We start from the raw sequence: 114392 nt of genomic DNA on the forward strand, positions 1-114392 counted from the left end.
TTTCATCGCATAAATTACAATCACACCGAGGATAACCGCCACAAGTCCGGTTATCCTCAGTGTCATTTCTGGAAGGGAAATCGCCCGCAGCATCATTTTGCGCATTTGTTCCGGGAAAAGGGCATAAACCACACCTTCTATCACCAGAACAGAGGCAAGAGCCAGCACCAGTGTTTCAAACAGGCTTATGGCTATTTCCCTTCCTTGTTACCGAAATATTGAAAGAACTCACTATCCGGAGACAGAATCATTCTGGTATTGCCGTCAGCAATGGCCTTCCTGTAAGACTGCAGCGACCGGTAAAAAGCGTAGAATTCTGCATCCCTGCTGAAGGCCTTGGCAAACGTCCGGGTCGCTACCGCATCCCCTTCACCACGCATTATCTGGCTGTCACGCTCGGCTTCCGCGATCAGGATGGTTTTCTCCTTTTCAGCGGTGGCCTTGATCCGGGCTGCTTCCTCTTCACCAAGAGCACGGGCTTCCCGGGCTTCACGGTCCCGTTCTGCCTCCATACGCTGGAAGATATTCTGGCTGTTCTGGATCGGCAGATCGGTCCGGCGGATACGTACATCCACCACTTCCACACCGAGTTCCTCAGCTTCGGGGCTGACAGAGGCCATAATATCAGAGCGCAACTCGTCGCGTTCACCGCTGAGGATCGCCGTGAACTTCATGCGCCCCAGAACTTCACGCATGTTGGAGTTGACAATGGTCGACATCCGGGCTTCCACACCCTGCACATTACGCACGGTCTGGAACACTTTCAGGGGGTCGGTTATCTTGAATTCCGTAAAGGCATCCACGATCACCCGCTTCTGGTCCTCGGTAATCACTTCCTGTTCCGGGCTGTCGAGCAGAATCACCCGCTTGTCCAGGTAAACGACATTCTGAACCAGGGGCAGTTTGAAATTCAGGCCCGGTTCCTGAACCGTTCTCTTGGGTTCACCGAATTGCAGAACGAGTGCCTGCTCCGTTTCTTTAGTGGTAAATACAGAGGCGCCGAGCAGAAGCACAGCTACCCCCAGGACGATCAGCGTACCAATTGATCCGATTTTATTCATTTTTCTCTCCTGATCCGCCGTTACTGTTTTTTCTTCAGTTCATTGAGTGGAAGATAAGGCACAACGCCACCATCCTTTTCCACCAGAACCTTGTCAATGCTGGCCAGGATTTCTTCCATGGTCTCAAGATACATGCGCTTGCGGGTGACATCCTTCGCCTGCTTGTATTCCTCGTAAACAGAAAGGAACCGGGACGCTTCACCCTCGGCCTTGGCAATCACCTGAGCCTTGTAGGCTTCCGCATCCTGCATCATTTTGGAGGCCTCACCTCGTGCCCGCGGCACAATGTCATTCCTGAAGGCTTCTGCCTGATTGACCGTTTTCTCGCGGTCAGCTTCTGCCCGCTGCACTTCACGGAAGGCTTCAATCACCTGGGCAGGCGGGTCCACACGGGTCAACTTGATCTGTGTGACCTCCACACCGGCTTGATAATCATCCAGAATAGCCTGGATATTAATCCTGGCTTCCCGCTCGATGCTGCCGCGACCTGCAGTAAGAGCCTGCTGGATCGGGGTGCGGGCAATGATGTCACGCACCGCGCTCTGTGCTACGGAGCGGATGGTCTGGGGCGGATTTTCCACCTTGAAAAGATACTTCCCGGCGTCTGAAATTTTCCACAGGACGGAGAATTCCACATCAACGATATTCTCGTCACCGGTCAGCATCTGCCGTTCCTTGCCGAGATCAATCTTGCGGCCATGACCCTGCATATTGCCGGCGCCCATGAAGCCCACATTGATCTGGTTGATTTCCGTAACCTTCGGCTTGACGACGCTCTCAATCGGAATGGGCAGATGGTAATGCAGGCCCGGGCCCGTTGTCTCCGTCCACTCTCCGAAACGCAGGACAACACCAGCTTCGTTGGTGTTGACCCGGTAAAAACCGGTCAGAAGCCAGCCACCGATAATCAGAAGAAGAAGCAGGGAAAACCCTTTGCCACCGCCAATATTGCCGGAAAAGGTATTTTTGAACTTGTCCTGGCCCTTGCGGATAAGATCCTCGATATTCGGTGGCTCCTGACCGCCTCCCCCGCCTCTGCGGGGTCCCTGTCCCCAGGGTCCACGATCTCCTCCACCACCATTACTTTGCCAGGGCATTCATACCTCCATGTTCGTATCATTGAAATCAAGAGGAAATATTATGATTCCCTCTTACAAATCACGCAGACTACCTTATATGCTATGCTGACCGTTTATTCAACGGATAGAGACAGCTCGACAGGTCCTCTATTAGGTAGGAAACTTATGTTCAATATCAAGAAAAATAAAAACAAAATCGATGAGAAAACCCTGCTGGAAACTCTCCGCAAAATCAGTCACCCGGTCAAGGAACAGGATATCGTCAGCCTGGAAATGGTCCAGGGACTGAAGCTGGACGGGGATCACGTTACTTTTGCGCTTGAAATTATTCCTGCCGAGGCCAATGAAATGGAGGCCGTACGCCGCCGGGCGGACGAGGCCCTGCTGGCCCTGGACGGCATCAACCGGGTTACCTCTGTCCTGACGGCAGAGCGCCCTGCCGGCAACACACAATCCGCCCCGCAACCAAAAGCCGCGCACAAATCCTCAATGCCGCACGGGGTCACGCATGGCCCGGCAAAAAAGATTGCCGGCGTCAAGCATGTGATCGCCGTCGCCAGCGGCAAAGGTGGTGTGGGCAAGTCGACAACCTCGGTGAACCTGGCCCTCGCCCTTCAGGCGACAGGCTTGAAAACCGGCGTCTTTGACATTGATATTTACGGTCCCTCCATTCCCCGTCTTCTGGGTACCGAAGGCACCCGCCCCGAAAGCCTGGACGGCGGCAAGATCACACCAGTATTCAGCCACGGGCTGGCCAGCATGTCCATCGGCTACCTGCTGGAAAAGGATACCGCCACCATCTGGCGCGGTCCCATGGTTATGGGCGCGATCCAGCAGATGTTGAGGGATGTGAAATGGGACCTGGAGGGCGAGCTTGATGTTCTGGTGGTCGACCTGCCCCCGGGAACGGGTGATGCACAGCTGACGCTGGTCCAGACAGTGGACCTTGACGGCGCCGTGATTGTTTCCACCCCCCAGGACATTGCCCTGATTGATGCCCGCAAGGGACTGGATATGTTTGCCAAGACAAATACAAAAGTTCTGGGGCTGATTGAAAATATGAGCTATTTCCTGTGCCCTTCCTGCGGCGAGCGCAGTGACATCTTCGGTCATGGCGGCGCCCGGGAAACCGCCGCCGAGAAAAACATTCCTTTCCTTGGCGAAATCCCCCTGCACATGGATATCAGGGAAAGCTCCGACGCCGGCACGCCCATCGTTTCCAAAACCCCGGACAGCCCCCATGCACAGGCCTATCTGGAGATCGCCCGCAAAATCCGGGAGCAGCTTTCATGAGCCTTCTGACAACGGACGGGGAACTGGCATCCTTGCTTGAAAAAGTCAAAACCATCGCCCTCGTCGGCGCCAGCAACAAACCAGATCGGGCCAGCAACCAGGTTTTAAAATACCTGCTGGGCCAGGGCTATGATGTCTATCCGGTCAATCCGGGCCTTGCCGGACAGCAGCTATACGAACGCGAAGTCTTTGCCTCTCTGGCCGATATTCCTGTGGCCATCGACATGGTGGATATTTTCCGCAACTCGGCTGATGCAGCCGGTGTGGTTGACGAAGCCATTGAGGCGGGCGCCGGAGCCGTCTGGATGCAACTTGGCGTCATCAATAACGCGGCTGCGGACAAAGCATCAGATGCCGGCCTTCAGGTGGTCATGGACCGCTGTCCCAAGATCGAAATCCCCAGGCTGGGCCTCGCCCGCAGATAGACGCCTATTCGGCAAATGCCGCGGCCTCTATTCCGCAACATCCCTCGCTGGCACATATTACCCTCGCGACCGGGAATGTAACGGATACGCTGGTTCCCTGCCCCAGTTCGCTTTCAATATCCAGGCGCGCCTGATGCAGTTCAAGATAGGCCTTGACGATGGACAAGCCGAGGCCGGTCCCTTCCTGGGCCCGGTTCAGGTCGCCATCAACCTGGTAAAAAGGTCTGAGCACTGCCTCGATATTCTCCCGGGAAATCCCGACCCCCTGGTCCCGGACGGAAACTTCGAGAGTACCGCAGTCCATCACCCTGACTGAAAGGGAAACAACCGTATCTTCCGGAGAGAATTTGACGGCGTTTGAAATCAGGTTCAACAGCACCTGCCGGATCATCGTCGGATCACAGCAGAGATCGGGCAGGTTTTCCCGCAAATCCAGATCAAGTGAAATGTTCTTTTTACCGGCGGCGGAACTCATCATTCTGGCCACTTGTTGGACCAGTTCAAAAATGTCGCATTCCTGCTCGCGCATTTCCATCTTGCCGGCCTCGATCTTGGACATGTCGAGAATGGCATTGATCACATTCAGGAGATGATTGCCGCTGGAATTCACGATATCGATATATTCCTGATATTCTTTTTGCGGGATCGGGCCATAGGCCTCTTTCTGGATCATTTCCGTAAAGCCGATAATGGCATTGAGCGGTGTGCGCAGCTCATGGTTCATATTGGCCAGAAAGGCGGACTTGCTCTTGTTGGCCTGAATGGCAATGGTTTTCGCCTTCTGCAATTCCTCGGCACGCCGGCGGGTGCGTTCAATACTGGCCTGCAAAAGGGAAATGGCGGTACCGACACCAATATATTCGGAACCACGGCAGATAATGAACCCCTTCTGCAGGGCATGGGTGGCATCATAGGCCAGCATGTTGCTGAGGAAATCAATACTGTTGCTGGCATCCACAATCAGCGGGGTTTCGGTGATCAGCATAGAGATGGGTTTGCGTGCATAGAGGGCATAGCCAAAGCGTTCCGCCAGCGCCAGCGTAAGATCAGTCCGGTGAGCAAGCCCGATCGGCTGACCGTCCTGCAATACCGTCACGGCAAGCAGGTCGGGATCCTCCTGGAACAGGTGATAGACTTCCTCGCAACTTGTATTTGGTGTCACTACAGGCACATCAATTGCCAGGATTTCCACCCTGTCTTCCATTGACATGATCATCCGCAAACCTCTTTTAGGGTCTTTGCCCAATTAAAGCATTAACTATTACGACTATCCTGCTGTGATATTTGGGATATTTTATTAACAGAGTGTTACGGATGTACAAATTTCACGCTATGGTCACATTACTGTAACAATGAAGCGGGTTTGCGCACGGTTTTCAGTGTTCCATGCACTGGATTGTCCTGCAATCCCGAGGATTTAGCAGAGATTTGAGTCAGGATATCGGCAAAATCACGCGAACCGTGGTTCCCTTGCCCGGGCAGCTCTTGATCTCAAGCTCCCCTTTGTGCAGCTTGACAATCTCACTGACAATATAAAGTCCGAGCCCGACCCCCTGATAGGTTCTGGAATAGATATTGCCCACCTGCTGGAAAGGTTTGGTAATTTTCACAATCTGCTCTTCGGGAATGCCGATGCCCGTATCGGAAACAACAATGGCAATACTGTCGGCAGAACACTCCATACAGGAGACCCGGACATCCCCGCCCACACCGGTAAATTTGATGGCGTTGGAAACAAGATTGAGCAACACCTGTTGAATGGACCGTTTATCGGCCATAAGGCTGCAGCTGTTGCAGGCCCTCTCGTGATGCAGTTTTATGCCGGCATCCGATGCCCATTCTTCCACAACCGACAGTGTTCCGGAAATCATGTCGTCAAGATCAACAGGTTCCTTTTCGATCTTGAACTTGCCCTGCTCAATCCGGGAGACGTCCAGAAGGTCACTGATCAGGCTGAGCAGAAGCGTGCCGGACTCGTGGATTTTTTCCGCATAGTCACGGTACTTTTCAGACAGGTCGCCGAACATACGTTCAGACATCACTTCTGAAAATCCGAGAATGGCATTTAGCGGCGTGCGCAGTTCATGGCTCATATTGGCCAGGAATTCAGTCTTTGCCTTGTTGGCCTGTCGGGCCTCTTCCAGCGCCACCAGGGTTTTATATTCGGCAACACTGTGGCTGATGGCGATCCCCGCGAGGTGGGCGGATTCCTTGATGATTCTGCAGTCCTCATCCGACGGGACCCGGGGATGAGAATAATAGAGGGCAAACGTCCCGAGAACTTCTGAATCCTTTGAAAAAATTGGAAAGGACCAACAACAGGCCAAGCCGGCATCCCGGGCCAAATGGATGAAATTTTTCCAGTTCGGATCTTGTTCCAAATCCTCGGAAATCACTATTTCACCGCAATAGGCAGCTCGGCCGCAGGATCCCACATCCGGCCCAACCCTGATGCCCTCTATGGCCTTGCTGTAGGTCATGGGCAAATTGGGCGCTGCACCAAGCGAGAGCAATTCAGTTTCCCGATCGTAGAGCAAAATTGAACACATCATGCCGGGAAAATTATCTTCGGTAGTTATGGCAAGCACTTCAAGGACTTCCCTGAGAGGCTTTCCTGACGCGAGCTTTTCCAGGGTCTTGGCCCGGCTATCATAAAGAATATCACGGCGCATCTGCGGCGTTTCATTCCTCACCAGCACCATCAGCCGGTCATTGCCAAGCGATATAATATGGACCTTCAACCAGTGGATCTCTTCATCCTTGAACAGACTGAAGGTGGGGTTGCCGCTACCATCGTGCCATTCGACGATTTCGGTCCGGGCAAGATCGCTTTTCAGCACTTGCCTCATCATCTTGAAAATAGATTCCTGAATATATTCGGGGAGTGTATGTGAACAATATTGTCCGATTAGTCGATCTTTATCCACCTGGAACAGGTCGCGCTGCAGAATCTTATATTTTTCAATAACGAAATCATCCTGCCCTGTTTCCGGATTTATTTCATTCTTTATATGAAATACCAGATCCAGATCGTCGGTTATCCTTGACTTTGATGTAGCCACTGCCATGAAAATTTTGATCCCGAATGCCTAAAAAAGCCATTAACATTGCTACCCTGACCATTGCAAAACCCGTACTAAATACATTGAAACATCTAATAATACTTATTAAGTATAATATAATAGTCATTAAGAAATAATTAACGATATTTATAAGTCTTAATATTATGAAAAGCTAAATACGATCCAGAACCAGGATACTGTAGGCGTGAGAATCCTTTTCTCCGGCCTGGTGATCTTCCCGTGAATGTTCAACCCATTCACTCATTTCCAGTTCCGGAAACCAGGCATCGCCCTCCACATCACCGCGGACAAGGGTCAGATAGAGGCGGTTCGCCTGTGGCAGCACAAGCTCATAGATCTGGGCGCCGCCAATGACCATCACCTCATCCAGGCCTTTGGCCTCGGCGATGCCTTGCGCCACATCCAGAGCCATTTCAAGCTCGAAGGCGGGAATTACTCCCTCGGGAGAAAAGGATGTATCCCGTGTGATGACGATATTTGTACGGCCAGGCAGCGGCTTACCGATGGATTCATAGGTTTTCCGGCCCATAATGACCGGTTTGCCCATGGTCTGTTCCTTGAAATATTTCAGATCCGAGGAAATATGCCACGGCAGGGCATTGTCCTTGCCGATCACCCGGTTTTCCGCCATGGCCACAATCAGGGATATTTTTACCATCAGACGGCCACCGGCGCCTTGATATGGGGATGGGCCTCATAACCAACCAGTTCGAAATCCTCATACCGGAAATCAAATATATTGTTCACCTCCGGGTTGATTTTCATTTCCGGCAAAGGCAGAGGTTCGCGTTTAAGCTGCTCTTCCACCTGGTCCAGGTGATTGAGATAAAGATGGGCATCCCCAAAACTGTGCACGAATTCCCCGGGCTTGAGGCCCGTCACCTGGGCCAGCATCATGGTCAGCAGGGCATAGGAGGCGATATTGAATGGCACGCCCAGGAAGATATCCGCACTGCGCTGGTAAAGCTGGCAGGACAGTTTTCCGTCGGCCACATAAAACTGGAAAAGACAATGACAGGGCGGCAGAGCCATATGGTCTACATCGGCCACATTCCAGGCCGATACAATAAGGCGCCGGGAATCCGGATTTGTCTCAATCATACGGACAAGATTGGAAATCTGATCAATTGTTCCGCCGTCCCGGGCCGGCCAGGATCGCCACTGGTGGCCGTACACCGGCCCCAGATTGCCATTTTCATCGGCCCATTCATCCCAGATACTGACCCCGTTTTCCTTCAGATAGCGGATATTGGTATCTCCGCTCAGAAACCACAAAAGTTCGTGAATAATGGACTTGAGGTGCAGTTTTTTCGTGGTCAGGACGGGAAAGCCTGCCGCCAGGTCAAACCTCATCTGATATCCGAAGACACTGAGGGTACCTGTACCGGTTCTGTCTTCCTTTTTTGCGCCATTGTCCCTGACATGACGCATGAGATCCTGATATTGCTGCATTTTACCTATTTGTAACCAATTTGATCTTTCAAATAGTCATTACATAAAAATCTTCGGATAGCTATTTAAATTTTAACCCGAAAGCCTTATATATGGGGAGCCGGGCAACCGGCTATGGCAATAAACGGGCCTATGGAATAGACGTTTCGGACCCGGGGGCGGTACCCGGCGCCTCCACCACAAGAATAATGACTGTCTGACGGATGAGCATATTTTTGTGATGGGGGCGAAATTAGGATCGACGTGCGTGATAAAGATAGTACTTTTGCCCAGCATGATACCGCTGTGACGGATCAAACTTGATAAATGCTAACGATAACGAAGCATTTGCTGTAGCAGCTTAATAGCATACGCTACGCGGGGTTCGGAGGGCACCTAGCAACAGAAGCCCTTCACTTATCTCTTTTTACACGCTTCCCTTCCGGATTGACTCTCCGAAATTGAGACTCGCAACAGGTTTTATAAGGCGTTATAAACTGATGATGGGGATTCGTGATAACGTTAATATCCAGATCAATGGAAAAGGTCTTAAGTAAACGGGATGAATGATATAACTATCCAGTATGATGAAATGGTCCAGAACGCACTGCTGTCAGTTGTCAGGGACATACTGCAACAGACCGCTAAAGAAGGCCTGCCGGGCGATCATCACTTCTATATCACCTTCAGAACCGACAATTCGGATGTGAAAATCCCCCCCTATCTCAGGGAACGCTATCCTGATGAAATGACCATTGTCCTGCAGAACCAGTTCTGGGATCTGCTGGCGGATGACAAGCATTTCGAAATATCTCTCAGCTTCAACAGGAAAAAGGAACATCTGTATGTCCCCTTTTCTGCCCTGATCGGCTTTTTCGACCCCAGTGTCGATTTCGGCCTGCACTTCCACAACAATGAAGTTGATGTCATGGAAGAGGACACAGAATTCCCCGGTATAGAGCAGGACGACGGCGCAACGATTTCCGACCTGGTGCAAAAACAGGACGACCAGAAGGCCGGCGAAAAATCGGGAGACGACGGGGACAACGTGGTCACGCTGGACAGTTTCCGAAAAAAATAATGCAGGGTTTCCCCTGCATTATTTCATGAATAAGATTAATTTTATTGCCCTCGGTATCGCCGCATTTCGCTGGTCTGATTGGGTTGAGGCATCCCTGCGCCTGACTGCCTTTGTACAGAAAATTGCCCGCCACAATGGGCGAGAATATGTATAAAAGAACTATCGAAGAAACTAACATAAAAACCGGCCAGCAAAAAGATAAAATTAACTTTTTGTTAACTTTTTAGTCCAGCTCACCTGATCAGATGAGTCCGGCTGTATCTATCGTTTTTTGCGAAAAAACATGTATATTCATATAAGCCATTGTTATTATTGACCCCTTCCGGTTCAACACTTATTCACGGAATTTTTCGGAAATATGGCTTGGCGACCCGGCGGAAAATCTATAGTTAGAACCTGATGAAATTTTGTCCTGTTTTGGAAGGGTGGCGAAATGACCGATCTCAATTACACAGACATGTATCCTCTTGGCAAAGACGAGACTCCCTGGCGGAAAATCACCTCCGATTATGTTTCTGTCCTTGAAGTGGACGGCAAAGAGGTCCTGAAAGTCGATCCCGAAGGTCTGCGTCTTCTGGCTCGGGAAGCCATGCGCGATATCGCCCATCTCCTGCGGCCGGGGCATCTGCAACAACTGTCAAGCATTCTTGAGGATCCGGAAGCCAGCGACAACGACCGCTTTGTCGCCACCGAACTTCTGAAAAATGCCAATGTGGCAGCCGGCATGACCCTGCCCAGTTGCCAGGATACAGGCACTGCCATTGTCATCGGCAAGAAAGGGCAGTATGTCTGGACCGACGGCGATGATGGTGCCCCCCTGACCCAGGGCATGGTAGATACCTATACCGGCACCAACCTGCGCTATTCCCAGCTTGCCCCGATCAAAATGTTCGAGGAAAAAAACACCAAAAACAACGCCCCGGCCCAGCTCGACCTCTATACGGTGCCCGGCAATGAATATAAATTCCTGTTTATGGCCAAGGGCGGTGGATCGGCCAACAAGACCTTTCTGTTCCAGCAGACCCCGGCGGTCCTGCGGGAGGACAAGCTTCTGGAATTCCTGGATGAAAAGATCCGCACCCTGGGTACAGCCGCCTGCCCGCCTTATCATCTTGCCATTGTTGTTGGCGGCCTCAGCGCTGAACAGAATCTGAAAACGGTCAAACTGGCCAGTGCCCGCGACCTGGACAAATTACCCACCGAAGGCAACGGCTTCGGTCATGCCATCCGGGTGCCGGAACTGGAAGAAAAAGTCCACGAAATGACCCGTAATTTCGGCATTGGCGCCCAGTTCGGCGGCAAATATTTCTGTCATGACGTGCGGGTGATCCGCCTGCCCCGCCACGGCGCCTCCGTCCCCATCGGCATCGGGGTATCCTGTTCTGCCGACCGCCAGGCCAAGGCCAAGATCACCAAAGACGGCATTTTCATCGAGCAGTTGGAAACCAACCCCGCAAAATACATGCCCGATGTGACCCACGAAGACCTGGACGGCGAAGTGGTCAAAGTGAACCTGAACCGTCCCATGGACGAAATCCGGACCCAGCTTGGCCAGTATCCCATCAAGACCCGTCTCAGCCTCACCGGTACGATCGTGGTGGCCCGGGACCTGGCTCATGCCGCCATCCTGAAAAAACTGGAAGCCGGGGAACCCATGCCCGACTATCTGAAAAACCACATTGTTTATTATGCCGGGCCGGCAAAAACACCTGAAGGCTATGCCTCCGGCTCCTTTGGCCCGACCACGGCAGGACGCATGGACAGCTATGTGGATGCCTTCCAGGCCAAAGGCGGCAGCATGGTCATGCTGGCCAAAGGCAATCGCAGCAAGCAGGTGACGGACGCCTGTAAGCAACACGGCGGTTTTTACCTCGGCTCCATCGGCGGTCCGGCTGCCATCCTGGCTCAGAACAATATCAAGAAGGTGGAAGTTCTGGACTTCGAAGATTTCGGTATGGAAGCCGTCTGGAAAATCGAAGTGGAAGACTTCCCGGCCTTTATCGTTGTTGACGACAAGGGCAACGACTTCTTTCAGAATATCTAGAGGCGCCCTATGGCCGGCGATGATCACGAACTGAAGAAACATTCCCTGCTCATCGCCGGACACGCCACCAGCATCACCCTTGAAAACATCTTCTGGCGGGAATTCAAGCGAATTTCACAGGACCGGGGTGTGAGCCTCGGCGAACTGGTCACGGAAATTGACCGGACTCGTCAGGGCAACCTGTCCAGTGCCATTCGTATCTTTGTTCTTGAGAACGCCCTGTCGAAATAGAGTCTATTGCGGCGGTGTCGAAGGTTTCTGTTCTTCCGGCTTCTTGAACAGCTTTTCCAGAAGTTTTTTGCCCAGATCTTCCGGTTTGGGCTTTGTCTGCTCACCTGCCGGTGCCTCCCCGGTCGGGGTCGTGCCTTCCGGAGCTTTCGGCGCACCGAAGATGCCTTTCAGGCCCTCATTGCCACCGATCATATTCTGCAACATGCTGGAGGCAATTTTGGCCGCCACATATTCCTTGATCCTGGAAGTTTCGAACTTGAGATTGGGGTTGTTGATGGCACCAGTAGCGCTAAGACCCAAGGGCGGTGCATCGGGATGACCAATCAGTGAGAGCCGACCATCCATATCCAGCTTCCATTGAAACAGGTTCACGCCGAGGTTGATATTCGTATTTGCCCCTTCCAGCTCAAGGTCCATAGGACTGAACCGGGCCAAGCCGTTTTTCATGGTGATCGTGCTTTTGCCACCCTTATAGGGGGTCTTACCTTTGCCGAGAGAGACGGCCAGAAGCTTGACGAAATCCCCGGCCGACTTCATTTCCGACAACTGGCTGCTGAGCTTCGGAATATCGATCCCGTTGATCATACCGGCAGAGGCCACAAGATTTCCGTTCCCGCTGAGCGAGGAGACAAGGGCATTCTGGCTGACCCCCTTGCCGGTAAATTTGCCATCAAGGTCGAAATAGCCCGTCGCCGGGCTGATGCCGCCGGCAACTTTGGTCGCCTGGGACAGGGAGGCTTTGGCCAAAGACAGATTCATATCCAGTTCAGCCATATCCATCCCGCCGAGGCTTCCGGCCATCTTTACAGTTCCGCCAAACAACCGCCCGGTGAAATCCCGAATATTCAGCCTGCCATCCTTTAGTTCTGCAATAAAGTTCGGGTTTTCAAACACATAGTCCTTGTAGACCAGGCTCGCCGCCGAAATCGTTGCTTTTCCCTCGGCAGAGCGCAACGGCTTCAGATTGATGGGCTGTTTTGACCAGTCGCCCCACTTTTTATCCGCCCCCTTTTGGGCGGTATTGTCAGACATATAGTGATGCAATGGTATGTCGCCCGCCGTCAGCGAGAAATCAAATTTCGGCTTCTCCCCGGTCATGTCCAGAGCGCCTGTCCCATTGATCTTGATAGAACCAATAACGCCGGAAATATTTTGCAGTTTCATGGTCTTGGACGTACCGGCAATCTGGCTTTTCAGTTGCAGTTTTCCGAGTTTGGCCCGGGACGGCTGGAAATCCACCCCCAGCCCCCTGACAAAGGTCCGTACATCATTACTTGTTACATCGGTGGCCAGATCGAGAGAACGATCCTCCCCCTGCGCCTGGGTGCGCCCCTTGAAGGCAACCGTTCCGTCGGCAATGGTAAGAATTCCGTCCAGATTCAGCATTTTTTCATTGCCCTTGATCTGGCTTGCCAGTATTACCGGCCGGTCATCCCCCGACAGCGGTGCGGTCATGGGCAGATTCCATTGTTCGATCAAAGCGCTGAGACTTTTGCTGTCGGCACGGACTTTCATGTCGATACTGCCCACTTCAGGTAACTGCTTGAGGGTGGCGCTGCGAACTTCTCCATCCAACTTTACCGTATTACTGCCGAGCCTGCCGTTCAGGTCCAGCACCAGTCTGTCCAGCCCGCCTTTCACATTGCCGGTCAGACTGAAGGCTCCCATGTTTTTCAGGTCCACGCCGTTTTCCAGCTTGAGACTGCGCTGCAGCCGGCCAAGATCACGGGCCGAGGCAAACATATCCAGGGAAAGTTCCGGCGCATTGGCGAAATTGCTGCCCGAACCGGTTGCCCTGACATCCAGCCCGGCCATATCCTTCATGTCAAACTTGCTCAGCTGCAGGGTGCCGCCCTTGAGCACACCTTCCGCCAGCACAGAGGCAATCTTTGTATTTTGCAGGGTAACATTGTCGCCAGTCAGAATGAAATTGGCATCAAAGCCAGCCAGTATGGAAAACCATTCCTTCAGGTTTATCGGTGGCGTTTTCTCGTCCCGGGCCGGCAAATAGCTGTCCAAATTGATATTTTCCAGCTTTAAATCCAGACCAAGAGCCAAGCGCTCCTGGATCGCATAGGACAAGCCGCCGGAAAACTTCGAGGTATCCATAACCCCGTTGATACCGTAAATCTGGACCAGTTTTTCCGTAGCCCTGATTTCACTGGCGAAGGCAAAGCGTGTGAGCCGGCCGTTGGGCACCATCGAGATATCCACTTTCAACCAGTCCAGAAGCCCCCGGAGGTTTCCCGAGTTAAGAGAAAGCTTTCCGGTCAGGATCGGTGTGTGATTGTCAAAGACGACTGCGCCGTTATAGCCGAAATCTGATCCACCCGGCATGTTGACCCGCACATCGCTGATAGCGATTTGGCCGTCCGCAGCCCGGGCATTGAGAGAGATCTGGCTGGCAATCTTGTTGTTATACTTCAGTGCCCCGAGCCGGAACTCCAGGGTCCCGTCAATCTGCTCCAGGAATCCATAGTCCGGGGCGGACTTTTTCGATACAGGCAGGACACTCTTTTGGTCTGCCTTTGCCTGTGCTTCCATAATCTGCAGGAAAGGCTCAAGCTCAATACTGTTAAGCGACAGCTTGCCGTCAAAGCTGACACGGTCTCCAAGCGCCGCATTGAGGGACGCCTGCCCCCTGGTTTCACCAAGAGTGAGGTCCAGGTCCGACAGCACCAGGCTTTTCGGCGTCGCCGTAATACCGGTCGTCATGCTGAACGGTTTTTTATAATCCACCGAGGGAACGGCAGGCGCATCCTGTTCGCCGTTACGGCCCAGCGCGCTCATCACATTCACCATATCCGACAGGTCCTTCGCTGTCAGGGTCAGTTTCCCTTCAAGCTCTCCATCCCGGCTGTCGGGCAACACACCGCCGATAAATTTACCAACGACCTTGTCCCCGAGATAGGAAGCCTCCAGCGTCAGCGGCACCTTGCGGCCGTCACGCATCTTGCCCATCTCCACATTCAGCGCCAGCGGCAGGTCCTTGTATTTGGCCCGGCCGTCAAGCTTCATGGGGCCCTGCAGGCTGCTGATGGACAGGTCCGCATTGATATTGCGCACCAGTTCCTTATGCCCCGCGGCCACATCCTCGTAACTGACAGTACCGTTACTGATCTGGAATTTTTCCAGACTCAGGTCCGCCTGCCCACCTTCTTCCGCCGGGGCATCGGGATCGGAAAAATCCCAGTTGGCCCGACCGTCGGCAAGCACCTCCAGTGCCAGCACCGGCTCCACGAGAACGAATTTTTTGACCTTGAGATTACCGCGAATGAGCGGGAAAAAGGCCACCTTCACATCCAGCGCCTTAAGGGTCAGCATTTGCGCTGCGATACCGCCGTTGATATTGGAAACACTCACCTCGCCCGCAGTCAGGGCCGGAGACGGCAGAATGGACAGGGAGAGATCCCCGGCGACCCTCACATTGCGCCCGGTCAGTCGGGACGCCTGCTCCTCGATCTGTGTTTTATACTGGTTCCAGTCCATAAAGCCCGGGACCACAAGAAGGGTGCCCAGAAGAACGACAACAACAACAGCGAGCCCAATTCCAACCTTTTTCAATTTTTATTCTGCCTTTCCCCAAGAGTCAGCCTGTTTTCATGCCCTTTTCGCGCAGTTTTTACACAGAACAGCGATGATTTGCCGCGAATTATACATGACGTGTAAACCGTGGCAATAATATGTCAGGACTAGGGACAAATAATTAATTTCACAGGATTATTTCACCTTTTTTAAGAAAAAGCCCGAAAAAGGACCAAAAAGAGGATGACAAGTCTTTTTCAATCGGGGATAAAAGACAAAAAATATAAGAAATACATAGAGGAAACCCACTTCAGGACCAGCTTCAAAGGCTTGCATATGTCACATGAAGAACAATACGGTCCGGTCATGCTCGAAGCCACCGTGAAAGAAGAGTGGATTGATTTTAATGGTCATATGAATATGGCCTATTATATCCTGCTGTTTGACCAGGCCATGAACAACTTTCTTGAAACCGTCGATCTGGGGCTGGACTACGTGCGTACCAACCATCGCTCCATGTTCGCCCTTGAAAACCACGTCACCTACCAGCACGAACTGAATCAGGGTGCGCCGGTGAAGGTGCATTTTCAGTTTCTCGACATGGATTCAAAATTCATCCACTATTTCATGCGCCTGGTGCACAAGGACGAACATCTTCTGTCCGCCACCATGGAACAGATTTCACTGCATGTGGATGTGGATGAACGCCGCCCGACCCGTTTTTCCGATGAAAAGCTGAAAGCCCTTCGCGAGGTTTACGAGCAACACCAGCAATATCCGGCGCCCCGGGAAAAGGGCCGCTCTATCGGTATTCGCCGGCCGGACAGACGATAATTTCACCAACCAGGGAAGCAATGGCAGAAGGAAACAACAGACATTTCTTACACCTGCCGCGCTTTCTCAAGGCGCCGCTCCTGCTGCTGCGCCGGGATACCCGCAATTATATCCGCACCCATGACAAGGTCGTCAGTACCGTACTCGCCGCCCTGATCGGCGTCACTGTCGCCTATGCCGCCATCCTGTTCCGTCAGTTGATCCTGCAAATCCAGGACTTTGCGCTGGATACGGACAAGGAAAATATCCTCGCCCATGTCAGTGACCTGGTCTGGTGGAAAATCCTGCTGTCGACCACCGCCGGCGGGATTGTCATTGCCCTCATCTATCGTCTGTTGCTTCGGGACAACCGGGCCTACAGTTTTGTCGAGGTGATCGAGGCCAATGCCCTGAACCATACCCGCATCCCGACGGGCAAGGGATTGGTCAGTGCGCTCACCGCCGCCATCGCGCTGGGCACCGGATCCGCCGCGGGGCGCGAGGGCCCGGTGGTTCATCTGGGCGCCACCCTCGCATCGTGGTTTGCACAACGGCTGCATCTGTCCGACAGCGTGGCGCGCACCATTCTCGGCTGCGGCGTCGCGGCGGCGACCTCAGCCAGCTTCAACGCCCCCATTGCCGGGGTTTTCTTTGCCCTTGAGGTGGTGCTGGGCCATTACGCGCTGCATGCCTTTGCCCCGATCGTGATTGCCTCGGTCACGGCCGCCATCATCTCCCGCATTCATCTTGGCGACTTTCCGGCCTTTATCATCCCGGACTATAATATCTACAGCTTTTATGAATTCCCGGCTTTTATCATTCTCGGTGTGGTCAGCGCGATCGCAGCCATCGTCTTTACCAAGAGCATCTTTTTCACCGAAAGTGTGGCCGGGAAGGTCATGGAGAGAACCCGCCTGCCAGACTGGACCCGGCCAATTCTTGGCGGCATTGCCGTGGGCACACTCGCCATCTTCTGCCCCTATATCCTTGGTGTCGGCTATGGCTCAACCGATGCGGCCCTGAAGGAAGCCTTCCCGCTTTCCCTGCTGCTGGCCCTGATTGTCGCCAAGACGGCGGCCACCAGTATCAGCCTCGCCTTCCGTTTCGGCACCGGGGTGTTCAGCCCGTCCCTGTTCCTTGGCGCCATGGTCGGCGGCGCCTTTGGCATTATCGCCACCCAGATCGCCCCGGAGCTCAGCGGCAACCAGGGTCTTTATGCCATCGTCGGCATGGGCGCCGTGTGCTCGGCCGTACTCGGCGCGCCGATCAGCACCATATTGATCGTCTTCGAACTCACCGGCGATTACCAGATCACCGCCGCCCTGATGGTGGCGGTCGTCATGTCCAACCTGATCACCCATCACTACCTGAAGGCATCGAGCTTCTTCCATTTGCAGATGCGCGCCCACGGAATCGACCTGGAAGGCGGTATGGCCCGCCACCTGATGCGCACCAGCCATGTGCGGGAGTTGATCCGGGACGACTATGCCACCGTCGGCGTGGATGCCGGCATCGAGCGCCTGCGCGAGCTGATCCTGGAGAAGGGCCACAACAAACTGTTTGTCATCGACAGCGCCGCCAAGATCGTCGGCAAAATCACCTTTTCCGAGCTGCGCCAACATTACCTGAAACAGGAAGCCAAACGTAAAAAACGGCAAGAAGACGGCGACACGGAGCCCCCGGAGGACGAAAAACCGGTGCGGGCGGCGGATATCTGCCGCCAGGTGAGCGAGCCGTTGACTCCGTCTGATACGCTGGAGCACGCCAACGATCTGTTCGATCATGTGGGGGAAGATATCCTGCCGGTGGTCAGCGACGATGCGCACCGGGAAATCATCGGCATCGTCCATCTGGAGGATGTGCTGAAACGCTATAACAAGGCGCTGATCGAGGATCACGAGAAATAACCCGCTGCCAAGACCGATTCCCGGTATACCTCCCCGAAGGCACCCCCTAAAGTAGCAATTCCAAAAACCCCATCATAATTAAATATCGAATTATTACATGAAGTTATTTAAAACTTCTTATTAAGAAAAACTAAATATTTGACATCTGTCCCATTATGATACAACCTATAGTTGTTTTCCTACATTGATGACAGACCGGGATCCGGGCCTGGAAAGGCCAATGATTTCCCTAAGCCCCTTGGAAGGATCGTCATGATTAGTCTCGACAACCTGATCCAGGCCGTCCAGAAAAGCGCGGAGGCGGCGGCAAAGTCCATTATGGACCGCAACCTGGCGCTTCTCGGCCATTTTTTTGAGGAAGTTCCCGTCGAAGAAGAGGATGATGACGGCGGCCGAAACGGCAGAGGTGGCAGAGGTGGCAGGAATGGCCGCGGCGGCGGCAAGAAAGGGTCGGATGACGACGGGGACGACGACGGTTATTCCCATTATCTGCACCCCCGCATGGTAGCGATGAAATTTGCCAAAATGACCCCCGACGGCCCGCAGGATCATCTGGTCCATGTGCCGCTGATTTCCATCGCCCCCTTTTCCTCTCTGCAACTGGACACCATGGAATTCCAGATCGAGATGGACATCCACGAAGAAGAAGGTGAAGTTCAGGTGAGCTTCCCCATGAAAAAAAAGGGGTTCTTCCCCAGCAAAGACAGCTCCGCCCCATCCGGCAGCCGGGCACAGGTCAAAATCACCATGAAGGGATTTGACCGCCCCAAGGGCCTTGATGTGATCATCGAGGGGTTCGACAAATCCCTGCGCGCCCAGATACCCGGCTAGTAGTACGCGTTCCACCTCCAGGACCTTTTCGAGACTGGAAAAACCAACGTACCAATTTGGATAATCAAGGAGAGAAAGAATGGCCACCAACAACCAGCTTGTTTCAATGGCGCAACAATTCACCGGTCTGCCCATGGGCAGCCTGATCGGCGGCCCGCTGATGGCGGCGGCCAAGGCCAACAACACGATGGCCTTGTCCCAGGTCAACTTCATGCTAACGACCTGTTTTTATGTAGAGAATGACGCCTATAAGCCAGTGATGATCGAGATGGAGTTAATCCGGGGTGTGATCATCCCCGGTGCTACCCCGGCCGACAAGCCGACCATGGAGGAGATCAGCACCACCATCAGGCTACCGCTGCTGACCATTATCCCGCTCAATTCGCTGGCCGTGGACAATGTGGACATTACGTTCGAGATGGAAGTAAAATCCAGCTATGGCGAGAGCGAAAGCGCCCAGCAACAGAACGAAATGCAGGCCGAGGCCTCCTTCGAGGCCAAGCTCGGTTATGGCCCCTTCTCTGTCTCGATCAGCGGCAGTGTCTCTGCCAGTTCATCAAGCAGCAGCGAACAGGAAAGCCACTACGAGAAAAGCAACAGCGCCAAATATACCGTGGCGGTCCATGCCGGGCAGTTGCCGCTCCCGGACGGCGTAAAAACCATCATCGACGCCTATTCCCAGAATATCGCGCCGATTGAGCTGCCAGCCCCCGTAACCCCCTGATCCCAGCGGACTGTCTGTAACCGCATGTCTTAAACTTGGCAGGAGGCCCCCTTGTCTTCCTGCCGCTTTTTCCCGTCACCATGACCGGCCCACCTCCGGATAAAGGAGTTTCCATGTCCAGCGACACACCCACCACCATAAAATGCCCCGGCTGCGAGGATGGCGAGATCGTCTTTGACGCCCAGCTTCTCCTGGCCGGCACCCGCTTTACCTGTAATTCCTGCAGCGCCAGCATCTGCCTCAGCGACAACAGCAAATCCACCCTGGCCACTGGCCTGCTCCGGCTTGACCAGATGAAACAGAACCTGGGCAGCCTGAAAACGGCCGCCTCCAGACCGAAAATGAACTGACGCCATGATTATCGTTTCCTGGAATATCGAAAAATGCGGCCTGAGCTCCGCTCAGGATAAACGCGCCGCCCTGGACACATTGCTCTTTGACGCGGCCTATAAGCAATATGCCGACATCATTTTCCTGTGCGAGGTACATGGCGCACGGGTGGATGATTTCGCAGAGTTTCTGACGAACGTCTATGGACAACATTACGCCATCGACGCTGTGGACGGCAATTACAGCAACAATTATGTTTTTCTGGTCAACAAGAACGTTCTGGTCAACTATGGGACCGTATCCGTCAGCAACTGGCAAAACGAACGGCCCATGCTGGCCATCCAGTGCGGTCTGTCCAGCGGCACGGTCTATGCGGGCTTCATTCATGCCAAGTCGGGCCAGACCGGCCTCACCAAACACCAGATCCACAACTGCGCCCGCTGGCTTCAGGACAGGTCCGCCGACCGCTGGTTCCTGTCCGGCGACCTGAACTGGGACTATAACAGACAGGACGAACTGACCCTGCCCGAAGGCGCCCAGGGTAACAGCTACTGGTTCGACATGAGCCAGCGCAAGGGCGGCCTGCTCGACTGGGCGCTGTGCGGCAAATACACCACAGCCACCACCAGATCCCTGAGCCTGCTGCGCACCCAGCATGACACCGTCATTGACATGAGCCAGATGGATCACAAGCCGGTGCTGTTCGGGGTGAGATAGGGGGAGTGTCATTATTTTGAGGGCGACTATCACCCTTGAGCGACATGAGCCCCCTCATACGTCCCTTCAGGCCACCCTACCCCTCGTCCGGAAAGGCGTCCAGGCGGAGAGTGAGGGAAAGGTCTGAGAGGGCGCGGAGCAGGTCTGGCTCAAGGCTCGCCCCCATGGTGTAATCCCCGAACCAGCGGATCAACAATTCCGCCCGGCCGCCGGTTGCGGCAATCCCGGCGAACTTCTCCTGATGGGGCGCGAAGTCGGCCACGGCCTGGCCCAGCCAGTCTTCCAGCGTTGTTTTTTTCGAGGAGATTTTGCCCCCTTTTGATTGTGCGCCGGTCAGGCTCGCCTCCCAGAAGCTCTCCTCCGCCTTGATGGGCAGTGGCGTGCCTTTCGGGGTGAGCTTCGGCTCCCCCGCCGTCCAGAAGCGGGCGGGCTTGAGGTCAAGAAGATCTGAAAATTCCGTAAGCGGCCGCGTGGGATGAGTGAGGCGCAGGGAAACGGAGAAGCTATAGGGGGTCATTCAAAACCTCGGCACTTGTTTTGTCCGAGGATATCCCCGCGCCGGGATATCAGCCAGACTTATTTCAGGTGAAACCCGGGCCTCCTTCAGCTCCGGCCGGAAGACACACCTTTTGTTTTTGCCTGCATTTTCTCCGCCCCCTCCAGCACGGCGGCGATGGCGGGCGCATGTGCTTCCCCCCAGGCGCAGAGCGTGCCCATGGCGACGGCCAGGCTTTCCCCCAGCGGCGTCAGTGAATAATCCACCCGCGGCGGGATCTCCTGATAGTCAGTGCGCAGGACAATGCCGTGCGCCTCCATTTCCTTGAGCTGCTGGATCAGCATCTTGTCGCTCACCCCCCGCACCTCGCGCTTGAGCGCGCCATATCGTCGGGGTCCCTGACTCAGGAAAAAGAGAATCAGGGGTTTCCATTTTCCGCCAATGATGCGCAATGACGCATCAAGACCGCAGATAAAAGGCGCGGATTGGTAAGTTTTTTTGCTCATTCTCTATACTTACCAAAAGGTGCATACTTGTCAAATAGTAATTACCGATTAATTATGGGTCACCAACTTAATTGAACCCCCGGATAGGGGACACAGACACAGGAGAAGACTCATGGGTAAACTGGAAGGAAAAACAGCCGTCATCACCGGCGGCGCCAGCGGCATCGGCCTGGCCACCGCAAAACGTTTTATTGCCGACGGCGCCTTTGTGTATATTTTTGGCCGCCGGCAGGAGGCGCTCGACGCCGCCCTGGCCGAACTCGGCCCTGAGGCCCGCGCTGTCCGCGGCGACACTACAAACCCGGACGACCTGGACCATCTGTTCGAAACGATAAAAGGCGAAAAGGGCGGCATCGATATCCTGTTCGCCAATGCCGGCGTCGGTGAATTTGCCCCGCTCGGCCAGATCACGGCGGACCATTACGCCCATACCTTTGACATCAATGTCCGGGGCACCCTGTTCACGGTGCAGAAGGCGCTGCCGCTGATCCGGAAGGGCGGCTCGATCATCCTCACCGGCTCGACCGTTGGTGTGATGGGCACCCCCGCCATGAGCGTCTACAGCGCGTCAAAGGCCGCGGTGCGTAATTTCGCCCGCAGCTGGGCCCTGGACCTCAAAGGCACGGGCATCCGGGTCAATGTGCTGTCCCCCGGGGCGACGGAAACGCAAAAGGTCCGGGAGCTGTTCGCCACCACCGGCATGGAAGACGAAATTGTCGCCGGTTTTGAGGAAAAGGCCCCGCTCGGCCGCATCGGCGATCCGTCGGAGACAGCGGCCGTGGCGGCCTTCCTCGCCTCCGACGACAGCAGTTACATGACCGGCGGAGAGGTGTTTGTCGATGGCGGCATTGCGCAGGTGTGAGGATCAGGAAGCGCTGCAGACGGACTTCACCAGTCTTTCCGTGGCGCTTCCCCTGCAGTCCGGCAACGGGCGGGTTTGAGGTCAAGCAAATCGGAAAATTCCACAAGCGGCCGCGAAGGATGAGTGAGGCGCAGGGAAACGGAAAAGCTATAGGGGGTCATCGCGAGTGAGCCTAATCCGGTAAAAAGAGTTTTCTGAAAGTGGAAAAGAACCTCCCGAGGGGCATACCCTGCCGGGTTGACTGAGTTCTATCCTTACTTTCAAGTATCCTGAGCAGTCTTCTGTTCTTCACAAACTCCACCACCGCGCCGAACACACTATAGAGGATAAAGAGAGACACTAACGAGACGAGAATGATCTCCGTCAAATCCCATTTCCGGGACATGAGGACCGGCGCGCCGCTCAGATTGGAAACGAACTCCCCGAACGGCACTTCCTGCCTGAAATCGCCGGTGAGGGATTCCAGTTTCACCGTGGTGTTTCTTGTGGGGGTCACCCTTGTCTGCTCGACCGTATCCGGACCGGTGTTATAGGAGAAGATAATCTCATTCGGTTTGCCGAGGATAAAATCACTGGCCACAAATCCAATGATCACCATGAGCGGCACCAGCGCCGAAACGATGACCCTTTTCAGGTTTTCCCTGATCTTCTCCTGCGGCTGGAATACCGCGACTTCAACCGGTTTTGTGTTGGAAATCCGGTGGTCGAAAGAGAGGGCGTCCCTGAATCTTCTTGAGGAGCTTTTTTCCCCGTCCTCCACCGGCAATTGCGCGAGTGCATGGAACTTGAGATATTCGTTACAGCGGAACAGGCCGGTCGACAGCTCCATGCTGGTGTCATCGACAATGGACAGGCGGGCGTTGGCCTCGGATTCAACGACATTGCCCGTGAGCCACTTATACCCCTCCGGCAATTTTAACGTGAGGGGTTTTTCCACCATTTCCCCGCTGATATCCGTCCGGCCCGAGTTAATAAAGGCGCCGTTCAGAAGAACGAGATTTTCACTGACATTTGTGCCGTCATAGGTGACCGCCAGCTTTTCCAGCGAACTGCCGATCGCATCAAAAAGTTCTATGGTCTGCAGATTGATAAAGGTGATTTTTCCGGAATATTTGCTTTTGATGGTCAGGATGATGCCCACCACACCGAAAACCAGTGAGACGGCAATCCCCAATATCCCCCACATATTTTCCATCAATCATTCCCTGCAAATACCTATGGCCAATGGACGCAGCTTATCATTTTCTCACCCCCCTCACCACATAAACCTTCGCCCTCCGGTTGCCGGGGTGCAGGGCTCCTCCCCATCCCCGGGTGAGAATAACATATCAGAAGGAAGGCCAGTTACGGCGAAAATTATAAACCGGGACGATTGGAAAACTCCCCCAGCGGCTGCGAAGGATGAGTGAGGCGCAGGGAAACGGGGAAATGATAGGGGGTCATGTAAGAAGCCTCAAAAACATATCAAGCGTGATTAGTGTCACCTTTATTCAATCAAATAATTTTTCTTCAATGTACTCTGACAAGCCATATATCAGGCTTTCTAATTCAATTGGATAATAACTGGCATCAGCTTCGTTAGAAAATGCACCTCTTTTCTCCCATTCAATTCCTTTTTGGGTTTGTTCCTCAAAAGTTTTACCTTCATAGAATTCATAAAAATATCATGCTTTCTCAAAGACTATCTGGAGTGAACCCGAGACTCGATCAATATCTCTGAAATCAGCATGTCCCTCCATTCTCGATTTTGCTGAGTCAAGAACCATGTTTTGAACATTTGACGGCAATTTACTCCATAGATCGCCATACTTATGACCACGTCGTGATTGCTTAGGTGCAGAAATGCATAATGCACATTTCAAAAGCACTTCAAAACCAAGCACCTTAATGATTGATGCAGAATCAGACTTTGTAAGCATACCTTGAAGTAGTTCCGCATCATAGATACGCCCCTTAGCTTCTTCATACATACGCAGAGCATCAACTTTGTTGAAACTTTGAGGGTTGATTTTGTTCGTCATCGAGGTTCATAATTTCTGACTTTTAATTGGCATAACTTCTAATAAATTTACCACCTCACCCCTCCCCCGGCCAATTCTGCCGGTCATGCAGAATGCGCAGGACCTCCACCCTCCGGCCCTTTATCCGGTAGACGGCAATGAACGGCGTGCGAGGAATAATTAGTTCGCGGGTCCCTTTCACCCGCCCCAAACGACCGCTTTTCGGAAAGGCCGACAATTGCTGAAGATTAAGCGCAATCGTCGCCGCCATGCGGCGGGCTGCAGTAGGATTTCTTGTATGGATATAGGAAAGCTGCGCGCTAAGGCTTTTCTTTCCTGTTCTGGTGAGGCTGACGCTCCATTTCATCCAGGACTTCCCCAATAGCCTGTTCCAGCGGAATCAAGTCTCCCGCATCCGCCTCCCGAAGACCGTCGGCGACTTCCTTGCGGAACCATTCATCGTAACTTTGATCATTTTTCACAGGTTTATATACCATAGGTTGTATCTTATCATTTTCCCCTCTTTTATACCATATATTTGTTTAAAGAAGGAATGAATCTGGTTTATAACTCCCCCATGTCTGATCCCTTTGACCTTGATGATCTGCCCGATGAATTTTCGGCCTCTAACGCCCCTGCCCAACCCGCGGGTCCGCCGCCCTATATGGACGGCCTGAACGGGCCGCAGCTGGAGGCGGTCGAGGCCATGGACGGGCCGGTGCTGGTGCTGGCCGGCGCAGGCACCGGCAAGACCCGGGTGCTGACCACGCGCCTGGCGCACATATTGGCGACCGGGCGCGCCTATCCCGGGCAGATCCTGTGCGTCACCTTCACCAACAAGGCGGCCCAGGAAATGAAAATGCGGGTCGGCCGCATCATCGGCGAGGCAGTCGAGGGCATGTTCTGGCTCGGCACTTTCCACAGTATCGGGGTCAAGATCCTGCGCCGCCATGCGGACCTTCTGGGGCTGGAGAGCAATTTCACCATCCTCGATACCGACGATCAGCTCCGCCTGCTCAAGCAATTGATCGAGGGCGGCAATATCGATCACAAGCGCTGGCCGCCGCGGCTCCTGGCCTCCCTGATTGACGGCTGGAAAAACCGGGGCCTCACCCCCGACAAGGTGCCCGCCGGGGAAGGCCATAATTATGCCGACGGCCGCGGGATCGAGCTCTACAAGGCCTATCAGGCCCGGCTCCGCCAGATCAACGCCTGTGATTTCGGCGACCTGCTGCTGCATTGCCTGACCCTGTTCCAGAAGCATCCGGAGGTGCTGGCCGACTATCAGCGGCGCTTTAAATACATCATGGTCGACGAATACCAGGACACCAACGTTTCCCAGTATCTCTGGCTGCGCCTCCTGGCCCAGGGCCACAAGAATATCTGCTGCGTCGGTGACGACGACCAGTCCATTTACGGCTGGCGCGGCGCCGAAGTGGGCAACATCCTGCGCTTTGAGGAGGATTTCCCCGGCGCCAAGGTGATCAGGCTTGAACAGAATTACCGCTCCACCCGCCATATCCTGGGCGCGGCCGGCGGCCTGATCGCCGCCAATGCGGACCGGCTCGGCAAGACGCTGTGGACCGAAGTGGACGGCGGCGAACCGGTGACCGTGAACCCGGTGTGGGACGGGCGCGAGGAAGCCCGGGCCATCGGTGAAGCGATCGAGGATCTGCAGAGGAAGGGCCATGCCCTGCGCGAAATCGCCATCCTGGTGCGGGCCGGGTTCCAGACCCGGGAGTTCGAGGAACGGTTCCTCACCCTCGGCATCCCCTACCGTATCGTCGGGGGCCTCCGCTTTTATGAGCGCCAGGAAATCCGCGACGCCATGGCGTACCTGCGGGTGATCGCCCAGCCGCAGGATGATCTCGCCTTCGAACGCATCATCAACACCCCCAAGCGCGGCCTGGGGGCGGCCACGGTCAATGTGCTGCACGGCCTCGCCCGGGCGCAGGGCACCTCGCTGGTCAAGGCGTCCCGGGAAGTGATCGAGAGTGACGAGCTGCGCCCCGCCGCCCGCAAGTCGCTGGCCGCCCTGATTGCCGAGTTCGACCGCTGGCGCGACCTGGCCACCACGGAAAATCATGTGGAGCTTCTGGAAACGGTGCTGGAGGACTCAGGCTACCGCGCCATGTGGCAGAATGACAAATCGCCGGAAGCGCCGGGCAAGCTTGAAAACCTGTCCGAGCTCAGCCGCGGCATGGGCGAGTTTGACAGCCTTGATGAGTTCCTCGAACATATCAGCCTGGTGATGGAAAACGAGCAAAATGCCTCCGCCGACAAGGTCAGCCTGATGACCCTGCATGCGGCCAAAGGGCTGGAATTCGACTGCGTGTTCCTGCCGGGCTGGGAAGAAGAACTGTTCCCGTCCAAAAAATCGCTGGAGGAAAGCGGCCACAAGGGGCTGGAGGAAGAACGCCGCCTCGCTTATGTGGGCCTCACCCGGGCCCGCAAGCAGGCCCATGTCTATCATGCCAGCTCCCGCTATCTGTTCGGCAATTACAGCTCACCGATCCCGTCGCGATTTATCGCCGAACTGCCGGACGAACATGTGGAGATGCGGAGCCAGACCGGCTTCTATCACCAGAATACCCGCCAGCAGAGCTTTGATGCCAATGAAGACTTCGGACGCGGCTACGGGGGCTCCCACAACTGGTCCGGGCAGGAAAAATATGCCAAAGAGTCAGGGAGCGGCAACTACCAGCTCGACCGCTCAAAGGCCCGCAAGTCGGCCAACAGCTATGGCTCACCGAAAAGCCCAAAGAGCAGTGCCTCGGCCCCGTCCGCCTTCAAGCTCGGCGACCGGGTGTTCCATGACAAATTCGGTTACGGCAATGTGGTCGCCATCGACGGCAACAAGCTGGAAATCGACTTTGAAAAAGGAAGCCGCCGCAAGGTGATGGAAAGTTTCCTGTCCTCCACCTAGGGAACGGCGGCCTTAAAGTTGGTGAGTAATTTTTTTAGTCGCGGATGATCACATTGCTGTGGCGGCGGACTTCCTTCATCACCTTGTCCGGTTTGCCGGAAATATCCACCGTGCCGGAGCCGGTCACTTCCACATCCACCATGTTGCTGGCATAGACGGCGGCATCGCCGGAGCCCATGATTTCCACTTCCACGGTCACACATTTGAAGCGACGGCCGTCAAATTCACCTGACCCGTTGATTTCAAGCTCAAGGTGATCGCAGCTGCCTTCCAGGGTCACATCGCCGTTGCCATTGATCTCCACGGTCGCTTTTTTGGCGATAATCTTGTCGCCGGTCACTTCACCGGAGCCGTTCAGTTCCATATCGAGCCTGCCAACCCGCCCGGCAACTTCAATTTCGCCGGACCCGTTGATTTCCAGATCAAAGCGGTCGCCCTTCAGGCCCTTGATGGTACCGTCGGCAGAGCCGTTGATTTCAAGCTGCTCCAGTACCTTCATGGAAATGGTGATTTCCGGCTTTTCACCGCTCCAGTTGCGGTATTTGCCGCGTTTATGGCTGATGGTCAGGGTATGGCCGCGCACCTGTACATCCAGGTTTTCCAGAAACTTGTCGCTGGCCTCGATCTTGACGGATTGTTTCCGGCCCACCTCGACTTCGAAATCGACGCTGCTGTCAAATTCGATACGGTCGAATTCCTTCAGGTCATAGGACTTGCCGCCGGCCAGGGCCGGGCCGGAAAAAACGGTGGCCAGCACCAGTGCTCCGGGAATGATCAAACTCTTTTTCATGCTTTTTCTCACTTCACTTGCCTACTACCCGTCAACAGTTGCTTCACCTTAATGGATATCGATGCTGCTGAACAGACCATCATCGGTCTTGATCTGTTTCGGCTTGCCGTAAACATCAATATTGCCGAAACCGCTGACTTTCGCATCGATGGATTCAGAGGCAAAGACTTCCACATTTCCGGCGCCGTTGACATCCACTTCCACGTCCTTGCATTCCAGGTCTTCGGCCTCGATATTGCCGGCGCCATTCAGTTCGATGACCAGTTTGTCGCACTTTCCTTCAAGTTCGATATTGCCGGCGCCATTCAGCTCGATCTCGAAATCGCCACCATCAAAGCCCTCGATTTCCGCGTCCACCGCCCCGTCAACATCGAGCTTGGTGAATTTGGGCATGGTCACATCCATATGCAGGCTGTCCCCGAGTTCGATCCCGTCCTTGTCATAGTCAATCACCAAGGCGCCATTTTCCACACGGGTTTTCAGACGGGCGACCTTTTTTGCATTTCCCGATACTTCAACGACAAACTTGTCGCCGATCTCCACATCCAGGGAGAGTCCGGTTTCAATCCTGATAACGGAAAATCCCTCCAGGTCCCGTGTCTCGGTCATGTCACTTCCGGCAAACGCCAGTCCGGCACTCATTGTCACAGACAGGGCCGTTGCTGCAATCAGTATCCCCTTCTTCATGTCGTTTCCTTCCTTTTTTCTCTTTCTTGTCGCGACATTCATCATTATCGCAGGTTTCGTTAATTTATGAACTTAGTATAAGAGAATGCCCCCGCCAATCACAAGTGGGGCGGCGGCCTCTTGTCGCAGATATGCATGAGCTGGTCGCATTTATCCCTCAAAACCGCGCTTTCCGGGTTGTTTTCCGGGCCGCATACGGCCATAAAGACGGTATGTAAAAAGGATAATTGCCCGTGAATGCCTCCCCTTCCACCTGGAAAATGAAAACAGAACTGCCTCTCGAGATCATCCCTGCTTTCGAGGAAATGCTCTATGCCATCTCCGGTGATCCGATACCGACCACCTCCTCCTTTGAAACAGCAGAGCGCCCGCACATCTGGTCCCTGGAGGCCTATTATGTGGAGCGTCCGGAGGAAGGCCCGATCCGTCAGGCTCTGGAGTTTGTCTGCAGCCAGAACGGCCTGGACATGCCCGATTTTGTCATCGAGGAAGTGGAACAGCGGGACTGGGTGGCGGAATCCCAGAAAATTCTGAAACCTGTGGATACGGGCAAATTCTTTATCTATGGCAGTCATGATGCGGACAAGGTCCCCGCTGACCGGATCGCCCTGCTGATCGAGGCCGGACAGGCCTTCGGCACCGGCCAGCATGGCACCACATACGGCTGCCTCCGGGCCATCGAGGATATCGCAGCCAAAGGCCAGCCGGAAAATATCCTGGATCTGGGCACCGGCTCCGGCGTGCTTGCCCTGGCCATGGCAAAACTCTGGGACAGTCCCGTCACTGCCAGTGATATCGATCCCATTGCCACCGACACCACCATTGAAAATGCCCGGGTTAACGACGTGACACTGGCGGCCTCGGCAGAAGACAAATCAGGCGTCTTTGCCCTGACTGCCGACGGGTTTGCCGACCCCCTGCTCGCCGGGCGCGGCCCCTTTGACCTGATTGTCGCCAACATCCTTGCCGGACCGTTGATCGACCTGGCCCAGGACATGGCCCGGAACCTGACAGACAACGGACGGCTCATCCTGTCGGGACTGCTGGACGAGCAGCAGGACAGGGTCCTTGAGGCCTACGCGGCACAGGGTTTTATACTGGATCAGGAATATGCCCTTAATGAATGGCGGGCGCTTACGCTGAAAAGGGCCTGAAGCGGGACCGGACCCGGGATAAAAACTCAGGGCAATAAAAAAGCCGGCTCAGGCCGGCTCCTTCATCCGATATGCAAGGCTACTGACTGGCTCAGGACGCCACATTCACAACAGCGATGTTGTCGTTGGCCGGCTCCTGGACAGGCACATAGCCTTTTTCCTGAAGCAGATCCATAAAGTCGTAGTCGGCCATAATCACGGAATGATTAATCTTACCGGTCAGCCTGGACATAAAAGCAGCCACTTTGTCGGCCAGCTTTTCGCCACCAAGATCTGTCACAGGTACAAGCGCTTTGTCCTTCAACAGATCCATGAAATCATATCCGTCGATATATTTTGTCATTGATCTATCCTTAAAATCTGTTGAATTATCCGGTGGTTATCCGCCGGTGACCCTTAGATAAAGTTTTAATCAAATTTTTGTAGATCATAAAATTGCGCGGCAGGCATGCGTTATTCGCATACCTCATCAACAAGGGTTTAACTTCATGCATAGCTATGAGATATAATAATCGCACTTCGGTTAATTTTGAGCGATCAAGTCCAGCCATTCATCTTCGGTCAGGGTCTGAATGCCCAGTTCTGTGGCCTTTTTCAATTTGGAGCCGGCACCGGGACCGGCCACCACAATATCGGTTTTGGCAGAAACAGAACCGGAAACCTTGGCCCCGAGGTTCTCCGCCGATGCCTTGGCTTCCTGACGCGACATCTTTTCCAGCTTGCCGGTAAAGACAATGGTTTTGCCCGCTACAAGCGAGCCTTCGGTTTTTGGCGCCTCAAACTCCTCGACCGTCACCTGTCTGCGAAGATTATCAACCACATCCCGGTTATGGGGCTCCGCGAAGAACTCCACAATGGCGTCCGCCACCTTGGGGCCGATACCGTCAATGTTCAGAAGCTCTTGATAGGCATCGCTTTCCCTGTCCCGGGCGGCCTCCATCTGTGTGGCGAGATTATCCATTGTCAGATAGTTCAAACACAGCAGACGGGCATTCTGCTGGCCGATATGACGAATACCAAGAGCATAAAGAAAACGATCCATACCGATTTTCCGGCGATCATCAATGGCCTGCCAGAGGTTTTTGACCGACAGCTCGCCCCAGCCTTCAAAATTTTTCAGCCGCTGCAGGTTATCTTCGGCCTCGTCCCGTTCCTGCAGGGTGAAAATGTCGGCCGGGCTCTGGATCATTTCCCGATTGAAAAAGAATTCAATCTGCTTGGCGCCCAGTCCGTCAATATCAAAAGCATTGCGGGAGACGAAATGCCGCAATCGTTCCACCCGTTGCGCGGGACAGATCAGTCCGCCGGAACAACGCCAGACCACTTCCTCGTCCTCACGTTCCAGATGACTGCCGCAGCTTGGGCAGGTTTTGGGAAATTCAATATCCCGGCCCCCATCGGCGGCTTCCTGTACCCGCACCACCTGGGGGATCACATCGCCGGCCCGCTGGATCACCACCATGTCGCCAATCCGCACGCCCAGTCTCTCAATTTCATCCGCATTATGCAGGGTGGCATTGGAGACCACCACACCACCCACGGTCACCGGTTCAAGCCGGGCCACAGGGGTTACCGCCCCGGTCCGGCCCACCTGGAACTCCACATCCTTCAGAATGGTAATCGCCTGTTCTGCCGGGAATTTGTGAGCGATGGCCCAGCGCGGCGCGCGGCTGACTATACCGAGCCTGTCCTGAAGGTCGAGCCGGTCCACCTTGTAGACCACGCCGTCAATGTCATAGTCCAGCTCCGCCCGCTGCCGGGCGATCTCCTGGTAATGCTCTATAGCCTCTTCCGCGGTCTTGCAGACACGCGTCAGGCTATTAATCGCGAAACCCCAATTTCCGAGATTTTCCAACGCACCATGCTGGGTCGCCGCCAGCGGTGTGGACACTTCCCCCCAGCCATAGGCGAAAAACCGCAAGGGACGTTCCGCGGTAATATTGCTATCCAGCTGACGCAGGGAACCGGCGGCCGCATTCCGGGGATTGGCAAAAATCTTCTTGCCCGCGGCCGTCTGTTTCTCGTTCAGGGCAAAGAAATCCGCCTTTCCCATATAGACCTCACCGCGCACTTCGAGCACGTCGGGCCAGTCCTTACCCTGCAAAACTTTGGGAACATCACCCAGCGTCTTGAGGTTTTCGGTGATATTCTCCCCGACCCGGCCGTCGCCGCGGGTCACCCCCTGGACAAACTTCCCTTTTTCATAGCGCAGGGAGGCAGACAGGCCGTCAATCTTGGGTTCCGCCGTCAGGGCAATTTCGTCACTGCCCGCAAGGTTGAGAAAGCGGCGGCAGCGGTCTACGAAATCGATGACGTCCTGATCATCAAAGGCATTGTCCAGGGACAGCATGGGTTTGGCATGCTCCACCTTGGCAAAACCGCCGGCCGGGGCAGCCCCCACACGCCCGGACGGGCTGTCTTCCCGGACCAGATTGGGAAAAAGCTTCTCAATTTCTTCATTCCTGAGACGCAGCGCATCATAATCCGCATCGGAAATGACCGGCGCATCCTGCTGGTGATAAAGCGCGTCATGGCGGGAAATTTCCCCGGCGAGCCTTTCCAGTTCGTCACGGGCCTGGTCTTCTGTCAGTTTATCAGGGGCAATAAGGTTCAGATCAGACATATTTTATCCCTGCATCAGGCTTTCGGCCGCCGCACGCGCTTCATCTGTGACCGTCGCCCCGGCCAGCATGCGGGCAATTTCTTCACGCCGCGCCGACTGATCCAGGGCTGTAATGGTGGTGTTCATCCGGTCATTTTCATCAGTTTGCGACTTGCGGATCAGCCAGTGGCTATTGCCCCGGGCCGCCACCTGCGGTGAATGGGTGATCACCATGATCTGGGCATGTTCGGACAGACGTTTCAGCCGTTCCCCGACCGCATCGGCCACCGCACCGCCGACACCACGGTCAATTTCATCAAAAATCAGGGTCGGAACGGTATTTTCCGCAGCCAACACCACCTTGAGGGCAAGGATAAAGCGGCTCAATTCCCCGCCTGACGCAATCTTGATCAGACCTGCAAAAGGGGCGCCCGGGTTGGTGCTGATTTCAAATTCTACTTTCTCGCCGCCGGACATCCCCCAATCCTCTTTTGGCAGAGGTGTCAGCGTTGTACGGAATTTGGCCTTTTCCAGTTTCAGGGGTGGCAGTTCTGCATTGACCAGTTCATCCAGTTTTGCAGCCGCCTTGAGCCTTGCCGTGCTGAGCGCCTCTACCGCCTGATGGAACGCCTCTTCCGCCTGCCTGACTTCACCGGTCAGGCGACGGACTTCCTCATCCCCGAATTCCAGGGCGCGCAGCCGTTCCGCGAACTCCTCTTTCAGCGCCGCCAATTGATCAACCTGACAGTTATGTTTTCGCGCCGCCGCCCTGAGGGCAAACAGTCTCTCCTCGCTATGCTCCAGATCCTGCGGATCAAATTCCAGATCACGCAATGTCTGTTCCAGCCCGGAGATGGCTTCAGCCGTTTCAATGGCGGCCCGGTCCAGAGACTGCACAACAGATTCTAGTAATCCGTCATTTTCCGCCATCCGTTCCAGACGCCGAAGCGCCCCACGCAGGGAGGCATCTGCCCCCTTGTCATTCAACAGATCGGACAATACCTCGTTCAGGCCGTCGGAAAGCTTCTCCCCCTTCATCATGTGGGCGCGCTGCTCCGACAATTCCTCTTCTTCCCCTTGCCGGGGTTCCAGAGTTTCCAGTTCTTCAAGATTATAGCGGATATATTCCTCGTCCCGGCGGGCGTCGGATAATTTGTCCTCTTCGGCCTGCAGGTCGGCTTTCAGCCGGACCAGCCGCCCATAGCTGTCTGCGACAGCCCGCAGTTCCTTGCCGTAGCGGCCATATTCATCAAGCATGGCCCTGTGCCCGGCCGGATTGAGAAGCCCCCGTTCGTCATGCTGGCCGTGGATTTCCACCAGCATCTCGCCAAGCTGGCGCAGAAGACCGATACTGACAGGCTGATCGTTGACAAATGCCCTGCTGCGGCCCTCGCTGGAAAGTGTCCGTTTCAGGATCAGTTCACCGGGTTCATAGTCCAGCCCCTGTTCGTCAAGGATGGACCAGAGGGAAAGATCGGTAGAGAGGGAAAATTCGGCAATTACAGTGCCCTGCTCCGCGCCGTGGCGCACAAGTTCACGTTCGCCGCGCTGGCCAGTAGCAAGTCCCAGGCTGTCCAGAAGAATGGATTTACCGGCCCCTGTTTCTCCGCTGAGGACGGACAAACCGTCCGGCACGGGGATTTGCAACCGGTCGATAAGAACAATATCCCTGATGGTAAGACCGATCAGCATCCGGACGCGAGAGCCTCCTAGTTGGAATATTTCTGCATCAACTTGTAACTATATTCGTACCATTTGCTGTCCGGGAAGTTGTGCCCCAGCACACTGGCAGTTTTAACCGCTTCGGGATAAATCCCGAGGGTCATATAGAGCTCGGTCAGACGATGCAGGGCTTCCGCCACATGACTGGTGGTCTCATAGTCTTCCACCACGGTGCGGAACCGTTTAATCGCGGACATATATTCACCGTTCTTCTGGTAGAAACGACCGATTTCCATTTCCTTGCCGGCCAGGTGATCCTTGGTCAGGTCGATTTTAAGACGCGCATCCTTGGCATATTCGGACAGCGGAAACCGCCGCACAACCTCGGTAAATGCACTCAGCGCCTGTTCGGTAATTTTCTGATCCCGGCGCACGTCGGCAATCTGCTCGTAATAGCAAAGCCCGGTCAGGTAATAGGCATAGGCCGCATCCTTGTTACCGGGATGCAGGGAAATAAAACGACCGGCTGTAAGGATCGCCTCCTGGTACTTGTTGGCCATATAATAGGAATAGGCGGACATAAGCTGAGCCCGGCGCGCCCAGACAGAATAGGGGTGCTGTCGCTCCACCTCGTCAAAGGCCACTGCGGCATAGCGGTACTGCCCCTTGTTAATATAGCCCAGGGCCCAGTCATAGATTTCCTCGACGGACCTGTCCTCGTATTTCAGGGTATCCCGGCCACTGCAGCCAGCCAGAAGGACCAGTGCAGCGATCATCAGAACGGCATTCTTCGTGAGTGTGGAAAGGGAAGGTTTCCCGATTTGAAAATTCATACTCTACCTGTTTTTATCGTGCCCGGGAGACACCTCCCGTGGGCAGTTTTTCCAGCCTTGTCAATCCCCGTTACCGGACGCTGGCCCGAATCTGGCAGGACTATAACACGCCAAATAAGAAAAGAGCCAACCCCTTTTTACATTCGGGTCGGCTCTTTATCAACAAAAACAAATCGGTCAGAATTCTCAATCGCCGGAGAGGGAGAAAATGAACTCGCTGTATGACATTCCCTGGTCCAACAGCAACTGTTCGAGCTGCAGATATGCCTTATCCAAACCGTCTTTTGGATTGGCGGCCTCCTGCTCGGTCCGGCGCAGGCTGGCATATAACTCCTCGACCTTGGGCAATACTTCACGCTTGGGAGAACGGCGGCTGGAATGATAGCCGCATGTATTGCCGTTCACATCCAGGGAAGGTGTGACATAGGCAAGGACCCAGTAATAACCGGTGTCCCGGCAGCTGTTTTTCACATAGGCGAAGATTTCCTCGCCACGTCCCAGCGTGTCCCACATGAATTTGAAAACGCACCGCGGCATATCCGGGTGGCGAATGATATTATGGGGTTTACCAATCAGTTCATTGACTTCATAACCGCTGACGTCACAAAAAACGTCATTGGCGTAGGTAATTTTCCCCTTCAGATCGGTCTTGCTGACGATAATGTCCTCTTCCGAGAAAAAGACTTCCTGATCCTGGACTTCCGCGGTCCTTGTCGACATCCTTGTTCCCCTCCTTATTTGCTTCTGGATGGAGCTATCAGGCTGAGCCTGAATAGAATTCAGTATCGTTTCAAACGAACCCTACTGCCAAAAATTGAAGAAAAAGTGAATTTTTCCCGGTTTGTCCTTTTGGCTTGAATCTGTTGCCCCATGCTTCACAATAAAACAAAAACAGAGGGCATAAAAACGGAGGACTTCATGAAATACTTCCAGCTAATGGCGAAACCCTTTACCCTTTTTGTCGAGAGGTTTTATCCGGACCCCTTTGTCTTTGCCGTTCTTCTGACCCTGGTAACATTCCTGATTACCTTCGGCCTGACCGATACCACCCCGATGGGAGCTGTTACAGCCTGGGGTGACGGACTGTCCTCCCTGCTTAACTTTATGGCCCAGATCAGTATTATGCTGATTGCCGCCCATGCCCTGGCCCACACGGACACCGTCCAGCGGGGCCTGCGTTTCCTCGGCAGGCTTCCGACGAGCCAGGCGGGGGCCTATCTCATGGTCGCTGTCTGTGCCGGTCTGGCCAGTCTGTTGTCCTGGTCCCTGGGCCTTGTTGCCGGTGCCCTTCTCGCCCAGCAGGTGGCGATTGAAGGACGTCGCAAGGGCCTGCGCCTTCATTTCCCCCTGCTTGTGGCTTCGGCCTACAGTGGTTTCGTCATCTGGCACATGGGATATTCCGCCTCTGCACCGCTGTTTGTCGCCACACCCGGAAATGCGCTGGAAGATAAAATCGGCGGCATGATCCCTGTCACCGACACCATTTTCGCGTCCTGGAATATCGCCATCGCCTTTGTCACCCTGTTTCTGGTGGCCGCAACCTGCAGCCTGATGCGCCCCAAGGAAGAAGACATCATCGAGGCCCCGGTCGACGCCATAGAGTCCCTTCAGGAAGATGAGAAAGAGGCCGAACGTTCCGCCGGCCACGCCCCCCCCCTGACCCCGGCCGGAAGACTGGATAACAGCCGACTGATGTCCATAGTCATGGGCCTGTTTTTGATGGCCTATCTGATCCACTGGTTTTCCAGCAAGGGGCTGAACCTTAATCTCAACATCGTCAACTGGTCCTTTCTTGCCCTGGGGCTGTTGCTGGCGCGCAATCCGCTTCACTATGTGCGGCTTGTGGGTGACGCCAGCCGTACCGTCGCGCCGGTCCTGCTGCAATATCCCTTTTATGCGGGCATCATGGGGCTGATGTTCAACAGCGGGCTAGTCAATATCATTTCCGACTGGTTCACCGGTATATCCACACCGCAGACCCTGCCCTTCTGGGCGTTTATTTCCGGGGGCATCGTCAATTTCTTTGTCCCCAGCGGCGGCGGACAATGGGCGATCCAGGGACCAGTCTTCATCAGTGCAGCACAAAACCTTGGCGTTGATCTCCCCCTTGTGGTGATGGGAGTGGCCTACGGTGACCAGTGGACAAACATGATCCAGCCATTCTGGACCCTTCCACTGCTGGCCATTGCCGGACTTCATTTGCGCCAGATCATGGGCTATACCTTTGTTGTCTTCCTGGTCAGCTTTCTCACTTTCGGCGGGGGGCTGCTGATTGCATCAGGTTGAAAAGACTTGACGATATTTGCAATCCACTCTTGACTTTGAAGCCTCAAGGCCTCAGATACGTTATGTTATAACGAATTTGGACAATAAATGATCACCAGTTTCCACAGGGCACTTCTGCTACCTATGATTTTCCTGGCTACCGCACTGCCGGCAGAGGCCAGAAAGCTCGATATTGTCGCCAGCATCAAACCCGTCCACTCCCTGGTTCAGTCCGTGGTGGGACACGACAATGAGGTTACCCTTCTGCTGGACAGCTCCCTGGATCCCCATATTTTCCGCATGCGCCCCTCCCACATCCGCAAGGTGGTTAATACGGATGTCCTGTTTTATGTGGACAGGAAACTGGAGACATTTCTGGAAAGCATCGTCGACAATGACCAACATTCGGTAAAATCTGTCGCCCTGTCTGGCGCCGCAAACCTGAAGCTTCTGCCCTATCGCACCAGCAAAATCTGGTTTACCGAGGAAACCGGGGACCATGAGGGCCACGATCATGAGGAGATGGACCTGCATATCTGGCTTGACCCGGAAAATGCCATCCAGATGGTCAGGATGATCGAGGAAACCCTGTCCGGGCTCGACCCGGACAACCGGGTGACCTATATCCGCAACTCCAAACTGGTCATCAAGCGTCTTTATGAACTGAAAGACCGGCTTCGCCAGGACCTGCGCCCCTTCAGGGAAAAACCCATCATGATTTATCATGATGCCTTCCAGTATTTCGAAAAAGCCTTTTCCCTCTATAGCGTCGGTGCCATCCAGTTGAAGGCGGACAGCCCGCCCAGCGCCAAACACCTGAAAGCCCTGAAAAGGATCGCCCGCGATAAGCATGTGACCTGCGTACTGGGCACCCCCGGCGCCCATCCGCGTATCGCCACAGTGGTGATGGGCGACACCTCAGCCAACTATGATGTAGTTGATCCCCTGGGGGTCTATCTGGAACCGGGACCGAGCCTTTACATGGAGCTGATAGAGGAAATCGCCCTCACCCTGCAGGATTGTCAGGCGGGCGGCGGTGATGTCTTCGACATCGACCCCGGCTTGAAAAAGGACGTGCCACCGCCCGGACTGGATTTCCAGTAAGGCCTATGCCGCCTAGTAGGGTGTCAGCAACCTGACCAGATATCTGCTGCTTTCAGAATTGGCATCATCAATGGTCTTGAGCTGATAACGGGTGAACAGCTGTCCGTAATCCGGCAGATTGATTTTGGCCGTCAGGGGCGAGAAGGACAGGGTATTCTCATAGAAAGCGACTTCCTTGGCCGCCAGATTGAAATAATCGAGGCGAACTTCCAGCTTTCGCATGCTGTAACCGGCATCTTCAAAATAAACCCGTTCCGGTGTTTCCACAACAAGTATGGCGTCGCTGAGCTCCACAGGGTTACCCGCCATAAAATCGGGGTTCAGAAGATCCTGCCAGTTGATCACCACTTCCCCGCCGCCATAGTTCCTCAGAGAAGGGAGCGCCCGCTGCGACAGGAATTCCCGGCTTTTTTCCTTTGGATAATCCGGCCGAATCAAAACGCGCAGGACAGGGCGGGAAGATGTCGCCCGCGCCTCACCGGCCTTTACTGTCTCCTCAGGCACATTCTGGGCCATGAGCCCCTGCGCCGGCAGCAAAAATGAAAGAGAAGAAGCGAAAACCAGTGGAAGGGATTTATGCATGACGCCCCCGTTGTCCAGAAAAAACAAAACTGCGCTCAAAAACAGTTTATGCCCAAATCATCACTGCGGTCAAACGGCCATTTCAGTTCTCTGTCTTGTCCACAAATCTCAGGGGTAGACGGGTGGTATGCTTTTTCTGTTTAAGCACAAAAGAAGTACTGACCGAACGCACCACCGGCAAACGCATCAGAAACTGGGACTGGAACTCTTCATACTCTTTGATTGACCGGCTGATCACCTTGAGCAGGAAATCATAGTCGCCGCTCATGGAATAATATTCCAGCACCTCGGCCCGCTCCCCGATCATCCGGTCGAACTGGTCCGCCTGGTCAAGCTGGTGTTTTTCAAGCATCACCTGACAATAGGCGACAATGGGCAGGCCGATCTTTTCCGGATCAAGCAGGGCCACATAGCGGTCGACAATCCCCTCGTCCTCCAGCCTTTTGACCCGCCGCCAGCAGGGTGATGGCGACAACCCCACACGCTGGGCCAGGTCGTTATTACTGAGACGCCCGTCCTCCTGCAGCTCCCGCAGGATGTTAAAATCAATATTATCCAATTTCATGGAATATAATGCCCTTTTATATAGTATTTTTAGATTTATTTGCCTTTTTTATAGAATTTTTTGGCAAATATCGCAAGGACATTCCCTGTCATTTGGCCGTATCATGCTTAGAACAAAAAACAGGGGCCAATTAAAAAAAATGACCATTGAACCGGGCAGCTTCGATGCAAGCTACCAGCTTGACGACCGCTATGAGAAAAATGACGGACAGATTTTCCTGACCGGCACACAGGCGCTGGTGCGTCTGCCGATGATGCAGGCTGCACTTGACCACGCCAACGGCTTCAAAACCGCGGGCTTCATCTCCGGCTATCGCGGCTCCCCGCTCGGCGGCTATGACATGGCACTGTGGAAAGCCCGCAAATATCTCGATCAGGCCAATGTGAAATTCCAGCCCGGCATCAACGAGGAACTGGCCGCAACCGCCGTCCTCGGCTCCCAGCAGGTAGAACGCAACCCGAAAGCCGACTATGACGGCGTTTTCGGCATCTGGTACGGCAAAGGCCCCGGCGTAGACCGGGCCGGCGATGCGCTCAAGCACGGCAATGCCTTTGGCGCCTCCCCCCGGGGCGGTGTTCTTGTGATTGCGGGCGATGATCATAACGCGGTCTCCAGCAGCATGAACCACCAGAGCGAACAGGTGATGGAAAGCTGGATGATGCCGGTCCTGGCCCCTGCCGGACTGCAGGACTATTTCGATTTCGGCCTTTACGGTTTCGCCCTCAGTCGCTTCAGCGGCTGCTGGTCCGGTTTCATCGCCACCAGCGAGGTGGTGGAAAGCGCCGGCACCGTTAATCTGGACCTGATCAACCGCTCCTTCATTATCCCCGAGCACGAGGGCTATGATCCGGCAAAGCTTCATTACCGCTGGCCCGACCCGTTCCGGGAAATCGAACATCGCCTGATGGACCACAAGCTGAAGGCGGTTGACAATTTCGCCCGCCACAACAGCCTGGATAAAATGATCTGGGATTGCCCGAAACCCCGGCTCGGCATCGTCACCAGTGGCAAGGCCAGCCTCGATCTTGCGGAAGCCCTGCGCATGGCTGGCATTGACAAGGCCAAAGCCGAAAAGAACGGTATCGCCCTGCTCAAGATCGGCATGACCTGGCCGCTGCAACAGGACCGGATCAAGGATTTTGCCCGTCGCTGTGACAAGCTTCTGGTGATCGAGGAAAAACGCAGCTTCGTGGAGCTGCAGATCCGCGACATTCTGTTCAACATGCGCACCGACGAACGCCCCCTGGTGATCGGCAAACAGGATGAAAAGGGAGCCCCACTCCTGAAATCCACCGGCGAGTTCTGTCCGGAAGAAGTGCTTGAGGCCCTGCTGCCGTCTTTGAAACAGCTTGGTCTGGAAGACGACATCGAAACCAGACTCGAGCTATATAAAAAGAAAAAATCCCTGATCGGCGCCTTTGATCAGAAGGACATGCGCACCCCGTACTTTTGTTCCGGCTGCCCCCATAACCGGTCGACCAAAGTGCCGGAAGGTAGCCGGGCCCTGGCCGGGATCGGCTGTCACTTTATGGCCACCAAAATGGAACGTGATACCGAATGCCTGACCCAGATGGGCGGCGAAGGTGTCAACTGGCTGGGCCAGGCGCCCTTCACCCATGAAGGGCATATTTTCCAGAACCTGGGCGACGGCACATACTATCATTCCGGCCTTCTGGCGATCCGTCAGGCAGTCGCTGCCGGCGTCAATATCACCTACAAAATCCTGTATAACGACGCCATTGCCATGACTGGCGGCCAGCCGCTGGAAGGCACCCTGACCGTCGACCAGATCAGCCGACAGCTCCATGATGAAGGGGTGAAAGTGATCCGGGTACTCAGTGACGAACCGGAAAAATACGCCGGATGGGCCAAGTTCGCGTCCGACGTTCAGGTGCTGCACCGGGACGACCTGGAAGAAGTGCAGAAGGAACTGCGCGAGATCAAGGGTGTCACCGCCATCATCTATGATCAGACCTGTGCGGCGGAAAAACGCCGTCGTCGCAAAAAGAAAGAATTTCCCGATCCGCCAAAACGGGCCTTCATTAATGAACTGGTTTGTGAAAGCTGTGGCGACTGCTCTGTAAAAAGCAATTGTGTGTCCATCGTGCCGGTGGAAACCGAGCTCGGCCGCAAACGTTCCATCGACCAGTCCAGCTGCAACAAGGATTATAGCTGCATTGAAGGTTTCTGTCCTTCCTTCGTCACCGTGCACGGCGGCGAAGTGAAAAAAGGCAACCGGCAGGATCCTGTGGCCCTGGCAAGTGAGCTGTCCAACCCCAGCCTGCCCGAAATCCGCGACAGCTATGACATTCTGATCACCGGCATCGGTGGCACCGGCGTGGTCACCATCGGCCAGATCATCACCATGGCTGCCCACCTGGAAGGTAAATCTGCCTCTGTCCTGGACTTCACCGGTTTCGCCCAGAAAGGCGGCTCTGTTTACAGCTATGTACGGCTTGCCAACAAGGCGGAAAATATGGACGCCGTGCGCATCGCCACCGGCCACACCGACCTGCTGCTGGGCTGTGACATGGTGGTGGCCGGAAGCCCGGAAAGCCTGCGCACCCTGGACAAGGACCGCAGCCATGTGATCCTTAACGCCCACAAGACACAGACCGCCCAGTTTACGCTCAACCGGGATGCGGATATTCATGACGACCTGATCCGGCGCAACCTCACAGCAATGGTCGGTGATAAGCTGGATATGATCGAGGCCACGGCGCTCGCCACCGCCCTGATGGGCGACAGCATCGCCACCAATATGTTCCTGATGGGCTATGCCTGGCAGAAGGGCCGCCTGCCGCTCAGCCTCGACGCCCTTTACCGCGCCATCGAGCTCAACGGCGTGGCCGTGGAAAGCAATAAACAGAGTTTTGTCTGGGGTCGTCTGGCCGCCGAAACACCTCACGAAGTCCGGGTCTCCCTACCCGGATCGGCGGCCGGACGCTACCTTCCCGAAACCCTGGAAGAAAAAACCGCCTATCGGGCCAAAGAACTAACGGCCTATCAGAACAAGGCCCTGGCCGATAAATATCTGGCCCTGGTCGAGCGTACCAGAAAAGCCGAACAGGCCATCCAGGCCGGCAGCAATGCCCTGACGGAAGCTGTAATGCGCAACTATTACAAGCTGCTCGCCATCAAGGATGAATATGAAGTGGCGCGCCTTTACACAGACGGTCGTTTCCGGGAGAAGCTCTCCGCCCAGTTCGACGGGGAATTTACCCTCAAATTCCATATGGCGCCGCCCCTGCTGGCAAAAAAGGATGCGGAAGGTCATCTGAAAAAAATGTCCTTCGGGCCCTGGATGTTGCCGGCGCTGAAGCTTGTGGCGAAAATGAAAGGCCTGCGCGGCACCGCTTTCGACATTTTCGGCCGCACCGAAGAGCGTCGGATGGAACGCCGCCTGATCGGGGAGTATGAATCCCTGATCGATGAACTGCTTGACCATCTGGACAAGGACAATCTGGAGCAGGCCGTGGCCCTCGCGTCGTACCCCGAAGACATTCGCGGGTTCGGCCATGTTAAGGAAAAATCCGTCCATGAGGTTGAAGCCCGGGTTCAGAAACAGCTTGACGATTATCGGCATAACGTGATTTCACATATAGCCGCAGAATAAATATAAAAGAGTACAGGACCAGACATGACCGTATCCCCCCGCAAGGGCATCCTCGACATCACCCCCTACAAACCCGGCGAGTCCAAAATTGCCGGCGTCGACCGCATCATCAAGCTGGCCTCCAACGAAAGTCCGCTCGGCGCAAGTCCGAAAGTTTATGCGGCCCTTGAGCAGGCGATGGAAAAAGACCTGGCCCTTTATCCGGATCCGGCCTGTACGGAACTGAAACAGGCCATCGGTGAGGTGCACGGCATCGATCCGGCTCAGATCCTTTGCACCAACGGCTCCGAAGAAATGCTGACCCTGCTGGTGCGGGCCTATGTGGGTGATGATGACGAGGTGATCCTGTCCAAATACGGCTTCCTGGTGCCGCCGCTGATGACCATGGCCGCCGGCGGCAAGCCGGTTCTGGTCGCGGAAAAGGACTATGTGGCCGATATCGACGCCATGATCGCCGCCCAGACGGCGCGCACCAAAATGGTGGTGCTGGCCAACCCCAACAATCCCACCGGCACTTACCTCCCATACAGCGAGATCAAGCGCCTGCGTGACGGCCTGCGCGACGATGTCCTGCTGGTGCTGGATGCCGCCTATGCGGAATATCCTGAAACGGACGATTATAACGCGGGCATGGAGCTGGTGAATAACAGCAGGGACAATGTGGTCGTGACCCGCACCTTCTCCAAAATCTACGGCCTTGCGGCGCTCCGTGTGGGCTGGGCATATGTGCCGCCTGCCGTGATGGGCATCCTTAACCGTATCCGTGGCACCTTCAATGTGAACAGCTTAAGCCAGGTTGCCGCCGCGGCCGCGGTGATGGACCAGGATCATGTGGACAAGGCCCGAACCCATAATAACCGCTGGCTGCCGCTAATGACGGAACGGCTCGAAGCCATGGGCATCGGGGTGACCCCGAGCCTCGGCAACTTCGTGCTTGTCCATTTCGCCTCGGATGAACAGGCCGGTGCTGGCAATGAATTCCTGCGGTCAAAAGGCATTATCGTGCGCCCGGTCGGCAACTACGGCCTGACCTCATCACTGCGCATTTCCATCGGCCGGGACGAGGAAAATGAATCCTGCCTTGAGGCGCTTCTGGACTTTATGCAGAGCTAATCCCTACTCCAAACTCAGCGCCGTGGAATATTTCACCTGCCGCATGGCGAAGCTGGAGGTGGAGGAGGCCACGGCCGGATGGCTGAGCAGCGTGCCGCTGAGGAACTTCTCGAACCGTTCCACATCCCGAACCCTGACCACCATGGCATAGTCATAGGCGCCGACCACGGCGAAACATTCCAGCACCTCCGGCCGGCCGGCGATGAATTTCTCGAACTCCTGCCCGGTGCCGGTGCCCTGGTGGGTCAACCTGACACTGACCAGCGCGCTGACCTGCATGCCCACCTGTTTGGCATCCAATAGCGCCACCCGCCCCCGGATCACCCCCGCCTCCTCCAGGCTCTTGATCCGGCGCCAGACAGAGGTCGGCGACAGCCCCGCCTTGTCGGCAATTTCCTGGTGCGTCAGGGTCGCATCCTGCTGGATCAGGGTGAGGATTTTCCGGTCTACCTCATCAAGTGCAATCGTCATTTCAAAACCGCTCATTAAGTGAAATTGTATTCCTATTTTAACCGGTTTTTCCCAATATGAAAAACAATATTTCACCATATCCGGGGTATAATTCTTCCATACTATAAAAATCAGGTTTTATGCTTCAGGAGACCGCTATGGCAGAATTGTTTGAAAATCCCATGGGACTGGACGGCTTCGAATTCATCGAATATGCCTCCCCGGAACCGGAAAAACTGCGCGCCCTCTTTAAACAGATGGGCTTCAAAACCGCGGCCCGGCACCGGCACAAGAATGTGACCCTGCACCGCCAGGGCGATGTCAACTTCCTGATCAATGCGGAGCCCGACAGCTTCGCCCAGCGTTATGCCTTTGCCCACGGCCCCAGCATCTGCGCCATGGCCTTCCGGGTCAGGGACGCCAAGCAAGCTTACGAACGGGCGCTCAAGCTCGGCGCCAACCCGGTGCCGATGGATGTGGCCCCCATGGAGCTTTATATCCCGGCCATCGAGGGTATCGGCGGCAGCCGCCTGTATCTGGTCGACCGTTACGGCGAAAACACCATCTATGACGTGGATTTCGTGCCGGTGGAGCTCGAGGATGAAAAGGACGTCGAGGACGCCGGCTTCCAGTTCATCGACCACCTGACCCACAATGTCTATCAGGGCCGCATGGCCTATTGGGCCGAGTTTTACGAGCGCCTGTTCGGCTTCCGGGAGCTGAAATATTTCGATATCGAAGGCCAGAAGACCGGCCTCACCAGTAAGGCCATGACCAGCCCCTGCGGCAAGATCCATATCCCGCTCAATGAATCCAAGGACAACAAGTCCCAGATCGTCGAATATCTGATGGAATATCGCGGCGAAGGCATCCAGCATGTGGCGCTGCATACGGAGGATATCTACAAGACCGTGGATGTGCTGCGCGCCCATGATGTGAGCCTGCAGGAGACCATTGATGCCTATTTCGACCTGATCGACGATAGGGTCGAGGGGCACCAGGAAAATGTCGAGGAGCTGCGCAAGCGCAACATCCTGATCGACGGCACCCACGACCAGGGTATCCTGCTGCAGATTTTCACCAACAATGTGATCGGCCCGATCTTCTTCGAGATCATCCAGCGCAAGGGCAACAAGGGCTTTGGCGAGGGCAACTTCAAGGCCCTGTTTGAATCCATCGAGCTCGACCAGATGCGCCGGGGAGTTATTTAAAGGTTATAAAATAAAGTATCTGTCAGAAACCAAAGCGGGCCCCAACGGGCCCGTTTTTTTATGTTGCAGCAAATAGCTTTTTAGCATTAAAAATATTAATGTTCACTTTTTGTTCCTTTTATTGTACCTTATCAAAACAAGACAGGCACACACCATATCAAGCAAATAAAATGTAAATGCGTTCTTCAAATCCTGTTGCGCATTTTACTGTGCTTGGTACAGTGCTTAATCGTTCAAATTTAGCAAAGAAAAGGACGGAGACAGAATGAGCAATCTCACATGTGTTGAAATATGTGCAGGAGCTGGCGGACAAGCTTTAGGACTTGAAAATGCTGGTTTCGATGCTGAAGCATTAGTCGAGATTGATGACCGTTGCTGCGAAACACTTCGTCATAACCGTCCCAAGTGGAATGTCGTGGAAGGCGATCTGAAAGAATTTAAAGGTACACTATACAAAGGAATTGATTTACTGGCTGGTGGCGTACCATGCCCCCCTTTCTCAAAAGCTGGAAAACAACTTGGACACAATGATGAAAGAGACCTTTTTCCGGAAGCCTTAAGGCTTGTGGATGAAATACGACCAAACGCTGTCATGCTTGAGAACGTGAGAGGGTTTCTTGACTCGGTGTTTGATGATTACCGCATGAAGCTTAAAAACGAGCTAAATAAGATGGGATATTGGGTAGATTGGCGACTTTTAAATGCTTCAGATTATGGCGTCTCCCAATTACGCCCCAGAGTAGTGATTGTTGCTATCAAGAACGAGCTCGCAGAGAATTTCGAATGGTGCACCCCACATGGAGTTAACCCACCAACCGTGGGAGAGCTTTTGCTTGACCAGATGAAAGCCAACGGATGGGTAGGCGCTGCCAAGTGGGCAAAGCAAGCGGATGATATTGCGCCAACCATTGTTGGGGGATCAAAGAAACATGGTGGACCAGATCTTGGGCCAACAAGGGCTAAGAAAGCTTGGGCCTCCTTGGGCGTAAATGGCATGACCATTGCAGATGAACCTCCAGCATGGGACCATGTTGGCATGCCACGCTTAACTGTACCTATGGTCTCTAGGATACAGGGTTTCCCAGATTCTTGGACATTTTTGGGTAAAAAAACGCCTGCCTATCGGCAAGTAGGAAATGCCTTTCCTCCACCAGTTGCAGAGGCCGTTGCTTATAAAATTCACGAAGCACTCTCCATTCGCAGGTCAGTGCAGGTGGTCGCCTAATGAGTGAAGCCTGGTTTACACAAGCAAGGAGTGAGTTCCATGCTACTCTTCTAGCCTCCATCTTAACCCGTAGCGAGGGCGGTGTTCCGAGCAATGCGGACAAGGGTAGTAAACCCAGCCGAGAGATTGCGAGTTCAATCCTCGAGCAGCTTGGTCCTGCCAACACCGCACCGAAACTGCCCGGTCAAACGGCAGGTGCTGACTTTGAAGGGGTCTGCGCAAGCTTTGTTCGTGTTTGTTTCGATCGAATGCGTCACCTTCGCCCTGGTACTTTCACGGTAACGAAAGGCGGAGGAATTGCCATGTTCGATCAATACGCGCACTTGGATGATCTGGAAGCCATCGCCAAAGCAAATCGGGAAATTGCAACAGCCATAGGTTCGGACTATTTAATTAAGCCCGATATTGTTGTCACGCGAGCGCCAGAGACTGATGCGACTATCAACGCGCAAGGCGCTTTAGTTGATCATGACACTGCGCGGCTTTCAAGTTTGCGAGCAGCCAATCAGTCTCTTGAAATTCTCCATGCTTCGATCAGTTGCAAATGGACCTTGCGCAGTGACAGGGCACAGAATGCGCGCTCAGAAGGGCTGAATTTAGTGCGTAACCGAAAAGGGCGACTACCACATGTCGCCGTAATTACTGGCGAACCAACACCGGGGCGGGTTGCCTCCTTAGCGCTTGGTACCGGCGATATCGACTGTGTCTACCATTTTGCACTCTACGAATTGCGTAACGCACTTGTGGAGCTTGGCAAAGAGGAGACACTAGAGCTTCTCGATACTATGGTTGAGGGAAAGCGCCTTAGAGATATATCGGACTTGCCTCTTGATCTCGTTACCTAATTATGGCTGATCAGCTCTCACCTCAGCACCGCAGCTGGAACATGAGCCGTATCCGCGCCAAGGACATGAAGCCAGAGATGCTTGTCCGCAGGTTAGTACATTCAATGGGGTATAGGTACCGGCTTCATCGCAAAGACCTTCCCGGCAAACCTGATCTTGTATTTCCCGGCCGTCGCAAAGTAATTTTTGTACATGGCTGCTTTTGGCATCAACACAACGACCCTGCATGCAAAATTTCACGCAAACCAAAATCTAATCAAGAATATTGGCTCAATAAGCTAGAACGCAACATAATACGGGATGCAGAGCATCAGACCCGCCTTCAAGAACTGGGGTGGGATATATTGGTAATATGGGAATGTGAAGTTAAAGCCAGGCATGGATTAGAAGAACGGTTGCGAAACTTTCTTGAAGACGTGCAGGAATAACCCCCCAAAGAAAAAAGGCGGGAAAAACCCGCCTCATCTTCAGTTCAGGGGAAAATACTGAACTCGAACTCTACTCGAACATCAACTCAAAAAAACTCGATCCCTGTTCTACCTGTAGTTTTTATTGTTATCCCACTAATTAACCTCGTTAGCGACCTTCCCCCATTCGCCAAAATCAATTTGCCTTTTTTAATTCGCCTGGCGGCGCAGGAAGGCCGGAATTTCCAGATGATCCTCGTCCTTGGCGGCCGCTTTCGGCTGCTCGGGCACAATGCGTTCCCCGGCCGTCAGCGGAGAACGGGTTTGCTGAGGTGCAGGCTCTGCTGCGGGCCCTGCTGGAGTTTCCGCAACCGGCCCGGCAGGGGTTTCAGCCTGCAACTGCTGCCGGATTTCCTCCTGCTGGCGGATCGGATTGGCGACAGGGGCCGCAGGGGCCGACGGTGCTTCCTTCACCTTGGGCGCGCCCAACAGGTCGCCCTGCTTCAGGACCGGTTCCTTGCCCGGCCTAGTCTTTTTTTTACCGCCCAGCATGGAGCCGAAAATATTCAGACGGCCGGATTTCTCCTCCGCCCCGCCGTTGACCATGGCAGCCTCGGCATAGGGATCGGCCTTGTCGCTGAGCTCTTCCGGGCGGCTTTCCGGCAGTACCGGCTCGGGTGCAATAAAGGGGGCCTCCCGATCTTCTTCCACAGAAGCAGGCTCTTCCGCCTCGCGGGCGCCGACAATGCTGCTGTCGAGCTGGCTCAGCAGTTCATCGGTATCGTCATCCTCGTCATGAAGCTCATCGGTAAGTTCCAGCGGCTCTTCCCGCACGGTTTCCCCGGCCAGGTCCATGGCTGGCGGCTGCACGTCTTCCGCGACAACAACTTCGGCGGCTTCGGCGGCAACGGCGGCGGCTTCCCCGACCTGCGGCTTGCCGAAGTTATAGGTACGCACGGGGGTTTCCATTTTCGGCTGGGCGGCGCCGTCGATGCCGGTGGCGACAACGGAGACCCGCATCTTGCCTTCCAGGTCCGGGTTCAGCGCGGAGCCGACCAGGATATTGGCGTCCGGGTCCACTTCGTTACGAATGCGGTTGGCGGCTTCGTCGACCTCGAACAGGGTCAGGTCCATGCCGCCGGTGATGTTGATCAGCACGCCCTGTGCGCCCTTCATGGACACTTCATCCAGAAGCGGATTGGAAATGGCGGCTTCGGCAGCTTCGAGCGCCCGGCCCTCGCCGGAGGCTTCGCCGGTGCCCATCATCGCCTTGCCCATTTCGCTCATCACGGTGCGCACATCGGCAAAGTCCAGGTTCACCAGGCCCGGCATGACCATCAGGTCGGTAATACCGCGCACACCGGAATGCAGCACTTCGTCGGCCATGGCAAAGGCGTCGGCAAAGGTGGTGTGCTCATTGGCGATACGGAACAGGTTCTGGTTCGGGATGATGATCAGCGTATCGACATATTCGGAAAGCTCGGAGATGCCCTGCTCGGCCAGTTTCAGCCGGCGGGAGCCCTCAAACTGAAACGGCTTGGTAACCACGCCAACCGTCAGGATGCCTTTTTCCCGGGCCTTCATGGCAATCATCGGTGCCGCGCCGGTGCCGGTGCCGCCGCCCATGCCGGCGGTGATAAAGGCCATGTGGCATCCTTCCAGATGCTCTTCGATCAGTTCCATGGTTTCCTCGGCCGCGGCACGCCCCACTTCGGGACGCGCACCTGCGCCAAGACCCTGAGTCAGTTCCGCGCCAAGCTGGATTTTCTGTTCAGCCCTGGAATGCGCCAGTGCCTGCGCATCGGTGTTGGCAACAATAAAATCGACCCCCTGCAACTGGGAAACAATCATGTTGTTTACCGCATTTCCACCGGCGCCGCCGACGCCAAAAACGGAAATTTTCGGTTGCAATTCCGTTAACTCCGGAGTCGTAAATTCAATGGTCATTCTGGCCTCCTGGCTGCACTGAACATCCCGAGATTCAGTGTTGCTGAACAATTAGTTAATAACAATTTACCTTATGCGAATCGGACTGTCTAAACAAAAATGCTCTCCGAGTCGTTTTTTTTACAATCCGAGTCGTTTTTTGCCCTGAACCGAGTCATTCGGGTCAAAAATTCTCCTTCACCCAGCGGCTGATGCGGGAAAACACCCCCAGCACCGGTTGGGTCTCACTATGAAAATGCACTTCATCCGGCCGCGTCGCCGCATAATTCAGCAATCCGGCGCAGGTGGAAAACACGGGCCCCGCCGTCGCATCGGCCAGACCGTCCACACTCAGCGGACGGCCCATGCGGATATGGCGTTCGAATTTATCGGTGGCAAAGACCTTTTTCGCCAGCTCCTCGAGCCCGTTCATCTGGCTCGCCCCGCCGGTAATAACGATGCGCCGTCCGACCAGCGCGTCAATGCCGGAAGACACCAGCCGGTCGCGGACAATTTCCAGAATTTCCTCCATGCGCGGCCCGATGATCTGGGTCAGCATGGAGCGGGGAACGGTGGTGGTATATTCGCCGCCATCGTCACCGGTTTGCACAATATCGATCTCGTCACGCACCATGGCCCGGGGGAAACAGCTGCCGAACAGGGTCTTGAGCCGTTCCGCACTGGCCAGCGGCGTGGACAGGCCCTGGGCAATATCACTGGTCACATGGTTGCCGCCCAGCGGAATGGTGTCGGCAAAAATAAACTCGTCATCCTTGAAGGCGGCGATAGAGGTAAGGCCACCACCCATGTCGATGCAGACACTGCCCAGCTCGCGCTCGTCCCGGACCAGGCTCGACAAGCCGGACGCATAAGGGGACAACACCACACCGGCGAGATTGAGATGACAGCGGTTGATACAGGTCTGCAGGTTCTTCAGGGGACTGACCGCCACCGTGGCCATATGCATGTCCACACCCAGCTTTTCCCCGTACATCCCGCGCGGGTCCTTGACCCCGTTGACCCCGTCGATGCTGTAACTTGCCGGGCGCGAATGAAGCACGAAACGTTCCTCGGCACGGATATGTTCCTTGGCGCCGTCCAGCACCCGCATGATATCCGCCTCGCTGATCTGGTGCCCGGCCACATCCACTTCCACCGCGAAATGGCGGCTTTCCGGCTGGCCCGACGAAATATTCACATAAACATTCTCGATCGGGCTGCCGCCGGCCATGCGTTCGGCGGTATCGACCGCGGCGCGAATAGAGGTTTCCGTCTCTTCCATATCGACAACGGTGCCGGCCTTGATGCCCTGGGACACCTGGTGGCCGATACCGATAACCTGCGGCCTGCCCTGGTCACTGATACGGGCAATGAAACAACAGATCTTGCTGCTGCCGATATCCAGTGCGGCAATGATATTGTCACGGGACCCGGCCATCAGATCTGTTCCTCTTCGGCATTTTCCGCTGCCAGTCGGCGCCGACGCTCCGCCTCTCCGGGCGTCAGGCGAATAAAGGTTTTGTCTTCCAGACGAAGGTCCACAGCCAGAATTTCCTTTTCCAGTATCTTTTCATCCCGCTGCAAACCGGCAAGTTTCTCCAGCGCGGCGGGTACATTTTTTTCAGGCAGGCGCACGGTAACGCCCTGTTTCATCAGCAGATCCCAGCGCCGTGCCCCAACCCGGACGGCGCTTTCCACATTGTCAAATATTTCGGGCCAGGCCTCTCCCATCTCCAGATAGCCGGCAAGAGACATATCCGCCCCGCGCCCCACCACCATGGGCAGGCCGGCAAAATGGGCCAGCTTCTGATCGGTGATCCGCCTGCCATCCCGGGTCACCAGCCACAGGTGCCCCTCGATCTGCCACAGGGCGGCCGGTTCATGTTCAGTGATCCCGACCGTCAGAATATCGGGCATCGACCGGCCGATGCTTGCCCTTTCGACCCAGTCCAGGGCCTCTACCCTTTCCCGCATGCTTTTCAGGTCAAGGGACATGATATTTTCACCATGCTGCACACCCAAGGCCTTGCGGATATCGTCGAGCGCGGTCTGCTTCTGCCCGTCGATACGGATTTCCGCAACCACCAGCCCGGCATCAGTCAATCGTTCTTCCACCCGTTCTCCGGTATCACGCACCGCCTCGGAGACAATGCCGCTCTGCCAGAGATAGACGGACACAATCACGACCATGGCCACGGCCGCTGCACTCAGGCCGCGGACGAAAATATCTTTCTGCCGCCGCCGTTTGAGGCTTTGCGCTTCACGTTCTCCCCTTTTGAGGGGCTCTCTGTTCCTTTTAAGGAAGGACATCAGCGATTGCATGAAGCATCCTCCACCATCCAGCTGACCAGTTCCTCAAAGGAAATATCCACATGGGCCGCCTGTTCCGGCACCAGGGACAGGTCGGTCATGCCCGGCTGGGTATTGACCTCCAGAATATAGGGAATCCCATCACCGTCCGGTCCGTCATCCAGACGGAAATCGGCCCGGCTCACCCCGCGGCAGCCCAGAACCCTGTGCGCTTCCAGCGCCAGATGCATAAGCCGTCCGGCCATTTCGTCATCCAGCGGCGCGGGCACCAGATGTTCGGTCTTGCCGTCCTGATATTTGGCTTCATAGTCGTAGAAACCGCTTAAGGGACGCAGCTCGGTCACGGCCAGCGCCTTGTCGCCCATCACGGAGACGGTAAGTTCCCTGCCGGGCAGAAACTGTTCCGCCATCAACAGGCTATCCGTTTGCCAGGGACCCGGTTTGTCCGGGGTCAGGTTATCGCCTTCCCGCACAATCACCACACCGACGCTTGATCCTTCATTGGCCGGCTTGACCACAAAAGGTCGGGGCAATGGATCATTCCGGAAGAGCTCGTCACCGGAAATCAACCGGTCTTCGGCACAGGGAATACCCACCGTGCGGAACATATTCTTGGCGACAATCTTGTCCATGGCCACCGCAGAGGCCAGCACACCTGAATGGGTATAGGGAATTGTCAGAATTTCCAGCAGGCCTTGGATACAACCATCCTCTCCCCAGCGGCCATGCAGGGCATTAAAGGCCACATCGGGCTTGATCCGCACCAGATCCGTATAAACATCGGGCGTGACATCAAGTTCGGTCACATTATATCCGGCCCGGGTCAGGGCGGCCGCTACCGCCGCGCCACTCATCAGCGAAACCTCGCGTTCGGCGGACCAGCCGCCTTTCAGGACCACCACATGCTTGCTCATGCCCTGTCCTCCGCTTTGGTCCCGACGATGCGGATTTCCCATTCCAGTTCGACACCTGATGTTTTCCGGACGCGACGACGAACTTCCTCACCCAGATCTTCCAGGTCTGCCGCGGTGCCGTTCTCGTCATTAATCAGAAAATTACAATGTTTATCAGAGACATGTGCCCCGCCGACCCGCAGGCCGCGACAACCGGCATCATCAATCAGCTGCCAGGCTTTATGCCCCTCGGGGTTCTTGAAGGTGCTGCCACCGGTACGGGTTCTGAGCGGCTGGCTTTCTTCCCGCGCATCGGCAATTTCCTGCATGCGCCGTTCGATATTTTCCTTCAGGTCCGGCGTGCCCTCAAGGGTCGCTCCTGTGAAAATCAAATCTTCCGGCAAGGCTGAGTGACGATAACTATATCCCATGTCGGCACGTGAAAAGCGATGTTCGTTCCCGGCCCGGTCCAGCGCCTGCGCCTCAACCAGCACATCGGATATTTCCCGTCCGTAAGCACCCGCATTCATCCGCACGGCCCCGCCAATGGTGCCCGGGATGCCGCGCAGGAATTCCAGCCCCCCCAGATCCGCATCACGTGCAGCGGCGGCCACGGCAATGTCCGGCGCACCTGCACCGGCGTAAACCTGTTCACCCCGGGTCTCGATGCGGGCGAATTTTTTGCCGAAACGTACCACAACACCAACAAAACCGCCGTCCCGGATCAGAAGATTAGAGCCCACCCCGAGACACAGCAACGGGACTTCGCGCGGCAAGCGGCGCAGGAAAGAGGCCAGATCCTCTTCATCCTCCGGTGTATAGAGCACCGCAGCAGGCCCCCCCGCCTTGAACCAGGTATGCCGGGCCAGCGGCGCGTCAAATTCATATTTGCCGCGTACGCTGGGCAGCCTTTCGGTCAGAGCAGGAAATGTTGCCGCAGACATGCTCATCAGGCGCCATCTCCCTTCAGCTTTTTCAACATCTCCGGCAGATCGTTTGCCCACTGGGTGATAGTACCGGCGCCGAGGCAGATAACGATATCGCCGTCCTCGGCAATTTCTGCAATCCTTGAGGGCAGGTCATCCATACCCTCGACTGCCGACACCTGGCGGTGCCCGAAACTGTGCAGACCTTCAATCAGACTGTCCCGGTCTGCCCCCTCAATGGGGCTTTCCCCGGCCTCATAAACCGGGGCCACAAAAACCGTATCCGCATTGTTGAAACAGGCACAGAATTCATCAAACAGGCTTTTAAGCCGGCTGTAACGGTGGGGTTGCACCACGGCAATCACCTTGCCCTGATAGGCCTCACGGGCCGCGGCCAGCACGGCGGCGATTTCCACCGGATGATGGGCATAATCGTCCACGATGGTGACACCGCCCACCTGATCCACACGGGTGAACCGTCTTTTCACACCGGAAAAGGCCGCAAAGGCCTTGCGGATGACCTCGGCCTCAACCCCCATCTCATGGGCGACGGCAATGGCCGCCAGCGCATTGAGCACGTTATGACGGCCCGGCATGGGCAGAACTATATTTTTCAGGGTTTCCACACTCTCGCCCTGACGGTTGCTGATTTCCACATCGAAATGGGCGTTGCCGTCCCTGAACTTCAGTCCCATGCCTCGAATATCCGCCTGCGGGCTGAAACCGAAAGTGACAATCTTGCGATCGGTAATGCGGCCGATCAGGGCCTGGACCTCGGGATGATCGACACACATGGCGGCAAAGCCGTAGAAGGGCACGTTCTCGACAAAGGTGCGGAAAGCTTCCTTTTCCGTTTCAAAATCACCGTAAAAATCCAGATGTTCCGGATCGATATTGGTCACCACCGCCACGGTGGAGGGCAACTTGACGAAGGTGCCGTCGGATTCATCGGCCTCAACCACCATCCAGTCGCCTGCCCCGAGGCGGGCATTTGTACCGTAAGCATTAATGATGCCGCCGTTGATGACAGTCGGGTCGTAGCCTGCCGTATCCAGCACCGCCGCCACCATGGACGTGGTGGTGGTCTTGCCGTGGGTACCGGCAATGGACACACACCATTTCAGGCGCATCAGTTCGGCCAGCATTTCCGCCCGGCGGATCACCGGCATCTTGCGGGACCGGGCTTCAATCATTTCCGGATTGTCCGGACGAATGGCAGAGGACACCACAATACCCCACGCCCCATCCAGGTTCTCCGCCTTCTGGCCGATTTTTACATCTATGCCAAGATCGCGCAGACGTTTCACGTTGGCATTTTCGGAAATGTCGCTGCCCTGGACCTTGTAGCCAAAATTATGCATCACTTCGGCAATACCGCTCATGCCGATACCGCCGATACCGACAAAATGCAGGATTCCGATATTAATGGGGTGGCCGATGCTGGGCGGCTGTATATTTTTATTCATGGCCGCTCCCCTGCAATAAGCACCGGCCGTGGTTTGCTGTTCTCACTCGATTTACTCTCTTCTTCTTTTTCCGAAGGCGTATGGATGGCCTCCAGTTCGTTTGTCTTGATCACGCCCGCATCCCCCTTGACCAAGGCAAGGCGCTCCACCAGGTCCGCCAGGTCCTTGACTGCATAGGGCTTGCCCACACGGCGGCTGTCTTCCGCCGCCCGCCAGACGTCCCGCGGCCTTTTGGCCAGACGCTGCAGCATCTTGGCCAATTCGCTGGGGTTGAATTCCTTTTCATGGAAAATCCAGGCACCGCCGGCAATGACCAGTTCCTTGGCGTTTTCCATCTGATGATCGTCCGTGGCATGGGGGTAAGGCACCAGAATGCCCGGCCGTCCCGCCGCCGTCAGTTCCGAAATAGTGGAGGCCCCGGCCCGGCCGATCACAAGATGGGCCCATTCCATACATTCCGGCAGATTGGCAATAAAGGTGGAGAGCTCCACGGCAATTTTTGTATCCGCATAAACGGTGCGGACGGCTTCAATATCTTCCTGACGGCACTGCTGGGTAATCTGCAGACGGCGCTGCACCGCCCTTGGCAGGGTGGAAATGGCCGCCGGCACTACTTCGCTGAAAATCCGTGCGCCCTGGCTGCCGCCGATCACCAGTATGCGAAAAATCCTGTCTTCGCCGATGGGCGGATAGGTCCGGTCGCCAAGATCAACAATTTCCTGTCGCACCGGATTGCCGGTCACGACAACATATTTATATTTCTCCCAGTCCGCCTTCAGGGTATTTTCGAAGGACAGCGCCACTGCATCCACTTTTTTCGCCAGATAGCGGTTGACCCGGCCCAGCACGGCATTCTGTTCATGCAGGCAGGCGGGAATGCCCATCATCACCGCCGCCCTGAGCGCCGGCAGGGACGGATAGCCGCCGAAGCCCACCACCGCTCCCGGCCGAAGCCTGGATAAAAGGGAGCGCGCTTCCATAATTCCCCCCAGGACCCGGAACAAGGCGCCAATTTTTCCCAACAGGCCTTTACCGGCAAAAGTGGCGCTTTTCACCGTCAGGATTTTCACATCCTTAAAATAATCGCGATAGGCAAGCCCCCGCTCGTCCGTAATCAGGGTGACCCGATGACCGCGACGGATCAGTTCATCCTTGAGAGAGACCGCCGGAAACATATGGCCTCCGGTGCCGCCGGCAGAAAGCACGATATGAGAGGTGCGCCGTCTTTTCATACCAGCCTCCAGCCCGTTGCCGGGTTTGCCTGGCCGTAGCGGCTGTTGCGCCGGGTAAGCGCCAGCACCATACCCATGCCGATGGACAGGGACACAAGTGAGGAGCCGCCATAGCTGATGAACGGCAGAGTCATGCCCTTGCTGGGCAGAACAGCCAGATTAACCCCCAGATTGATAAAGGCCTGCAGGCCAAGCTGTATTAGAAGGCCGGATACGGCAAGGAAAACAAACAGATCGGTTTCCTTCATCAGGTTCACCATACCCCGGATCACAATCACGGCAAACAGGCAGACAATCAGGACACAGATGATGATGCCGAATTCCTCCCCGGCAACTGCGAAAATGAAATCCGTATGGGCGTCAGGCAGGATTTTCTTGACGGCCCCCTCGCCCGGGCCGCGCCCGAAAAGACCACCGCTGTTAAACGCATTCATGGCCATGTCCACCTGATAGGTATCGCCGCTTTCCGGGTTAAGGAAACGGTCGATCCGGCTGGTCACATGGGGCAGGAACGAATAGGCCATGACAATACCGCTAAGCCCCATGCCTACAAAGGCCCCGACCCAGACCATAGGGAGACCGGCCATAAAGAACATGGTGCTCCAGACCACAGAAATGAGCACCGTCTGTCCGAAATCCGGCTGGATCACAAGCAGGCTGACCACCAGGAAATAGAGCCCGGTCGCAATCTTCCAGCCGGGAAATCCCGGACTTTTCCGGGCCTCGGAAAACATCCAGGCGGAAACGATAATAAAGGCCGGTTTCATGAATTCGGACGCTTGCAGGGTGAAGCTGCCAATCCTAAGCCAGCGGCGGGCGCCCTTGGCCTCCGGACCGATCATCCAGGTCAGCACCAATAGGAAAAGACAAACCAGGAACAGGATTGTACCCAGCCGGCGCACCATGCGCGGCGGCAGCAGGGATACCCCGAACAGGCAGACGAGGGATACTAAAAGGAACAGAAGCTGCCGGCGGACGAAATGGAAACTGTCCAGGCCCAGCTTTTCAGCGATGGCCGGACTTGCGCCGAAAGTCATGACAATCCCGAGCCCGATCAGAATCGCAAGCGACATCAGCAACCAGCGGTCAACCGTCCACCACCAGTCGCTGAGGATACTTGTATCTGTCCGGGAAAATACTGTCATTCGCGCTCCCGCCCTATCTGAGTTTCAATGTTGCAAGGCCAATCAGGGCCAGAAGCACCGCGATAATCCAGAACCGGATCACAATGGTCGGTTCTGCCCAGCCTTTTTTCTCGTAGTGATGATGGATCGGCGCCATACGGAAAACCCTTTTCCCGGTCAGTTTAAAGGAAACCACCTGCATGATGACAGACACGGTTTCCAGAACAAACAGACCGCCCACGATGGCCAGCACAATTTCATGTTTCGCGATCACCGCCACGGTGCCCAGCGCCCCGCCGAGGGAAAGGCTTCCGGTATCTCCCATGAAAATCATCGCCGGCGGTGCATTATACCACAGAAACCCGAGCCCCGCGCCAATGATGGCGGCACAAAAAACCGCAAGCTCACCAGTCCCCGGGACATAGGTCACCTGCAGATAACCGGAATAGATGCTGTTGCCCACCAGATAGGAAATGAAGGCAAAGGTCGCCGCCGCGATAATCACCGGCATGATGGCAAGCCCGTCCAGACCATCGGTCAGGTTCACACTGTTGGACGACCCCACGATCACCAGAATGGCAAAGGGAATGAAGAACCAGCCCAGGTTGATCATGGTATCTTTCAGGAACGGCAGCGCCAGCATGTTACGGACTTCCGGCGCCGAAGCTTTGGTAATGATCAGAACCGCCGCCAGCGCCACGATGATTTCAAGGATCAGCTTCACCCGCCCGGAGACACCGGCGGAACTGGATTGTGTCACCTTGCGATAATCGTCGAGGAAGCCGATCACCCCGAAGCCGCTGGTGACCGTCAGACAGGCCCAGACATAGGGGCTGCTCATATCCATCCACAATAATGTGCTGAGCGTCAGGCCCAGCAAAATCAGGAACCCGCCCATGGTGGGGGTGCCCTGCTTGGTCAGGATGTGGCTCTCAGGCCCGTCCTCGCGGATAGGCTGGCCCTTTTTCTGACGCACTTTGAGCCAGCCGATGAGCCAGGGGCCACAAAGAAAACTGATCAGAAAGGCTGTAAACAGTGCCCCGCCGGTCCTGAAGGTCAGGTATCGGAACAGATTGAACAGGCCAAAATCATCACTAAGGGGGTATAACAAACTATAAAGCATTTTGGATCCGTTCCGATTACGCGCTAACTGCTTTTTTAATGTTTGGTGCAGCCATTTCAAGCATTCTGTCAACCAGCCTGGACATGCCGCTGCTGTTTGAGCCCTTGACCATCACCACGTCCTTGTCCTGCAGGTCCCCGAGAAGGGCTGGCTCCAGATCATCGAGTTTGAGAAAATGGGCGTAATAGATGCTTTCGTCCATATTTTCCGCAAGGTGTTTCATATTCTCCCCCACCAGATAAACCCTGTCGATTTCAGCCTCTTTCAGATTTTCGGCGAGGCCCGCATGCAATTCTTCCGTCTCGTCTCCCAGTTCGGCCATGTCGCCGAGCACAGCAATACGCCGTCCGCGAGGCGCCAGCCTGACCTGGCTTTGTCCGGCCAGCGCCGCCCGCATGGAGGCGGGGTTGGCATTATAGCTTTCATCAATCAGCAGGAAGGAGGCCTCTGACCCGTCCCTGAAGAAAATCCGGTGACGTCTGCCACGCCCTTTCAGCGGTGTCATTTCCGCAAGCGCCAGACCGGCCAGGCCCAGGTCGCCGCCAACCGCATCTACCGCCGCCAGCACGGCCAGGGAATTCATAATCCAGTGGTGGCCCAGCATGCCGATCTTGTAGACCATGACCTTGGACGCCAGGTCGGCAACCACGCAGCTGCAGGTATCATGCATCACCTGCCGCAAAATATGGACGTCGGCTTCGGGGGCGCTGCCGAAGGAAACAATACGTTTGACACCGGCCTCTTCAGCTCTCTGGTTAAGTCTTTTGAAATGGGCATTGTCATGGTTGATGATGGCCACACCGCCGTCTTCCATGCAGGTAAAAATTTCAGCCTTGGCGTCGGCAATGTCCTCGACACTGTCGAAAAATTCACCGTGAGCCAGCTCCACGGTCGTCACTATGGCCACATGGGGACGCACCAGCTTCACCAGTTCGGCGAGTTCGCCCTTGTGATTCATGCCCAACTCGAAAACGCCGTAAGCCGCATCCCGCGGCATCCGGGCGAGAGACAAAGGCACGCCAATATCGTTATTGTAGCTGAGAATGCTGGCATGGGTCTTTTTATCCCGTCCAAGCGCAAGCCGGAGAGCTTCCTTGGTGCCGGTCTTGCCGACGCTTCCGGTGACGGCCACAATCGGGATATCAACCCGGGCCCGGGCCGACTTGCCCAGCGTGACAAGCGCCTCATACACATCCGGTACCACAATCTGCCGGACTGTATCGACACCGTCGACCAGGCGGCTGACCACGGCGGCGGCAGCTCCCTTTTCCAGGGCCATGGCCACATAGTCATGACCGTCCGAATTGGGGCCGGACAAAGCAAAAAACAGATCGCCGTCCTCGATGGTGCGGCTGTCAATGGAAATGCCGGAACAGGCCAGCGCCTCATCAACCTCTACCTTCCAGACATCGGCCAGTTCCCGGCCGGTCCATAATAGTTCTTCTGTCATGACCGTATACCTCCCGGGGTCGTGCCCCGCCCCTCTTTTTCCACGGAAAGACTTGCAATGGCCGAACGCACTTCGGACACATCGTCAAATTCATGTATTGTGCCGGCGATTTCCTGGCCCCGCTCGTGCCCCTTGCCGGCCACCAGCAACAGATCGCCAGCCTCAAGCCCGGCTACGGCCTGACGAATAGCCTGGCCCCGATCCCCCACCTCTGAAGCATCAGGGCAGCCTTTGAGAATTTCAGCGCGGATCGCCGCCGGATCCTCCGAGCGCGGGTTGTCGTCTGTTACATAAACCCTGTCCGCCTTGTCGCAGGCAATCTGTCCCATCTGTTCCCGCTTGCCGGTATCGCGATCACCGCCGCAGCCGAACACCACCGACAGCTTGCCCCGCACATGGGGACGCAGGGCTTCAAGCGCCGTCTCAAGGGCATCGGGGGTATGGGCGTAATCCACATAAATACGGGCACCGGAGGGATGACGTGCCGCCTGCTCCATGCGTCCCTCTACCGATTTCAGATAGGCCAGCGAATTAAAAGCCTGAACGGGATCACCGCCGCAACCGATCACAAGGCCCACAGCCATCAAGGCATTGATGGCCTGGAAGCTGCCCACCAGGGACAGCTTGATATCATAGAGGTGGCCTTCATAGGAGACGGTAATTTCCTGTCCCGTCGGATTGGACGCCTGGTGCAACAGCCGGATATCGCCGTCATGACGCCCCACCGTGATCACACGATGTCCCCGCGCCCAGCAGATATCCGCCACTTCCCGCACAATGGGACAGTCCGCATTGAGCACAGCCGTACTGCCTGGCTTCATCACTTCCCCGAACAGGCGGCTTTTGGCATAGAAATAATTTTCCTGGCTGCCGTGATAATCATAGTGATCCCGGGTCAGGTTGGTGAAAGCCGCTGCCGAAATATTGAGCCCATCCAGCCGGTATTGGGCAAGACCATGGCTGGAGGCCTCGAATACCACATGGTCGATACCAAGATCGCAAAGGTCGCTCATAGCCTTGTGCAGGGTAACCGGGTCGGGGGTTGTCATGCCCGTATATTCATTATATTCCGGCGCCACCACCCCCAGCGTGCCTACTGAAGCCGCCTTGAGGCCCATATGTTCCCAGATCTGCTTGGTAAAGGAGGCTACAGAGGTCTTGCCATTGGTGCCGGTCACAGCCGCAAGATGTTCCGGCTGCCGCTGGAACCAGGCTGCCACCATCAGCGGAAAAATCCGCGCGGGCACCTCATGGGTTATCCAGGTCACAGACTGATCATCCAGCCGGGCCGAGGGTGTGCACAGAACCGCTACAGCACCACTTTTTACCGCATCGCTGATGAAATCCGCACCATTGAATTTAAGCCCGGGAAGTGCCACAAAAACGAAGCCCGGCGCCACCTTGCGACTGTCAGCCGTGATACCGCAGACTTCCACGTCACCGGTGACGGCAAGCCCGGCAGTATATCCGGCTCTGGCATCCTTCAGTAGTTCGGAAAGCTTTATCAATGGTGACTATCCCTGTCAGCAGAGGTTAAAATCAGGTTTTCATATCTCGGTTTTCTGCGCATTTTCGGCAGAACCCCCAGAAGCGGACCAATCTGGCGGACAACTTCTCCCACAAGGGGGGCCGCCGTCCAGCCGCCGCTGGCCATGTAAAAGGTTTCTTCGGTACCCCTTGGTTCATCCAGCATGGCAAACACCACATAGCGGGGATTATCCATAGGGAAGGCCCCGATAAAGGAAGAAATCAGATCCTTTTTGCGGTAACCGCCCTCACCCGGCTTTTCCGCCGTGCCCGTTTTGCCACCGACAAAATACCCCTCTACGTCCGCCGCGTTGCCAGTACCATATTCGACGGCGAGCCGCATCAGATCGCGCATGGTCCGACTCGTTTCTTCCGAAATAACCCTGGGGATTTCCATGGGACTTTCTCCCCCGGAAATAAGGAACCTTTCACTGTCACTTTTACGTAGCAAGGTGGCAGGAATATGACGTCCGCCGTTGATCATGGCGGAGATTCCGGTCGCCAGCTGAACCGGGGTAATGGCGATGCCGTGACCGTAAGAAACGGTCATCAGTTCCACTTCTCCCCACTGGCGCGGTAAAATTGGCCTGGCGACGCCGGAAAGCTCTATGGCAGGTGCTTCAAACATGCCTATTTTATGCAGAAACTCCCGCTGGTGGTCCGCCCCCACATCCCGGGCCATCAGGGCCGAGCCGATGTTGCTGGAGTAGGTATAGATTTCCGGCACATTGAGCCAGCGCTTCTTGGCATGGTCATCATGAATGGTAAAACGGTCCACTTTCAGGGGATCGGTGGCGTCATATCCACCTTCCAGGCTGACCACTTTCTGTTCAAGCGCCATGGCCACTGTGAAGGTCTTGAAGCCCGACCCCATTTCATAGACCCCCTGGGTCAGCTTGTTGAACAAGGCTTTGCTGCTACCGCCCGGAGGGCTGTTGGGATCGAAGTCGGGCAGGCTGCTCATGGCCAGGATTTCACCCGTCTGCACATCCATCACAAGACCCGCAGCGCCGGCGGCCTGGAACTTATCCATGGACTTCTTCAGCTCTGAATGCAGAACATGCTGCACCCGTATATCCAGGGATAGAACAAGCGGCTCTGCGGACCTCAAAGGGTCGGAAAGATGGTCCTGGAAAAAACGTTCGACACCGGCAAAGGGCTGGGTATCAATGCCCACATAGCCCAGCACATGGGCAGCCAGGTGTCCCTGGGGATATACCCTTTCCTCTTCCTCCTCCAGTTCCAGACCCGGGTTGCCCAAGCTGTTGATCTGCCAGACTTCCTTCGGCGTCAACTTGCGGCTGACCCAGACATGCCTGCGGGAGGATTTCAGCTTGTTGAGGATTTCAGTGCGGTTTTCATTCTTCAGAATATCGGCAATTTCCTTGGCCAGCTTTTCCGGCTCGGAAATCATATGGGGACGCGCCGCCAGTGACGCGGTTTTCAGATTTGTCGCCAGAACAATACCGTTCCGGTCCACGATATCCGCCCGCCCGGCGATATACCCCACCTGCTCATCTTCGGCAAAATGAGTGGTTTCGGAAAGTTCTCCAAACAGGCCGATGGACATCAGCCGCAACAGAAGAAAGCCAAAACCGAGCGCAAAAAGCACCATGGGCACCACAAGACGGGTTCTTGCCGTCTCCATGGCGCCCTGACCGGCCCCTTCAATATGCAGATCAATTGACCTCACTGATTTTTGTCCAGTTTCACCAATATTCTTTCAAAAAGATTTTTTCTCGGGGCCGGCTCTTCCGGTTTTTCCGCCCTTGCCTGTATGACGCCCGGCTGCTCAACCATCCTGACCGGAGCCCGACGGTATTTATCCGGCACTTTTTCGGGCTTGGACTGGGGCAGCAAAAGCCGGAAATTATCTACCGGCAGGCTTGCGGTGCGCACCTCGCCACGACCGGCCACCTGATCCAGGGACGATACCACCTGCAAATATTCTGTCGACTTCAGAGCCAGGAAGCGCTCGCTCAGACGCTGAAGCCGATCCGGACGGGACAGATAGGCCATCTCGGCCCTCAACACCTTGATGGCCGCTTTGTCTTCAAGAATGCGGCTGGCCAGGTCACGCTTGCGCTCCTCGAGCCGTTCAGTCGCTTCCTTGAGGTTATAGACCGCCCCTGCCGAAACCATGACCAGCAGGACCGCAAAGGATGCCACTATCCGTATCATGCTGCCTTCTCCCTCTCTCTTGCCGGTGCCGCCGTTCTGCGACCGGCCCGCAGTTTTGCGGATCTTGACCGCGCGTTCAGATTAATCTCTTCGCGGGACGGCTTTTTTCCGCCGCGAAAAATCATCTCGAATGTCGGTTCCGCGTCCTGTCCCTGTGCCATGGGCAGATGACGGGAACCACGGGCACTTTCCCCGCTCCTCTCCCGGAAAAAATTCTTCACGATACGGTCTTCCAGGGAATGAAAAGTCACCACACACAGCCTGCCGCCGGGTGCCAGAATCTGTTCCGCCGCTTCCAGGCCGCGTTCCAGCTCACCGAGTTCGTCATTCACATATATTCTCAGCGCCTGGAATGTCCGGGTCGCCGGGTGGATCTGTTTCTGGCCGCGGGCTGTCTTTTTATAACCCACCGCACGGCTCACGATATTTGCCAACTGAAGTGTCCGCGTAATTGGCTCTTCCCGGCGCGCCTCCACAATGGCCCGGGCGATGCGGCGTGACTTGTGCTCCTCGCCATAACGATAGATGACATTAGCCAGGTCTTCCTCGTCCATTACATTGACCACATCGGCGGCACTTGGCACATCGCCGCCCATGCGCATGTCCAGCGGGCCGTCCTGCATAAAGGAAAAGCCTCGTTCCGCCTCGTCCAGCTGCATGGAGGAAACACCGATATCCAGGGCTACACCATCCACTTTCTGAATACCTTCTTCAGCCAGCAACTCCCTCATATGGGAAAAACACCCCTCAAGAAGGTGAAACCTTCCGGGATTTTCCTTGCCGAGCTCTGCTGCCGTCGGCACCACATTGGGGTCCCGATCAATGGCCCAGACCGTGCAGTTGGCAGATTCCAGAATAGCCCGGCTATAGCCGCCGGCACCGAAAGTACCATCGACAATGGCCTCTCCGTCCGTCGGCGCCAGGGCGTCCAGCACCTCGTTCATCAGAACAGGGAAATGACGGGGATCAAATTCAACGGGCCGGGCGGTCATGCGCCTGCCTCCACGCCATCACCGCGGCGTTTCCAGCGCAACATGTCGCGGTTTTTGCGGGCCAGTTCGCGGGCCTTGACCAGTTCAGCTTCAAAGGCTTCGGGCGCCCAGATCTGGAAAGTGTTGCCCCGGCCGACAAACGTCACCCGGTCGGTAATACCCGCATACTCCATTAGTTCCTGGGGCAGGATGATACGGCCCTCGCTGTCAAAGGAAAGGCGGGAGCTGGAGGACAGGATGGAAAAGGTAAAGGCGTCATGCTCTTCTGAATAGGGGGCAAGGTCATCAATGCTTTCAGAAAGGCGGTCCAGATAATCCAGATCACAGCCTTCAATGGCATCATGGACAAAGGAGGGATAGGCGACGATACCCTGCCAGGACCCTTCGGGCAGAGAGGCGCGAAAAGGAGCCGGCACAGACACCCGCCCCTTTTTGTCCACTTTATTTGTAAATGTCGAAGTAAATTTCGGCATTTCCCGCTCTGGCTGTTAGCTGGTTATAAGTAATAATTTCTGCTGGCAACCGTCCCCTTTGACAATCACTGTATGGGATATCATGGGATTTAATGCCTAGTCAATGGGATATCATGGTATATTTGTGGGGTTAATAAGAGATTAATAGTCCCCTGAGGCTATAAATGTCCTTTTACATCATGCAGTTATACAGACATGCCATCAGGACACATGAAAGTCCCATTTGGGACCATGTCCGCCCGGATTCAGGAGAAAAAATAGCGGGATTACCCGAATATGCAGATTTTGGGTAAAAAGACTCGGAAAAAGGAAAATTTTCCCATAGGGGGGCGGAAAGAAAAAAAGCGCCTAGAGGCGTTCCGCCAGATCACCGAGAAGTTTTTTGATTTCGGTGTCTTCGGGCTCGAATGCGAGCCCCAGGAAACCATCATCCTGCCAGGCAATCTTGGCATTGATGGTCCATTCATTCCTGATTTCAACGACCACATCGGCCCCTGTTTTTAGCGGCAGGTCAATTTTAAGCTTGGCGCCCTTGAGCGAGACATTATAGGCAAGACAGTCGAAGCTGTGATCACCGACCTTTAGCACGGATTTCCATAACACCGGTTGTCTGCGCCTGGTGCGGCGATTTTCGTCAGCATCTTGTTTTGATTCAGGCATGTCTCTGTCTACCGCAGTTAATCAGCGCATTTGCACATTCGATGTTAGGTTGAATACTAGGCAGTCGCATAAATATTCGCAAGAGTAAAGGTACGGCTCGCGGGCCAGAGCAGGCCCTGCTCCCATACCGCATATAATCAACTGAGACCGGTCGCAAGGGAACCGAGTGTGTTTCGAACAGCTTCAGGTTCATCATCAAAACGCAGACCGACAAAACCATCGGCTGACCAGATTACACGGGCCGCCTTTTTCAGCTTGCTTTTGAGCTGCACATAGACGCTTGCTCCCTCGTCAAGTGGCAGGTCCACCTTGACGCGGACACCGCTCAGTGAAAGATCATAGGCGGTACAGTCAAACCTGTAACTGCCCACGTCAAGTCTGGCCGGCAGCAGAACCGTGCGGCGGTTATGCTGTCTCATGGTACTCAGAATTGACCTTACGGCCTTGCCCTGCATTACATCACCTCAAAGTAATTTGGCGCAAAAAGATATTACAATAGTATTTTATTCAAAGTTAATATCTCGTTAAGTTTTGCGCAAAAAAACACGTCGATCTGGGAAATACTGTCGCAGGCCAGGTAAAAAGCTCTGAACAAGCCAAGAAAAGGGAAATAAATCGCCAGACGGCCTGTAAGCCGGGTTCTGTTCACCGGTTTCCCGGATCGATGACCATTCATCTGGGACAACTGTTGCCAGCTGCCTCCTGCAATCAACCCGAACAACACCCCGAAAGAAGGCTGCCCGGCCGAAGCCGGAACATGTCGTTCCTATTTGATCTTGCACCCGGTGGGGTTTACCCTGCCCTTCCTGTTACCAGGAAGGCGGTGCGCTCTTACCGCACCCTTTCACCCTTACCCTTTGACAGGCGGTTTGCTTTCTGTGGCACTTTCCCTGGAGTCGCCTCCGCCGGCCGTTAGCCGGCACCGTCCTTCCGTGGTGCCCGGACTTTCCTCTGCTGAATAAGCAGCGGTCATCCGGCCGTCTGGCACGGGCAAATTACCTCTTTTCTCGAGGAAATCGCAAGATAATTATGATAAGATATTGAAAAATATAATATATCAGTCCAGGCCTACGGCATGTTCGCCAAGCATTCTTCTGATCGTGTCCGGTTCATCAATAAACTCGAGTCCAATAAAACCGGAAGAATGCCAGACCACACGGGCATCCATTTTCTGCATATCCCGGATTCTGACCTTTACCACCGCTTCTGTAGCCAGAGGTAAATCCAGTTTCATCCTGAATCCACCAAGAGAAATATCATACAAGGTGGCCTTGAACTCATGAGGTCCCACGTAAAGTACGGCGGGCCAAACTACCGTACGCCTTTTGAACATGCGCATGCAGTTCAATCCCTCTTTTATTTTCTCAACACGTGGTACATCCATTTCCTGTGCTGCTCCAGGCATTTAAAACTCCCCCCTCAATTATCGGTAGCCTATTTTTCATTGCCCCGAATGTAGCTCGAAAATATTGATAAAGTTCTAATGACGGAGACTTGCGCGCACTTTTTTTATGGGGCACAGTGTGACAGTAATGATATCCAGAAGCGGCGGAACGCAATAATGAATGTGAATACTATCCTGTTGAAAACCCTAGTCTTGTTTACCCTTATTCTTTCTGTCAGCGCCTGTTCTGATGATGATGACCTGGTCTATGACGCCGGTCCTGCGGGCCCGGATACGGAACAGACCCTGAAAAGCCTGCCGGACGGACTTGTGCCCGATAGAGAGAACGCACGTCACTCCGGCAACTAGGGCCGGGTCACGGATCACAGGATTTCAGGACAGGCTTTCCTTTATCCCGAGAAGGAACTTGAGGCGCGCAAAGCTCTGCGCATCCGGCTCGCCTGAAAAATCCTGCGGGCGGAAATGTCGCTGGAAGGCGGACAGCACGGTTCTGGTCTGCTCATCCAGTTCGCCGGTCAACCGAATGCCATAGCCAAAATTCTGCAACTTTCGCTGAAATTCCCGGACATTCGGCAATTCACTTTCATCGGACAGGTCCGGCCAGACACCGACCCCCTGCCCGGCCAGCCACTTCCAGTCAAACAGCTCACCCGGATCGATCTTGCGCGTCGGCGCCACATCGGAATGTCCCAGCACATGCCAGGGTTTGATCTGATGGCGTTCCAGAATTCCCTTTGAAAGTTCGGCGAGGCTCAGCATCTGTGCTTCTGGAAATGGCCGGTAATCCCCTTTGTAGCCCGGATAATCATGACCCGGATTGACAAGTTCGATTCCGATGGAAAGGCTGTTAATATCAGTTTCCCCTTCCCAGTCTGACACTCCTGCATGCCAGGCCCGCATCTCCTCCGGCACCAAGCTGTGAATCCGGCCGTCTTCCATGATCAGATAGTGGGCACTGACCCTGGCTTCCCCATCCCTGAGGCGCGCCAGAGCCTCTTTCCCGCTGGCCATGCCGGTATAATGCATGATCAGGAGGCGAGGTTCCGCCCCGTCCCGCCGTTCGTCAAAATTGGGGGACGGACTCTGTATGATCTTCGGTGTTGTCATGGCCCCACTATCCCCGGTGAGTCGGCAAACATCAAGCCTAAATCAGGCCAAAGTCAGGGTAAAAGCGCCTTTGCCATCTTGCGGTTTCTGATCCAGTCCCGGTAATGGATCAGGCCAATCCCGGAAAAGGTCACTGTGCAGCCCAGCAGGAACCTGACGGTCAGCACCTCGTCCAGGAAAATCACCGCTGACAGCGTGGCGAACACCGGCACCAGCAACAGAATCGGAGCGATATGCGCCACCGGATGGCGTTTCAACAGGAAATTGATCCCGCCATATCCGACAATGGACGACAGTGCCGCGGTATAGAGCAACATGCCCCAATGCAGGCCATCCAGTTCCACCAGCTCCCTGACCTGGCCTTGTTCGAAAACAAGGCTCAGAGTCAGCAGGATCGGCACACTGTAAAAAGCCGTCCAGGCCTGGGTGGTGAGAACACTGACCCCCTTGAGGGACCGCATCAATATCGTGCCGATGGAATAGAGTGACGTTGCCAGCAAAACCACCAGAATTGCAATCCCTTCTCCGGCAATGGCGGGATCAAATGTGATGATTAAAATGCCTGAAAAGGCGATAACGATCCCTGCACCACGCCAGATGCTGAGCTTTTCATCAAGGAAAAAATGAGCCAGGATCAGGGTGATGGGAATGTTGGCCTGAACCATGACCACAATGGCAGACACTTTGCTCGCCAGTTCCAGCGCCATAAAGGTACAGCCGAAATGAAGCCCGCCGATACAGATACCAATGAGCGCAAGATGCTTCATCGCCCCCTTGACCACCCGCAGCCAGGGCAAAAGCATGATCAAGACAATGGCAAAACGCAGCGTCGCGAACCAGAAGGGGTCGAGCTGTTCCAGCCCGATCTTCATGACCACGAAATTCAACCCCCATACCATGGCGATGAGGACGCCGAATAAAAGGTGGGTTAACGGCACATTTCCCTCCCTCGACTAATAACGTACAGGATCATCGGATATTCCGTTCTTTGGCAATCCGGTCATAGGCTTCGTTGATGGCCGCCAGTTTCTCGTTGGCCACCTCGATAAATTCTTCGGGCACGCCCTTGGCCATCAACAGGTCCGGGTGATGTTCCTTGATCAGCTTGCGGTAGCGGGACTTGATCTCCTGGTCCGTAGCGGTTCGCTCGACCCCGAGCACCACATAAGGATCGCGCTTGTCCTTGCCCAGATGGCTTTCGCGGATACGCTGATAGGTGGTCTGGTCAAAGCCGAACAGACGGGCTACATGTTCAAGGAATTTTTCTTCCTCCGGATGCATAATCCCGTCGGCCATGGCGATATGAAACAGGATATCCAGCAGTTCTTCAAGCACCACCGGCTGGTCCCGGAACAATCGGGCAAGCTGCCTGGCATAGGGTTCATAGCCGGTGGCTTCCTGGCGCGCCAGATCAAACAGGCGGCCCACATTGCGGCTTTCGCTGTCCGGCACACGGAAGGCCTGCCTGAAGACATTTATCTCGTCCCGGGTCACCCGGCCGTCGGCCTTGGCCATCTTGGCTGACAGGGCGATGACACCGATCGTGAAGGTAATTTTCTCGGTCGCCTCGCCCACCGGACCCCCGATTTTCTCTGCCAGTTTTTTTGTTGCCACATGACCGGCGAAGGCGCCAATCAGGGCCCCAATAGGCCCGCCCAGCGCCAGTCCTGCAGCGCCGCCCAGCAATGTACCCCATACAGACACTGGTATATCCTCTGCTTTTTAGTATTTGTCTTTGACACATACCCTTTTATGTCCGGGCTGTCATCAGGGAAAGTCATTACTCTTGATCAGACCCGGTCTTACTTCCTGCATAACCTGTACAAAAAAACGGGCGGCAAAAAGATGCCACCCGCCTTTTCCAGAATTATTAAGTTGTTCTAGAACCTCTGAGCCAGAGTAACCTTGATGTTCCGGCCCGGCTCAACATCATTCAGAACCAGCGGTCCGAATACTGGATGGGTTGTGGCCCCATAGCGTGACGCATGTGATGTATATTGCTTGTCGAACAGGTTATCGACACCGAATGTCAGGGTCATGCCCTCCATAGACAGGGGATTTTCCCAACGTGCCGAAATATTATGAATGGTATAACCTTCCTTGACTGTCCCCAGCGCATCTGTCAGCTCGAACACGGCATCCAGATTATAGTTCAGGGTCAATTGCAGATCAGGCACTTCATAGGTCACATCAAATCCAAGGGTATCCCCCACTTCACGCAGATTTTCACCAAGAAGGGAGGTATCAAGACCTTCGTTATCCAGTTCAGAGGATGAATAGGTCAGCAATACATCAAGACCGTTGAAGACCAGTCCGGCACTTGCTTCGAAACCGTTGATTTTCGCTGTGCCGATATTTGCATCCCAGACATCGCCTGTGGCGCTGCCAGGAACGGAAACAGAGGCGATATAGTCATCAATATTGGTCCAGAAGAAGTTGGCGCCGGTATAAAGCTCAACATTTTCAATGGTTGTGCTGTAACGGAAACCAACTTCGATATTGTCCCCTGTTTCAGCTTCCACGTCCGGGTTAACAACCCGGTTTGCACCAGACCCGGTGAAGACCTCGGCCAGTTCCGGGCCACGGAACAGTGTGGTATAGCTCGCCAGAAGGCTGAGGCCATCAACGACCTTAACTTCGCCGGCGATACCAAAGGTCAGTTCATCCCAGGAACCTTCGGAATCAAGCTCTTCATAATTGACCTTATAGTCGTTATAGCGCAGGCCCGGGCGGATGATGAAACGTTCACTGATGGTCATTTCATTTTCCAGGAAAATCGCCAGGGATTTTGCATCTTCCTTGATGGCCGGAACACCACCAGCCACATCGGATACATATTCGAGATTCTGGTCAAAATATTCCAGACCATAATTCAGGCTGTGAACAACCGGACCTGACTCAAATGTTGAATTGGCCAGGATATAGGCGCCATAGTTGTCCGCATCGGCCTGTTTGAAAGTTCCGGCACTCCGAGGAATGGCCGGATTGGTTTCATCGCGCCACAGGGACATGTCATTCATGTAAAAGGTCGCGCTGAGCTGCAGATTTTCCTCCAGATCAAGGGAGTAAGTGGCATTGATGGTCTTGCGCTCATATTCTGTCGGCAAGAGGATATCACCGGTAATGGCGGCGTTGGTCCGAACGCCCATATCCGGACGCTGGGTGTAATCCCCTTCATCGGAAAGCTGGTCAAAACTGACTTCAAAGCGCTGATTCTCCGTCAGATCTACACCCACTTTCAGCATCAGGTCCTGGGTGGTGCCATCACTGCCGATTGTCTCCACACCTTCGCCGTCTTCGAAATTATCCCGGTCGATATAGTTATAATAGGCAAGCACATCCACCCGGTCGGAGACACGGCCATACAGGGTGCCGGAAAAGCTGAGCTGGGCATTGCTGTTATAGCCACCGCTCACACGGCCACCGATACGGTCGCTTTCATCTTCCAGAAGATCACCGGCATCCTTGGTGACAAAGCGAACCGCACCGCCCTGGCCGCCGTCAATCACGGAGGTGGCCCCGAGCTGCAGGTCTGCGGATTTCAGGATATCCGGGTTGATCAGCAGGTTACCCATGTGATGATAGAGATAGTTGGTCTGCAGCGCGCCGTCGATATAGACATTCAGGCGACGGTCATCAAGACCACGAATGTTTATCCGGGAGTTAACGGAATGGGTGCCGCCGATTTCGACGCCCGGCAGTTGCCGAAGAAGGTCGCTCAGGTGATCCGCCTGTTTGAGGGCGATTTCCTGTTCCCCAAGATACAGCGAATTGGAACGCACCTGGGTGCCCCATGTCACTACTTCTTCCAGTTCCTTGCCATTACTGTCAACATAGGCCTCTTCAGCACCGGCTGTAGTTGCCAGCGCGGCAGCCAGGGCAATGCCACTGACGGATAAAAGAACGTTATTTCTTTTCGTGGTAACAGACATATCTCTTCCTCTCATATATGCTATTTATTTTGCGAGTTAATTGCATCTAGCAGATAAAAGCGCCCCATGAAAGAAGAAAATGAGAATTATTATTAAAAATAAACAGAGCAATTTTACAGCGCCATTATTGCGTGACAGGACTTAAATCCATCATTTTCGAAAGCCCCGGGGTGATGAAAAAACCGCCGCCGGACACCTGAAAAAGAGCCGTCAGCCCCTGCTCTTCTGCGATCGTTTTGCCCTTCGCCGCCTCAAGGGAAAAAAGAGCCGTCGCCCAGGCATCAGCCCACATACAACTGTTGTGAAAAACAGTCACCGAAGCAAGTTGACGATCATGATCACAGGTGTTTCTGATGATATGGGACATTCTGTTTCCGCCTGTTGCGAGAAACCTGTTGCTGTTACCGGAGCTGGCCACCGCCAAGCCGTGTAATGCGGCAACAAATACGTCCTCGCCTCCAGCAACAGTTTCTACATCAACCCACCAGGGGGTCCTGTCCGCCTTAACCCCGCGCCCGACATATTCGCCGCCAATTTCAACCAGGAAATTTTGAATGCCGCATTGTTCCAGTATTTCCGCCATGCCATCAACCACATACCCTTTGGCAATGGCCGACAGGTCCAGCATGACATTCCCGGACTGATGCAACTGCCCTGACGAAGCATCCCAGTCCAGGCCCTTCCAATCAGCGGAGGCCTCAACCTGTGGCTGGCCATTGCCGCCCGGGCCGAATTCCAGATCCTTGGTATAACTACCAAGACATGGATTGAACGCCCCGTCCGTCAGGTGCGCCAGCTCCAGTGCCGCAGACAATATGCTTGCGAAACCCTCAGGAATCTCAAATATTTCACCGGCCTTTGCCCGGTTGAAACGACTGATGGTAGAGCTATCTTCCCAGTTACTGAATTCGCTGATTGATTGGGAAAAGAGCTGTTCAAACTGGTCCTGGATATCGCGGTCATCTAACGCGGCATCCCGGTAGAATCTGGCCGACCAGGCTGTCCCCATGGTCTGCCCATTCAAATCTGACAAGACAAAATCCTCAGGCGGCGGCTTGACCGCCCGGGGATCAATCTCTGTCGGGATTATGACATGCTTCCGCTTTATGGCTGTAGCGCCTCAAAGGTCAGGACATAGGAATGAACACGGGTCAGGTCCAGGCCATCTACCTTTTCATTCTGTCCCCTGTGCCCGGTGCTGAGCCAGTAACGGCCAGCCTCGGTCAGGGTAAAGCTGATTTTGCCATCCTTGTCAGTCTTCAATTTCAGGGCCTGCTCGTCATTACGGTAGCGGTCCTGCCCCCGGATCAAGGTTACCTCAAGACCTTCGGCGGCCTTGCCGTCTTTCAGGAAGAGGAAGGATACCTCTTCGCCGGTAAAGACATCGTTGGGGTGGGTTACAGGCTGAATTTCAATCCCGTCCCCTTCGGCCTTGAAAATGTCTGTGGAAGGCGCCCCAAGAGTTACATAGCTTTCGACCCGTCGTTTGACCTGCATGAACCTGGCGTCCTGTTTTTCATGCAGTCCCTGGCCCTTTAACTGCTCCAGGGACCCGCGGCGGCGCAGGGTTTCGCCATTTTCCTTCCACATGACAAAATACATATCCCCCCGGTCGGCAATCCGGTAAGTGCCCTGATGTTTCAATTCCACGTCAAAGGTGGTCCTCATCTTCCCCTGCATACCATTGTTTTTCTCTACGGGGCTTCCGTCCGGCGCCGTCACATGCAGGTCCGCAAGTTGTGGCGCCACATGGTTGGAGAAAAACAGGTTATTGGAGATTGCCGCGTCAACCGTGATCCATTCCTGTTCACCGGACAGGGTGAAGGTGGACGGCAACAGCCAGAATCTGTGTGCCTGGGCACTGGCCAAAGTGGTGAAAAACACCATCAGGGAAATTAAGGTGGTTCTGATCAAAAGTGACATGGCAAACTCTCCTTCGGTTCCGGTGCCTATTCCGGTGATATTTTCAGGGTGACTGACCCCAGCTCAAGACTGCCGCTGACCTGCTGTGCCTGAGGATTGTCCCCCGGCCAGCTAAATGGCAGGCTTAACACTTCCCTGCCCCCCACCTCGCGGGAGGCCTCCACATGCAGCAGATATTCCCCTGCCTCGAGCCCGGCAAAGGGACTGTCCGGTCCGGAAAAGGTCAGATGATGAGTACCCGGCGCCCGGGTGGGGCCTGTTACCCCGTCAATGGGAAGGTCAAGGCTCCGGCCAATACGGCGCCACCACTGGCGCATATCCTTCAGCCACTTGGTGCCTTCCCCCTCCGGGCCATTGTGTTGCTGGTACCAGACGGCCAGGGTACTGACCACTGAATGATCCGGTTTTGAAAGCCAGACAGCCACATAGGGGCGATGATATTCAGCCACCTGCAGACGCGGCAGTTCCAGGTTGATATCAACCTCCGCTGCTTCTGCAGCCTGCAGTGGTGCGCCAAGAAGGCCGAGGCTTGCCAGGGTGATTAATACGCGCATCTTTACTCCCTAGTGAATAAACAGAACAATCAAAAGCAGCGGAAGAACAAACCCCGCTCCAACCACAGGCCAGGTTGCCGGCCGTTTTCCGGCATGTATCTGCAACAGCCACAGGCCAGTCAGGCAGAAAATCACACAGGCAACGGAAAAAACATCAATGAACCAGGCCCAGGCGGTTCCGGTATTTCGACCCTTATGCAGGTCATTCAGATAAGACACAAACCCCCGGCTGGTAACTTCATGGATCACTTCGCCGCTGTTGAGATCTATACTCAACCAGCCATCCCCGCCGGGACGCGGCAGGCCGATATAAACATCCACAGGCGACCATTCGACCTGTTTGCCCGTCACATCAACATCAAGTTCACTCTGCAACCAGGAAACCACATCCCCCGGCAACATTTCCATGTCTTCCGGCTTCGGCGCACCGGCCAGAGACACCAGAAGATCGGCGGGCACAACAGCCGTCTCTTCGCTGGTTACAGGTGTTGAGGAAATCTGGTGAGCATGGTTAAGCGTTATACCCGTGATAGCAAACAAAAGCATACCAACAAGGCAGATAGCGCTGGAAATCCAGTGCCAGGTCCTGACCTGCCGTTTCAACCAGGACCCGTTCCCTCCATTCCTTGCTCGTGCTGACTGGTTTGCCCGTTGCATTCACGCCATCTTTTGCCGTACCAGAGCCGGATAAAACACTGTTCGTCCTGCTTACCGGAAATAAATTATCGCAACGGTTATAAACCATACACCGGCCATTATTGCAAGTGATTATCATTAAAGAAAGCTACCCGGCCCTCGACTTTCAATTGCTCCGGCGCCGCCAGGAAGCTATACTTCTCCCATAGAAAATAAACCGCCGGGGATACTCTCATGACAAGACTTTCAGACCTTAAGGTAACCATGCCGTGCCTTCGGTTAACACCGGGCGCCTTTGTCCTTTCCTTTCTGGCATCTCTGATACTGGCGGCACCCGGCCATACCTCCCCCGCCAAGACACAGAAGGATCAGAACATGATGACCGCCACAGGTGAATTTGATGTCAAACTTGTTCCCCAGGATGACGGGGATTTCAGCGCCGGGCGCCTGACCCTGGACAAAACATTCCAGGGTGACCTTACCGCCACCAGCAAGGGGCAGATGCTGAGCCACAGAAGTACAACAGACCAGACCTCGGCCGGTTATGTGGCCCTGGAGACGGTCACCGGCACACTGGCCGGCAGGAAAGGGAGTTTTGCCCTCCTGCACCGGGGCCTGATGCAGGACGGCGACCAGGAACTGGTGATCATGGTGTCACCGGGGTCCGGCAGCGGCGAGCTGGAGGGTCTCAGCGGCCAAATGGCCATCCGCATTGAGGACGGCAAGCATTTCTATGATTTCGAGTATCAGTTGGGCGAGTGACGCCGAACACCAGATTACTCCACCGTCCAGCGGCAGAAACCTTTTTCGCTCACCTCCGCGCCAAGGTTTTTATAGAATTTAATGGCGCCCCTATTGTCGGTTTCCACTTCCCATTTCATCACCGCCAGCCCCCGGGCTTGGGCCTGCGCACGCGCGTCCCGCATCAGCGCTTTGCCGACACTTTGGCCGCGGAACTTCTCCCACACATAAAGGTCGTCAATCTGCATCACGTCCGCCCCGCGCCAGATGGAGTAATTGACCGTCCAGGAGACATAACCCGCGACCGCGCCGTCCACCTCGGCAAGCAACACCCCGAACCGGGCGGGCTCAGAAGAGAAGCCCGCGCGCCGCAGTTCCTCCTTGCTGGTGGTGACATACTGTTCCTGGCCGTGATGGCGGGCAATGGCCATGATCAGGTCAAAGACAATATCCACATCATCTGACGTGGCTTCGCGGATGGTGAGCATGATATATCCCTCTTTTTTCTATTTATTGATCTATCACTTTGCCACTTTTCTTTCCAGCTGCTAAATCTCTGTCATGAGCAATGACACTCAAAAATGGCAGTTCTGGATCGATCGGGGCGGGACCTTTACCGACATTGTCGCGCGGGACCCGGACGGGATGACGCACGCGAAAAAGCTGCTCAGTGAAAATCCGGAGCAATATGAGGATGCGGCGCTGGCCGGGATACGGCTGTTTTTGGGTCTCGGGCCCGGTGACAAAATCCCTGCCGCCCGGGTGAAAAGCGTCAAGATGGGCACCACAGTGGCGACCAATGCGCTTTTGGAGCGCAAGGGCGACCGTACATTGCTGCTGATTACCAAGGGCTTCAAGGATGCGCTACGCATCGCTTACCAGAACCGGCCCGACCTGTTCGCCCTCAATGTAGAGCTGCCGGAATTGCTCTATGAACGGGTGATCGAGGTGGAGGAGCGGACCGGCGCCGACGGCACCCTCATCACGCCCCTGAACCTCTCTGACCTGGAGCCGCAACTGGTGGAGGCCCAGACAAGCGGCATTCATGCGGTTGCCATCGTCTCCATGCATGGCTACCACTATCCCGAACATGAACAACAGATCGCCACGCTCTGCCGGGAGGCGGGGTTTACCCAGATCAGCATGAGCCATGAGGTGAGCCCGCTGATGAAGCTGGTGAGCCGGGGCGACACCACCGTGGTCGATGCCTATCTTACCCCGGTATTGCGGCGCTATGTGGACCGGGTGCAGGAGGCCCTGGAAGGCGTGCCGCTTTATTTCATGCAGTCCAGTGGCGGCCTTGCCCATGCGGACCATTTCCAGGGCCGGGATGCGATCCTGTCGGGTCCGGCCGGCGGCATCGTCGGCGCAGCCAAAACTGCCGAACAGGCGGGTCATGCAAAAATCATCGGTTTCGACATGGGCGGCACAAGTACCGACGTCACCCACTACCGCGGCGAGTATGAACGCAGCTTCGAGACCAAAGTGGCGGGCGTACGCATGCGCATCCCCATGATGCATATCCATACGGTGGCCGCAGGCGGCGGCTCGGTCTTAAGCTTTGACGGCAGCCGCTTCCGGGTCGGACCGTCGAGCGCCGGGGCCAACCCTGGGCCTGCCGCCTACCGGCGTGGCGGACCGCTGACGGTGACCGACTGCAATGTGCTTTTGGGCCGTATTTCGCCGGATCAGTTCCCCCATGTGTTCGGGCCCGAGGCCAATGAACCCTTGGACCGGGAGATGGTGGTGCAGCAGTTCGAAGAGATGCAGGCGGAGATGGAAGCCGCAGGCCTTGCGCGCCAGAGCATCGAGGACATGGCCGAGGGCTTCCTTGCCATTGCCGTCGAGAATATGGCCAGCGCCATCAAGAAAATCTCCACCCAGAAGGGCTATGACGTCAGCGGCTATTCGCTCGTGAGCTTCGGCGGCGCAGGCGGGCAGCACGCCTGCCTGGTGGCCGACCGGCTCGGCATGAAGAAAGTGTTCCTGCATCCGCTGGCGGGCGTCTTGAGCGCCTACGGCATCGGACTTGCCGACCTGGGGCATATTTCCGAGGCGGCGCTGGAACTGCCGCTGGACGGGGAACACATGCTGGAAATTGAGGCCACTGCTGAGAAGCTCGCCCATGAGGCCCGGGAAGAGCTCACCCGGCAGGGCGTCCTGGACATGGACTGCGCCGTCACCTTAAGGGTCAAATACCGGGGCAGCGACAGCACCATTCCGGCACCTCTGGCCCGGCTTGAAGATATACGCACCAGCTTTGAGGAACGGCATAAACAGCATTTCGGCTTTACCAGCCCCGGCAAGGAGCTGATCGTGGAATCCCTATGCGCCGAGGCCACCGGCGGCGGCGAAGCGCTTGGCGGCGCGAGCTTCACGCCCGCCGGAGACATCCCGGCCCGCACGATGCGCAAGATATATATAGGCGGCAAGTGGCTCGAGGCAACCGTCCTCCACCGCGATGACCTCCGGGGCGAAAAGATCATGGGCCCCACCGTGATCCTGGAGGAGCTCGGCACCAACCTCGTCCCCGCGGGCTGGCAGGGGGAACTGGACGACCACGGCAATCTGGTGCTGGAACGCATCAAAGAACTCAGCCGCACCCAGGCCATCGGCACCGGCGCCGACCCGGTGATGCTGGAGATTTTCAATAACCTGTTTATGTCCATCGCTGAGCAGATGGGCGCGGTGCTGGAGAATGTCGCCCATTCAGTCAATATGAAGGAGCGGCTCGATTTCTCCTGCGCCCTGTTCGACACTGAGGGCAACCTAGTCGCCAATGCGCCGCATATGCCGGTGCATCTCGGCAGTATGGGGGCCAGCGTCCAGGCGGTGATCCGCGCCCGGACCGGGACCATGAAGCCGGGCGATGTTTATGTGTTGAACGATCCCTATAACGGTGGCACTCACCTGCCGGACATAACTATCATCAGCCCCTATTTCGGCGATCAGGCGGAGCCGCTATTCTATCTCGCCACCCGCGGCCACCATGCGGACATCGGCGGCCTCACCCCCGGCAGCATGCCGCCGCTCTCAAGCTCCATCGACCAGGAAGGCATCCTGTTTGATAATTTCCAGCTGGTGCAGGACGGGGAATTCCGGGAACAAGACCTGACCCGGCACCTGAAAAGCGGTCCCTACCCGGCCCGCAATGTGAGCCAGAATATCGCCGACATGAAGGCCCAGATCGCCGCCAACGAGAAAGGGGTGCGCGAGCTCGACCGCATGATTGCCGAATTCAGCCTGCCCGTTGTGAAGGCCTATATGGCACATGTGCAGGACAATGCGGAGGAAGCGGTACGCCGGGCGCTGGACAAACTTTCCGACGGCAGCTACGATTATCCGCTCGATAATGGCGCGGTGATCCGGGTCAGGGTCAGCATCGACCGGACCGCCCGGCGCGCCAGCGTAGATTTCACCGGCACCTCAGATCAGCTTGCGAGCAACTTCAACGCCCCGCTCGCCATCTGCCGCGCCGCGGTGCTTTATGTGTTCCGCTGCCTGGTCGATGACGACATCCCCATGAATGAGGGCTGTCTCAAGCCGGTCGATATCATCGTGCCGGAAGGCAGCATGCTGAACCCCCTGCCGCCAGCCGCAGTGGTGTCCGGCAATGTGGAAACCAGCCAGTGCATCGTCGACAGCCTGTTCCTGGCGCTCGGCGTCATGGCGGCAAGCCAGGGCACCATGAATAATTTCACCTTCGGCGATGACGAACTGCAATATTACGAGACTATTGCCGGCGGCATGGGCGCTACAGCCAAAGGCGACGGCCAAAGCGCGATCCAGACCCATATGACCAATTCACGCCTCACCGACCCGGAGGTGCTGGAATGGCGCTATCCCGTACTGCTGGAGGATTTCCATATCCGCCAAGGCAGCGGCGGTAAGGGCGTGCACAAGGGAGGCGACGGCGTGGTGCGGCGGATCAGGTTTTTGCAGGACATGCAGGCGGCGATCATTTCCAACCATCGCCTGATCCCGCCCCCGGGGGTCAAGGGCGGTGATGCTGGCGCAGCAGGCCTCAACAAAGTGATCCGCGCCGACGGCACCAAGGAAATCCTCGGCCACGCCGCCGAAACCGACATGCATCCGGGCGACCAGTTCATTATCGAAACCCCCGGCGGCGGGGGATATGGGGAAGGCTAGAACCGACTACGGCAGGAACCGGTAATGGCCGGTGATGGCCTGTGCACCAAGCACATCCTCCACTTCCGGGCCGTTTTCCGCGTCATGGACCACCATGGGCGTGCCGTCAGCGGATGTATCGGCTATAACAATGCCGATGTGAGTGTGATTGCCGGAGACTGTCCAGGTTACCAGGTCGCCGGGCTCATAATTACCGGCTGACAGTTCAAAACCATTGCGTTTGAAATAGGTGGCAAGACTGGTGACTTTACGCTCCTCAACCCCGGTGGCGGCAAAACCCCAGTCGTCGGGATAGTCACCCCGGGCCTGTTCCTTGTCCGTCTGCACCAGTTGTTCAAGGTCGATGCCCTGGGCCTGATAGGCATGAATCACCAGTTCGCTGCAGGCACCTGCATGGCCCAATGCCTCCTGGGTTGAATAGGCGACCTGGCTTTGCGATGCCCCAGAATCCTCAGCAGCACCGAGGGCCCGGGCGGAACCGGACATACCGATCATCGCCGCGACAGACATTGACAGACACAAGAGGGATTTCACCTGCATTTCACTATTCTCCCTTATACTCCCGATTTCTTTTTTTTAAATTTGTATGACATTCTGCCCTTTCCGGACAGAAGAATCAAGATTTTACGATCTTTCCCGTCCCGAAAAAGCATGCTAGGGTTGCCCGAAACAAGAAAATTTCACTCCAGGGGATCGGAAATGAAAAGCATAAAAACACTCGCGGGGGCGCTTGCTCTCGTTCTTCTCACATCATTCAATGCACTTGCCAAAGACAGCTACCGGATCATCCACGCAGGCAAATTGCTGGCGGATACCAGGGAAAATGTCAAAAACGAACAGACCATCCTGATTAGAAACGACCTGATTGCCGCCGTGCGCAACGGTTACCTGACCGCTGCCGATTTTGACGGCGTGGAAAAGGCGGAAATCATTGACCTGAAGACCAGGTTCGTGATGCCGGGCATGATCGACAGCCACACCCATGTTACCGGCGAACTGGGCAAGGCCAACCTGCTTGAGGAAGTGACCAACACGGAAGCCGACGGCGCCATTCATGGGGTGCTCTATTTAAGGCGCATCCTGGCGGCGGGTTTTACCACCGTTCGTAATGTGGGCGGCCCCCGGAACGGCATTTTTGCGCTCCGGGACGGCATTAACGATGGGTACATTGACGGCCCGCGCATCCTGGCCGCAGGCTATACCATCTCCCCCCTTGGCGGGCACGGGGATTCAAACGGATTCCGGGAAGGCGTACTACACCCCAGCAGCGCCATCTGCAACGGTGCTGATGATTGCCGCCGGGCCGTCCGCCAGCAGATTAAATTCGGCGCCGACGTAATCAAATATGTGGCCACCGGCGGGGTGCTCAGCAACATTGCTGCCGGCACAGGCCAGCAGTTCACCGATGAGGAACAGAAGGCCATTGTCGAGACTGCCCACAGTATGGGCCGCAAGGTGGCCGCTCATGCCCATGGCACCGGTGGCATCAATGCGGCGCTCCGGGCCGGAGTCGACAGTATCGAACACGGCACCTACCTGGATAAGGAAAGCATCAAGCTGTTCCGCAAGTCCGGCGCTTATCATGTACCGACCATACTCGCTGGCATTACGGTCAAGGAAATGGCGGAAAACACCGACGAACTGACCGCCGCCCAGAAGAAAAAGGCGCTGCAGGTGGGGCCAGCCATCATGGATGCCCTGACCAGGTCCTACAAAGGCGGGGTAAAGATCGCCTTCGGCACCGACAGCGGGGTGAGCCGCCACGGCGTCAACGGCCGGGAGCTTGAGCTTATGGTCGAGGCTGGTTTGCCGATACAGGCGGTACTGATCACCGCCACCGTCAATGCGGCCGATTTGCTGGGTATTTCTGACATAACCGGGGTGATCCGGGAAGGCATGAGCGCCGATATCATTGCTGCCGATGGCAATCCGCTGGAAAATATTTCTACCCTGAAAAAGCCTGTCTTTGTCATGGCCCGGGGCAAGGTCTTTACGGGAGGGGAGTAGAAAGATGCCGCCGAAACCACCCTATTATGCCGTGATTTTCACCAGTCGCCGCTCACTGGAAGACGACGAAGGCTATGCCAAAATGGCGGAAGCCATGGAGGAACAGGCCCGGAAACAGCCCGGCTTTCTGGGGATTGAAAGCGCGCGCGACCCGGAAACCCGGTTTGGCATCACCGTCTCCTATTGGAAAAACGAAGACTCTGTAAAAGACTGGAAGGAAGTCACCAGTCACAAACTTGCCCAGAAACTGGGGCGGGAAAAATGGTATGAAAGCTATACCACCCATGTGGCAAAGGTGGAACGGTCCTATGGCTTCGGTGATGAGGGTTAGAAACTGCGCCTAGAAGGGCCAGAGCCAGAAACCTGAATCGAGATCGTCCTCGCAGCTTTTGAGCTGTGCGGCATAGGTTTTCGCATTGCGCTCCACCTTGCGGGCCACCTTGACCAGCCAGCCTTTCTTTTTATATGTGCCCCTCTTCCAGCCGCCGTGGCCCTCGTGATAGGCCAGATACTGGTTGTAGGCATCCCATTTGGAGATGCCCAGGGTCCGCTGGGTCACATTGGTGTACCAGCCGACAAAATCCACCGCATCGCCGAAATCGTCGCGGCTCGCACCCCTGTTGCCGGTTTTCTGTTTATACCAGTCCCAGGTGCCGTCCTTGACCTGGGCATAGCCGTAGGCAGAGGATTTGCGCCCCCAGGGGATAATGCCGAGGATATAGTTGCGTTCTGTCTTGGCGTCATGCTTGAAACTGGATTCCTGGCGGATAATGGCCAGTTGCACATGAATCGGCGTGCCATAGCGCTTGCGGGAGGCCTTGGTGGCCTTGTACCAGCTGCTTTTTTCCCGGAATATCTCGCAACTATTGGCCACATTGCGCGGCGGCGTGGTGGAACAGCCCGCCACCGTCATCAGAACCAGAGCCGCTAATATAATCCTGATCAATGCCAAATTCTCCATGTCCCCCAAATTAACAATCTCCCCCCAAAGAATCAAAAGAACATGGCGCTGTCAAGGCATAGGGGCCCGGAAAACCGTGAAACCGCAAAAATGCCGGTCTCCCGAGCAGGAAACCGGCTAAAGTCTGTTTTCTTTTCTGTCCCGGCCGTTTCAGGCGAGAAACAACAGTTTCTTAACGGGACTTGATATCGATGGTGCGTTTTTCAGGTTCCTGGACCTCTGTTTTCGGCAGCACGATGGTCATCACACCCTTGTGGAAATCCGCATGGATGGCGTCCGGGTCCACATTGGACGGCAGGGTAAAGGAACGCTGGAAAGAACCGTAACTGCGTTCCGTCAGATGGTAGTCCGTTTTCTTTTCTTCCCGTTCTTCTTTCTTTTCCCCCTTGAGGGTCAGCACATTGTCCTTGAGGCTGAGCACCACATCCTTTTCCTCAAGTCCGGGAAGCTCGATGGAAATTTCGAAGGATTCGTCGGTTTCGGTGATGTCCGTGCTCGGATTAAGGGAAAACTTGCCCACATTCAGCGGGCGATGAAAGAAAGTTCCCCAGCCCCGGCCATAGTCGCCGAAAAGCTGGTCAATATCCCGGCGCAGGCTGGTCAGGGGATGAAAAAAAGAAGACTCTTCCGGGCTACTCTCCGGCACTTTGGTTTCGGTCACTTTGTCGGTCATTTGCAACCTCCTTGCCTTAAGTTGATAAGCAGACGGAGTCTATCATCTGCGGGCAAGGCGTGCATTGACGGGGGTCAAATTTTTAATTTTATTTTTGCCCAATCAATAATGCTATTCAAGCTAACCGGACCGAGCAACAATTTTAATAACCTCGTTCAGATAGGACATTGCCGCCTGGGCTGTTTCCGGACTTTCTGTTTCCTCCTTAAAAGCCTTTCCAAAAGTTGCCTTTCTTATGACAAGTTTAACCCCGTGGCCAATTCCGCCGAATATCTTCTTCACGAATTTTTCAAGACTCGATTTGACTTCATGAGCGCTCTCGAGCGTATCCTCAAACTCATCACTCTCAAACGCGGTTTCGCTTAAATCTCCCACAGAAATTTTATCCATCCTATCAGCAACATAAGACATTTCATGAGTCAACCAGATCACTTCTGCACTTCTCTTCTCTTCATAAAAAACAATGTACTGCTGCAGTCGGCTCTGTAAAAAATACAGAAAAACGTGATCAGTTATAAAACCAGTCGCCTGGCCAACGTCCTGCCGAATAAGCTCTTCATGTTTCCCCTGGCCCTCAAGGCGTCCACACATCAACCGTTCCAAAGTTGTAAAGAATTTCTGCCAATATGCAGCAAATTCCACAACCACTGGACTAAAAGGCGCGATTTCCTGAGGCTCTGAAGGTTGTCTAACGGTGTCATACCCTGGACTCATTATCACCTCCCAATAAATTGGTTTCTGGAATCACAAGATAATACCACCTTCAAGGGTGCATTGAATAAAAATACGCCTTTAAAGAAACGCTCCCATCAGACATCACCATAAAAAAAACCGGAAAGCCCAAAGACCTTCCGGTTTTTCAAATTTTCTTTATGAAGGCTAAGGCAGTGGCCTTAGTGCACCCGTTTGTCCAGACCCTCGATGCTTTCTTTCAGAAGCGCATCCTGGTCTTTCTTTTTCAGGTTTTGCGCAATCAGCTGGCGAGCAGCGGAAGTCGCCACATCGGCAGCCAGACGCTGGATTTCCTTAACGGCACCGGCTTCCATCTGCTGGATTTTCTGACCGGCCAGACGAGTCCGGCGATCAATCATATCCTCGATATGCTGACGGGATTCCTCGGTCAGGATCTTTGCCTCAGCTTCGGCATTGGCCAGAAGATCAGCAGCTGTTTTTTCAGCTTCATGCTGGTCCCGCTGATATTTGGCCAGCAGGGCAGACGCCTCTTCCCTCAGGGTGCGGGCATTATCCAGCTCTGCCTCGATGGCCTGGGATTTTTCATCCAGCATCCTGGCAAAGATTTTATGCACGCCTTTCCACACTATCAGAACAAAGAACACAGCCACCGCAGCATCCACCCATACGGAAGGATCCTGATACCAATGCGCATAACCGCCATGAGCGTCGCCATGGGCCTGCTCGGTAGCATGCTCAAGTTCGTTTACAGGATCAGCCATTTGCCTTCTCCTTCACAGCCATGGCAAGCTTGCCTTCAACTGTCTTGCTGACGGCAGCATCGTCAAGTTCCAGTTTGGCGACGCGGCTGAGGATATCCTTGCAGAGATCTGCAGAAACGGCACGTACATCATCCAGGGCTTTTTCCTTGGCAGCACGGACACGATCGGCCGCTTCATCCGCCTCGGCATTGAGCTTCTGGCTCAGTTCGTTGTATTTCGCTTCAACCTCGAGCTTGATTGCCTCCCGCCGGGAAGCAATCGTTGCCGTGGCGTTTGCCCGGGCTTCCTGCAACGCCTTTTCATAGGCGATGCGGGCTTCCTCTGCCTCACGCTGCAGCTTTTCAGCCTCTTCCAGATCGTTGGCAATGCGGTTCTGGCGTTTTTCCAGAACGTCGGAGACCTTGGGCACGACGCTGTAGTACATAATCAGGTACAGCACCGCGAACACGATCGCCAGCCAGAAAATCTGCGGGGCAAATACTGCCGGATCTAATTGTGGCATTGTCTTCTCTCCTTGATCCTTTTTGCGGGATCAGGCCTGTTTGTATTTAACCGGTTTGGTGTTGGTATCGGTTATACGAACAGGATGATGAAGGCAATAACCAGACCGAACAGACCGGTCGCTTCAGCAAGCGCAAAGCCCAGCATGGCCTGACCGAAAACCGGGCCGGCAGCGGAGGGGTTGCGGATGGCTGCGGAAACATAGTTACCGAAAATTGTACCGATACCGATACCTGCACCAATCAGAGCAGAACAAGCCAGACCGGCACCAATCATTTTTGCAGCTTCGACTTCCATTTTAAATTCCTTTTATTTTCACAAATTAAACCAAATTACAAATTTCAACATGTGCCCTAGTGCATATGCAGGGCGTCATTCAGGTAGATACAGGTCAGAACCGCGAACACATAGGCCTGCAGACAGGCGACCAGCAGTTCCAGACCGGTCAGGATCACAATGAAGGAGAACGGCACCAGGCCGGCAACCCCCAGTACGCCGCCAAGGGCGCCGAGGCTGACCACAAAGCCGCCAAATACTTTCAGCATGGTGTGTCCGGCCACCATATTGGCGAACAGACGAACAGACAGGCTGATGGGACGTGAGAGATAGGAAACAATCTCGATCACGATCAGAAGCGGAAGCAGCGCCAGCGGTGCGTCACCCGGTACGAAAAACTTCAGGAAACCAATGCCGTGCTTGATAAAACCGATGATGGTTACACCGATGAAAACAAACAGGGCCATGGCGAAGGTCACGGCAATATGGCTGGTGACCGTAAAGATATGCAGCCCGGGTACGATATGCGACAGGGGCAGCATGCCGATCAGGTTGGCGAAAAGGATAAACATGAACAGGGTCAGCACGAAGGGGAAATAACGGCGTCCTTCGGCGCCGGCGGTGTCATTGATCATCTTGGCGATGAATTCGTAACACATTTCCACCATCACCTGCCAGCGTCCCGGTACCATGGAAGCCTGACGCATCCCGCCCAGCATGAACAGGCTGACCAGAACCAGCGTCACAACCATGAAAAGAGAGGAGTTGGTGAAAGAAACGTTATAACCGGCGAGTTCCAGCGGAACCATTTCCTGGATTTCAAATTGCGAGAGCGGGCTGGCCACTTTTTACTTCCTCTTCACAGGCTGACTAGCAAGCTAATCAGTTTTTTCACTTTCATGCCCGGCGCCCACCTTATGCAGATCCTGCTGCAATTTTTTGGCCGCCCTGAGCACATTCATAATCCCGGTCGCAATGCCGAGAAATAAAAACACAATCAAAAGCCAGGGACCGGTACCCAGCCATTCGTCCAGAAACAGGCCGAGCAGCAGTCCCATCACCAGCCCGGCAATTAGCTCAGAAACAAGCCGGACTGCCGAACCATAAGCGCTTGCTTTTCCGGGGCCTTGGGACTCTTTGCTTTCGCGAGCCTTTTTGGCCTCCTGCAAGCGGGTGCCCAGGTCTTTCAGAAGCTGATGCCGGTTTTCTGACTGCGGATCTTCGTCAGACACGGGGCAACCCCTCCTTAAAAACCGGACGAAGGACAGGCCTCCGTCCGCACCCGTAAAATTGACAGCAACATAGTTTCTGGCCCCTTACCTGTCAAGTTACAAAAAACGGACATTTATACCCTGAGTGGACATATACAAGCCGTTGGAATGAAAGGATTTTCCAAGTCACAATTTTTCGGGGAGATTTCCGCGAAAAAAAATATTCTAGCCCAGCAAAGAATCTGCCACCCGGTCGCGCATTCTTTCGGCGCTTTCAAGATCCACGGAAACAAGCTGGGAAACACCGCGCTCGGCCATTGTCACCCCGAATAGGCGATGCATGCGGGACATGGTGACCGCGTTATGGGTGACGATCAGGAAACGGGTGGACGTCCTGCCGATCATGCCATCCAGAAGGTCGCAGAAACGCTCGACATTGGCGTCATCCAGCGGCGCATCCACCTCATCCAGCACACAGATCGGGGACGGATTGGTCATGAAGACCGCAAAGATCAGGGAGAGGGCTGTCAGCGCCTGTTCACCCCCTGACAGAAGGCCGAGATTTTGCATCTTCTTGCCCGGCGGGCTGGCCATGATTTCAAGCCCGGCATCCAGCGGGTCGTCGGATTCGGTCAGTTCCAGATGAGCACGGCCGCCACCGAACAGGGTGATGAACAATTCGCTGAAATGGGCATTCACCTCTTCAAACGCCTTGAGCATGCGGGCCCGGCCTTCCCGGTTCAGATCGGATATCGCCTTTTTCAGCTTGCCGATGGCCTGCTCCAGGTCCTCGCGCTCGCTGATGGACGCTGACAGGGTCTTCTCGATCTCCTGCAATTCTTCCTCGGCCCGCAGGTTGACCGCGCCGAGCCTCTCGCGCTCACCCTTCAGGCGCTCCAGCCGGCGATGGCTGTCCTCTGCATCGGGGAAAGGCTGGTCCGGCTCCAGGCCGACCTTCTCGCGAAGGGCCGCAGGCTGACAGCCAAAGTCCTCTTCAATGCGACGCAGCAGGGCCTCTTTCTGGCTCTGATACTGTTCCATGCTTGTTTCCAGGCGGACTTTCTGTTCCCGCTGTTCAGCCAGCCGAGCCTGGACCTCACGGATTTCCTTATCTTTGGTGGCCAGCGCTTCCTCGGCTTCGGCAAGAGCCTTTGCCGCAGTCGAGCGTTCCTCTTCCGCCTCTTCGATCAGGCTGTTGAGCTTGCGACGCTCCTCGACAATCTGTCCCGGCCGGTCTTCCAGCGCCGCCAGTTCATCCCTCGCCTTTTTCCGACGTTCGATCAGGGCGTTCAGATGCTCTTCCACATCCTTGACCCTGAGCTTCCAGGCGCCAAGTTCGGTTTCGATCTGGTCAAGCCGCTCATGGCGGGCAGAGTTGCGGGACAGGAATGAATCATGAGCAAGCCGGGCCTCGGACAGCTCATGGCGCTTTTCCTCCACAATACGGCGCGCCTCGGTGATGTCATTTTCCAGATTGACCGGTTCGGGCAATCCCGCCAGCGCTTCTTTTGCCTGGCGGCGGCGACTTTCCACCTCGTCAAAGGCCTCCACCATGTGACCCAGGCGGTCGCGAAGGGCACTTTCTTCGGACTGGTGACGGGTCGCCTGTTTTTCCGCCTCGGTCAGTTCCCGACGGGCGCTGGCTGCCTTTTCCTCGGCGTCGCGCCAGGTCTGGCGAATTTCGCGGGCGGACTGCTTGGCTTCCTCAAGCTTTTCCTGCATCAGATGCAGCTGTTCCCGCGCATCATGGGTTTCCTTTTGCTTGCGGCTGAGGTCGTCACGTATTTTTTCCAGACGGTTCTTCTGGGAAAGCCGGATGGCCGCAACCCCCGGCGCTTCAGGTGACCGGCACAGGCCGTCCCAGCGCCAGACGCCGCCGGCGCGTGTCACAAGCCGCTGACCGGGCTTCAGGTCCTTCATCAGACGCTGGGCGTCAGCGGCGCTCTCGACAATACCGATCTGGGACAGACGCCGGTCAAGCACGGCTGGCCCAGTCACATGACCGGCCAGACTATCGATTCCTGCCGGCAAGGGCTGCACAGCTTCGAAAGCCGGCAGCTTCTGCCAGTGGATGGGATCACCATCACTTTCCGAGGCTTCCAGGTCCATGTCCAGGGCGGCACCCAGTGCGGTCTCGAATCCTTCGGTAACAGCAATTTTCTCAAGAAGAGGCACCACGCCTTCCTCTGAGGAAGAGGACAGAAGTTCTTCAAGAGCCTCAATCTCCGCATGCAGTTTGGTCTGCTTTGATTCATGGGCCTGCAGGATGGCCCGGGCCTCCTGCTCTTTTTGCTGCCAGTCCTGACGGGAATCTTCTGCCTCGGTGGATTTGGCCCGCTGTATCTGCACGGCTTTTTCGGCTTCCGACAGGCGGTTTTCCGCCTCTGACAGGGCACGGGTAAACAGGTTATTGCTTTCCAGCCGGCCAATCCGTTCCTGGATGGTCTCTTTCTGTTCGTTAAGAGCGGTCAGCCTGTTTTCGGCTTCCTCGATATCCCGGAGAAGGTTATTTTTCTCGGCATTGCGCTGGGCCTGTTTCTGGGTCAGTTCCTCAAGTTTCCATTCGGCCTCCAGGGTTGCGGCCTGACGGACCTTCAATTCCTCGGACAACTGCTCCACACTGTCGGTCTGGTTTTCGATTTCCTGCCTGATCTGCTGCCGTTCCGCGGTCAGGCGCTCGATGGTACCGGCCGCATCGCCGATCACCGATTTTTCCCGGCCTTCGTCCTGGTCAATATGCGCCAACTGGTCGCGAAGCTTATCCTGGGTTTCATGCAAGCGCTGTTCCTCGCCGTCCAACCCGTCGCGGGCCACCACCATACGATGAAGTTTGGCCGCGATTTCCGCCTCTTTCTGCCGCAGTTCCGGCAGTCCGGCGGCCAATACCGCCTGTTCTTTGTTCAGCCGGCCTACCTCGGCGCTGATTTCAGACACCAGTTTCAGAACCTCACGCGCCTCACTTTCGGCCCGGTTCATATTTTCGTCAATGGTTCGCCATTCCATATAGAGGATCAACGCCTGCAAGGCGCGTATTTCCCGGCTGACATTCTTGTATCTTGTCGCCTGGCGGGCCTGATTTTTGAGACTGCGTATCTGTTCCTGCAACTGGATTTCCACGTCGCCAAGACGTTCCAGGTTATTCTCGGCAGACCGCAGTTTACTTTCCGCTTCCTTGCGCCGGGTATGCAGACCGCTGATGCCCGCGGCCTCCTCCAGCACCGCACGGCGCTGTTTCGGCTTGGCATTGATCAGGGCACCAATACGCCCCTGGCTCACCAGGGAAGGCGAATGAGCCCCGGTCGAGGCATCGGCAAACAAAAGCTGCACATCCTTGGCCCGCACATCCTTGCCGTTCAGGCGATAGGCGGACCCGCTTTCCCGCTCGATCCGTCGGGAAATTTCAAGCTGTATCTCATCATTGAAAGCCGCGGGCGCAGTACGGTCCGCATTGTCCAGGCTCAGGGTTACTTCGGCAAGATTTCGCGACGGGCGGGAATCGGTACCGGCAAAGATCACATCGTCCATGCCGGAACCGCGCATGCTTTTGGCGGAGTTTTCGCCCATGACCCAGCGCAGGGCCTCGAGAAGGTTGGATTTGCCGCAACCGTTGGGCCCGACCACGCCGGTCAGGCCTTTTTCAATCACAAGCTCGGTGGGATCGACAAAGGATTTAAATCCTGACAGTCTGAGCCTTGTAAAATCCACCTTCCAGGTTTCTCCCTACACCCCTGTTGAAAACAGCCCTAATTCAGGACTTTACTGATTGCCTCGTCAAGTTCCTCGAAACTGTAGCCACCTTCGTGCTTTACACCATTGATGATGAAGGTGGGGGTTCCGCTGACTTCAAATTTCTCGATCCCCTCCTTGTAGGAATTGATCAGATAGTCGCGAAGTTCGGTACTGGCGAGACATTTATCCGCATCAGCCTGGTTCACACCCACCATGCGGGCAAGCTTGACCACTTCGCTTCTAGTCTGTTCACTGAACATCTTGAAGGCGGTATCCTCCCCGTACTGGCTGACAAGTTCGCGATATTTTTTCGGCTGATACCAGCTGTCCTGACGTTTGAAAATCATGCCGAGCAGCGGATAATAGCGTTTTTCGGCCGCACAGCGGCTGATCAGCGAGGCATCCAGATCAATGGCGTTCAGCATGAAATGCCGGAAGGTGATTTTCATCTTTCCGGTTTCAACATATTTTTCTTTAAGCTGCGGCAGAATTTCATTGTTGAAATGAGCGCAGTGGGAACATGTGGTCGAGGCGTACTCGATGAGCTCCACCGGGGCATTTTCGTCACCCAGGGTAACATCATAATTCAGGAAGGGTTTGGCGTCATCTGCCATCGCCTGCTGGATAGCAGGCACCATCATCAGAATAAGACCCAGAAAAAGACTGGCGATTACGTAATTCGGTCTATTTAGTTGTTTTGTCATTATCAATCCACAATATATTGTATGTGAGTATAGAAATGATTTTTCCCTCAAATCAAGGAAAGAATCGTTAACGCTCTCCCTCTGACGGCATTGAGCCCATTCCCCGGCGGGTAAAACGGCGCCTTGGCGTTGGTTTTTCTCGCTTTTCCGGAACCATGACGGCCGCGCCGAGCCGGTAGAGCGCCCGTTGCAGGGCACTGTCTTTCACGTCGGAGAGTATTTCATCAAGCTGCTTTTTCTGAGAATCGGCCAGTTCGGGCTGCTGCCTGGACCCGCTATTCCGGCGTGCGGGCACAGGGCCATGGCGATAAACCAGCCTGTCCACGGCCCGGTATCCATAGAAACCGTTGATCCGTTCAAGCACCAGTTCCTCGAGATGCTGCATTTCGGCGGCAAAGGCGCCTTCCATACGGATATAGAGTGTGCCTCCTGCGCCTTCGGTGCGGGGGAAGGTCAGCCGTTCCGGGACACTGCAGCCGGACAGAACGGGACCCACGATATCCGGCCACCGGGCAATGATTTCAGACTGGGCAAACCCAAAGCGGCGGAAAGAACCGCTGCTCACCTGACGGGCCAGTTCCGATATGGCCTGTGTGCCGTGGCCCTTCCTGCGATAGCTTTTCTCTGGTCGCTTTTTAGTCATGGGAGTAATATAAGGCCCTTGCCGGTAAACAGAAACAGGATATTGACGAGATATGTCGAAAATATGATCATCTGACCGGCCAGTTACGGAGGGGATAATGCAAGAAAAAATCACCGCGGACCAGAAAGACCATCCCGTCGAGGGGGAAGATGCGGCCTATGAGGAATATCGGAGCTGCGAAAACTGCAACAGCCGTCTAGAAGACCGCTTTTGCCCCGCCTGCGGCCAGAAGGATGTCAATTTCCTGCGTCCTGTCTGGAACCTGCTGGAAGACGCCCTCGGTGATCTCTTGTCCTTTGATTCACGTTTTACCCGGACACTGATCCCGTTGATGGTCCGCCCTGGACATATCACCAGAGAATATCTGAACGGCCGGCGGGTCAGATTTGTGCCGCCTTTCCGGCAATATCTGGCGGCCACTATCCTGTGCTTTCTGGCACTGGCCACCTCCGACATCCAGCTGTTCGAAACCCAGACAATTGACTGGGACCCGATGGCGGATGAGCAGGCGGAAAACCCCGCAGAAGACAAGTCAGGAAAACCCAAAATTGTCGTAAGGAACCTGGCCGATCCCGGAAAGACAGAGAGCACGGGCGTTGAAGAGGAATTGTCGACCATGCCGTCGGATCGTGAAACTGACGGTAAATGGAAGGCAATCACCAGCAAGGTCATCACCGGCTGGAACCGCGTATCGGACAATCCCGCACTGATGAACAGGGTAATTGCGGAATGGATCCCCCGCCTGATGTTCCTGCTGCTGCCGGTCTATGCCTTTATCTTCAAAATCTTTTACATTTTCAGCAAACGCTATTATTTCGAGCATCTGATTTTTTCACTGCATGCCCATGCCTTTGTTTTCCTGTATTTTACGGTCATGGTTGTCCTCTACCAATTTGTGGAGCCGGTCCGGCCCCTTCTGTCCTGGCTTATGCTCTATATTCCCGTCTATCTGCTGATCGCCATGAAAAAGGTTTACCGGCAGGGCTGGTTCATGACAGTTTCAAAAGCCCTGGTGATTTCATTTGTCTATTCCCTTTTGTTGTTCGCAGGATCACTGACCGTCATAAGCTATGGACTGACACAGATTTAGCCTCCAGGAAGCCCATATTTGCTGGATTCTCGGGCCGCAGGGCTTATAGTGACAGTTTAATGACGATTCTTGAAGCCAGTATGGTGTGATGACAGTTGCTGAGAAAAACCGGCTATTAAAACAGGGAGACGACCTGGCAGATTCCCTGCTCGACTGGTATGACAGCAACGCCCGCAGTCTGCCCTGGCGCACGGGACCGGAAGAGAAGGCCGGCGGTCTGAAACCGGACGCTTACGAAGTCTGGCTCAGCGAAATCATGCTGCAGCAGACCACCGTGATCACCGTCATTCCTTATTTCGAGAAATTCATTGCCAAATGGCCCACCGTCACGGCGCTGGCCGATGCGGACCTGGACGAGGTTCTCGTCGACTGGGCCGGTCTCGGCTATTACGCCCGGGCCCGAAATCTGCACAAATGCGCCCAATATGTGCGAGACGAATTGGGCGGCCAATTTCCGGAAACGTCCGAAGAGCTGAGAAAACTCCCCGGCATCGGCCCCTATACCGCCGCCGCCATTGCCGCCATCGTCCATGATGAACCGGCCGCCGTGGTCGACGGCAATGTGGAGCGGGTCATGGCCCGGATGTTCAATGTGGACATTCCCCTGCCCGACGCCCGCCCGGTCCTCAGGGAACTGGCCGAGGGCCTGACCCCGTCCCACCGGCCGGGGGATTATGCCCAGGCGGTCATGGATCTGGGCGCCACCGTGTGCACGCCCCGGGCGCTGAAATGCGATGGCCGCTGCCCGTGGCAGATCTCTTGTCTTTCCGCACAGTCCGGCACCTCGGAAGAGCTGCCCCGGCGGCTGAAAAAACAGAAAAAACCCACACGGCGGGGATTTGCCTTCTGGGGTGAATTCAACGGCCATGTCTGGCTGCGCCGCCGTCCGGAAGAGGGGCTGCTGGGCGGCATGATGGAAATTCCGTCCTCCGACTGGGTGCCGTCCAATAGCTGGGAAAATTTCCCGCAGCCGCAGATTCCAATCATCGCCAACTGGCGCGAGACGCCCGGCATGGTCAGCCACACCTTCACCCATTTTCATCTGGAGCTAAAGGTGATCCGGCTGGAACTTGAGGAAATGATCAATCTGCAGGAAGGCATCTGGGCCCCGCTCGACAAGCTCGAGGAATTTGCCCTGCCGACGGTAATGAAAAAGATCGTCGAACATGTCAGCGCGCCTGTTCTGGACCTGTAATTCCCCCTTAAATTGCGCTATAGTTCCTGATCAGATCAAATACAGGCAGAAGGGATCGGGGATATGGCTGAGGTAAATCTGAAATGCAGTTGCGGGCAAATCCGGGGCACCGCCTGGGACATAGTCCCCCATGCCGGCACCCGTGTGGTGTGTTATTGTGAGGACTGCCAGGCCTATGCCCGGCATCTGGGCCAGGCGGAAACCGTCCTTGACGAATATGGCGGCACGGATATTTTCCAGACGGCGCCGGCGCATATGACCATTACCCAGGGCAAGGAACATATCCGCAGCCTCAGGCTCACCCCCAAGGGGCCGTTCCGCTGGTATGCGGGGTGCTGCAGGATGCCGATTGCCAATACGGGTCCCGCCAAGCTGCCTTTTGCGGGTGTGATCACCGCTTTTATGGATATCCCGGGCGACCGGGACAGGGTACTGGGGCCCGTCGGCTGGTACCTTCAGGGCAAATACGCGACAAAACCGCTGCCGCCGGGGCGCAAGATTGTCGATTTTCCGGCAAGCCTTCTTGTGCGCCTGTTCTGGAATATATTCGTCTGGAAACTGAAGGGGCTCGGCAAACCCAATCCCTTCTTTGACGAGAACGGCACACCGATCTCGAAACCGGAGAAGGTTTTCGAGCGGAACAGGGGATAATTCAGGAGTTCACTATATGTACACCCTTCACGACAACACGGAATCCGGCAATGCCTACAAGGTGCGCCTGCTCTTGAGCCAGCTTGGCCTGCCCTATAAAACCATCCCGTATGATGTGACAAACGGTGAAACCCGCACGCCGGAGTTCCTCGCCAATATCAATCCCAACGGCCGTATCCCGGTGGTGGAATTTCCGGACGGCCGCTGTCTCGCCGAATCCAATGCGATCCTCTACTACTTCGCGCAAGACACCGACTATTTCCCCACAGACAAATGGGAACAGGCCGAGGTGATGAGCTGGATGTTCTTTGAACAATACAGTCACGAGCCCTTTGTCGCCGTCGCCAAGTTCATCCTGACCATGCTGCCCGAAGACAGCCCGCGCAGAGCGGAAATCCCGACCCTGCATGAGAAAGGTTCTGCGGCGCTGCAGATCATGGAGGACCGGCTCAAGGATCACGCCTATCTGGTGGGAGATAGATATTCCATCGCCGATATGGCGCTGTTTGCCTATACCCATGTGGCGGAAATGGGGGAGTTTGACCTCACCCCCTGCCCGGCAATCCGCGACTGGATCGGACGGATCAGGAAAACTCCGGGCTTTATCCCCATGTATCCGAAGGACTGGAAGAAATGAGCGACGACAAACATAGCGCCAGATGTATGTGCGGAGCAGTGGTCATTGAAGCGACGGGTCCCCACAAACATACCGAATATTGCCACTGTAAATGGTGCCAGCAATCGTCAGGTTCCGCCTTTATTTCCTGGATCATCTTTCCGAAGGACAAGGTCAAAGTCACCCGGGGTGAACTTGCCCATTATCATTCCAGCCCGGACTGCAAACGGGGTTTCTGCCGGGACTGCGGGTCAACCATGTCGTTCCAGTCGCCGGAAAATTTCGATCTTGCCCTCGGGGTAATGGACAATCCGGAAGATTTCCCCGCCGATCAACACATCTGGACCAAAAGCCAGATTCACCACGTCAATCTGGTGGACGACCTGCCCCGATATAATGACGGTGATGACTAGCGGAGTTGCAGGCCGGTATAACTTTCCCGGAGCACATCAAGATAACCGGCGGACTTTTTCTTTGCCGCCAGCAATGCCTCGTCCACTTCGAAGACATGGAAGAATTCCTGGTCCGGGAGCCGTTCCACCTGCCTATTGTCATTGAAATCCGGCGGGCTGAAGAGCGTACCGCCAAAGGCGTCACCGGCGAAATTCTGGCTGAGGATATAAACTTCATTTTCCAGCGCCCGGGTCATGACAAAGGGGGCCCAGGATTTATAAGTGTCATCCTTGAGGAAAGCTGTCGCATGCAGGATCACATCGACACCATGTTCCACCTTCAGAAGTCGACATAGTTCCGGAAAACGGAAATCATAACAGATGATGATCCCCAGCTTGACGCCACCAACCTTCGTCACATACAGATGATCACCGGGGGTAAAGACTTCCGTTTCACTGTCATGGAGATGAATTTTGTCATAAAAACCGACCTCGCCGTCGGCATGGATGAAGACCTGCGAGATATGCAGGTCTCCACTGTCTGTCTCCCGGCGCGGCATGCCGAAACAGACGGCTGTTTTGTGCCGGAGAGCAAGGTCCCGTAAAACCTGTACCGATTGTCCGCCGATTTCCTCGGCAAGTTCGTGCACTTCACCCAGTCTGCCGAAGGGATATCCGCTGGTGGCCAGTTCCGGCAACATGATCACATCGGCCTCGACCTGGGTCATGGCCTCATCCAGCTTGTCACACAGAAGGCGCACATGCTCGTCCCGCTCGATGACAGATTTGATTTCCGGTTGGGGGATCTGGCAACTGAGCAGTTTCATGGGAGTCCTTTCGGTTATATATCAGAAGCGGGCGGCGACCCTGTCGTATTCCTCGAGCCCCCTCAAGGGCCCGATAGCGCCGAGCGACAGTTTGCCGCCGGTAAGAAGGCGGTCCATATAGCGGGCAACGGCCACAGCGTCGACTTCATCCAGTTTGGCCAGAGTTTCCTCACGCGGGACCGGACGGCCGTGGATCATCATCTGCCGGCCCAGCTGTTCCATGCGATTGGTGGTGCTCTCATAGGCCATCATCATGCCGGCCTTCATCTGGTTGCAGGCCCGGTTGACCTCGTCAGCGCTGACGTCACGGGTAAGCTTATGCATTTCCTCAGCCACCACCGGGATCAGTTCGGCAACCTGGTCGGGGCCGGTTCCGGCATGAATGGCAAAGGTGCCGCCGTCGGTATAGGACTGCATGAAGCTATAGATACTATAGACCAGACCGCGGTTTTCCCGCACTTCCTGGAACAGGCGGGAAGACATTCCGCCGCCAAGGACCATGGACATGACCTGGGCCGTATAATAATCGGGATCACTGAAACTCACGCCGTCAAAACCAAGGATCAGATTGACCTGTTCCAGGTCTTTATCCTCAAGACGCGCCCCTCCGCTGTAGGTGATCTCGTCCTTGGTGCCGGGGCGGCTTCGGTCAATGGCAGTGAATTTTTCCGCCGCCATGTCTGCAAAGCGGTCATGATCCACATTACCCGCCGCCACAAGTACCATTTCATCGGCCTTGTAATGATGGGACATATAGGACTGAAGGTCATCACGGCTGAAGTTGCTGACCCGTTCGATGGTGCCAAGGATCGGCCTGCCTGCCGGTTGGTCAGGATAGGCCGCTTCCTGCATCATATCGAAAACGATATCGTCCGGCGTGTCATTGGCCTGGCCGATTTCCTGGATGATAACCCCACGCTCGCGTTCCAGTTCATTCGGGTCAAAGGTGGAATGCTGCAGGATATCGGACAACACGTCGACGCCCAGCTCGATATCCTCTTTCAGCAGGCGGGCATAATAAGTGGTCTGCTCGCGGGAGGTATAGGCGTTCAGATACCCGCCCACATTCTCTACTTCCTCGGCAATGTCCCGGGCGCTCCGGCGTGCCGTGCCCTTGAAGGCCATATGTTCCAGCATGTGGCTAAGACCGTTCTGATGCTCGTGCTCGTGGCTGCTGCCCACATCGGTCCAGACCCCGACCGTAACAGTCTCTACATGGGGCATTGTGTCGGTGACTACCCGAAGACCGTTATCAAGTGTCGAAATCTTTACTGTCATCTAGTTCAATATTTCCCGTATATATTTCTGGATGGCGCCCAGATCGTTGGGCAACACATCATATTTCTCATCCCGTTCGAACAGATCCGCCATATGTGGTGGCAGTTCAGGGTGCTGACCGGTGACCGCTTCGACCGCATCCGGGAATTTCGCCGGATGGGCGGTGCTCAGCGTGACCATGGGGGTCCCGGCACTGCGGCGCTTTTCCCGGGCGGCATGCACACCGACCGCCGTATGCGGATCGATCAGCATCTCCGTGCTTTTGAACAGCTCGGCAATGGTGGCCCTGGTGTCTTCCTCACTGGTCTGCAGCGCATCGAAGATGGCTTTTGCCTTCTCCAGTTCCGGTCCATCAATGGTGAAGCTGCCGGACTGTTTCAGGTTGTCCATCAGCCGGCGCACTTCTTCCGGCCGTCCATTATACAGGTTCAGGAGCAATCTTTCAAAATTGCTGGAAACCTGGATGTCCATGCTGGGACTGATGGTCGGCTGAACGGTGCCGACGGTGTAGTCGCCATTGGTCAGGGTCCGGGCCAGAATATCATTCATATTGGTAGCCACCACCAGTTGTTCAACCGGCAGACCCATCTGGCTTGCCACATAGCCCGCATAAATATCACCGAAGTTGCCGGTCGGGACACTGTAAGACACCTTGCGGTCCGGGCCGCCAAGCGCTGTGGCACTGGTGAAATAATAAACGATCTGGGCCATAACCCGGGCCCAGTTGATACTGTTGACCGCGGACAGGGTAATTTCGTCCCGAAAGGCCAGATCATTGAACATGGCCTTGACCAAGGCCTGGCAGTCGTCAAAGGTGCCTTCGACGGCAATATTGTGCACATTAGCGCTTGGCACCGTGGTCATCTGACGGCGCTGAACCACGGACACACGCCCCTTGGGATGCAGCATAAAGATTTCCGCGCAGTCCCTGTCGCGCACACAATCGATGGCAGCGGACCCGGTATCACCGGACGTGGCGCCGACAATAGTGATCTTGCGACCCTGTTTGCTCAGCACATGGTCGAACAGATGCCCCAGAAGCTGCAGGGCAACATCCTTGAAGGCCAGTGTTGGACCATGGAACAGTTCCAGAATCCACTCATTGCTGTCAATCTGGGCAAGCGGCGCCACAGCCTTGTGACGGAAGGTGCTGTAGGCCTTTTCAATAAGACCGGCAAAGTCATCTTCGGAAATTTCCGGGCAGACATAGGGAGACATGACCCGGAGAGCGACTTCCTGATAGCTTAGACCTGCCATGGAACGGATCTCATCCCGGCTGATCACCGGCCATTGTTCGGGAATATACAGGCCGCCGTCCCGGGCGAGCCCGGTCAGCAGAACTTCTTCAAAACCCAGTGCAGGCGCCTGGCCCCGCGTACTGACATACTTCACTTTTCAGGTCCTTCGGTCATGGCTTTGTCCGCCCGTCATGTGGCACGATGACGTCTCAGGGCGACTCATCTCAAATTCGCGGCACAGAGTATCAGTTTGGACCTGCGATGCAAGCTATTCCTGACGGCCGCCAGCGGGAAGGATTTTCATATGATAGAACAGATAAACCGCGACCAGGGCCAACGCGAGACCATACCAGGTGATCACATATCCCAGGTGGTTGTTTGCCAGTTTCAGCCTGGTCCGCCCCCCCAGCGGCCAGCCGCCGGGGTTCGGGGTTTTGTCCGCATATAAATACATGGGAAACACCTTTTCCAGGTCCTGGGCCTCGGCCATCTGATTGATGTCGCCATAGTACCAGACGTTGTTTTCCACGTCGTTTTCCGGTCCCATCATGACCTGTTCCCAGGGCTTGCGCAACAGACCGGTCACGATCACTTCGCCGTTCACCACGCTGCGGGGGCGTGAGGTTTTCAGTTTGAGGTTTTCGGGCACCCAGCCCCGGTTGACAATGACCGTTCGTCCGTCACCGATCATGAGCGGCGTATAGATATCATACCCCGGCTGCCCCTCGGGACCTATGCTGTACATGGTCATTTCCCTCAGATGCATGAAATGACCGGAGATCCTGACCGGCAAATATTCCCAGTCCTCAAGCGCCTCTCCTCCCGCCCCGGTGGCAATAGGCAAACCAACCGGTGTCATGGCAATCCGCTTTTCCAGTTTATCAATCAGATCCAGCTTCCATTGCAGACGCTCCACCTGCCAGGTTCCCAGCAGACACAGGATGATAAACATCGGAATTGTCATGACCGTTGGCCAGAGACGCGGCCGGAAGTAAATAACTCGCTTCATTGCTATTCCGTTTTGCCTTCTTCCGCCTTGAAATGATACTGGAGAGCGATCATCAGGGATTTAAACGGCCGCAATAAGGCAAGGGAACCAAAAATGGTGAGCGGTCCCCAGAGCATGACATGAACCCACAGCGGCGGAGAAAACTTCACTTCCACCACAAGCGCCAGGGCGACAATAAAAAAACCGAGGATCAGGATGATAAAGACGGCAGGACCGTCAGCGGAATCAAACGGGCTGAAATCCAGCCCGCATTTGGAGCATTGTTCAGGAAGGGACAAATAGCCCCTGAACAGTTTCCCTTCCCCGCAGCGGGGACATTTACACCCCAGTCCCGCCTTGAAAGGCGAAACCGGGGTGTGGAGAAAGGGATCTGTCATCGGACCTTAGTGTCCAGCAACTGCGCCGGCACCACCGATGTAGATACAGAAGAACAGTACCAGCCAGACAACGTCCACAAAGTGCCAGTACCAGGCAGCGGCCTCGAAGCCGAAATGGTGATTGGGCTTGAAGTGACCGCGAACACCGCGGATCAGGCAAACCAGCAGGAAGATGGTTCCTATAATCACATGGGCGCCGTGGAACCCTGTGGCCATATAGAAAGTGGAACTATAGATGCCGTCGCCAAAGCCAAAGCTTGCATGAGAATATTCATAAGCCTGAACACCGGAAAACAGCAGGCCGAGCAGCACAGTGAAGGTCAGCATGCGGATAAAGGTGGAACGATCACCTTCCACAATCGCATGATGGGCCCAGGTCACAGTACAACCGGATGTCAGAAGAATCAGAGTATTGACCAGCGGCAGGTGCCAGGGGTCAAGGGTTTCCACACCGGCCGGCGGCCAGACAGCGTGAATGTCCGAAGTCATTTTACCAAGCTCGAACTGTTCTACGCTGATCACGCTGGCGTTGAAATATGCCCAGAACCAGGCCGTAAAGAACATGACCTCGGAAATAATGAACAGGAACATGCCATAGCGGAGGCCAAGCTGCACAATGGCGGTATGATGACCTCCATGTTCACCTTCCTCTACAACATCGCCCCACCAGCTGTAAGCGCCGTAAAGCAGTATGATAGCGCCGGCAATGGCGACCCAGCTGGTGTCGAAATGCATCAGCATCACCAGACCGACGGCAGTGATAAATGCACCGAGCGAGCAGACAAGCGGCCACGGGCTCGGGTCTACAAGATGATAATCATGTTCTACAGCATGTGAATTTGACATATATTGTCCCCTTACTCACTATAACGTATCTATTTCCTTGTTCCGGCACCGGCCGAAACAGTTATTCTTCCTCGTCCGATCTGTAAAAAGTATAGGACAGGGTAATTTCCTTCACTTCATCCAGATGTTCGTCTTCTGCCAGCTCCGGGTCAATATAGAAAGTGACTGGCATATCCACTTCCTCACCCGGTTTCAGTGTCTGTTCCGTAAAACAGAAACACTCGATCTTGCTGAAATAGCTTCCCGCCTTGAAAGGCGTCACATTAAAGGTGGCGGTCCCGGTGACAGTTTCGTCACTGTCATTGACAGCGCGATAGAAAATCAGCGCTTCCTCACCGATCTTGACCCTGACCGACTTCTGTACCGGCTTGAACTGCCATGGCAGGGCCGGATTGATATCCGCATTAAAGCGGATCGTCATTTCCCGGTCCAGCACAGGAATGTCCGAGCTGGCTGCAGCCTGTTGAGTGGTACCGCCATAACCGGTCACCGCACAGAACAGCCGATAAAGCGGCACGGACGCCCAGACCAGCCCGATCATGCAGGCAATAATCAGCAACAGCACAATCAATGTGCGGCCGTTATTGGGTCTGTCAAAAGTCTGTGCAGTCATATCCGTCCGTCAAATCACATTCAGTTTGGCCAGGGTCAGCAGGAAAAACAAAACCACAAAAGCCAGCAATACACCTGCCAGCGCATAATTGCGTCCGGCTCTTTTCTTATGTTCGTCACTCGGCGGCATCAGACCAGCCCTCCCATTCCGAGAAGGGCTTCAATCCCGAGCACGGCAAAAAGAACAAATAAATACAGGATAGAATAGAAAAACAGCTTTTTCGCCGTCCCGAGGTCGCCCGTCCTGTACAGGCTTGCGGCAAGGGCGAGAAAAATTGCGCCCGTGGCAATCGATGTCACACCGTAAATCATGCCGGCAAATCCCATGATCCAAGGCGCAATGGTCACCGGGACCATCAGCAGGCTGTAGATCAGGATCTGTTTTCTGGTCTCGCCTTCGCCGGAAACGACCGGCAGCATGGGCACCCCCACCTTTTCATAGTCCTTGCAGGCAAACAGGCTGAGGGCCCAGAAATGGGGCGGGGTCCACATGAAAATAATACCGAACAGAACAAGGCTTTCGAGGCTCACATTGCCGGTGACAGCGACCCAGCCGATCATCGGCGGAAAGGCACCGGCAGCACCGCCGATGACAATATTCTGCGGGGTGCGGCGCTTGAGCCACATGGTATAAACAAAAATATAAAATCCGATGGTGATGGCCAGCAGAACAGCCGCCGCCACATTGACGGCAAGTCCCATCAGCAAAACAGAGGCGACGGAAAGCCAGACGCCAAACTGCAAAGCTGTTTCGGGAGCGATACGCCCCGCCGGGATCGGACGGTTGCGGGTCCGGTTCATCACCGCGTCGATATCCGCGTCATACCACATATTCAGGCAGCCGGACGCGCCTGCGCCAACGGCAATACAGAGAATTGCGGTGAACGCCTCGACCGGATGAATATGTCCCGGCGCCAGCAGGAGCCCGACAAGACCGGTAAAAATGACAAGAGACATGACCCGGGGCTTGAGCAGGTCAAAAAAGTCCCGCGCCGCCGGCTCGTAATAATCATAGTTCTCTTGTTCTACAGAGGATGCGTACATTCAAGTCAGCCAGTAATGGTCATCACAGGGTCGTTCAATCGGGCCCGCTGAAGTCAAGCGGGCCCGGCTGAATTCATTATTTAAACCGCGGCAGTTTCTCGAACTGGTGGAACGGCGGCGGAGAAGTCAGAGTCCACTCCAGGGTTGTTGCCCCTTCGCCCCACTGGTTTTCACCGATAGTCCTGCGGCTTGCCAGTGTTACAAAAACACCAACCAGGAAGCACACCAGACCCAGAGCCATCACGCCGTAACCGACGGAAGATACCCAGTTCCAGTAGGCGTAGGCATCCGGATAATCCGGGATACGACGCGGCATACCGGCGAGGCCCAGGAAGTGCTGCGGGAAGAAAATCAGGTTCACACCAATGAAAGTAAACCAGAAATGCAGTTTGCTGAGCAGCTGCGGATACTGTTTACCGCTCATTTTGCCAATCCAGTAATACCAGCCCGCATAGATGGAGAACAGAGCCCCCATGGACATGGTGTAATGGAAGTGGGCCACCACATAATAGGTGTCATGCATGGCCGTATCCACACCGGCATTGGCCAGAACAACCCCTGTCACACCACCGATGGTGAACAGGAAGATCATGCCCAGGGCAAAAAGCATCGGTGTCTCAAAGCGGATGGAACCGCCCCACATTGTTGCCAGCCAGGAGAAAATCTTGATCCCGGTCGGAACAGCAATCACCATAGTCGCAGCCGTGAAATAGGCCTTGGTATCCACATCCATGCCGACGGTGAACATATGGTGCGCCCACACGATAAAGCCGACAACACCGATCGCCACCATGGCATAGGCCATCCCCAGGTAACCGAAAATCGGCTTGTTGGAGAAGGTGGAAACCACATGGCTGATCAGGCCGAAACCGGGCAGGATCAGGATGTACACTTCCGGATGTCCAAAGAACCAGAACAGGTGCTGATACAGGATCGGGTCACCGCCGCCGGCCGGGTCAAAGAAGGCTGTTCCGAAGTTGCGGTCAGTCAGCAGCATGGTGATGGCGCCCGCCAGAACCGGCAGGGACAGCAGCAGCAGGAAGGCTGTGACCAGAACGGACCATACAAACAGCGGCATTTTATGCAGGGTCATGCCCGGCGCACGCATGTTGAAAATGGTACAGATGAAGTTGATGGCGCCCATGATAGAGGACGCACCAGCCACATGCAGGGAGAAAATGGCCAGATCCATGGCCGGTCCCGGCTGGGCATAGGTGCTGAGCGGCGCATAGACGGTCCAGCCACCACCAACACCGCTCTGTCCCGGAGGGCCTTCGAAGAAGACGGACATAACCAGCAGCCCAAGGGCAGCCGGAAGCAGCCAGAAGCTGATGTTGTTCATGCGCGGGAAAGCCATGTCGGGCGCACCGATCATGATCGGCACAAACCAGTTGCCGAAACCACCAATCAGGGCCGGCATAACCATGAAGAACACCATGATCAGGCCATGCGCTGTGATCAGCACGTTAAAGAAGTGATAGGCGGCATCGATATTTCCGCCTGTAAACATCGGCAGGAAGTCCATACCCGGATACATCAGTTCCGCACGCATCAGGCCGGAGAAAAGCCCGCCAATCAGACCTGCAACAATGGCATAGATCAGATAAAGCGTACCGATATCCTTGTGGTTGGTGGACAGCAACCAGCGACGCCAGCCTGTCGGATGACCGTGATCTGCATGGGAAGCATCAGCAGCGTAACTCATTTACGATCTCCCTAAAAATCAGTGAGCTTTGGTGGCATCGGCCACCTGAATGTTTGTCTCGACCGCTTTGGCAGCAGTCTCGGTGGGGTTTTTCGTCCAGGCGTCAAAGACTTCCTGGGAAACCACCTCCACCACGATAGGCATAAATCCGTGACGAATACCGCAGAGTTCGGAACACTGCCCGTAGAACACGCCTTCCTTTTCGGCTTTGAACCAGATTTCGTTCAGGCGGCCGGGTACAGCATCAACCTTGACGCCGAAAGCAGGGATGGTCCATGCATGAATGACATCGGTAGCCGTAGTCTGAACACGGATTACCTTGTTCACCGGCACCACGATACGGGTATCTGTCTCCAGAAGCCGCGGCGTACCGCTGCGGTCCTTGTAATCGCCCGAGCTTTTGTCTTCTTCAGTCAGCATAACCGCATCAAAGCTGAGATCGTCATAATCCGGGTACTCGTAAGACCAGTACCACTGATTTCCGATGGCCTTGACGGTCACATCAGCTTCCGGAATAACGTCCTGTTTATAAAGGAGTTTGAAGGACGGCACGGCGATCACGATCAGGATCAGGATCGGCAGCGTGGTCCAGGCGACTTCCAGCAGCGTGTTATGTGTCGTTCTGGAGGGGTTGGGGTTCGCCCGGGCGCGGAAGCGGACCATGATATAGAGCATCAGCAGCATCACAAAGATGGTAATAATGATGCACATCCACAACAAACCATCATGGAACCATACCAGATCCCGCATTATTTCAGTTGCCGGCTCCATAAATCCGAGCTGTTTGGGCTCTGCTTTAAACTCACCGGCTGCCCAGGCCGATCCCAGCCCGGAAAAAAGTGCAACCAGTAACGCGGCTGCTGAAACATAAGCTTTTTTGAACAACATATTTTGTCCTACCCCTTAAATTCAAAGACGAATTAAGACACTACCACCCTCTATATTGCATCCGGAGAAACATTAGCTAATCCTGCATACAGAGCAAACACCTCACCTTATACCAGAAAATTGATCTGGCTCAAGGCCGCATTATCAATAACTGGGTTGATTGGCGACATTGATACAAATCAAATGTTTCCGCCGCAACATTTTCTTTATTTTTAATTGTTTATGGTTACTTGTGGCGGAAAAGTCATGGATTCCCCCCTTTCAGGCTTGCACCACCGGGGGTTTGTGGCCATATACTACCCTATATATAAAGTATATAACGACTCAAAACAGGGCCATTATGACCGAATCTGCGCACACCGATTCCTATTTTTTTACAGAATCAGATCTCGATTCTGTCCGTACCCAGAGACTGGTGGACGATGCCTTGCACGGCATGGAAGATGGCGAGCTTTATCTCCAGTATGTGCAGTCCGAGAGCTTTTCCTTCGACGACGGCCGGCTAAAAAATGCCGTCTATGACACAAACCGCGGTTTCGGCCTGAGAAGCGTGCTCGGCGAGGTCAGCGGCTATGCTCATTCCAGCAGCCTGGACGAAAATGCCCTCAAGAGAGCCTGCGAAACAGTTCAGAGCATCAAGTCCGGCACCGGCGGCACCCTGGACCTGCATCCGCAGGGGACAAACCGGAAACTCTATACCGATGAAAACCCTTTGCTTGGCGGGCTGGATTTTAATGCCAAGATCAAAATGCTTCAGGATATTGACGCCTATGCCCGCGCCCTGGACAATCGGGTCTGTCAGGTCAGCGCCTCTATTTCCGGCGAATGGCAAACCGTTGAAATCATCCGCCCCGGCGGACATCGGGTGCGTGATATCCGCCCTCTGGTCAGGCTTAACGTATCCGTTGTCGCCGGTGAAGGCGATCGTATGGAAAGCGGCTATCAGGGGGCCGGTGGTCGATATGACTATAGCCGGCTTCTGACCGAGGAAAACTGGAAATCCCAGGTGGATGAGGCCCTGCGTCAGGCCCTGGTCAACCTGGAAAGCGTTCCTGCCCCGGCCGGTGAGATGGATGTGGTACTGGGTCCCGGCTGGCCCGGTGTCCTTCTCCACGAAGCCATTGGTCACGGCCTGGAAGGCGATTTCAACCGCAAGGGCAGTTCTGCCTTCGCCGGCCTCATGGGTGAACGGGTGGCGGCCCCGGGCGTTACCGTGGTGGACGATGGCACCCTGCCTGACCGGCGTGGCTCTCTCACCTTTGATGACGAAGGCACCCCGACCAACTGTACCACACTGATTGAGGACGGCATCCTCACCGGCTACATGCAGGATCGCATGAATGCGCGCCTGATGGGTGTGAAGGCGACTGGCAACGGACGGCGGGAAAGTTACGCCCATCAGCCCATGCCGCGCATGACCAATACCTATATGCTGGCCGGCGACAGGGATCCTAGGGAAATTATCGAAGGGGTCAAGGACGGCCTCTATGCTGTCAATTTCGGCGGCGGACAGGTGGATATCACCAACGGCAAGTTTGTTTTCAGCTGCACCGAGGCCTATCTGATCAAAGATGGCAAGATCGATGCGCCGGTCAAAGGCGCCACCCTGATCGGTAACGGTCCGGACGCGCTGACCCGGGTCAGCGCTATCGGCAATGATCTGGAACTGGATGCAGGTGTCGGCGTCTGCGGCAAGGGCGGACAGAGTGTGCCGGTCGGGGTGGGACAACCCACCCTGCGGCTGGACGGGCTGACTGTCGGAGGAACCGAAAACTAGAACATCACAGAGCCGGATAAATCAAAGGGGATAGCAAAATGGCCAAATTTTACGACAAAATAGAAGATAAAATTGCCAGATTTATCAGCGAACAGCCCATGTTCTTTGTGGCCACAACGCCAAAGAAAGGCCGGATCAACCTGTCACCCAAAGGGATGGATTCATTCCGCGTTCTTGGCCCCAACCAGGTCGCCTGGCTGGACTATACAGGCAGCGGCAATGAAACCGCCGCCCATTTCCTGGATGACGGCCGCATCACGATCATGTTCAATAGCTTTTCCAGCATTCCCATGATCCTGCGCCTTTATGGACATGGCCGTTCCGTTAAACCAGGCGAAGCCGAGTTTGAAAACCTGGTCCCGAGCTTCACTCCGTCAAGAGGTCTCCGGCAGATTTTTGTTGCGGAGATCGACAGCGTCCAGACCAGTTGCGGGTATGGTGTACCGGTAATGGAGCTGAAAGAAGAACGGGACACCCTCGAAAACTGGAGCAATAGGAAAAGCGACCAGGAGATTCTGAATTATCAGCGGGAAAAAAACCTGAAGAGCATTGACGGCCTGCCAACCGGCCTCTAGTTGGCGATAGCCGGCCTAGAAATAGTCGTTGCTGGAAATAATCATATCCACAGTTTCACCGTCGCTGGACAGGGGACACACCATACAGGAGTAAAATTTATGCTCCTTGGCGGCAAAAGCCAGCCGGTCTGTTGAATAATAAGGCCGTTTGTGTTTGACCAGCCAGTCAAACCGGCTGCGCAGCCCCTGGGAATCTGGAATATCATGCGCCCAAAGCCCCGTTAACGACATGCCGAGGACCATATCCACATGCGTTCCCGTCAGACGCACCCTGTATTGCGGAGGACGACCGTGGACCTCAAGCATGATAATATGTGGCAAAAGTTCCGGTATTTCGGCCGGGTTGATATCTTTTCTTGACGGCATGACGCGATCCTGCCTCCTGGAAAGCCAGTAATCATAAAGTCTGCCATGAAATGCGACGGAGAAGTCCTTCCGTTCGAACTTCTTGATGAAGTTAGCCATCTACCTTCCAGTTAGTCTAAAACCGCTGGCTGGCCTGCCCTGGAACCCTCATCTTCTGCTGTACACACATTGCTTGCTAAAAGTAATGGTTTGTCGACATCAGGATATTGACATTTTCCCCGTCATCCGAGAATGGCAGGGTCAGTGCGGTATAGTGATGAAAGTCCTTCACAGCCCAGTACAATTTATCGCTGTTGTAATAGGGCCGGCCGGTTTCGACAAGCCATTTGTACCGATCGATTACTTTTTCCGTATGGGGAAATTCATCTATCCAGCGCCCCATCACATTGACGCCCATAACGTCAACAGTTTCCGTGCCGGACAGTCGGAACTTGAACCGCATGGGATCACGGTGTACTTCAAGCATCAGAATATGGGGCAGTGCGGGCGCAATGGCAGCAGGGTTGAAATCTGACCGCGACGGCAAATGCTTGTCGCCCCGGATTTCATTCCAGTGATTATAAAAGATGCGATGAATTTCAGCATTGAAATCTGCTGGCGTAAAGTCAGTTTTTATATATGCCTTATACCCCTCATCGCCACCCATCTGGTCTCTGTACCTCGTTCCTTAATGCCATAAAAGCCTCGATTTCATCATACATTACAGGAATATCAAGCCACCGGACTGTTTTATCAGACAAACGTAAACAATGGAACAATATTATAGGACAACCTTGTCAGAAGGCATGCTCCTGAAACAGCCGATTGATATCCCCGTTCCACTGATTGTGGTACAGATCCAGCAGGTCCTGGGCATGGCTGTGGCCTTTTTCGGCAATGGCGAACAGAACATTCAGGAATATTCTTTCATCCTCGCCGGTGGCATTGAGACGCGCCCGGCGCTGCAGGCCGTGGGCGGAAATCTCCAGAATATCGCGGGCCCAGTCCAGAATTTTCCTGTTTCTGAAGTCGCCCTGCAGCGCAGTCCGGGGCACTTCCGCGCGCAGAAGATCATGCTCCTCGATGCTCCAGTCCCTGCACAGGTCCCAGGCGGCATCAAGGGCGTCGCTGTCATAAAGAAGCCCCACCCACAACGCCGGCAGGGCGCAGATGGTATTCCAGGATCCGCCGTCGGCGCCGCGCAGCTCCAGGAATTTCTTCAGGCGCACTTCCGGAAACAGGGTACTCATATGGTCTTCCCAGTCCTGCATCGTCGCCACATGGCCCGGATAGGCAGGCAATTCACCCTTGATGAAATCCCGGAAAGACTGCCCGGAGGCATCGATATACTTGCCGTCCCGATAGACGAAATACATGGGCACATCAAGCACATGATCCACATAGGCCTCATAGCTCATGGCCTCGTCAAAGACAAACGGCAGCATGCCGCAGCGGTCCGGATCCGTATCCGTCCAGATATGGCTGCGGTAACTCATAAATCCGTTGGGTTTTCCCTCGGTGAAGGGGGAATTGGCAAACAGCGCCGTCGCAATCGGCTGCAGGGCCAGAGAGGTGCGGAATTTCTTCACCATATCCGCCTCGTCCGCATAATCCAGATTAACCTGGATTGTCGCCGTCCGGTACATCATATCAAGACCAAGGTTACCTTTCTTGGGCATATATTCAGTCATGATCTTATAGCGGCCTTTGGGCATTCTCGGAACGTCTTCACGTTTTGTGTTGGGATTGAACCCCACGCCGAGAAACTTGATACCAAGCTCTTCGCTGACCGCCTTGGCTTCTTTGAGATGGGAATTGACCTCACTGCAGGTCTGGTGAATATTTTCCAGAGGGGCGCCCGAAAGTTCAAGCTGGCCACCGGGTTCAAGCGTCACTGACTGCCCGTCTTTCTTGAGGCCGATAATATAGTCGCCCTCCATGATCGGATCCCAGCCGAATTCCCTGCCCTTGGCTTCAAGGATGGCGCGGATACTTCTTTCACCTTCATAGGGCACGGGCCGGTGGCTATCCTTGCAAAAGACAAATTTCTCGTGCTCGGTACCGATCCGCCAATCCTCCTTAGGCCGGGCGCCTAAGGCAATATAATCGATAAGCTGCTGCTTGGAAGTAACAGGGCTTTTCTTGTCCTGAGGAGTTGCTGTCACTGTTTTCCACCCATAATGAAATGTTCCCAAAAACTATATGTTATTTTCTGAAGTTTCCAATCAACTCCCCATCACGCTACGGTGATTGCCATCATTTGGGGATTCAGGGAAATAAAGTCAATATATTATCCTTCACCTGATAGGCGGAAAGCCTGTCCAGAAAGCTCATCCCCAGAAGGGATTGTTCCAGCCCTTCGCGAATTACCGACGCCCGGACATTCTCCAGATAGACAGGCCCGATGGTCATTTCGGCAATCTGCACCCGGGCTCCCCACGTTCTGCCGTTGGCGGTATCATAGGGCTGGGAAAAACTGAGCCGGTCGGGATTTATGCCCACTCGGCGGGCATCCCGGGCGGTCAGGATCACATCACTTGCCCCGGTGTCCAGTATAAAGGTCACCGGCTCCCCGTTTACCTGAACCCTGAGCAGATAATGCCCCCCTGACGTGACCGGAAAGGAAATGCTGCCATCTGCCGTCTGTCCCATGGTGGGGTTCAACTCCTTGCCGATGCGGCCCGTCCCGCTCCAGATACTGTAGCCCAGCGCCAGAATGCCGATGATAATGACCCAGCCGGCAACATTTCTTAACGCCTGCCCGGGATTGCTCCGGACATGAACAATCAAGCCTGCCCCAACCATGGTCAGGAGAAGAATATCATAGACCAGCGCCATTCCCTGCCCATCGGACAGCGACATTTCCGGCAAAAACAACAGGATGACCAGGACGATTACAATGGGAATTATCACCCATTTGTACAGTCGCCAGAAAGACGGCCCGTTGCCCGGCGACCCGCCGCCAGCGGGCGGCACACCATGGTTTTTCGGGTCCCAGGGAGATTTGAATTCAGGATCAGTCATTTTTCCAGTCTAGCTTTTCATCAACAGGCAAACAATAAAAACTGTATGTATGAATGACAAACCGGCCGCCACATAAGCCGGAGGAAGAACCCTTTACTGCCAGTCCCCGGCAAAGGACTGCCACAGGGAAATGGCCGCCACGGCAGCGGTATCTGCCCTCAGAATCCGCGGCCCAAGGGTCACTGCCACCGCCTGCGGATGGGAACGGATCATCTGCCGTTCTTTGGGATCAAACCCGCCTTCCGGGCCGATCAGGATGGCCCATTTGTCCAGTTCCGCAGCCCGGGCCGCCTGCTCCACAGCCCGGCCAACCGGTAGAATTTCCTGATCGCCCTCGCCGCCTGCCTCGTCACAGAACATGATCAGCCGGTCGTCCGGCCAGTCCGCCAACAGCTTTTCCAGCTTCACCGGCGCCTCTATCACCGGTACGGTCAGGCGTCCACATTGTTCCGCCGCCTCGATGGCGTTGGCGCGCATGCGGTCTTCCTTGACCCGGTCCACAACAGTGCGCCTTGTCATCACCGGCCGGATCAGGGAGACACCGAGCTCGGTTGCTTTTTCCACCATATAATCAAGCCGCGCCTTTTTGACGGGGGCAAACAGATACCACAGATCCGGCTCTTCCGCCTGATCCTCGAGATGCCCCAGCACCTTAACGGCTGCCTTGCCCTTGCCGGTCTTTTCGATACGGGCCATCCATTCCCCGTCCCGACCATTGAACAGGGCGACCACCTCGCCCTCCTTCATACGCATTACATTGATCAGATAGTGACCCTGATTGCCGTCGATCAGAAACTCCTGATCGGACACAAGATCATTTTCCACAAAAAGCCGGATATTTGGCGTTGCACTGGTCATGGAATGATTTACCTTGTTGGACGAAATGACATAGTTATACCCTGCTGGAATGGATTGACCAATGGCAAATCCGGAAAATAACCTGGCGTCTGCCCCCAAGGATACTGTGCGTGACAGCTGGGTTCATCGCTACGCCCCGGCGGCGGCAGTCCCCTACCTGCAGCTGATGCGGGCGGACCGGCCCATCGGCACCTGGCTTCTGTTATGGCCCTGCCTGTGGTCGCTGGCGCTGGGCAGTCATGATCACGGGGATTACTGGCAATGGGGCCTGCCGCATGTCACCCTGATTATCCTGTTTTGTATTGGTGCCTATGTCATGCGGGGGGCCGGCTGTGTGGTCAATGACCTGGCTGATATCAAGTTTGATGCGCAAGTGGAACGCACCCGCCAGCGCCCCCTGCCCAGCGGCCGGGTGTCGGTCAAACAGGCGCTGGTCTTCCTGGCAGGCCTGTGCCTCATCGGACTCATCATCCTGTTGCAGTTCAATGTTACCGTCTTCAAGCTCGGCATCCTGTCCCTGGCGCTTGTTATCACCTATCCCTTTATGAAACGGATCACCTGGTGGCCCCAGCTGTTCCTCGGGTTCACTTTCAACTGGGGCGCCCTTATGGGCTGGGCCGCTGCCACCGGCGGTCTCGAGACACCGGCTTATTTACTTTATATCGGCGGCATCTTCTGGA

The 114392-nt window shown here is 55.2% G+C and carries 113 protein-coding genes and 2 other RNA genes (2 of these 115 running past the window's edge); 36 read left to right on the forward strand and 79 right to left on the reverse strand.

Going from position 1 to position 114392, the window contains the following annotated elements; all coding sequences use genetic code 11:
* The 3 genes in view from ACN0YD_RS10385 to hflK are tightly spaced (at most 23 nt apart) and all read right to left on the reverse strand, a layout consistent with a single transcriptional unit that may run on beyond the window.
* On the reverse strand, nt 1–168 hold the 5' portion of the coding sequence (locus tag ACN0YD_RS10385; protein WP_417319489.1) for a DUF2065 domain-containing protein. Its footprint begins 3 nt before the window's first position; 168 of the gene's 171 nt are visible here — the first part of the coding sequence; its start codon is at nt 166–168; its stop codon lies beyond the left edge, outside the window.
* Nucleotides 169–191: 23 nt separating this feature from the next.
* Nucleotides 192–1061: a protease modulator HflC gene (gene hflC / locus ACN0YD_RS10390; RefSeq protein ID WP_417319491.1), complete on the reverse strand. Its 870-nt coding sequence runs from the start codon at nt 1059–1061 to the stop codon at nt 192–194.
* 20 nt (nt 1062–1081) lie between these two features.
* Entirely contained in the window at nt 1082–2158 is a 1077-nt protein-coding gene (hflK, locus tag ACN0YD_RS10395; protein WP_417319493.1) for an FtsH protease activity modulator HflK, read from the reverse strand.
* A 147-nt stretch (nt 2159–2305) separates the two neighbouring features.
* On the opposite strand from hflK, the gene ACN0YD_RS10400 reads away from it, so the two are divergent.
* A complete protein-coding gene (locus ACN0YD_RS10400) occupies nt 2306–3433 on the forward strand; it encodes a P-loop NTPase (RefSeq protein WP_417319495.1) in 1128 nt (375 codons plus the stop codon).
* The gene (locus tag ACN0YD_RS10405; RefSeq protein ID WP_417319496.1) at nt 3430–3858 is read left to right on the forward strand and encodes a CoA-binding protein; all 429 of its coding nucleotides are present in this window, start codon (nt 3430–3432) and stop codon (nt 3856–3858) included. The genes ACN0YD_RS10400 and ACN0YD_RS10405 overlap by 4 nt, the downstream gene beginning before the upstream one ends.
* 4 nt (nt 3859–3862) lie before the next feature.
* Here the strand turns inward: ACN0YD_RS10405 and ACN0YD_RS10410 are convergent, their stop codons facing one another.
* The 4 genes from ACN0YD_RS10410 to ACN0YD_RS10425 form a co-directional block, all read right to left on the reverse strand.
* Nucleotides 3863–5074, reverse strand: coding sequence for a sensor histidine kinase (locus ACN0YD_RS10410; RefSeq protein ID WP_417319498.1), 1212 nt, complete (start codon nt 5072–5074; stop codon nt 3863–3865).
* A gap of 217 nt (nt 5075–5291) precedes the next feature.
* Complete coding sequence (locus tag ACN0YD_RS10415) at nt 5292–6926, reverse strand: GAF domain-containing sensor histidine kinase (RefSeq protein WP_417319500.1); 1635 nt, start codon at nt 6924–6926, stop codon at nt 5292–5294.
* Nucleotides 6927–7092: 166 nt separating this feature from the next.
* On the reverse strand, nt 7093–7599 hold the full coding sequence (gene folA, locus ACN0YD_RS10420; RefSeq protein ID WP_417319502.1) for a type 3 dihydrofolate reductase: 507 nt from the start codon (nt 7597–7599) through the stop codon (nt 7093–7095).
* A complete protein-coding gene (locus ACN0YD_RS10425; RefSeq protein ID WP_417319504.1) occupies nt 7599–8393 on the reverse strand; it encodes a thymidylate synthase in 795 nt (264 codons plus the stop codon). Before ACN0YD_RS10425 ends, folA begins: the two co-directional genes overlap by 1 nt.
* 60 nt (nt 8394–8453) lie before the next feature.
* Between ACN0YD_RS10425 and ssrA the strand changes: the two genes are divergently transcribed.
* The 4 genes from ssrA (at nt 8454) to ACN0YD_RS10445 (ending at nt 11728) form a co-directional block, all read left to right on the forward strand.
* Nucleotides 8454–8790: a transfer-messenger RNA gene (gene ssrA / locus ACN0YD_RS10430) on the forward strand.
* A 144-nt stretch (nt 8791–8934) separates the two neighbouring features.
* Entirely contained in the window at nt 8935–9453 is a 519-nt protein-coding gene (locus ACN0YD_RS10435) for an SspB family protein (protein WP_417319506.1), read from the forward strand.
* A gap of 433 nt (nt 9454–9886) precedes the next feature.
* Complete coding sequence (locus ACN0YD_RS10440) at nt 9887–11497, forward strand: fumarate hydratase (protein WP_417319508.1); 1611 nt, start codon at nt 9887–9889, stop codon at nt 11495–11497.
* Nucleotides 11498–11506: 9 nt separating this feature from the next.
* Nucleotides 11507–11728 carry a ribbon-helix-helix domain-containing protein gene (locus ACN0YD_RS10445; RefSeq protein WP_417319510.1) on the forward strand — a complete coding sequence of 74 codons (222 nt, stop codon included), beginning with the start codon at nt 11507–11509 and terminating at the stop codon, nt 11726–11728.
* A gap of 3 nt (nt 11729–11731) precedes the next feature.
* On the opposite strand, the gene ACN0YD_RS10450 is transcribed toward ACN0YD_RS10445, so the two are convergent.
* A complete protein-coding gene (locus ACN0YD_RS10450) occupies nt 11732–15292 on the reverse strand; it encodes an AsmA family protein (protein ID WP_417319512.1) in 3561 nt (1186 codons plus the stop codon).
* A gap of 297 nt (nt 15293–15589) precedes the next feature.
* On the opposite strand from ACN0YD_RS10450, the gene ACN0YD_RS10455 reads away from it, so the two are divergent.
* The 6 genes from ACN0YD_RS10455 to ACN0YD_RS10480 all read left to right on the forward strand — a co-directional run bounded on the left by ACN0YD_RS10455 (nt 15590) and on the right by ACN0YD_RS10480 (nt 20575).
* On the forward strand, nt 15590–16087 hold the full coding sequence (locus tag ACN0YD_RS10455) for a thioesterase family protein (protein WP_417319513.1): 498 nt from the start codon (nt 15590–15592) through the stop codon (nt 16085–16087).
* Between the two features lie 20 nt (nt 16088–16107).
* Complete coding sequence (locus tag ACN0YD_RS10460) at nt 16108–17973, forward strand: chloride channel protein (RefSeq protein ID WP_417319515.1); 1866 nt, start codon at nt 16108–16110, stop codon at nt 17971–17973.
* A gap of 252 nt (nt 17974–18225) precedes the next feature.
* Entirely contained in the window at nt 18226–18804 is a 579-nt protein-coding gene (locus tag ACN0YD_RS10465) for a DUF2589 domain-containing protein (RefSeq protein WP_417319517.1), read from the forward strand.
* Nucleotides 18805–18883: 79 nt separating this feature from the next.
* Nucleotides 18884–19528: a DUF2589 domain-containing protein gene (locus ACN0YD_RS10470; RefSeq protein ID WP_417319519.1), complete on the forward strand. Its 645-nt coding sequence runs from the start codon at nt 18884–18886 to the stop codon at nt 19526–19528.
* Between the two features lie 113 nt (nt 19529–19641).
* Nucleotides 19642–19878 (forward strand): hypothetical protein, encoded by a 237-nt coding sequence (locus ACN0YD_RS10475; protein ID WP_417319521.1) that lies wholly within the window; start codon nt 19642–19644, stop codon nt 19876–19878.
* 4 nt (nt 19879–19882) lie between these two features.
* Nucleotides 19883–20575, forward strand: coding sequence for a hypothetical protein (locus ACN0YD_RS10480; protein WP_417319523.1), 693 nt, complete (start codon nt 19883–19885; stop codon nt 20573–20575).
* Nucleotides 20576–20651: 76 nt separating this feature from the next.
* On the opposite strand, the gene ACN0YD_RS10485 is transcribed toward ACN0YD_RS10480, so the two are convergent.
* Together ACN0YD_RS10485 and ACN0YD_RS10490 are read right to left on the reverse strand one after the other, a co-directional pair.
* Nucleotides 20652–21092 (reverse strand): hypothetical protein, encoded by a 441-nt coding sequence (locus ACN0YD_RS10485; RefSeq protein WP_417319525.1) that lies wholly within the window; start codon nt 21090–21092, stop codon nt 20652–20654.
* Between the two features lie 86 nt (nt 21093–21178).
* Entirely contained in the window at nt 21179–21577 is a 399-nt protein-coding gene (locus tag ACN0YD_RS10490; RefSeq protein ID WP_417319526.1) for a winged helix-turn-helix transcriptional regulator, read from the reverse strand.
* 112 nt (nt 21578–21689) lie between these two features.
* On the opposite strand from ACN0YD_RS10490, the gene ACN0YD_RS10495 reads away from it, so the two are divergent.
* Nucleotides 21690–22439, forward strand: coding sequence for an SDR family NAD(P)-dependent oxidoreductase (locus ACN0YD_RS10495; RefSeq protein ID WP_417319528.1), 750 nt, complete (start codon nt 21690–21692; stop codon nt 22437–22439).
* Between the two features lie 172 nt (nt 22440–22611).
* Here the strand turns inward: ACN0YD_RS10495 and ACN0YD_RS10500 are convergent, their stop codons facing one another.
* The 4 genes from ACN0YD_RS10500 to ACN0YD_RS10515 form a co-directional block, all read right to left on the reverse strand.
* Entirely contained in the window at nt 22612–23634 is a 1023-nt protein-coding gene (locus ACN0YD_RS10500) for a hypothetical protein (protein WP_417319530.1), read from the reverse strand.
* 469 nt (nt 23635–24103) lie between these two features.
* The gene (locus ACN0YD_RS10505) at nt 24104–24460 is read right to left on the reverse strand and encodes a hypothetical protein (protein ID WP_417319532.1); all 357 of its coding nucleotides are present in this window, start codon (nt 24458–24460) and stop codon (nt 24104–24106) included.
* 55 nt (nt 24461–24515) lie between these two features.
* The gene (locus tag ACN0YD_RS10510; protein ID WP_417319534.1) at nt 24516–24806 is read right to left on the reverse strand and encodes a type II toxin-antitoxin system RelE/ParE family toxin; all 291 of its coding nucleotides are present in this window, start codon (nt 24804–24806) and stop codon (nt 24516–24518) included.
* Nucleotides 24760–24936: a hypothetical protein gene (locus ACN0YD_RS10515; protein WP_417319535.1), complete on the reverse strand. Its 177-nt coding sequence runs from the start codon at nt 24934–24936 to the stop codon at nt 24760–24762. The genes ACN0YD_RS10510 and ACN0YD_RS10515 overlap by 47 nt, the downstream gene beginning before the upstream one ends.
* Nucleotides 24937–25016: 80 nt before the next feature.
* On the opposite strand from ACN0YD_RS10515, the gene ACN0YD_RS10520 reads away from it, so the two are divergent.
* On the forward strand, nt 25017–27365 hold the full coding sequence (locus ACN0YD_RS10520) for an ATP-dependent helicase (protein WP_417320209.1): 2349 nt from the start codon (nt 25017–25019) through the stop codon (nt 27363–27365).
* Nucleotides 27366–27399: 34 nt separating this feature from the next.
* On the opposite strand, the gene ACN0YD_RS10525 is transcribed toward ACN0YD_RS10520, so the two are convergent.
* Nucleotides 27400–28155, reverse strand: coding sequence for a head GIN domain-containing protein (locus tag ACN0YD_RS10525; protein ID WP_417319537.1), 756 nt, complete (start codon nt 28153–28155; stop codon nt 27400–27402).
* Between the two features lie 48 nt (nt 28156–28203).
* The gene (locus ACN0YD_RS10530) at nt 28204–28842 is read right to left on the reverse strand and encodes a head GIN domain-containing protein (protein WP_417319539.1); all 639 of its coding nucleotides are present in this window, start codon (nt 28840–28842) and stop codon (nt 28204–28206) included.
* A 260-nt stretch (nt 28843–29102) separates the two neighbouring features.
* Here ACN0YD_RS10530 and ACN0YD_RS10535 point away from each other — a divergent pair, with 260 nt between their 5' ends.
* On the forward strand, nt 29103–29996 hold the full coding sequence (locus ACN0YD_RS10535) for a 50S ribosomal protein L11 methyltransferase (protein ID WP_417319541.1): 894 nt from the start codon (nt 29103–29105) through the stop codon (nt 29994–29996).
* Nucleotides 29997–30087: 91 nt separating this feature from the next.
* On the opposite strand, the gene ACN0YD_RS10540 is transcribed toward ACN0YD_RS10535, so the two are convergent.
* The 5 genes from ACN0YD_RS10540 to ACN0YD_RS10560 all read right to left on the reverse strand — a co-directional run bounded on the left by ACN0YD_RS10540 (nt 30088) and on the right by ACN0YD_RS10560 (nt 35813).
* On the reverse strand, nt 30088–30339 hold the full coding sequence (locus ACN0YD_RS10540) for a hypothetical protein (protein WP_417319543.1): 252 nt from the start codon (nt 30337–30339) through the stop codon (nt 30088–30090).
* Nucleotides 30340–30519: 180 nt separating this feature from the next.
* Nucleotides 30520–32619 (reverse strand): NAD-dependent DNA ligase LigA, encoded by a 2100-nt coding sequence (ligA, locus tag ACN0YD_RS10545; RefSeq protein ID WP_417319544.1) that lies wholly within the window; start codon nt 32617–32619, stop codon nt 30520–30522.
* Between the two features lie 3 nt (nt 32620–32622).
* Complete coding sequence (recN, locus tag ACN0YD_RS10550; protein ID WP_417319546.1) at nt 32623–34290, reverse strand: DNA repair protein RecN; 1668 nt, start codon at nt 34288–34290, stop codon at nt 32623–32625.
* A gap of 17 nt (nt 34291–34307) precedes the next feature.
* Nucleotides 34308–35093, reverse strand: a complete 786-nt coding sequence (locus ACN0YD_RS10555; RefSeq protein ID WP_417319548.1) for an outer membrane protein assembly factor BamD — start codon at nt 35091–35093, stop codon at nt 34308–34310.
* Between the two features lie 186 nt (nt 35094–35279).
* Nucleotides 35280–35813, reverse strand: a complete 534-nt coding sequence (locus tag ACN0YD_RS10560) for a PAS domain-containing protein (protein WP_417319550.1) — start codon at nt 35811–35813, stop codon at nt 35280–35282.
* 198 nt (nt 35814–36011) lie between these two features.
* On the opposite strand from ACN0YD_RS10560, the gene ACN0YD_RS10565 reads away from it, so the two are divergent.
* Both ACN0YD_RS10565 and ACN0YD_RS10570 read left to right on the forward strand, forming a co-directional pair.
* The gene (locus tag ACN0YD_RS10565) at nt 36012–37379 is read left to right on the forward strand and encodes a short-chain fatty acid transporter (RefSeq protein WP_417319552.1); all 1368 of its coding nucleotides are present in this window, start codon (nt 36012–36014) and stop codon (nt 37377–37379) included.
* Nucleotides 37380–37466: 87 nt separating this feature from the next.
* Nucleotides 37467–38462 (forward strand): zinc ABC transporter substrate-binding protein, encoded by a 996-nt coding sequence (locus ACN0YD_RS10570; protein WP_417319553.1) that lies wholly within the window; start codon nt 37467–37469, stop codon nt 38460–38462.
* A gap of 12 nt (nt 38463–38474) precedes the next feature.
* On the opposite strand, the gene ACN0YD_RS10575 is transcribed toward ACN0YD_RS10570, so the two are convergent.
* Nucleotides 38475–39044 (reverse strand): hypothetical protein, encoded by a 570-nt coding sequence (locus ACN0YD_RS10575; RefSeq protein ID WP_417319555.1) that lies wholly within the window; start codon nt 39042–39044, stop codon nt 38475–38477.
* 82 nt (nt 39045–39126) lie between these two features.
* Complete coding sequence (locus ACN0YD_RS10580) at nt 39127–39609, reverse strand: Lrp/AsnC family transcriptional regulator (RefSeq protein WP_417319556.1); 483 nt, start codon at nt 39607–39609, stop codon at nt 39127–39129.
* A gap of 139 nt (nt 39610–39748) precedes the next feature.
* Here ACN0YD_RS10580 and ACN0YD_RS10585 point away from each other — a divergent pair, with 139 nt between their 5' ends.
* Together ACN0YD_RS10585 and hisC are read left to right on the forward strand one after the other, a co-directional pair.
* Nucleotides 39749–43225: an indolepyruvate ferredoxin oxidoreductase family protein gene (locus ACN0YD_RS10585; protein WP_417319558.1), complete on the forward strand. Its 3477-nt coding sequence runs from the start codon at nt 39749–39751 to the stop codon at nt 43223–43225.
* A 24-nt stretch (nt 43226–43249) separates the two neighbouring features.
* Nucleotides 43250–44338, forward strand: coding sequence for a histidinol-phosphate transaminase (hisC, locus tag ACN0YD_RS10590; protein WP_417319560.1), 1089 nt, complete (start codon nt 43250–43252; stop codon nt 44336–44338).
* Nucleotides 44339–44341: 3 nt separating this feature from the next.
* On the opposite strand, the gene ACN0YD_RS10595 is transcribed toward hisC, so the two are convergent.
* Entirely contained in the window at nt 44342–44824 is a 483-nt protein-coding gene (locus tag ACN0YD_RS10595; RefSeq protein ID WP_417319562.1) for an Lrp/AsnC family transcriptional regulator, read from the reverse strand.
* Between the two features lie 122 nt (nt 44825–44946).
* Here ACN0YD_RS10595 and hppD point away from each other — a divergent pair, with 122 nt between their 5' ends.
* The 4 genes from hppD (at nt 44947) to ACN0YD_RS10615 (ending at nt 48497) form a co-directional block, all read left to right on the forward strand.
* On the forward strand, nt 44947–45999 hold the full coding sequence (hppD, locus tag ACN0YD_RS10600) for a 4-hydroxyphenylpyruvate dioxygenase (protein ID WP_417319564.1): 1053 nt from the start codon (nt 44947–44949) through the stop codon (nt 45997–45999).
* A 265-nt stretch (nt 46000–46264) separates the two neighbouring features.
* Nucleotides 46265–47224, forward strand: a complete 960-nt coding sequence (locus tag ACN0YD_RS10605; protein ID WP_417319566.1) for a DNA cytosine methyltransferase — start codon at nt 46265–46267, stop codon at nt 47222–47224.
* Entirely contained in the window at nt 47224–48069 is an 846-nt protein-coding gene (locus ACN0YD_RS10610) for an NgoMIV family type II restriction endonuclease (RefSeq protein ID WP_417319568.1), read from the forward strand. The genes ACN0YD_RS10605 and ACN0YD_RS10610 overlap by 1 nt, the downstream gene beginning before the upstream one ends.
* 2 nt (nt 48070–48071) lie before the next feature.
* The gene (locus tag ACN0YD_RS10615) at nt 48072–48497 is read left to right on the forward strand and encodes a very short patch repair endonuclease (RefSeq protein WP_417319569.1); all 426 of its coding nucleotides are present in this window, start codon (nt 48072–48074) and stop codon (nt 48495–48497) included.
* A 189-nt stretch (nt 48498–48686) separates the two neighbouring features.
* On the opposite strand, the gene ftsZ is transcribed toward ACN0YD_RS10615, so the two are convergent.
* The 19 genes from ftsZ to ACN0YD_RS10710 all read right to left on the reverse strand — a co-directional run bounded on the left by ftsZ (nt 48687) and on the right by ACN0YD_RS10710 (nt 68164).
* Nucleotides 48687–50423, reverse strand: coding sequence for a cell division protein FtsZ (ftsZ, locus tag ACN0YD_RS10620; protein WP_417319570.1), 1737 nt, complete (start codon nt 50421–50423; stop codon nt 48687–48689).
* 163 nt (nt 50424–50586) lie between these two features.
* A complete protein-coding gene (gene ftsA / locus ACN0YD_RS10625) occupies nt 50587–51840 on the reverse strand; it encodes a cell division protein FtsA (protein ID WP_417319572.1) in 1254 nt (417 codons plus the stop codon).
* Nucleotides 51840–52724, reverse strand: a complete 885-nt coding sequence (locus tag ACN0YD_RS10630; RefSeq protein ID WP_417319573.1) for a cell division protein FtsQ/DivIB — start codon at nt 52722–52724, stop codon at nt 51840–51842. The genes ftsA and ACN0YD_RS10630 overlap by 1 nt, the downstream gene beginning before the upstream one ends.
* Nucleotides 52712–53626, reverse strand: coding sequence for a D-alanine--D-alanine ligase (locus ACN0YD_RS10635; protein WP_417319574.1), 915 nt, complete (start codon nt 53624–53626; stop codon nt 52712–52714). The genes ACN0YD_RS10630 and ACN0YD_RS10635 overlap by 13 nt, the downstream gene beginning before the upstream one ends.
* Nucleotides 53623–54549 carry a UDP-N-acetylmuramate dehydrogenase gene (murB, locus tag ACN0YD_RS10640; protein ID WP_417320211.1) on the reverse strand — a complete coding sequence of 309 codons (927 nt, stop codon included), beginning with the start codon at nt 54547–54549 and terminating at the stop codon, nt 53623–53625. Before murB ends, ACN0YD_RS10635 begins: the two co-directional genes overlap by 4 nt.
* Before the next feature lie 5 nt (nt 54550–54554).
* Nucleotides 54555–55997, reverse strand: a complete 1443-nt coding sequence (gene murC / locus ACN0YD_RS10645; RefSeq protein ID WP_417319576.1) for a UDP-N-acetylmuramate--L-alanine ligase — start codon at nt 55995–55997, stop codon at nt 54555–54557.
* Complete coding sequence (gene murG, locus ACN0YD_RS10650) at nt 55994–57229, reverse strand: undecaprenyldiphospho-muramoylpentapeptide beta-N-acetylglucosaminyltransferase (protein ID WP_417319578.1); 1236 nt, start codon at nt 57227–57229, stop codon at nt 55994–55996. The genes murC and murG overlap by 4 nt, the downstream gene beginning before the upstream one ends.
* On the reverse strand, nt 57226–58374 hold the full coding sequence (gene ftsW, locus ACN0YD_RS10655) for a putative lipid II flippase FtsW (protein WP_417319580.1): 1149 nt from the start codon (nt 58372–58374) through the stop codon (nt 57226–57228). The genes murG and ftsW overlap by 4 nt, the downstream gene beginning before the upstream one ends.
* A gap of 13 nt (nt 58375–58387) precedes the next feature.
* Nucleotides 58388–59476 carry a phospho-N-acetylmuramoyl-pentapeptide-transferase gene (gene mraY, locus ACN0YD_RS10660; protein WP_417319582.1) on the reverse strand — a complete coding sequence of 363 codons (1089 nt, stop codon included), beginning with the start codon at nt 59474–59476 and terminating at the stop codon, nt 58388–58390.
* 16 nt (nt 59477–59492) lie between these two features.
* Nucleotides 59493–60926 carry a UDP-N-acetylmuramoylalanyl-D-glutamyl-2,6-diaminopimelate--D-alanyl-D-alanine ligase gene (locus tag ACN0YD_RS10665; RefSeq protein ID WP_417319584.1) on the reverse strand — a complete coding sequence of 478 codons (1434 nt, stop codon included), beginning with the start codon at nt 60924–60926 and terminating at the stop codon, nt 59493–59495.
* Nucleotides 60923–62434, reverse strand: a complete 1512-nt coding sequence (locus ACN0YD_RS10670; RefSeq protein WP_417319585.1) for a UDP-N-acetylmuramoyl-L-alanyl-D-glutamate--2,6-diaminopimelate ligase — start codon at nt 62432–62434, stop codon at nt 60923–60925. The genes ACN0YD_RS10665 and ACN0YD_RS10670 overlap by 4 nt, the downstream gene beginning before the upstream one ends.
* The gene (locus ACN0YD_RS10675) at nt 62431–64146 is read right to left on the reverse strand and encodes a peptidoglycan D,D-transpeptidase FtsI family protein (protein ID WP_417319587.1); all 1716 of its coding nucleotides are present in this window, start codon (nt 64144–64146) and stop codon (nt 62431–62433) included. The genes ACN0YD_RS10670 and ACN0YD_RS10675 overlap by 4 nt, the downstream gene beginning before the upstream one ends.
* Entirely contained in the window at nt 64143–64634 is a 492-nt protein-coding gene (gene ftsL, locus ACN0YD_RS10680; RefSeq protein ID WP_417319589.1) for a cell division protein FtsL, read from the reverse strand. Before ftsL ends, ACN0YD_RS10675 begins: the two co-directional genes overlap by 4 nt.
* Nucleotides 64631–65626, reverse strand: coding sequence for a 16S rRNA (cytosine(1402)-N(4))-methyltransferase RsmH (gene rsmH / locus ACN0YD_RS10685; protein WP_417319591.1), 996 nt, complete (start codon nt 65624–65626; stop codon nt 64631–64633). The genes ftsL and rsmH overlap by 4 nt, the downstream gene beginning before the upstream one ends.
* Nucleotides 65623–66099 carry a division/cell wall cluster transcriptional repressor MraZ gene (gene mraZ, locus ACN0YD_RS10690; RefSeq protein ID WP_417319592.1) on the reverse strand — a complete coding sequence of 159 codons (477 nt, stop codon included), beginning with the start codon at nt 66097–66099 and terminating at the stop codon, nt 65623–65625. The genes rsmH and mraZ overlap by 4 nt, the downstream gene beginning before the upstream one ends.
* A 348-nt stretch (nt 66100–66447) precedes the next feature.
* Nucleotides 66448–66759, reverse strand: a complete 312-nt coding sequence (locus ACN0YD_RS10695; protein WP_417319594.1) for a PilZ domain-containing protein — start codon at nt 66757–66759, stop codon at nt 66448–66450.
* Nucleotides 66760–66896: 137 nt separating this feature from the next.
* Nucleotides 66897–67178: a PilZ domain-containing protein gene (locus ACN0YD_RS10700; RefSeq protein ID WP_417319596.1), complete on the reverse strand. Its 282-nt coding sequence runs from the start codon at nt 67176–67178 to the stop codon at nt 66897–66899.
* A 195-nt stretch (nt 67179–67373) separates the two neighbouring features.
* Nucleotides 67374–67744: RNase P RNA component class A (gene rnpB, locus ACN0YD_RS10705), an RNA gene on the reverse strand.
* A 72-nt stretch (nt 67745–67816) separates the two neighbouring features.
* Nucleotides 67817–68164 (reverse strand): PilZ domain-containing protein, encoded by a 348-nt coding sequence (locus ACN0YD_RS10710; protein ID WP_417319598.1) that lies wholly within the window; start codon nt 68162–68164, stop codon nt 67817–67819.
* Between the two features lie 156 nt (nt 68165–68320).
* On the opposite strand from ACN0YD_RS10710, the gene ACN0YD_RS10715 reads away from it, so the two are divergent.
* Nucleotides 68321–68512, forward strand: a complete 192-nt coding sequence (locus ACN0YD_RS10715; RefSeq protein ID WP_417319600.1) for a hypothetical protein — start codon at nt 68321–68323, stop codon at nt 68510–68512.
* Nucleotides 68513–68536: 24 nt separating this feature from the next.
* Here ACN0YD_RS10715 and ACN0YD_RS10720 read toward each other — a convergent pair whose 3' ends face one another.
* From ACN0YD_RS10720 to ACN0YD_RS10755, 8 genes are all read right to left on the reverse strand, one after another.
* Nucleotides 68537–69271: an N-acetylmuramoyl-L-alanine amidase gene (locus tag ACN0YD_RS10720; protein ID WP_417319602.1), complete on the reverse strand. Its 735-nt coding sequence runs from the start codon at nt 69269–69271 to the stop codon at nt 68537–68539.
* A 53-nt stretch (nt 69272–69324) separates the two neighbouring features.
* Nucleotides 69325–70209: a DMT family transporter gene (locus tag ACN0YD_RS10725; RefSeq protein ID WP_417319604.1), complete on the reverse strand. Its 885-nt coding sequence runs from the start codon at nt 70207–70209 to the stop codon at nt 69325–69327.
* Nucleotides 70210–70240: 31 nt separating this feature from the next.
* Nucleotides 70241–70975 carry a TerB family tellurite resistance protein gene (locus tag ACN0YD_RS10730; RefSeq protein ID WP_417319606.1) on the reverse strand — a complete coding sequence of 245 codons (735 nt, stop codon included), beginning with the start codon at nt 70973–70975 and terminating at the stop codon, nt 70241–70243.
* A gap of 176 nt (nt 70976–71151) precedes the next feature.
* On the reverse strand, nt 71152–73203 hold the full coding sequence (locus ACN0YD_RS10735; RefSeq protein ID WP_417319608.1) for a TonB-dependent receptor: 2052 nt from the start codon (nt 73201–73203) through the stop codon (nt 71152–71154).
* Nucleotides 73204–73327: 124 nt separating this feature from the next.
* The gene (locus ACN0YD_RS10740; protein ID WP_417319610.1) at nt 73328–74236 is read right to left on the reverse strand and encodes an FAD:protein FMN transferase; all 909 of its coding nucleotides are present in this window, start codon (nt 74234–74236) and stop codon (nt 73328–73330) included.
* Nucleotides 74237–74307: 71 nt separating this feature from the next.
* Entirely contained in the window at nt 74308–75126 is an 819-nt protein-coding gene (locus tag ACN0YD_RS10745; RefSeq protein WP_417319612.1) for a DUF4198 domain-containing protein, read from the reverse strand.
* Nucleotides 75127–75152: 26 nt separating this feature from the next.
* A complete protein-coding gene (locus tag ACN0YD_RS10750) occupies nt 75153–75680 on the reverse strand; it encodes a DUF2271 domain-containing protein (RefSeq protein ID WP_417319614.1) in 528 nt (175 codons plus the stop codon).
* Between the two features lie 9 nt (nt 75681–75689).
* Nucleotides 75690–76337, reverse strand: a complete 648-nt coding sequence (locus ACN0YD_RS10755; RefSeq protein WP_417319616.1) for a PepSY-associated TM helix domain-containing protein — start codon at nt 76335–76337, stop codon at nt 75690–75692.
* 213 nt (nt 76338–76550) lie between these two features.
* Between ACN0YD_RS10755 and ACN0YD_RS10760 the strand changes: the two genes are divergently transcribed.
* Nucleotides 76551–77078, forward strand: a complete 528-nt coding sequence (locus ACN0YD_RS10760; RefSeq protein ID WP_417319618.1) for a DUF3224 domain-containing protein — start codon at nt 76551–76553, stop codon at nt 77076–77078.
* Nucleotides 77079–77092: 14 nt separating this feature from the next.
* Here ACN0YD_RS10760 and ACN0YD_RS10765 read toward each other — a convergent pair whose 3' ends face one another.
* Nucleotides 77093–77545: a GNAT family N-acetyltransferase gene (locus ACN0YD_RS10765; RefSeq protein ID WP_417319620.1), complete on the reverse strand. Its 453-nt coding sequence runs from the start codon at nt 77543–77545 to the stop codon at nt 77093–77095.
* A gap of 73 nt (nt 77546–77618) precedes the next feature.
* On the opposite strand from ACN0YD_RS10765, the gene ACN0YD_RS10770 reads away from it, so the two are divergent.
* A complete protein-coding gene (locus tag ACN0YD_RS10770; protein ID WP_417319622.1) occupies nt 77619–81206 on the forward strand; it encodes a hydantoinase B/oxoprolinase family protein in 3588 nt (1195 codons plus the stop codon).
* Nucleotides 81207–81212: 6 nt separating this feature from the next.
* Here ACN0YD_RS10770 and ACN0YD_RS10775 read toward each other — a convergent pair whose 3' ends face one another.
* A complete protein-coding gene (locus tag ACN0YD_RS10775) occupies nt 81213–81746 on the reverse strand; it encodes a DUF1287 domain-containing protein (RefSeq protein ID WP_417319624.1) in 534 nt (177 codons plus the stop codon).
* A 159-nt stretch (nt 81747–81905) separates the two neighbouring features.
* On the opposite strand from ACN0YD_RS10775, the gene ACN0YD_RS10780 reads away from it, so the two are divergent.
* The gene (locus ACN0YD_RS10780) at nt 81906–83213 is read left to right on the forward strand and encodes an amidohydrolase family protein (RefSeq protein ID WP_417319626.1); all 1308 of its coding nucleotides are present in this window, start codon (nt 81906–81908) and stop codon (nt 83211–83213) included.
* Between the two features lie 4 nt (nt 83214–83217).
* Nucleotides 83218–83544 (forward strand): antibiotic biosynthesis monooxygenase family protein, encoded by a 327-nt coding sequence (locus ACN0YD_RS10785; protein ID WP_417319628.1) that lies wholly within the window; start codon nt 83218–83220, stop codon nt 83542–83544.
* A 9-nt stretch (nt 83545–83553) separates the two neighbouring features.
* Here the strand turns inward: ACN0YD_RS10785 and ACN0YD_RS10790 are convergent, their stop codons facing one another.
* The 11 genes from ACN0YD_RS10790 to ACN0YD_RS10840 all read right to left on the reverse strand — a co-directional run bounded on the left by ACN0YD_RS10790 (nt 83554) and on the right by ACN0YD_RS10840 (nt 93365).
* On the reverse strand, nt 83554–84174 hold the full coding sequence (locus ACN0YD_RS10790) for a transglycosylase SLT domain-containing protein (RefSeq protein ID WP_417319630.1): 621 nt from the start codon (nt 84172–84174) through the stop codon (nt 83554–83556).
* A 172-nt stretch (nt 84175–84346) separates the two neighbouring features.
* The gene (locus ACN0YD_RS10795; protein WP_417319632.1) at nt 84347–84847 is read right to left on the reverse strand and encodes an Hsp20/alpha crystallin family protein; all 501 of its coding nucleotides are present in this window, start codon (nt 84845–84847) and stop codon (nt 84347–84349) included.
* Nucleotides 84848–84967: 120 nt separating this feature from the next.
* Nucleotides 84968–85561 carry a hypothetical protein gene (locus ACN0YD_RS10800; protein WP_417319634.1) on the reverse strand — a complete coding sequence of 198 codons (594 nt, stop codon included), beginning with the start codon at nt 85559–85561 and terminating at the stop codon, nt 84968–84970.
* 179 nt (nt 85562–85740) lie between these two features.
* Entirely contained in the window at nt 85741–86301 is a 561-nt protein-coding gene (locus tag ACN0YD_RS10805; protein ID WP_417319636.1) for a F0F1 ATP synthase subunit B, read from the reverse strand.
* On the reverse strand, nt 86294–86803 hold the full coding sequence (locus ACN0YD_RS10810; protein WP_417319638.1) for a F0F1 ATP synthase subunit B': 510 nt from the start codon (nt 86801–86803) through the stop codon (nt 86294–86296). The genes ACN0YD_RS10805 and ACN0YD_RS10810 overlap by 8 nt, the downstream gene beginning before the upstream one ends.
* Before the next feature lie 71 nt (nt 86804–86874).
* Entirely contained in the window at nt 86875–87099 is a 225-nt protein-coding gene (locus tag ACN0YD_RS10815; protein ID WP_321397660.1) for a F0F1 ATP synthase subunit C, read from the reverse strand.
* Between the two features lie 56 nt (nt 87100–87155).
* Nucleotides 87156–87923 (reverse strand): F0F1 ATP synthase subunit A, encoded by a 768-nt coding sequence (locus ACN0YD_RS10820; protein ID WP_417319640.1) that lies wholly within the window; start codon nt 87921–87923, stop codon nt 87156–87158.
* 33 nt (nt 87924–87956) lie between these two features.
* Nucleotides 87957–88310, reverse strand: a complete 354-nt coding sequence (locus ACN0YD_RS10825) for an AtpZ/AtpI family protein (RefSeq protein ID WP_417319642.1) — start codon at nt 88308–88310, stop codon at nt 87957–87959.
* A 204-nt stretch (nt 88311–88514) separates the two neighbouring features.
* Nucleotides 88515–91994, reverse strand: a complete 3480-nt coding sequence (gene smc / locus ACN0YD_RS10830; protein WP_417319644.1) for a chromosome segregation protein SMC — start codon at nt 91992–91994, stop codon at nt 88515–88517.
* A gap of 38 nt (nt 91995–92032) precedes the next feature.
* Nucleotides 92033–92722: a DsbA family protein gene (locus tag ACN0YD_RS10835; RefSeq protein ID WP_417319646.1), complete on the reverse strand. Its 690-nt coding sequence runs from the start codon at nt 92720–92722 to the stop codon at nt 92033–92035.
* A 67-nt stretch (nt 92723–92789) separates the two neighbouring features.
* Nucleotides 92790–93365 (reverse strand): DUF721 domain-containing protein, encoded by a 576-nt coding sequence (locus tag ACN0YD_RS10840; RefSeq protein WP_417319648.1) that lies wholly within the window; start codon nt 93363–93365, stop codon nt 92790–92792.
* Between the two features lie 97 nt (nt 93366–93462).
* Between ACN0YD_RS10840 and ACN0YD_RS10845 the strand changes: the two genes are divergently transcribed.
* The 5 genes from ACN0YD_RS10845 (at nt 93463) to ACN0YD_RS10865 (ending at nt 97330) form a co-directional block, all read left to right on the forward strand.
* Nucleotides 93463–94455 carry a DUF3667 domain-containing protein gene (locus ACN0YD_RS10845; RefSeq protein ID WP_417319650.1) on the forward strand — a complete coding sequence of 331 codons (993 nt, stop codon included), beginning with the start codon at nt 93463–93465 and terminating at the stop codon, nt 94453–94455.
* An 88-nt stretch (nt 94456–94543) separates the two neighbouring features.
* Entirely contained in the window at nt 94544–95650 is a 1107-nt protein-coding gene (mutY, locus tag ACN0YD_RS10850; RefSeq protein WP_417319652.1) for an A/G-specific adenine glycosylase, read from the forward strand.
* Nucleotides 95651–95713: 63 nt separating this feature from the next.
* The gene (locus ACN0YD_RS10855; RefSeq protein ID WP_417319654.1) at nt 95714–96301 is read left to right on the forward strand and encodes a DUF6151 family protein; all 588 of its coding nucleotides are present in this window, start codon (nt 95714–95716) and stop codon (nt 96299–96301) included.
* A gap of 16 nt (nt 96302–96317) precedes the next feature.
* The gene (locus ACN0YD_RS10860; protein ID WP_417319656.1) at nt 96318–96938 is read left to right on the forward strand and encodes a glutathione S-transferase family protein; all 621 of its coding nucleotides are present in this window, start codon (nt 96318–96320) and stop codon (nt 96936–96938) included.
* Entirely contained in the window at nt 96935–97330 is a 396-nt protein-coding gene (locus ACN0YD_RS10865) for a GFA family protein (protein WP_417319658.1), read from the forward strand. Before ACN0YD_RS10860 ends, ACN0YD_RS10865 begins: the two co-directional genes overlap by 4 nt.
* Here the strand turns inward: ACN0YD_RS10865 and ACN0YD_RS10870 are convergent.
* From ACN0YD_RS10870 to coxB, 10 genes are all read right to left on the reverse strand, one after another.
* Nucleotides 97327–98136 (reverse strand): carbon-nitrogen hydrolase family protein, encoded by an 810-nt coding sequence (locus tag ACN0YD_RS10870; RefSeq protein ID WP_417319660.1) that lies wholly within the window; start codon nt 98134–98136, stop codon nt 97327–97329. The two genes, ACN0YD_RS10865 and ACN0YD_RS10870, sit on opposite strands and share 4 nt — an antisense overlap.
* Nucleotides 98137–98157: 21 nt before the next feature.
* Complete coding sequence (locus ACN0YD_RS10875) at nt 98158–99414, reverse strand: M16 family metallopeptidase (RefSeq protein ID WP_417319662.1); 1257 nt, start codon at nt 99412–99414, stop codon at nt 98158–98160.
* Nucleotides 99415–100806: a threonine synthase gene (gene thrC, locus ACN0YD_RS10880; protein ID WP_417319664.1), complete on the reverse strand. Its 1392-nt coding sequence runs from the start codon at nt 100804–100806 to the stop codon at nt 99415–99417.
* A 114-nt stretch (nt 100807–100920) separates the two neighbouring features.
* Entirely contained in the window at nt 100921–101661 is a 741-nt protein-coding gene (locus ACN0YD_RS10885) for an SURF1 family protein (protein ID WP_417319666.1), read from the reverse strand.
* Between the two features lie 2 nt (nt 101662–101663).
* A complete protein-coding gene (locus ACN0YD_RS10890) occupies nt 101664–102038 on the reverse strand; it encodes a DUF983 domain-containing protein (protein ID WP_417319668.1) in 375 nt (124 codons plus the stop codon).
* Between the two features lie 6 nt (nt 102039–102044).
* Complete coding sequence (locus tag ACN0YD_RS10895; RefSeq protein WP_417319670.1) at nt 102045–102884, reverse strand: cytochrome c oxidase subunit 3; 840 nt, start codon at nt 102882–102884, stop codon at nt 102045–102047.
* 61 nt (nt 102885–102945) lie between these two features.
* A complete protein-coding gene (locus ACN0YD_RS10900; RefSeq protein ID WP_417319672.1) occupies nt 102946–103497 on the reverse strand; it encodes a cytochrome c oxidase assembly protein in 552 nt (183 codons plus the stop codon).
* 128 nt (nt 103498–103625) lie between these two features.
* On the reverse strand, nt 103626–104540 hold the full coding sequence (locus ACN0YD_RS10905) for a heme o synthase (RefSeq protein WP_417319674.1): 915 nt from the start codon (nt 104538–104540) through the stop codon (nt 103626–103628).
* 76 nt (nt 104541–104616) lie between these two features.
* Nucleotides 104617–106245, reverse strand: coding sequence for a cytochrome c oxidase subunit I (ctaD, locus tag ACN0YD_RS10910; RefSeq protein ID WP_417319676.1), 1629 nt, complete (start codon nt 106243–106245; stop codon nt 104617–104619).
* Between the two features lie 18 nt (nt 106246–106263).
* Complete coding sequence (coxB, locus tag ACN0YD_RS10915) at nt 106264–107133, reverse strand: cytochrome c oxidase subunit II (RefSeq protein WP_417319678.1); 870 nt, start codon at nt 107131–107133, stop codon at nt 106264–106266.
* Nucleotides 107134–107473: 340 nt separating this feature from the next.
* Here coxB and tldD point away from each other — a divergent pair, with 340 nt between their 5' ends.
* Together tldD and ACN0YD_RS10925 are read left to right on the forward strand one after the other, a co-directional pair.
* Nucleotides 107474–108910 carry a metalloprotease TldD gene (tldD, locus tag ACN0YD_RS10920; protein ID WP_417319680.1) on the forward strand — a complete coding sequence of 479 codons (1437 nt, stop codon included), beginning with the start codon at nt 107474–107476 and terminating at the stop codon, nt 108908–108910.
* Between the two features lie 38 nt (nt 108911–108948).
* The gene (locus tag ACN0YD_RS10925; protein ID WP_417319682.1) at nt 108949–109485 is read left to right on the forward strand and encodes a pyridoxamine 5'-phosphate oxidase family protein; all 537 of its coding nucleotides are present in this window, start codon (nt 108949–108951) and stop codon (nt 109483–109485) included.
* A 15-nt stretch (nt 109486–109500) separates the two neighbouring features.
* On the opposite strand, the gene ACN0YD_RS10930 is transcribed toward ACN0YD_RS10925, so the two are convergent.
* From ACN0YD_RS10930 to ACN0YD_RS10950, 5 genes are all read right to left on the reverse strand, one after another.
* Nucleotides 109501–109950, reverse strand: coding sequence for a PAS domain-containing protein (locus ACN0YD_RS10930; protein WP_417319684.1), 450 nt, complete (start codon nt 109948–109950; stop codon nt 109501–109503).
* A 76-nt stretch (nt 109951–110026) separates the two neighbouring features.
* Nucleotides 110027–110497: a PAS domain-containing protein gene (locus ACN0YD_RS10935; RefSeq protein ID WP_417319686.1), complete on the reverse strand. Its 471-nt coding sequence runs from the start codon at nt 110495–110497 to the stop codon at nt 110027–110029.
* 130 nt (nt 110498–110627) lie between these two features.
* A complete protein-coding gene (locus ACN0YD_RS10940) occupies nt 110628–111995 on the reverse strand; it encodes a glutamate--cysteine ligase (RefSeq protein ID WP_417319688.1) in 1368 nt (455 codons plus the stop codon).
* 103 nt (nt 111996–112098) lie between these two features.
* Entirely contained in the window at nt 112099–112854 is a 756-nt protein-coding gene (locus ACN0YD_RS10945) for a retropepsin-like aspartic protease family protein (protein WP_417319690.1), read from the reverse strand.
* 93 nt (nt 112855–112947) lie between these two features.
* Complete coding sequence (locus ACN0YD_RS10950; RefSeq protein ID WP_417319692.1) at nt 112948–113712, reverse strand: 16S rRNA (uracil(1498)-N(3))-methyltransferase; 765 nt, start codon at nt 113710–113712, stop codon at nt 112948–112950.
* Between the two features lie 61 nt (nt 113713–113773).
* Between ACN0YD_RS10950 and ubiA the strand changes: the two genes are divergently transcribed.
* Nucleotides 113774–114392, forward strand: partial view of a 4-hydroxybenzoate octaprenyltransferase gene (gene ubiA, locus ACN0YD_RS10955; RefSeq protein WP_417319694.1) — the 5' portion only. 332 nt of this gene lie beyond the right edge of the window; the window shows 619 of its 951 coding nt (coding positions 1–619); the start codon lies at nt 113774–113776; its stop codon lies beyond the right edge, outside the window.

Source organism: Emcibacter sp., from assembly GCF_048269205.1.
GTDB lineage: Bacteria > Pseudomonadota > Alphaproteobacteria > Sphingomonadales > Emcibacteraceae > Emcibacter.

Bases quoted from the DNA above. Each gene is read 5' to 3' on its own strand.
- ACN0YD_RS10835 (WP_417319646.1), bottom strand. From the start codon at position 92,722: ATGACAAAACAACTAAATAGACCGAATTACGTAATCGCCAGTCTTTTT.
- ACN0YD_RS10935 (WP_417319686.1), bottom strand. From the start codon at position 110,497: ATGGGTGGCGATGAGGGGTATAAGGCATATATAAAAACTGACTTTACG.
- ACN0YD_RS10560 (WP_417319550.1), bottom strand. From the start codon at position 35,813: ATGTCGACAAGGACCGCGGAAGTCCAGGATCAGGAAGTCTTTTTCTCG.
- ACN0YD_RS10490 (WP_417319526.1), bottom strand. From the start codon at position 21,577: ATGAGCAAAAAAACTTACCAATCCGCGCCTTTTATCTGCGGTCTTGAT.
- ACN0YD_RS10900 (WP_417319672.1), bottom strand. From the start codon at position 103,497: ATGACTGCACAGACTTTTGACAGACCCAATAACGGCCGCACATTGATT.
- ACN0YD_RS10735 (WP_417319608.1), bottom strand. From the start codon at position 73,203: ATGTCTGTTACCACGAAAAGAAATAACGTTCTTTTATCCGTCAGTGGC.
- ACN0YD_RS10925 (WP_417319682.1), top strand. From the start codon at position 108,949: ATGGCCAAATTTTACGACAAAATAGAAGATAAAATTGCCAGATTTATC.
- ACN0YD_RS10595 (WP_417319562.1), bottom strand. From the start codon at position 44,824: ATGAGCGGTTTTGAAATGACGATTGCACTTGATGAGGTAGACCGGAAA.
- ACN0YD_RS10455 (WP_417319513.1), top strand. From the start codon at position 15,590: ATGTCACATGAAGAACAATACGGTCCGGTCATGCTCGAAGCCACCGTG.
- ACN0YD_RS10890 (WP_417319668.1), bottom strand. From the start codon at position 102,038: ATGACAGATCCCTTTCTCCACACCCCGGTTTCGCCTTTCAAGGCGGGA.
- ACN0YD_RS10615 (WP_417319569.1), top strand. From the start codon at position 48,072: ATGGCTGATCAGCTCTCACCTCAGCACCGCAGCTGGAACATGAGCCGT.
- ACN0YD_RS10635 (WP_417319574.1), bottom strand. From the start codon at position 53,626: ATGAGCAAGCATGTGGTGGTCCTGAAAGGCGGCTGGTCCGCCGAACGC.
- ACN0YD_RS10630 (WP_417319573.1), bottom strand. From the start codon at position 52,724: ATGCAATCGCTGATGTCCTTCCTTAAAAGGAACAGAGAGCCCCTCAAA.
- ligA (WP_417319544.1), bottom strand. From the start codon at position 32,619: ATGTCTGATCTGAACCTTATTGCCCCTGATAAACTGACAGAAGACCAG.
- ACN0YD_RS10410 (WP_417319498.1), bottom strand. From the start codon at position 5,074: ATGATCATGTCAATGGAAGACAGGGTGGAAATCCTGGCAATTGATGTG.
- ACN0YD_RS10790 (WP_417319630.1), bottom strand. From the start codon at position 84,174: ATGGAGAATTTGGCATTGATCAGGATTATATTAGCGGCTCTGGTTCTG.
- ACN0YD_RS10445 (WP_417319510.1), top strand. From the start codon at position 11,507: ATGGCCGGCGATGATCACGAACTGAAGAAACATTCCCTGCTCATCGCC.
- hisC (WP_417319560.1), top strand. From the start codon at position 43,250: ATGACCGTATCCCCCCGCAAGGGCATCCTCGACATCACCCCCTACAAA.
- murG (WP_417319578.1), bottom strand. From the start codon at position 57,229: ATGAAAAGACGGCGCACCTCTCATATCGTGCTTTCTGCCGGCGGCACC.
- ACN0YD_RS10865 (WP_417319658.1), top strand. From the start codon at position 96,935: ATGAGCGACGACAAACATAGCGCCAGATGTATGTGCGGAGCAGTGGTC.
- ACN0YD_RS10785 (WP_417319628.1), top strand. From the start codon at position 83,218: ATGCCGCCGAAACCACCCTATTATGCCGTGATTTTCACCAGTCGCCGC.
- ACN0YD_RS10695 (WP_417319594.1), bottom strand. From the start codon at position 66,759: ATGCCTGAATCAAAACAAGATGCTGACGAAAATCGCCGCACCAGGCGC.
- ACN0YD_RS10405 (WP_417319496.1), top strand. From the start codon at position 3,430: ATGAGCCTTCTGACAACGGACGGGGAACTGGCATCCTTGCTTGAAAAA.
- ACN0YD_RS10715 (WP_417319600.1), top strand. From the start codon at position 68,321: ATGAATGTGAATACTATCCTGTTGAAAACCCTAGTCTTGTTTACCCTT.
- ACN0YD_RS10480 (WP_417319523.1), top strand. From the start codon at position 19,883: ATGATTATCGTTTCCTGGAATATCGAAAAATGCGGCCTGAGCTCCGCT.
- mraZ (WP_417319592.1), bottom strand. From the start codon at position 66,099: ATGCCGAAATTTACTTCGACATTTACAAATAAAGTGGACAAAAAGGGG.
- ACN0YD_RS10580 (WP_417319556.1), bottom strand. From the start codon at position 39,609: ATGAAATTGGATAATATTGATTTTAACATCCTGCGGGAGCTGCAGGAG.
- ACN0YD_RS10475 (WP_417319521.1), top strand. From the start codon at position 19,642: ATGTCCAGCGACACACCCACCACCATAAAATGCCCCGGCTGCGAGGAT.
- ACN0YD_RS10950 (WP_417319692.1), bottom strand. From the start codon at position 113,712: ATGACCAGTGCAACGCCAAATATCCGGCTTTTTGTGGAAAATGATCTT.
- ACN0YD_RS10605 (WP_417319566.1), top strand. From the start codon at position 46,265: ATGAGCAATCTCACATGTGTTGAAATATGTGCAGGAGCTGGCGGACAA.
- ACN0YD_RS10860 (WP_417319656.1), top strand. From the start codon at position 96,318: ATGTACACCCTTCACGACAACACGGAATCCGGCAATGCCTACAAGGTG.
- mutY (WP_417319652.1), top strand. From the start codon at position 94,544: ATGACAGTTGCTGAGAAAAACCGGCTATTAAAACAGGGAGACGACCTG.
- ACN0YD_RS10440 (WP_417319508.1), top strand. From the start codon at position 9,887: ATGACCGATCTCAATTACACAGACATGTATCCTCTTGGCAAAGACGAG.
- ACN0YD_RS10720 (WP_417319602.1), bottom strand. From the start codon at position 69,271: ATGACAACACCGAAGATCATACAGAGTCCGTCCCCCAATTTTGACGAA.
- ACN0YD_RS10810 (WP_417319638.1), bottom strand. From the start codon at position 86,803: ATGCCACAATTAGATCCGGCAGTATTTGCCCCGCAGATTTTCTGGCTG.
- ACN0YD_RS10755 (WP_417319616.1), bottom strand. From the start codon at position 76,337: ATGCAACGGGCAAACCAGTCAGCACGAGCAAGGAATGGAGGGAACGGG.
- ACN0YD_RS10400 (WP_417319495.1), top strand. From the start codon at position 2,306: ATGTTCAATATCAAGAAAAATAAAAACAAAATCGATGAGAAAACCCTG.
- ACN0YD_RS10540 (WP_417319543.1), bottom strand. From the start codon at position 30,339: ATGACAAAATATATCGACGGATATGATTTCATGGATCTGTTGAAGGAC.
- hflC (WP_417319491.1), bottom strand. From the start codon at position 1,061: ATGAATAAAATCGGATCAATTGGTACGCTGATCGTCCTGGGGGTAGCT.
- ACN0YD_RS10895 (WP_417319670.1), bottom strand. From the start codon at position 102,884: ATGTCAAATTCACATGCTGTAGAACATGATTATCATCTTGTAGACCCG.
- ctaD (WP_417319676.1), bottom strand. From the start codon at position 106,245: ATGAGTTACGCTGCTGATGCTTCCCATGCAGATCACGGTCATCCGACA.
- ACN0YD_RS10575 (WP_417319555.1), bottom strand. From the start codon at position 39,044: ATGCATAAATCCCTTCCACTGGTTTTCGCTTCTTCTCTTTCATTTTTG.
- ACN0YD_RS10700 (WP_417319596.1), bottom strand. From the start codon at position 67,178: ATGAGACAGCATAACCGCCGCACGGTTCTGCTGCCGGCCAGACTTGAC.
- hflK (WP_417319493.1), bottom strand. From the start codon at position 2,158: ATGCCCTGGCAAAGTAATGGTGGTGGAGGAGATCGTGGACCCTGGGGA.
- ACN0YD_RS10905 (WP_417319674.1), bottom strand. From the start codon at position 104,540: ATGTACGCATCCTCTGTAGAACAAGAGAACTATGATTATTACGAGCCG.
- tldD (WP_417319680.1), top strand. From the start codon at position 107,474: ATGACCGAATCTGCGCACACCGATTCCTATTTTTTTACAGAATCAGAT.
- murB (WP_417320211.1), bottom strand. From the start codon at position 54,549: ATGTCTGCGGCAACATTTCCTGCTCTGACCGAAAGGCTGCCCAGCGTA.
- ACN0YD_RS10815 (WP_321397660.1), bottom strand. From the start codon at position 87,099: ATGGAAGTCGAAGCTGCAAAAATGATTGGTGCCGGTCTGGCTTGTTCT.
- ACN0YD_RS10570 (WP_417319553.1), top strand. From the start codon at position 37,467: ATGATCACCAGTTTCCACAGGGCACTTCTGCTACCTATGATTTTCCTG.
- mraY (WP_417319582.1), bottom strand. From the start codon at position 59,476: ATGCTTTATAGTTTGTTATACCCCCTTAGTGATGATTTTGGCCTGTTC.
- ACN0YD_RS10870 (WP_417319660.1), bottom strand. From the start codon at position 98,136: ATGAAACTGCTCAGTTGCCAGATCCCCCAACCGGAAATCAAATCTGTC.
- ACN0YD_RS10840 (WP_417319648.1), bottom strand. From the start codon at position 93,365: ATGACTAAAAAGCGACCAGAGAAAAGCTATCGCAGGAAGGGCCACGGC.
- ACN0YD_RS10515 (WP_417319535.1), bottom strand. From the start codon at position 24,936: ATGGTATATAAACCTGTGAAAAATGATCAAAGTTACGATGAATGGTTC.
- ACN0YD_RS10760 (WP_417319618.1), top strand. From the start codon at position 76,551: ATGACAAGACTTTCAGACCTTAAGGTAACCATGCCGTGCCTTCGGTTA.
- ACN0YD_RS10845 (WP_417319650.1), top strand. From the start codon at position 93,463: ATGCAAGAAAAAATCACCGCGGACCAGAAAGACCATCCCGTCGAGGGG.
- ACN0YD_RS10520 (WP_417320209.1), top strand. From the start codon at position 25,017: ATGTCTGATCCCTTTGACCTTGATGATCTGCCCGATGAATTTTCGGCC.
- ACN0YD_RS10855 (WP_417319654.1), top strand. From the start codon at position 95,714: ATGGCTGAGGTAAATCTGAAATGCAGTTGCGGGCAAATCCGGGGCACC.
- ACN0YD_RS10750 (WP_417319614.1), bottom strand. From the start codon at position 75,680: ATGCGCGTATTAATCACCCTGGCAAGCCTCGGCCTTCTTGGCGCACCA.
- ACN0YD_RS10585 (WP_417319558.1), top strand. From the start codon at position 39,749: ATGACCATTGAACCGGGCAGCTTCGATGCAAGCTACCAGCTTGACGAC.
- ACN0YD_RS10945 (WP_417319690.1), bottom strand. From the start codon at position 112,854: ATGACTGATCCTGAATTCAAATCTCCCTGGGACCCGAAAAACCATGGT.
- ACN0YD_RS10485 (WP_417319525.1), bottom strand. From the start codon at position 21,092: ATGACCCCCTATAGCTTCTCCGTTTCCCTGCGCCTCACTCATCCCACG.
- ACN0YD_RS10885 (WP_417319666.1), bottom strand. From the start codon at position 101,661: ATGAAGCGAGTTATTTACTTCCGGCCGCGTCTCTGGCCAACGGTCATG.
- ACN0YD_RS10765 (WP_417319620.1), bottom strand. From the start codon at position 77,545: ATGCTCACCATCCGCGAAGCCACGTCAGATGATGTGGATATTGTCTTT.
- ACN0YD_RS10530 (WP_417319539.1), bottom strand. From the start codon at position 28,842: ATGAAGAAGGGGATACTGATTGCAGCAACGGCCCTGTCTGTGACAATG.
- ACN0YD_RS10510 (WP_417319534.1), bottom strand. From the start codon at position 24,806: ATGAAATGGAGCGTCAGCCTCACCAGAACAGGAAAGAAAAGCCTTAGC.
- ACN0YD_RS10470 (WP_417319519.1), top strand. From the start codon at position 18,884: ATGGCCACCAACAACCAGCTTGTTTCAATGGCGCAACAATTCACCGGT.
- folA (WP_417319502.1), bottom strand. From the start codon at position 7,599: ATGGTAAAAATATCCCTGATTGTGGCCATGGCGGAAAACCGGGTGATC.
- ACN0YD_RS10505 (WP_417319532.1), bottom strand. From the start codon at position 24,460: ATGACGAACAAAATCAACCCTCAAAGTTTCAACAAAGTTGATGCTCTG.
- ACN0YD_RS10745 (WP_417319612.1), bottom strand. From the start codon at position 75,126: ATGTCACTTTTGATCAGAACCACCTTAATTTCCCTGATGGTGTTTTTC.
- ACN0YD_RS10775 (WP_417319624.1), bottom strand. From the start codon at position 81,746: ATGCAGGTGAAATCCCTCTTGTGTCTGTCAATGTCTGTCGCGGCGATG.
- rsmH (WP_417319591.1), bottom strand. From the start codon at position 65,626: ATGACCGCCCGGCCCGTTGAATTTGATCCCCGTCATTTCCCTGTTCTG.
- ACN0YD_RS10435 (WP_417319506.1), top strand. From the start codon at position 8,935: ATGAATGATATAACTATCCAGTATGATGAAATGGTCCAGAACGCACTG.
- ACN0YD_RS10500 (WP_417319530.1), bottom strand. From the start codon at position 23,634: ATGGAAAATATGTGGGGGATATTGGGGATTGCCGTCTCACTGGTTTTC.
- hppD (WP_417319564.1), top strand. From the start codon at position 44,947: ATGGCAGAATTGTTTGAAAATCCCATGGGACTGGACGGCTTCGAATTC.
- ACN0YD_RS10425 (WP_417319504.1), bottom strand. From the start codon at position 8,393: ATGCAGCAATATCAGGATCTCATGCGTCATGTCAGGGACAATGGCGCA.
- ACN0YD_RS10800 (WP_417319634.1), bottom strand. From the start codon at position 85,561: ATGAGTCCAGGGTATGACACCGTTAGACAACCTTCAGAGCCTCAGGAA.
- ACN0YD_RS10555 (WP_417319548.1), bottom strand. From the start codon at position 35,093: ATGAATTTTCAAATCGGGAAACCTTCCCTTTCCACACTCACGAAGAAT.
- ACN0YD_RS10780 (WP_417319626.1), top strand. From the start codon at position 81,906: ATGAAAAGCATAAAAACACTCGCGGGGGCGCTTGCTCTCGTTCTTCTC.
- ACN0YD_RS10710 (WP_417319598.1), bottom strand. From the start codon at position 68,164: ATGCCTGGAGCAGCACAGGAAATGGATGTACCACGTGTTGAGAAAATA.
- ACN0YD_RS10770 (WP_417319622.1), top strand. From the start codon at position 77,619: ATGAGCAATGACACTCAAAAATGGCAGTTCTGGATCGATCGGGGCGGG.
- ACN0YD_RS10875 (WP_417319662.1), bottom strand. From the start codon at position 99,414: ATGACAGTAAAGATTTCGACACTTGATAACGGTCTTCGGGTAGTCACC.
- ftsA (WP_417319572.1), bottom strand. From the start codon at position 51,840: ATGGCCGGGTCCCGTGACAATATCATTGCCGCACTGGATATCGGCAGC.
- ftsL (WP_417319589.1), bottom strand. From the start codon at position 64,634: ATGATACGGATAGTGGCATCCTTTGCGGTCCTGCTGGTCATGGTTTCG.
- ACN0YD_RS10805 (WP_417319636.1), bottom strand. From the start codon at position 86,301: ATGGCTGATCCTGTAAACGAACTTGAGCATGCTACCGAGCAGGCCCAT.
- ACN0YD_RS10665 (WP_417319584.1), bottom strand. From the start codon at position 60,926: ATGACAGAAGAACTATTATGGACCGGCCGGGAACTGGCCGATGTCTGG.
- ftsW (WP_417319580.1), bottom strand. From the start codon at position 58,374: ATGACAGTATTTTCCCGGACAGATACAAGTATCCTCAGCGACTGGTGG.
- coxB (WP_417319678.1), bottom strand. From the start codon at position 107,133: ATGTTGTTCAAAAAAGCTTATGTTTCAGCAGCCGCGTTACTGGTTGCA.
- murC (WP_417319576.1), bottom strand. From the start codon at position 55,997: ATGAATAAAAATATACAGCCGCCCAGCATCGGCCACCCCATTAATATC.
- ACN0YD_RS10535 (WP_417319541.1), top strand. From the start codon at position 29,103: ATGAAAACAGAACTGCCTCTCGAGATCATCCCTGCTTTCGAGGAAATG.
- recN (WP_417319546.1), bottom strand. From the start codon at position 34,290: ATGCTGATCGGTCTTACCATCAGGGATATTGTTCTTATCGACCGGTTG.
- ACN0YD_RS10610 (WP_417319568.1), top strand. From the start codon at position 47,224: ATGAGTGAAGCCTGGTTTACACAAGCAAGGAGTGAGTTCCATGCTACT.
- ACN0YD_RS10795 (WP_417319632.1), bottom strand. From the start codon at position 84,847: ATGACCGACAAAGTGACCGAAACCAAAGTGCCGGAGAGTAGCCCGGAA.
- ACN0YD_RS10460 (WP_417319515.1), top strand. From the start codon at position 16,108: ATGGCAGAAGGAAACAACAGACATTTCTTACACCTGCCGCGCTTTCTC.
- ACN0YD_RS10565 (WP_417319552.1), top strand. From the start codon at position 36,012: ATGAAATACTTCCAGCTAATGGCGAAACCCTTTACCCTTTTTGTCGAG.
- ACN0YD_RS10495 (WP_417319528.1), top strand. From the start codon at position 21,690: ATGGGTAAACTGGAAGGAAAAACAGCCGTCATCACCGGCGGCGCCAGC.
- ACN0YD_RS10525 (WP_417319537.1), bottom strand. From the start codon at position 28,155: ATGAAAAAGAGTTTGATCATTCCCGGAGCACTGGTGCTGGCCACCGTT.
- ACN0YD_RS10465 (WP_417319517.1), top strand. From the start codon at position 18,226: ATGATTAGTCTCGACAACCTGATCCAGGCCGTCCAGAAAAGCGCGGAG.
- ACN0YD_RS10415 (WP_417319500.1), bottom strand. From the start codon at position 6,926: ATGGCAGTGGCTACATCAAAGTCAAGGATAACCGACGATCTGGATCTG.
- ftsZ (WP_417319570.1), bottom strand. From the start codon at position 50,423: ATGACCATTGAATTTACGACTCCGGAGTTAACGGAATTGCAACCGAAA.
- ACN0YD_RS10930 (WP_417319684.1), bottom strand. From the start codon at position 109,950: ATGGCTAACTTCATCAAGAAGTTCGAACGGAAGGACTTCTCCGTCGCA.